At 69.3% G+C, this 111326-nt stretch carries 112 protein-coding genes, 2 pseudogenes and 1 riboswitch; of the genes and pseudogenes, 55 read left to right on the forward strand and 59 right to left on the reverse strand.

Annotated features, from left to right (window positions below):
* The 3 genes and pseudogenes from ACWEKR_RS11590 to ACWEKR_RS11600 all read left to right on the forward strand — a co-directional run.
* A pseudogene (locus ACWEKR_RS11590) lies at positions 1-769 on the forward strand (hypothetical protein); the annotation flags it as partial.
* 160 nt (positions 770-929) lie between these two features.
* On the forward strand, positions 930-1373 hold the full coding sequence (locus tag ACWEKR_RS11595) for a DUF3151 domain-containing protein (protein ID WP_159849431.1): 444 nt from the start codon (positions 930-932) through the stop codon (positions 1371-1373).
* Positions 1374-1445: 72 nt separating this feature from the next.
* Positions 1446-2582 (forward strand): FUSC family protein, encoded by a 1137-nt coding sequence (locus ACWEKR_RS11600; RefSeq protein ID WP_452354682.1) that lies wholly within the window; start codon positions 1446-1448, stop codon positions 2580-2582.
* A 316-nt stretch (positions 2583-2898) separates the two neighbouring features.
* Here ACWEKR_RS11600 and ACWEKR_RS11605 read toward each other — a convergent pair whose 3' ends face one another.
* Both ACWEKR_RS11605 and ACWEKR_RS11610 read right to left on the reverse strand, forming a co-directional pair.
* Complete coding sequence (locus ACWEKR_RS11605) at positions 2899-3675, reverse strand: site-2 protease family protein (protein ID WP_195084327.1); 777 nt, start codon at positions 3673-3675, stop codon at positions 2899-2901.
* Positions 3672-4331, reverse strand: a complete 660-nt coding sequence (locus ACWEKR_RS11610) for a hypothetical protein (RefSeq protein ID WP_452354438.1) — start codon at positions 4329-4331, stop codon at positions 3672-3674. Before ACWEKR_RS11610 ends, ACWEKR_RS11605 begins: the two co-directional genes overlap by 4 nt.
* A gap of 279 nt (positions 4332-4610) precedes the next feature.
* On the opposite strand from ACWEKR_RS11610, the gene ACWEKR_RS11615 reads away from it, so the two are divergent.
* From ACWEKR_RS11615 to ACWEKR_RS11625, 3 genes are all read left to right on the forward strand, one after another.
* Entirely contained in the window at positions 4611-5900 is a 1290-nt protein-coding gene (locus tag ACWEKR_RS11615; RefSeq protein ID WP_159849425.1) for an adenylosuccinate synthase, read from the forward strand.
* A 115-nt stretch (positions 5901-6015) separates the two neighbouring features.
* Complete coding sequence (locus ACWEKR_RS11620; RefSeq protein ID WP_452354439.1) at positions 6016-8622, forward strand: LuxR C-terminal-related transcriptional regulator; 2607 nt, start codon at positions 6016-6018, stop codon at positions 8620-8622.
* On the forward strand, positions 8619-8903 hold the full coding sequence (locus ACWEKR_RS11625) for a hypothetical protein (RefSeq protein ID WP_195084323.1): 285 nt from the start codon (positions 8619-8621) through the stop codon (positions 8901-8903). The genes ACWEKR_RS11620 and ACWEKR_RS11625 overlap by 4 nt, the downstream gene beginning before the upstream one ends.
* 8 nt (positions 8904-8911) lie before the next feature.
* Here the strand turns inward: ACWEKR_RS11625 and ACWEKR_RS11630 are convergent, their stop codons facing one another.
* The 3 genes from ACWEKR_RS11630 to ACWEKR_RS11640 form a co-directional block, all read right to left on the reverse strand.
* A complete protein-coding gene (locus ACWEKR_RS11630) occupies positions 8912-9748 on the reverse strand; it encodes an alpha/beta fold hydrolase (RefSeq protein WP_452354440.1) in 837 nt (278 codons plus the stop codon).
* A gap of 140 nt (positions 9749-9888) precedes the next feature.
* On the reverse strand, positions 9889-10527 hold the full coding sequence (locus ACWEKR_RS11635) for a methylated-DNA--[protein]-cysteine S-methyltransferase (RefSeq protein ID WP_452354441.1): 639 nt from the start codon (positions 10525-10527) through the stop codon (positions 9889-9891).
* A gap of 114 nt (positions 10528-10641) precedes the next feature.
* Positions 10642-11013 carry a hypothetical protein gene (locus tag ACWEKR_RS11640; RefSeq protein ID WP_452354442.1) on the reverse strand — a complete coding sequence of 124 codons (372 nt, stop codon included), beginning with the start codon at positions 11011-11013 and terminating at the stop codon, positions 10642-10644.
* A gap of 30 nt (positions 11014-11043) precedes the next feature.
* Between ACWEKR_RS11640 and yczR the strand changes: the two genes are divergently transcribed.
* Positions 11044-12549, forward strand: coding sequence for a MocR-like transcription factor YczR (yczR, locus tag ACWEKR_RS11645; RefSeq protein WP_452354443.1), 1506 nt, complete (start codon positions 11044-11046; stop codon positions 12547-12549).
* 371 nt (positions 12550-12920) lie between these two features.
* On the opposite strand, the gene ACWEKR_RS11650 is transcribed toward yczR, so the two are convergent.
* Complete coding sequence (locus tag ACWEKR_RS11650; protein WP_452354444.1) at positions 12921-14018, reverse strand: CaiB/BaiF CoA transferase family protein; 1098 nt, start codon at positions 14016-14018, stop codon at positions 12921-12923.
* Positions 14019-14164: 146 nt separating this feature from the next.
* Between ACWEKR_RS11650 and ACWEKR_RS11655 the strand changes: the two genes are divergently transcribed.
* Positions 14165-14662, forward strand: coding sequence for a DUF456 domain-containing protein (locus ACWEKR_RS11655; RefSeq protein WP_324198064.1), 498 nt, complete (start codon positions 14165-14167; stop codon positions 14660-14662).
* A 3-nt stretch (positions 14663-14665) separates the two neighbouring features.
* Here the strand turns inward: ACWEKR_RS11655 and ACWEKR_RS11660 are convergent, their stop codons facing one another.
* Together ACWEKR_RS11660 and ACWEKR_RS11665 are read right to left on the reverse strand one after the other, a co-directional pair.
* The gene (locus ACWEKR_RS11660; RefSeq protein WP_452354445.1) at positions 14666-15541 is read right to left on the reverse strand and encodes an amidohydrolase family protein; all 876 of its coding nucleotides are present in this window, start codon (positions 15539-15541) and stop codon (positions 14666-14668) included.
* Positions 15542-15625: 84 nt separating this feature from the next.
* Positions 15626-17011, reverse strand: a complete 1386-nt coding sequence (locus ACWEKR_RS11665) for an FAD-dependent oxidoreductase (protein ID WP_195084316.1) — start codon at positions 17009-17011, stop codon at positions 15626-15628.
* Between the two features lie 379 nt (positions 17012-17390).
* Here ACWEKR_RS11665 and ACWEKR_RS11670 point away from each other — a divergent pair, with 379 nt between their 5' ends.
* The 3 genes from ACWEKR_RS11670 to ACWEKR_RS11680 all read left to right on the forward strand — a co-directional run bounded on the left by ACWEKR_RS11670 (position 17391) and on the right by ACWEKR_RS11680 (position 19653).
* Complete coding sequence (locus ACWEKR_RS11670) at positions 17391-17831, forward strand: Rv0361 family membrane protein (RefSeq protein ID WP_452354446.1); 441 nt, start codon at positions 17391-17393, stop codon at positions 17829-17831.
* Between the two features lie 63 nt (positions 17832-17894).
* Positions 17895-18011, forward strand: a riboswitch (SAM riboswitch).
* A 14-nt stretch (positions 18012-18025) separates the two neighbouring features.
* A complete protein-coding gene (locus tag ACWEKR_RS11675) occupies positions 18026-18442 on the forward strand; it encodes a rhodanese-like domain-containing protein (protein ID WP_159849403.1) in 417 nt (138 codons plus the stop codon).
* Positions 18439-19653 (forward strand): O-succinylhomoserine sulfhydrylase, encoded by a 1215-nt coding sequence (locus ACWEKR_RS11680; RefSeq protein ID WP_452354447.1) that lies wholly within the window; start codon positions 18439-18441, stop codon positions 19651-19653. Before ACWEKR_RS11675 ends, ACWEKR_RS11680 begins: the two co-directional genes overlap by 4 nt.
* A gap of 21 nt (positions 19654-19674) precedes the next feature.
* Here ACWEKR_RS11680 and ACWEKR_RS11685 read toward each other — a convergent pair whose 3' ends face one another.
* Positions 19675-21195, reverse strand: a complete 1521-nt coding sequence (locus ACWEKR_RS11685; protein WP_452354448.1) for a serine/threonine-protein kinase — start codon at positions 21193-21195, stop codon at positions 19675-19677.
* 108 nt (positions 21196-21303) lie between these two features.
* Positions 21304-21756: an RpiB/LacA/LacB family sugar-phosphate isomerase gene (locus ACWEKR_RS11690; RefSeq protein ID WP_452354449.1), complete on the reverse strand. Its 453-nt coding sequence runs from the start codon at positions 21754-21756 to the stop codon at positions 21304-21306.
* 89 nt (positions 21757-21845) lie between these two features.
* On the opposite strand from ACWEKR_RS11690, the gene ACWEKR_RS11695 reads away from it, so the two are divergent.
* Complete coding sequence (locus ACWEKR_RS11695; RefSeq protein ID WP_452354450.1) at positions 21846-22475, forward strand: type 1 glutamine amidotransferase family protein; 630 nt, start codon at positions 21846-21848, stop codon at positions 22473-22475.
* Between the two features lie 49 nt (positions 22476-22524).
* A complete protein-coding gene (locus tag ACWEKR_RS11700) occupies positions 22525-22974 on the forward strand; it encodes a MarR family winged helix-turn-helix transcriptional regulator (protein ID WP_452354451.1) in 450 nt (149 codons plus the stop codon).
* A 266-nt stretch (positions 22975-23240) separates the two neighbouring features.
* Here the strand turns inward: ACWEKR_RS11700 and ACWEKR_RS11705 are convergent, their stop codons facing one another.
* Positions 23241-23999 (reverse strand): HAD-IIA family hydrolase, encoded by a 759-nt coding sequence (locus ACWEKR_RS11705; protein WP_452354683.1) that lies wholly within the window; start codon positions 23997-23999, stop codon positions 23241-23243.
* A 245-nt stretch (positions 24000-24244) separates the two neighbouring features.
* Between ACWEKR_RS11705 and fgd the strand changes: the two genes are divergently transcribed.
* Positions 24245-25255 (forward strand): glucose-6-phosphate dehydrogenase (coenzyme-F420), encoded by a 1011-nt coding sequence (gene fgd, locus ACWEKR_RS11710; RefSeq protein WP_452354452.1) that lies wholly within the window; start codon positions 24245-24247, stop codon positions 25253-25255.
* 69 nt (positions 25256-25324) lie between these two features.
* Here the strand turns inward: fgd and ACWEKR_RS11715 are convergent, their stop codons facing one another.
* On the reverse strand, positions 25325-25831 hold the full coding sequence (locus ACWEKR_RS11715; RefSeq protein WP_452354453.1) for a nitroreductase/quinone reductase family protein: 507 nt from the start codon (positions 25829-25831) through the stop codon (positions 25325-25327).
* An 86-nt stretch (positions 25832-25917) separates the two neighbouring features.
* Between ACWEKR_RS11715 and pta the strand changes: the two genes are divergently transcribed.
* Positions 25918-27990, forward strand: a complete 2073-nt coding sequence (pta, locus tag ACWEKR_RS11720; RefSeq protein ID WP_452354454.1) for a phosphate acetyltransferase — start codon at positions 25918-25920, stop codon at positions 27988-27990.
* 102 nt (positions 27991-28092) lie between these two features.
* A complete protein-coding gene (locus ACWEKR_RS11725; protein WP_452354455.1) occupies positions 28093-29304 on the forward strand; it encodes an acetate kinase in 1212 nt (403 codons plus the stop codon).
* Here ACWEKR_RS11725 and ACWEKR_RS11730 read toward each other — a convergent pair.
* The 3 genes from ACWEKR_RS11730 to ACWEKR_RS11740 form a co-directional block, all read right to left on the reverse strand.
* Complete coding sequence (locus ACWEKR_RS11730) at positions 29301-31703, reverse strand: tetratricopeptide repeat protein (RefSeq protein WP_452354684.1); 2403 nt, start codon at positions 31701-31703, stop codon at positions 29301-29303. The genes ACWEKR_RS11725 and ACWEKR_RS11730 overlap by 4 nt on opposite strands.
* Before the next feature lie 298 nt (positions 31704-32001).
* The gene (locus tag ACWEKR_RS11735; RefSeq protein WP_195084305.1) at positions 32002-32985 is read right to left on the reverse strand and encodes a glutamate ABC transporter substrate-binding protein; all 984 of its coding nucleotides are present in this window, start codon (positions 32983-32985) and stop codon (positions 32002-32004) included.
* Positions 32982-34364: a hypothetical protein gene (locus ACWEKR_RS11740; RefSeq protein WP_452354456.1), complete on the reverse strand. Its 1383-nt coding sequence runs from the start codon at positions 34362-34364 to the stop codon at positions 32982-32984. Before ACWEKR_RS11740 ends, ACWEKR_RS11735 begins: the two co-directional genes overlap by 4 nt.
* Before the next feature lie 184 nt (positions 34365-34548).
* On the opposite strand from ACWEKR_RS11740, the gene ACWEKR_RS11745 reads away from it, so the two are divergent.
* Complete coding sequence (locus tag ACWEKR_RS11745) at positions 34549-35241, forward strand: NUDIX hydrolase (protein ID WP_452354457.1); 693 nt, start codon at positions 34549-34551, stop codon at positions 35239-35241.
* Positions 35242-35250: 9 nt separating this feature from the next.
* On the opposite strand, the gene thiE is transcribed toward ACWEKR_RS11745, so the two are convergent.
* Positions 35251-35949: a thiamine phosphate synthase gene (gene thiE / locus ACWEKR_RS11750; RefSeq protein WP_452354458.1), complete on the reverse strand. Its 699-nt coding sequence runs from the start codon at positions 35947-35949 to the stop codon at positions 35251-35253.
* A gap of 58 nt (positions 35950-36007) precedes the next feature.
* Here thiE and thiO point away from each other — a divergent pair, with 58 nt between their 5' ends.
* The 3 genes from thiO to thiG are packed head-to-tail and all read left to right on the forward strand — an operon-like array spanning position 36008 to position 38065.
* Positions 36008-37081 (forward strand): glycine oxidase ThiO, encoded by a 1074-nt coding sequence (gene thiO / locus ACWEKR_RS11755; RefSeq protein WP_452354459.1) that lies wholly within the window; start codon positions 36008-36010, stop codon positions 37079-37081.
* Positions 37078-37296, forward strand: coding sequence for a sulfur carrier protein ThiS (thiS, locus tag ACWEKR_RS11760; RefSeq protein ID WP_159849376.1), 219 nt, complete (start codon positions 37078-37080; stop codon positions 37294-37296). Before thiO ends, thiS begins: the two co-directional genes overlap by 4 nt.
* Entirely contained in the window at positions 37289-38065 is a 777-nt protein-coding gene (thiG, locus tag ACWEKR_RS11765) for a thiazole synthase (protein WP_452354460.1), read from the forward strand. The genes thiS and thiG overlap by 8 nt, the downstream gene beginning before the upstream one ends.
* Before the next feature lie 292 nt (positions 38066-38357).
* On the opposite strand, the gene ACWEKR_RS11770 is transcribed toward thiG, so the two are convergent.
* Positions 38358-39344 (reverse strand): aldo/keto reductase, encoded by a 987-nt coding sequence (locus ACWEKR_RS11770; RefSeq protein WP_452354461.1) that lies wholly within the window; start codon positions 39342-39344, stop codon positions 38358-38360.
* 150 nt (positions 39345-39494) lie between these two features.
* Positions 39495-39962 (reverse strand): DUF6194 family protein, encoded by a 468-nt coding sequence (locus ACWEKR_RS11775; RefSeq protein WP_452354462.1) that lies wholly within the window; start codon positions 39960-39962, stop codon positions 39495-39497.
* 62 nt (positions 39963-40024) lie between these two features.
* Here ACWEKR_RS11775 and ACWEKR_RS11780 point away from each other — a divergent pair, with 62 nt between their 5' ends.
* The gene (locus ACWEKR_RS11780; RefSeq protein ID WP_452354463.1) at positions 40025-40759 is read left to right on the forward strand and encodes a MerR family transcriptional regulator; all 735 of its coding nucleotides are present in this window, start codon (positions 40025-40027) and stop codon (positions 40757-40759) included.
* Positions 40760-40801: 42 nt separating this feature from the next.
* Here the strand turns inward: ACWEKR_RS11780 and ACWEKR_RS11785 are convergent, their stop codons facing one another.
* Positions 40802-41050, reverse strand: a complete 249-nt coding sequence (locus ACWEKR_RS11785) for a hypothetical protein (RefSeq protein ID WP_452354464.1) — start codon at positions 41048-41050, stop codon at positions 40802-40804.
* Positions 41047-41211: a hypothetical protein gene (locus tag ACWEKR_RS11790; RefSeq protein ID WP_452354465.1), complete on the reverse strand. Its 165-nt coding sequence runs from the start codon at positions 41209-41211 to the stop codon at positions 41047-41049. Before ACWEKR_RS11790 ends, ACWEKR_RS11785 begins: the two co-directional genes overlap by 4 nt.
* Positions 41212-41395: 184 nt before the next feature.
* On the opposite strand from ACWEKR_RS11790, the gene ACWEKR_RS11795 reads away from it, so the two are divergent.
* A complete protein-coding gene (locus tag ACWEKR_RS11795; RefSeq protein ID WP_452354466.1) occupies positions 41396-42139 on the forward strand; it encodes a helix-turn-helix transcriptional regulator in 744 nt (247 codons plus the stop codon).
* Between the two features lie 41 nt (positions 42140-42180).
* Here the strand turns inward: ACWEKR_RS11795 and ACWEKR_RS11800 are convergent, their stop codons facing one another.
* Positions 42181-42345, reverse strand: coding sequence for a hypothetical protein (locus ACWEKR_RS11800; RefSeq protein WP_452354467.1), 165 nt, complete (start codon positions 42343-42345; stop codon positions 42181-42183).
* 158 nt (positions 42346-42503) lie between these two features.
* On the opposite strand from ACWEKR_RS11800, the gene ACWEKR_RS11805 reads away from it, so the two are divergent.
* From ACWEKR_RS11805 to ACWEKR_RS11820, 4 genes are all read left to right on the forward strand, one after another.
* On the forward strand, positions 42504-43664 hold the full coding sequence (locus ACWEKR_RS11805; protein ID WP_452354468.1) for a helix-turn-helix domain-containing protein: 1161 nt from the start codon (positions 42504-42506) through the stop codon (positions 43662-43664).
* A gap of 194 nt (positions 43665-43858) precedes the next feature.
* Entirely contained in the window at positions 43859-44803 is a 945-nt protein-coding gene (locus tag ACWEKR_RS11810; protein WP_452354469.1) for an ABC transporter ATP-binding protein, read from the forward strand.
* Positions 44803-45564, forward strand: coding sequence for an ABC transporter permease (locus ACWEKR_RS11815; RefSeq protein WP_452354470.1), 762 nt, complete (start codon positions 44803-44805; stop codon positions 45562-45564). Before ACWEKR_RS11810 ends, ACWEKR_RS11815 begins: the two co-directional genes overlap by 1 nt.
* A gap of 499 nt (positions 45565-46063) precedes the next feature.
* Positions 46064-46828, forward strand: coding sequence for an adenylate/guanylate cyclase domain-containing protein (locus tag ACWEKR_RS11820; protein WP_195084510.1), 765 nt, complete (start codon positions 46064-46066; stop codon positions 46826-46828).
* Here ACWEKR_RS11820 and ACWEKR_RS11825 read toward each other — a convergent pair.
* Positions 46825-46983 (reverse strand): hypothetical protein, encoded by a 159-nt coding sequence (locus ACWEKR_RS11825; protein WP_168434118.1) that lies wholly within the window; start codon positions 46981-46983, stop codon positions 46825-46827. The genes ACWEKR_RS11820 and ACWEKR_RS11825 overlap by 4 nt on opposite strands.
* Before the next feature lie 184 nt (positions 46984-47167).
* Between ACWEKR_RS11825 and ACWEKR_RS11830 the strand changes: the two genes are divergently transcribed.
* The 8 genes from ACWEKR_RS11830 to ACWEKR_RS11865 all read left to right on the forward strand — a co-directional run bounded on the left by ACWEKR_RS11830 (position 47168) and on the right by ACWEKR_RS11865 (position 57025).
* Positions 47168-48883: an acyclic terpene utilization AtuA family protein gene (locus tag ACWEKR_RS11830; protein ID WP_452354471.1), complete on the forward strand. Its 1716-nt coding sequence runs from the start codon at positions 47168-47170 to the stop codon at positions 48881-48883.
* A 70-nt stretch (positions 48884-48953) separates the two neighbouring features.
* Positions 48954-50105 carry an acyl-CoA dehydrogenase family protein gene (locus ACWEKR_RS11835; RefSeq protein WP_452354472.1) on the forward strand — a complete coding sequence of 384 codons (1152 nt, stop codon included), beginning with the start codon at positions 48954-48956 and terminating at the stop codon, positions 50103-50105.
* Positions 50102-51700: an acyl-CoA carboxylase subunit beta gene (locus tag ACWEKR_RS11840; RefSeq protein WP_452354473.1), complete on the forward strand. Its 1599-nt coding sequence runs from the start codon at positions 50102-50104 to the stop codon at positions 51698-51700. Before ACWEKR_RS11835 ends, ACWEKR_RS11840 begins: the two co-directional genes overlap by 4 nt.
* Positions 51701-51750: 50 nt before the next feature.
* The gene (locus ACWEKR_RS11845) at positions 51751-53763 is read left to right on the forward strand and encodes an acetyl/propionyl/methylcrotonyl-CoA carboxylase subunit alpha (protein ID WP_452354474.1); all 2013 of its coding nucleotides are present in this window, start codon (positions 51751-51753) and stop codon (positions 53761-53763) included.
* Complete coding sequence (locus ACWEKR_RS11850) at positions 53763-54923, forward strand: acyl-CoA dehydrogenase family protein (protein ID WP_195084287.1); 1161 nt, start codon at positions 53763-53765, stop codon at positions 54921-54923. The genes ACWEKR_RS11845 and ACWEKR_RS11850 overlap by 1 nt, the downstream gene beginning before the upstream one ends.
* A 10-nt stretch (positions 54924-54933) precedes the next feature.
* Positions 54934-55710, forward strand: coding sequence for an enoyl-CoA hydratase family protein (locus ACWEKR_RS11855; RefSeq protein ID WP_452354475.1), 777 nt, complete (start codon positions 54934-54936; stop codon positions 55708-55710).
* Between the two features lie 5 nt (positions 55711-55715).
* Positions 55716-56330: a TetR/AcrR family transcriptional regulator gene (locus ACWEKR_RS11860; RefSeq protein ID WP_159849355.1), complete on the forward strand. Its 615-nt coding sequence runs from the start codon at positions 55716-55718 to the stop codon at positions 56328-56330.
* 143 nt (positions 56331-56473) lie between these two features.
* Positions 56474-57025 (forward strand): TetR/AcrR family transcriptional regulator, encoded by a 552-nt coding sequence (locus tag ACWEKR_RS11865; RefSeq protein WP_452354476.1) that lies wholly within the window; start codon positions 56474-56476, stop codon positions 57023-57025.
* 18 nt (positions 57026-57043) lie between these two features.
* On the opposite strand, the gene ACWEKR_RS11870 is transcribed toward ACWEKR_RS11865, so the two are convergent.
* The 3 genes from ACWEKR_RS11870 to ACWEKR_RS11880 all read right to left on the reverse strand — a co-directional run bounded on the left by ACWEKR_RS11870 (position 57044) and on the right by ACWEKR_RS11880 (position 61219).
* Entirely contained in the window at positions 57044-57412 is a 369-nt protein-coding gene (locus tag ACWEKR_RS11870) for a hypothetical protein (protein ID WP_452354477.1), read from the reverse strand.
* A 292-nt stretch (positions 57413-57704) separates the two neighbouring features.
* The gene (locus ACWEKR_RS11875) at positions 57705-59954 is read right to left on the reverse strand and encodes a glycosyltransferase family 39 protein (protein ID WP_452354478.1); all 2250 of its coding nucleotides are present in this window, start codon (positions 59952-59954) and stop codon (positions 57705-57707) included.
* Positions 59954-61219 carry a glycosyltransferase gene (locus ACWEKR_RS11880; RefSeq protein ID WP_452354479.1) on the reverse strand — a complete coding sequence of 422 codons (1266 nt, stop codon included), beginning with the start codon at positions 61217-61219 and terminating at the stop codon, positions 59954-59956. Before ACWEKR_RS11880 ends, ACWEKR_RS11875 begins: the two co-directional genes overlap by 1 nt.
* Before the next feature lie 156 nt (positions 61220-61375).
* Here ACWEKR_RS11880 and ACWEKR_RS11885 point away from each other — a divergent pair, with 156 nt between their 5' ends.
* Both ACWEKR_RS11885 and ACWEKR_RS11890 read left to right on the forward strand, forming a co-directional pair.
* Positions 61376-61498 (forward strand): hypothetical protein, encoded by a 123-nt coding sequence (locus ACWEKR_RS11885; RefSeq protein WP_452354480.1) that lies wholly within the window; start codon positions 61376-61378, stop codon positions 61496-61498.
* A 67-nt stretch (positions 61499-61565) separates the two neighbouring features.
* Positions 61566-62288 (forward strand): TetR/AcrR family transcriptional regulator, encoded by a 723-nt coding sequence (locus tag ACWEKR_RS11890; protein ID WP_452354685.1) that lies wholly within the window; start codon positions 61566-61568, stop codon positions 62286-62288.
* Positions 62289-62445: 157 nt separating this feature from the next.
* On the opposite strand, the gene thiD is transcribed toward ACWEKR_RS11890, so the two are convergent.
* On the reverse strand, positions 62446-63291 hold the full coding sequence (thiD, locus tag ACWEKR_RS11895) for a bifunctional hydroxymethylpyrimidine kinase/phosphomethylpyrimidine kinase (protein ID WP_452354481.1): 846 nt from the start codon (positions 63289-63291) through the stop codon (positions 62446-62448).
* Positions 63292-63380: 89 nt separating this feature from the next.
* On the opposite strand from thiD, the gene ACWEKR_RS11900 reads away from it, so the two are divergent.
* Positions 63381-64517, forward strand: a complete 1137-nt coding sequence (locus ACWEKR_RS11900; RefSeq protein WP_452354482.1) for a GTP-binding protein — start codon at positions 63381-63383, stop codon at positions 64515-64517.
* A 66-nt stretch (positions 64518-64583) separates the two neighbouring features.
* Here the strand turns inward: ACWEKR_RS11900 and ACWEKR_RS11905 are convergent, their stop codons facing one another.
* Positions 64584-65210 carry an NAD(P)-dependent oxidoreductase gene (locus ACWEKR_RS11905; RefSeq protein ID WP_452354483.1) on the reverse strand — a complete coding sequence of 209 codons (627 nt, stop codon included), beginning with the start codon at positions 65208-65210 and terminating at the stop codon, positions 64584-64586.
* Positions 65211-65316: 106 nt separating this feature from the next.
* Positions 65317-66399, reverse strand: coding sequence for an epoxide hydrolase family protein (locus tag ACWEKR_RS11910; RefSeq protein ID WP_452354484.1), 1083 nt, complete (start codon positions 66397-66399; stop codon positions 65317-65319).
* An 84-nt stretch (positions 66400-66483) separates the two neighbouring features.
* Here ACWEKR_RS11910 and ACWEKR_RS11915 point away from each other — a divergent pair, with 84 nt between their 5' ends.
* From ACWEKR_RS11915 to ACWEKR_RS11925, 3 genes are all read left to right on the forward strand, one after another.
* Positions 66484-67128 (forward strand): TetR/AcrR family transcriptional regulator, encoded by a 645-nt coding sequence (locus ACWEKR_RS11915; RefSeq protein WP_452354485.1) that lies wholly within the window; start codon positions 66484-66486, stop codon positions 67126-67128.
* A gap of 73 nt (positions 67129-67201) precedes the next feature.
* Positions 67202-67609, forward strand: a complete 408-nt coding sequence (locus ACWEKR_RS11920) for a VOC family protein (protein ID WP_452354486.1) — start codon at positions 67202-67204, stop codon at positions 67607-67609.
* 45 nt (positions 67610-67654) lie between these two features.
* A complete protein-coding gene (locus tag ACWEKR_RS11925) occupies positions 67655-68065 on the forward strand; it encodes a hypothetical protein (RefSeq protein ID WP_452354487.1) in 411 nt (136 codons plus the stop codon).
* Positions 68066-68190: 125 nt separating this feature from the next.
* On the opposite strand, the gene ACWEKR_RS11930 is transcribed toward ACWEKR_RS11925, so the two are convergent.
* Together ACWEKR_RS11930 and ACWEKR_RS11935 are read right to left on the reverse strand one after the other, a co-directional pair.
* Positions 68191-69006, reverse strand: a complete 816-nt coding sequence (locus tag ACWEKR_RS11930; RefSeq protein ID WP_159841291.1) for an inositol monophosphatase family protein — start codon at positions 69004-69006, stop codon at positions 68191-68193.
* Positions 69003-69854 (reverse strand): DUF5919 domain-containing protein, encoded by an 852-nt coding sequence (locus tag ACWEKR_RS11935; RefSeq protein ID WP_159841293.1) that lies wholly within the window; start codon positions 69852-69854, stop codon positions 69003-69005. Before ACWEKR_RS11935 ends, ACWEKR_RS11930 begins: the two co-directional genes overlap by 4 nt.
* Before the next feature lie 129 nt (positions 69855-69983).
* Here ACWEKR_RS11935 and ACWEKR_RS11940 point away from each other — a divergent pair, with 129 nt between their 5' ends.
* On the forward strand, positions 69984-70274 hold the full coding sequence (locus ACWEKR_RS11940; RefSeq protein WP_159841295.1) for a hypothetical protein: 291 nt from the start codon (positions 69984-69986) through the stop codon (positions 70272-70274).
* A gap of 223 nt (positions 70275-70497) precedes the next feature.
* On the opposite strand, the gene ACWEKR_RS11945 is transcribed toward ACWEKR_RS11940, so the two are convergent.
* The 4 genes and pseudogenes from ACWEKR_RS11945 to ACWEKR_RS11960 form a co-directional block, all read right to left on the reverse strand.
* Positions 70498-71292, reverse strand: a complete 795-nt coding sequence (locus tag ACWEKR_RS11945) for a thioesterase family protein (protein WP_452354488.1) — start codon at positions 71290-71292, stop codon at positions 70498-70500.
* Positions 71293-71430: 138 nt separating this feature from the next.
* Positions 71431-71637, reverse strand: a pseudogene (locus tag ACWEKR_RS11950) (beta-ketoacyl-ACP synthase); the annotation flags it as partial.
* A 166-nt stretch (positions 71638-71803) separates the two neighbouring features.
* Complete coding sequence (locus tag ACWEKR_RS11955) at positions 71804-72214, reverse strand: hypothetical protein (protein WP_452354489.1); 411 nt, start codon at positions 72212-72214, stop codon at positions 71804-71806.
* A 325-nt stretch (positions 72215-72539) separates the two neighbouring features.
* Positions 72540-73001, reverse strand: a complete 462-nt coding sequence (locus ACWEKR_RS11960; protein WP_452354490.1) for an SgcJ/EcaC family oxidoreductase — start codon at positions 72999-73001, stop codon at positions 72540-72542.
* A 91-nt stretch (positions 73002-73092) separates the two neighbouring features.
* On the opposite strand from ACWEKR_RS11960, the gene ACWEKR_RS11965 reads away from it, so the two are divergent.
* Positions 73093-73554: a MarR family winged helix-turn-helix transcriptional regulator gene (locus ACWEKR_RS11965; RefSeq protein ID WP_452354491.1), complete on the forward strand. Its 462-nt coding sequence runs from the start codon at positions 73093-73095 to the stop codon at positions 73552-73554.
* A 42-nt stretch (positions 73555-73596) separates the two neighbouring features.
* Here the strand turns inward: ACWEKR_RS11965 and thiC are convergent, their stop codons facing one another.
* The 8 genes from thiC to ACWEKR_RS12005 form a co-directional block, all read right to left on the reverse strand.
* Positions 73597-75237, reverse strand: coding sequence for a phosphomethylpyrimidine synthase ThiC (thiC, locus tag ACWEKR_RS11970; RefSeq protein ID WP_452354492.1), 1641 nt, complete (start codon positions 75235-75237; stop codon positions 73597-73599).
* Positions 75238-75566: 329 nt separating this feature from the next.
* On the reverse strand, positions 75567-76013 hold the full coding sequence (locus tag ACWEKR_RS11975; RefSeq protein ID WP_452354493.1) for a hypothetical protein: 447 nt from the start codon (positions 76011-76013) through the stop codon (positions 75567-75569).
* A 398-nt stretch (positions 76014-76411) separates the two neighbouring features.
* Positions 76412-77590 carry a fumarylacetoacetase gene (fahA, locus tag ACWEKR_RS11980; RefSeq protein WP_452354494.1) on the reverse strand — a complete coding sequence of 393 codons (1179 nt, stop codon included), beginning with the start codon at positions 77588-77590 and terminating at the stop codon, positions 76412-76414.
* Complete coding sequence (locus tag ACWEKR_RS11985; RefSeq protein WP_452354495.1) at positions 77587-78783, reverse strand: homogentisate 1,2-dioxygenase domain-containing protein; 1197 nt, start codon at positions 78781-78783, stop codon at positions 77587-77589. Before ACWEKR_RS11985 ends, fahA begins: the two co-directional genes overlap by 4 nt.
* Before the next feature lie 65 nt (positions 78784-78848).
* A complete protein-coding gene (locus ACWEKR_RS11990) occupies positions 78849-79403 on the reverse strand; it encodes a TetR/AcrR family transcriptional regulator (RefSeq protein ID WP_195084508.1) in 555 nt (184 codons plus the stop codon).
* Between the two features lie 137 nt (positions 79404-79540).
* Positions 79541-80371 (reverse strand): exodeoxyribonuclease III, encoded by an 831-nt coding sequence (locus tag ACWEKR_RS11995; protein WP_195084265.1) that lies wholly within the window; start codon positions 80369-80371, stop codon positions 79541-79543.
* Between the two features lie 34 nt (positions 80372-80405).
* Positions 80406-81413 (reverse strand): N-acetylglutamate synthase, CG3035 family, encoded by a 1008-nt coding sequence (locus ACWEKR_RS12000; RefSeq protein ID WP_452354496.1) that lies wholly within the window; start codon positions 81411-81413, stop codon positions 80406-80408.
* Positions 81403-81993: a peptide deformylase gene (locus ACWEKR_RS12005; RefSeq protein WP_452354497.1), complete on the reverse strand. Its 591-nt coding sequence runs from the start codon at positions 81991-81993 to the stop codon at positions 81403-81405. The genes ACWEKR_RS12000 and ACWEKR_RS12005 overlap by 11 nt, the downstream gene beginning before the upstream one ends.
* A gap of 171 nt (positions 81994-82164) precedes the next feature.
* On the opposite strand from ACWEKR_RS12005, the gene ACWEKR_RS12010 reads away from it, so the two are divergent.
* Complete coding sequence (locus ACWEKR_RS12010; protein ID WP_195084262.1) at positions 82165-82518, forward strand: DUF3263 domain-containing protein; 354 nt, start codon at positions 82165-82167, stop codon at positions 82516-82518.
* 53 nt (positions 82519-82571) lie between these two features.
* Here ACWEKR_RS12010 and ACWEKR_RS12015 read toward each other — a convergent pair whose 3' ends face one another.
* Positions 82572-82877, reverse strand: a complete 306-nt coding sequence (locus tag ACWEKR_RS12015) for a hypothetical protein (protein ID WP_452354498.1) — start codon at positions 82875-82877, stop codon at positions 82572-82574.
* On the opposite strand from ACWEKR_RS12015, the gene ACWEKR_RS12020 reads away from it, so the two are divergent.
* The 4 genes from ACWEKR_RS12020 to ACWEKR_RS12035 all read left to right on the forward strand — a co-directional run bounded on the left by ACWEKR_RS12020 (position 82870) and on the right by ACWEKR_RS12035 (position 86563).
* Complete coding sequence (locus ACWEKR_RS12020; protein ID WP_452354499.1) at positions 82870-83127, forward strand: LytR C-terminal domain-containing protein; 258 nt, start codon at positions 82870-82872, stop codon at positions 83125-83127. The genes ACWEKR_RS12015 and ACWEKR_RS12020 overlap by 8 nt on opposite strands.
* A gap of 160 nt (positions 83128-83287) precedes the next feature.
* Entirely contained in the window at positions 83288-83971 is a 684-nt protein-coding gene (gene sodC / locus ACWEKR_RS12025) for a superoxide dismutase[Cu-Zn] (RefSeq protein ID WP_452354500.1), read from the forward strand.
* Positions 83972-83983: 12 nt separating this feature from the next.
* Positions 83984-85129 carry a glutamate--cysteine ligase gene (locus ACWEKR_RS12030; protein WP_452354501.1) on the forward strand — a complete coding sequence of 382 codons (1146 nt, stop codon included), beginning with the start codon at positions 83984-83986 and terminating at the stop codon, positions 85127-85129.
* 75 nt (positions 85130-85204) lie between these two features.
* Complete coding sequence (locus tag ACWEKR_RS12035; RefSeq protein WP_452354502.1) at positions 85205-86563, forward strand: DUF5933 domain-containing protein; 1359 nt, start codon at positions 85205-85207, stop codon at positions 86561-86563.
* 19 nt (positions 86564-86582) lie between these two features.
* Here ACWEKR_RS12035 and mnhG read toward each other — a convergent pair whose 3' ends face one another.
* The 13 genes from mnhG to ACWEKR_RS12100 all read right to left on the reverse strand — a co-directional run bounded on the left by mnhG (position 86583) and on the right by ACWEKR_RS12100 (position 100737).
* Positions 86583-86918 carry a monovalent cation/H(+) antiporter subunit G gene (gene mnhG, locus ACWEKR_RS12040; RefSeq protein WP_452354503.1) on the reverse strand — a complete coding sequence of 112 codons (336 nt, stop codon included), beginning with the start codon at positions 86916-86918 and terminating at the stop codon, positions 86583-86585.
* Positions 86915-87175 carry a monovalent cation/H+ antiporter complex subunit F gene (locus ACWEKR_RS12045; protein ID WP_452354504.1) on the reverse strand — a complete coding sequence of 87 codons (261 nt, stop codon included), beginning with the start codon at positions 87173-87175 and terminating at the stop codon, positions 86915-86917. Before ACWEKR_RS12045 ends, mnhG begins: the two co-directional genes overlap by 4 nt.
* A complete protein-coding gene (locus tag ACWEKR_RS12050) occupies positions 87172-87747 on the reverse strand; it encodes a Na+/H+ antiporter subunit E (RefSeq protein WP_452354505.1) in 576 nt (191 codons plus the stop codon). The genes ACWEKR_RS12045 and ACWEKR_RS12050 overlap by 4 nt, the downstream gene beginning before the upstream one ends.
* The gene (locus ACWEKR_RS12055) at positions 87744-89336 is read right to left on the reverse strand and encodes a Na+/H+ antiporter subunit D (RefSeq protein WP_452354506.1); all 1593 of its coding nucleotides are present in this window, start codon (positions 89334-89336) and stop codon (positions 87744-87746) included. Before ACWEKR_RS12055 ends, ACWEKR_RS12050 begins: the two co-directional genes overlap by 4 nt.
* Complete coding sequence (locus ACWEKR_RS12060; protein WP_452354507.1) at positions 89333-89710, reverse strand: Na(+)/H(+) antiporter subunit C; 378 nt, start codon at positions 89708-89710, stop codon at positions 89333-89335. The genes ACWEKR_RS12055 and ACWEKR_RS12060 overlap by 4 nt, the downstream gene beginning before the upstream one ends.
* On the reverse strand, positions 89707-92610 hold the full coding sequence (locus tag ACWEKR_RS12065; protein WP_452354508.1) for a Na+/H+ antiporter subunit A: 2904 nt from the start codon (positions 92608-92610) through the stop codon (positions 89707-89709). The genes ACWEKR_RS12060 and ACWEKR_RS12065 overlap by 4 nt, the downstream gene beginning before the upstream one ends.
* 111 nt (positions 92611-92721) lie before the next feature.
* A complete protein-coding gene (locus tag ACWEKR_RS12070; RefSeq protein WP_452354509.1) occupies positions 92722-94023 on the reverse strand; it encodes a hypothetical protein in 1302 nt (433 codons plus the stop codon).
* A 124-nt stretch (positions 94024-94147) separates the two neighbouring features.
* Positions 94148-96370: an AAA family ATPase gene (locus ACWEKR_RS12075; protein ID WP_452354510.1), complete on the reverse strand. Its 2223-nt coding sequence runs from the start codon at positions 96368-96370 to the stop codon at positions 94148-94150.
* A gap of 78 nt (positions 96371-96448) precedes the next feature.
* Complete coding sequence (locus tag ACWEKR_RS12080; RefSeq protein WP_452354511.1) at positions 96449-96889, reverse strand: hypothetical protein; 441 nt, start codon at positions 96887-96889, stop codon at positions 96449-96451.
* Positions 96890-96960: 71 nt separating this feature from the next.
* Positions 96961-97314 (reverse strand): UBP-type zinc finger domain-containing protein, encoded by a 354-nt coding sequence (locus ACWEKR_RS12085; protein WP_195084249.1) that lies wholly within the window; start codon positions 97312-97314, stop codon positions 96961-96963.
* Positions 97311-98804 carry an ATP-binding protein gene (locus ACWEKR_RS12090; protein WP_452354512.1) on the reverse strand — a complete coding sequence of 498 codons (1494 nt, stop codon included), beginning with the start codon at positions 98802-98804 and terminating at the stop codon, positions 97311-97313. The genes ACWEKR_RS12085 and ACWEKR_RS12090 overlap by 4 nt, the downstream gene beginning before the upstream one ends.
* Before the next feature lie 14 nt (positions 98805-98818).
* A complete protein-coding gene (locus ACWEKR_RS12095) occupies positions 98819-100486 on the reverse strand; it encodes an FAD-dependent oxidoreductase (protein ID WP_452354513.1) in 1668 nt (555 codons plus the stop codon).
* 53 nt (positions 100487-100539) lie between these two features.
* Positions 100540-100737, reverse strand: a complete 198-nt coding sequence (locus ACWEKR_RS12100; RefSeq protein ID WP_452354514.1) for a hypothetical protein — start codon at positions 100735-100737, stop codon at positions 100540-100542.
* 209 nt (positions 100738-100946) lie between these two features.
* On the opposite strand from ACWEKR_RS12100, the gene ACWEKR_RS12105 reads away from it, so the two are divergent.
* On the forward strand, positions 100947-101402 hold the full coding sequence (locus tag ACWEKR_RS12105; RefSeq protein ID WP_452354515.1) for an SRPBCC family protein: 456 nt from the start codon (positions 100947-100949) through the stop codon (positions 101400-101402).
* 89 nt (positions 101403-101491) lie between these two features.
* Here ACWEKR_RS12105 and ACWEKR_RS12110 read toward each other — a convergent pair whose 3' ends face one another.
* Positions 101492-102520 (reverse strand): beta-ketoacyl-ACP synthase III, encoded by a 1029-nt coding sequence (locus ACWEKR_RS12110; protein ID WP_159841357.1) that lies wholly within the window; start codon positions 102518-102520, stop codon positions 101492-101494.
* Between the two features lie 219 nt (positions 102521-102739).
* Between ACWEKR_RS12110 and ACWEKR_RS12115 the strand changes: the two genes are divergently transcribed.
* The 6 genes from ACWEKR_RS12115 to ACWEKR_RS12140 all read left to right on the forward strand — a co-directional run bounded on the left by ACWEKR_RS12115 (position 102740) and on the right by ACWEKR_RS12140 (position 107811).
* A complete protein-coding gene (locus ACWEKR_RS12115; protein WP_159841359.1) occupies positions 102740-103012 on the forward strand; it encodes a GlsB/YeaQ/YmgE family stress response membrane protein in 273 nt (90 codons plus the stop codon).
* A 104-nt stretch (positions 103013-103116) separates the two neighbouring features.
* Positions 103117-103845, forward strand: a complete 729-nt coding sequence (locus tag ACWEKR_RS12120; protein ID WP_159841361.1) for a phosphatidylserine decarboxylase — start codon at positions 103117-103119, stop codon at positions 103843-103845.
* Positions 103845-104789: a CDP-alcohol phosphatidyltransferase family protein gene (locus ACWEKR_RS12125; protein ID WP_195084244.1), complete on the forward strand. Its 945-nt coding sequence runs from the start codon at positions 103845-103847 to the stop codon at positions 104787-104789. The genes ACWEKR_RS12120 and ACWEKR_RS12125 overlap by 1 nt, the downstream gene beginning before the upstream one ends.
* 145 nt (positions 104790-104934) lie before the next feature.
* The gene (locus ACWEKR_RS12130) at positions 104935-105861 is read left to right on the forward strand and encodes an RNA polymerase sigma-70 factor (RefSeq protein WP_452354516.1); all 927 of its coding nucleotides are present in this window, start codon (positions 104935-104937) and stop codon (positions 105859-105861) included.
* Positions 105862-105942: 81 nt separating this feature from the next.
* Entirely contained in the window at positions 105943-107031 is a 1089-nt protein-coding gene (locus tag ACWEKR_RS12135) for an NAD(P)/FAD-dependent oxidoreductase (RefSeq protein ID WP_452354517.1), read from the forward strand.
* 54 nt (positions 107032-107085) lie between these two features.
* Complete coding sequence (locus tag ACWEKR_RS12140; protein ID WP_452354518.1) at positions 107086-107811, forward strand: Clp protease N-terminal domain-containing protein; 726 nt, start codon at positions 107086-107088, stop codon at positions 107809-107811.
* A 225-nt stretch (positions 107812-108036) separates the two neighbouring features.
* Here the strand turns inward: ACWEKR_RS12140 and ACWEKR_RS12145 are convergent, their stop codons facing one another.
* Both ACWEKR_RS12145 and ACWEKR_RS12150 read right to left on the reverse strand, forming a co-directional pair.
* Positions 108037-108711, reverse strand: coding sequence for a suppressor of fused domain protein (locus ACWEKR_RS12145; protein ID WP_452354519.1), 675 nt, complete (start codon positions 108709-108711; stop codon positions 108037-108039).
* 58 nt (positions 108712-108769) lie between these two features.
* Complete coding sequence (locus ACWEKR_RS12150; protein ID WP_452354520.1) at positions 108770-110827, reverse strand: NAD(+) synthase; 2058 nt, start codon at positions 110825-110827, stop codon at positions 108770-108772.
* A gap of 188 nt (positions 110828-111015) precedes the next feature.
* Here ACWEKR_RS12150 and ACWEKR_RS12155 point away from each other — a divergent pair, with 188 nt between their 5' ends.
* The gene (locus ACWEKR_RS12155; RefSeq protein WP_159841375.1) at positions 111016-111309 is read left to right on the forward strand and encodes a hypothetical protein; all 294 of its coding nucleotides are present in this window, start codon (positions 111016-111018) and stop codon (positions 111307-111309) included.
* Positions 111310-111326: the final 17 nt, after the last annotated feature.

Genomic DNA, 111326 nt, shown 5'->3' on the forward strand with positions numbered 1-111326 from the left:
GGAGGGCTGCCCGGAGTTCCCGCTCTTCGCGGTGCCTGGAGGGTTCGCGCCGGGTTGCGGGGAGGGCTGCGCGGGGTTCCCGCTCTTCGCGGTGCCTGGAGGGTTCGCGCCGGGTTGCGGGGAGGGCTGCGCGGGGTTCCCGCTCTTCGCGGTGCCCGGAGGGTTTGCGCCGGGCTGCGCGGGGTTCGCGCTCTTCGCGGTGCCTGTCGGAGGGTTCGCGGGAGCGGGCCGGGCTGCGGGGCTCGTGCGGTTGTCCGGGGGTGTGGGGTTTGCGCCGGGCTGCGGGGAGTTCGCGCTCTTCGCGGCGCCTGCCGCCGGTGCGGAGGCGGGTGAGTTCGTCGTGCTCGCGGGGCCGTTCGCCGGTTTCGCACCCGCCGTATTCGCCGGTGCGCCGGGGCCTTCGGACGAGGCCGAACCGTTGCCTGAGCTGGTGGGCGCTTGTTTCACACCTTCGGCGCGCGGCGCGGCGGGAGCCGGACCGCGGCTGGCCGCCTCCGCCTTCGGGGGCGCCGCCGACGCGGCCGTACCCGAGGCGGAATCGCCGGTGCCCGACGGCGCGGTCGTCGGCCGCTGCGCTTTGGCGATGCGTTCGGTGGGCGCGGCAGACGCCGCCGGGCCGTCCTTGCCGGGGGCCGGGATGCGTTCCGTGGCAGCGCCGGGGCGTGCGTCGGCCCGGGCGGCGTCGGCCGGTTCGGCGCTGTCGGGCGCCGGATTCTTCTCGTCGTTCGGGTCGGACACGCACACCCCTCGTCAAAGCGGAACTGTTTGAACTCGACGGCAAGCCTAATGGTCGGCGCCCGGCGAAGTCCGGCATCACTCCACGTCGATCCGAATGGACTCCGAGCCGCTCGCGTGCACGGCGGCGGCGGGACGGCGCACCAGTGCAGCCGCCTGTCGAGCAACCCGTCGCTCGGTGCAGAATGAACCGCATGACCTCGTTCGGTGACCTGCTCGGCCCGCAGCCGGTACTGCTACCCGAAATCTCCGACGCCGAGGACGCGCTCCTCGACAACGTCGATCCGGTGCGGGTCGCGGCGGAGCACCCCGCCGCCTCGATCGCCTGGGCGTATCTCGCCGAGGCGGCGCTGACCCGCGGCGAAGCCCAGGACGAGGCGATCAACCACGACATCCTCGCCGCGTACGCGTTCGCCCGCACCGGCTACCACCGCGGCCTGGACCTGCTGCGCCGCAATGGCTGGAAAGGCTTCGGTCCCGTGCCGTGGAGCCACGAGCCCAATCGCGGCTTCCTGCGCAGCGTCGGCGCGCTGGCCCGCGCCGCCAAGGCGATCGGCGAGACCGACGAGTACGCCCGCTGCCTCGACCTGCTGGAAGACTGCGACCCCCGGGCGGCCGCGGAGCTCGGCCTCGACTGAGTCGTAGTGATCGGTGCACCGCGTAGCGACTCGATGAGCAACGGCATCCGGGTGAGGGGTGCGTTCGATCCGATGTCCCGGATCAGCGTGACCCGTGCCAACAGCATGGCGAGGTTGCGCACGTCGTGGGCGCGGCTGCGCCGGTCGATGCTGCCGATCATCCAGTGTTCGGTCGGCGCCGCGCTGGCCTGGTTCCTCGCCCATCACGTCATCGGTCACGCACTGCCGTTCTTCGCGCCTACGGCCGCCGTGGTGTCGATGGGCATCTCCTTCGGCGCGCGGCTGCGTCGCTCGGTGGAACTGGTGGTCGGGGTCGCGGTGGGCATCGGCATCGGCGATCTGTTCATCTCCCGCGCGGGCACCGGCGTATGGCAGATCGCGCTGGTGGTCGCGGTCGCGATGGCCGCGGCGGTGTTCCTGGACGGCGGTTCGGTGATCACCGTGCAGGCGGCCGGTTCCGCCGTGCTGGTCGCGACGTTGCTGCCGCCCTCGGCGGGCGGCGGGCTCTCCCGCATGATCGACGCCTTGGTGGGCGGTCTGGTCGGCGTGGTCGTGGTCGCCGCGATTCCCCTGCATCCCGTGCGCAGAGCGCGGACGCTGGCCGCGGACATCCTCGGCGTGATGGGGAAGTCCATCACCGAGTGCGCCGACGGACTGCTCGAGCAGGATCCGGAGAAGCTGCACCACGCGCTCACCGCGATGCGCGCTACCCAGCCGCAGATCGACTCCTTGCGCGCCACGCTGGAGGGCGGCCGCGAGATCAGCCGGATATCGCCGCTGTACTGGAACTCCCGTCCGCGTCTGGAACGCATCAGGGCCACGGCCGACCCGCTGGACAACGCCATCCGCAACACCCGAGTCCTGTTGCGGCGCTCGCTGACTCTGGTGCGGGACGACGAGATCCTCGATCCCGGTCTGATCGACGAGGTGGAGCGCCTCGGCCAAGCGGTGGACGTGGTGCGCCGGATGATGCTGGCCGATCCGGGTGAGCAGCCCGACCGGGCCGAGGCCGCCCGCGTACTGCGCTCGGTCGCCAAGGGCGCGCGCCCGGAACTGGTAGCCGGCGCGGGGCTTTCGGCGCATGTCGTCTTCGCGCAGGTGCGTTCGACGCTGGTAGATCTGATGCAGGTGTGCGGGGTGCAACGTATCTCGGCGATTGCCCTGCTGCCGCCGACGGTCAAGAACCCCTACGTGCAGCCCCAGGTCTGAACCCTTACTACTCAGCGGTATTCGGACATCCGTGCCGGGCACGTGGTCCGCGTCCGGCGCGGCGAGTCGAGATTTCGATCTTCGGGTAGTGCGCTACTCGCGTTCCGGGCGGTCTTCCGCCATAGGTTTGTCATGTGACCGCGAGTCGCGGGGTATCGCGGTCGACTGCTTCGCACGTGGACGAAAAGGACCCTCGGTCAGGGGATGTGGTGGCCGAGGGGGAGGGCGGATCCGAAGCGGGCGAAGAAGCGGGGCCGCCCGGCCGATCCGGCCGGGCGGCCTCGCGCCCCCGGCAGGTCATCGGCCGTAGCCGGGGTCAGGTCCAGAACCGAGTCAGGTAGCCGCCGTAGCGCGACCAACTCGACGGCACGCCGGACAGTTCGAACAGCGCGTACACCGCGTCGAAGAACACTTCGTTGATCGCCGGGGTGAACAGCAGCGCGAACAGGATCAGCATGCCGAACGGCTTGAACTGATCCAGCGAGCGTCTGGTCTGGTAGCTCAGGGACGGCTCGACGATGCCGTAGCCGTCCAGTCCCGGCAGCGGGATGAGGTTCAGCAGCGTCGCGGTGATCTGCAGGAACGCAAGGAAACTCACGCCGAACCAGAACGCGGGATGAGCGCTGGAACTGCCGAGAACACGGACGGTCAGCAGAAGCAGCACCGCGCACAGCGCGTTCACAGCGGGGCCGGCCCCGCTGATGATCCGCTGCGTACGCGGCGCGACATTGTGCGTGTGCACGTAGACCGCCCCGCCCGGCAGACCGATCCCGCCGAGCGCGATGAACACCATCGGCAACACGATCGACAGCAAGGGATGGCTGTACTTCAGCGGGTTGAGCGTCAGGTAACCGCGCAACTCGACTTCGCGATCGCCCGCGCGCCACGCCGTGTAGGCGTGCGCGAACTCGTGCAGGCACAGCGACACCACCCAGCCCGCCACCACGAAGACGAACACCCCGGCCTTGGCCCTGGTCGAGTCCAGTGGTGCGTCCCAGGCCAGCGCGCCGCCCACCGCGGTCAGGGCGATCACGAGCAGGAACACCGGGCTCGGCCGCACCGCGCGCGACCTGCGATGGATCGGAACGCTCATCGCACGAGCAGCCACGGTTCGTGATGGCGGTAGAAGCTCGAGCGCGGCACCGGCCGATCGGCCTGGACGCCGTCCCGGGTGACGATCGCGCCGGGCGTGCCCAGCTGCGCCGCTCGTCCCTCCAGCCAGCGCCGCTTGCGGAAGCCTTTGCGCACGCTCGCCCGCACGCCGGGCGGTTCCAGGCACGGCGAGACGAGCATGGCCGTCACCCGCCCGGAGAACAGCAGGGTGTCGTCGACGTACGCCTCGCCATCCAACTTCTCGCCGCCGACGCCGGTGATCACCGCGCGCCCCGCGAGCACCTTGCCGGTGTCGTCGCGCACCAGCGGCGTCTCCACGGCGCGGCCTCCGATGGCGCGCTTGGCGGCGGCGTTGCCGGTGCCGGTCTGGTAGGCGCGCGACGCGTAGGTCCGCTCGACCGGCACGTAGCCGATCTCCACGTGCAGGCGTTCGGTGCGCATCAGATGGGTGAGCACCGCGGCCAGCGCCACGTCCTCACCCAGCACGATCAGCCGGGGCAGGCTGTCGGCGGCCAGCACGGGAAGCAACTCGTCGATCACGGCGGGATCGGGGATGGCGGCCGTCTGGGTGGTCGGCAGTGCTGCGAGCGCGATGGGTACGGGTGCGCCGTCGCAGCGGAGAACATGGGTACTCAAGCTGCCGTACACCCTCCTCGGTTCGAGCCGACACCGTCGGGCCCCTCGCCATCGCGGCCGAACCGCTGCGGCTCGTCCGCGCGCACCGGGCTGCCGCTCGGCGTGCCGTGCAACCATAGCCCTGCCCGGCCGCGACCACACGGTTGTCGAGCCTACGACGAGATCCGCTGCGATGCCGCTCCGGACAGGTCGGCTAGACTGTGCTTCCGGCCACCGCCTCAGTACGGCAGGTAGCTGCAACACACCAGTGTTGCCTGTCGAACCGTAGGAGACACGACCATGCCGGCAATCGTCCTGATCGGCGCCCAGTGGGGCGACGAGGGGAAGGGCAAAGCAACCGATCTGCTCGGCGGTCGGGTGAACTGGGTGGTCCGTTACCAAGGCGGCAACAACGCCGGTCACACCGTCGTGTTGCCCAACGGTGACAATTTCGCGTTGCATCTGATCCCCTCCGGCATCCTGACCCCCGGCGTGACGAACGTCATCGGCAACGGCGTCGTGGTGGATCCCGGCGTGCTGCTCGCCGAACTGGCGGGCCTGGAGGAGCGCGGCGTCGACACGACCGGACTGTTGCTCTCCGCCGACGCGCACTTGATCATGCCGTACCACGTGGCCATCGATAAGGTCACCGAGCGCTTCCTCGGCAACAAGAAGATCGGCACCACGGGCCGGGGCATCGGCCCGTGCTACCAGGACAAGGTCGCCCGCGTCGGCGTGCGCGTCGCGGACGTGCTGGACGAGAAGATCCTCACCCAGAAGGTCGAGGCGGCGCTGGAGTTCAAGAACCAGGTGCTGGTCAAGATCTACAACCGCCGCGCGCTGGACCCGCAGCAGGTGGTCGACGAGGTCCTCACCCAGGCCGACAGCTTCAAGCACCGGATCGCCGACACCCGGCTGAAGCTGAACCTGGCGCTCGAGCGCGGTGAGACGGTGCTGCTGGAGGGTTCGCAGGGCACGCTGCTGGACGTCGACCACGGCACCTACCCGTACGTCACGTCGTCGAACCCGACCTCGGGCGGCGCGGCGGTCGGCGCGGGCATCGGCCCCAACCGGATCAACACGGTGCTCGGCATCCTGAAGTGCTACACCACCCGGGTCGGCTCCGGCCCGTTCCCGACCGAGCTGTTCGACGAGTTCGGCGCCTACCTGGCCAAAACCGGCGGCGAGGTCGGCGTCACCACCGGTCGCGCCCGCCGCTGCGGCTGGTTCGACGCCGTGATCGCCCGCTACGCGACCCGGGTCAACGGCATCACCGACTACTTCCTCACCAAACTGGACGTTCTATCCAGTCTGGAGACGGTGCCGATCTGCGTGGCCTACGAGGTCGACGGCGAGCGGGTCGAGCAGATGCCGACCACGCAGACCGAATTCCATCACGCGAAGCCCATTTTCGAGCAAATGCCCGGTTGGTGGGAGGACATCTCCGGCGCGCGCACCTTCGAGGAGCTGCCCGCCAACGCCCAGGCGTACGTGTTGCGTTTGGAGGAGCTCTCCGGCGCCCGTATTTCCTGCATCGGCGTGGGTCCGGGGCGTGATCAGACCATCGTCCGGCACGACGTACTCGGCTAGAACCTGTTCGTATTCTGCGTGGGCCAGCGAAATTCGGCAATATCACCGAAAATTGGCCACATCTATCGTGCTCGCTCGGCTTCGATCATGATCGGTGAAGAACTACAGTTAGAGCATGGCTCGGAACTGGCCGATGATCGAGCGCGAGAGCGAATTCGAGGCGATCCGCGCGGCGCTGACCGGTCCAGAGCACGTCGGCGTGGTGCTGACCGGCGACGCGGGGGTCGGTAAGACCACCCTGGCGCGGCACGCCACCTCCGCGATCGGCGGCAACGTCCGCTGGGTGGCGGGCACCGAGTCGGCGCGCAGTATTCCCCTGGGGGTGTTCGCGCACATGGTCGGCGTCTATACGGCGCACGATCCGGTCACCTTCATGTCGGCGGCGCGTGAGGCGTTGCTCGCCGACGGCGACACGGTGATCGGCGTGGACGACGCGCATCTGCTCGACCAGCTCTCCGCCACATTGCTGCTGCAGCTGGCGATCGACAAAGCCGCGCACATCGTGGTGACCGTGCGCAGCGGAGTACCGGTGCCGGACGCGGTCACCTCACTGTGGAAAGACGGCCACCTGACCCGGATCGACCTGCGCCCGTTCACCCAGCGCCAGAGTGTGGAGCTGGTGGAATCCATGCTCGGCGGGCAGCTCGAGGGGTTCACCGCCAATCTGATGTGGGAGTCCTCCGCCGGAAACGCGCTGTTCCTACGGCATTTGGTCGAGGGCGCGCTGGAGGCGGGCACGCTGCGCCAGGTCAACGGCGTATGGCAGCTGCGCGGGCGCGCGGCGGTGACCTCGGAGCTGGCCGCCCTCCTGGAGGACCGGGTCGAGCAGCTGCCCGAGCCGGTGCTGCGGGTACTGGAACTGCTGACCTTCTGTGAGCCGATCGATCTGGACGTTTTGGCCGAATTGGCGGGTGAGGACGCGGTGGAAGCCGCCGAAACGCGCGGTGTGATCCGGGTCGTGGAGAATTCCCGAGATCTGATCGTGCGATACAACCACCCGCTGTTCGGTGAGGTGATCCGGCGCAGGCTGGGCATCGCCTCGGCGCGACGGCTGCGCGGCAGGTTGTATTCGTCGCTGAAGGAGCGCCGGATAAATTCGGCCGCCGACCGCATCCGGCTGGCCGAATTGGCGCTCGACAGTGACAAATCCGCGGATCTGGAATTGTTCGAGGCGGCCGCGGCCGACGCGATCGGATTGGCGAATCTGCCGCTGGGCGAGCGTTTCGCCCGCGCCGCCGTGGAACGGCGCGGCGGCGTGGAGGCCGCCGACCTGCTGGCGCGCGCGCTGCTGTGGCAGGGGCATCGGATCGAGGCCGAGCGCACCCTGGCCAGCTTCGACCCCGACCAGCTCGACGAGGTGCAGCTGGCGCGCTGGGGCAGCACCCGGGTGGCGAACCTGTTGTGGGCCATGGGCGACGCCGATCGCGCCGACGAGGTCTTGAAGCTCGTGCGCGGGAAGGTGCGGCATCCGAAGATCGCGGCCATCTTCACCGGTCTGGCGTCCGCGAGCCTGGTCAACGAGAACCGGGTCGACGACGCGATCGCCGAGGCCGAGGCGGTGATGTCCGCCGACGGCGCGCCACCGTGGGCGGTGTGGTGGGCGGCGTTCGGCGGTAGCTTGGCGTCGGCGTTGCTGGGCAAGAGCGCGGCGGCCAGGCAGTACGCGGCGCGCGGGCACGAGGTGGAACAGCACATCGACGGGCTCAACCGCTTCATGTCCACGCACGCCGAGGTGCTCGCCCTGACCTTCGCGGGCGATCTGGAGGCCGCCCGGCGCTGCGCCGGGGCGTTCGTCGGCTACTCCTCGCCGGGCCAGTATCTGGCCTGGGGCATGTCGAAGATCCTGCAAGGCACCGTCGACGTGGCGCAGGGCCGGTTCCTGGACGGCATCGAGAATCTGGAACAGGCGCTGGCCGCACTGGCCGCGGAAGGTGCGGCCGCCTGGATGTTCCCCGCCAGAATCCGTTTGGCGGAGGCGTATTCGGCACTCGGCCGCGCCGCCGAGGCCGCCGAGTCGATCGCGCACGCCACCGCGCGGGGCGGCAGGCACAGCGCGGTGTACGAACCGCAGCTGGAAGTGGCGCGCGCCTGGCTGGCCGCCGCCGAAGGAACCGTGACTCCGGCCATCCGGATCGCGGTGGGCGCCGCCGACGCGGCCGCACGCTCCCATCAGCACGCGATCGAGTCCATGGCACTGCACACCGCGGCCCGCTTCGGCGACCATTCCGTCTCCGGACGACTGGTGGAGCTGGCCGAGCGGGTGGAAGGGCGGCTGGTGCAGGCGCAGGCGCGGCACGCGGTGGCGCTCGTCGCCCACGACGGACCCGCGCTGGACGCCGCCGCAGCCGAATTCGAGCGACTCGGGGTGCTGCTGTCGGCCGCCGACGCCGCGGCGCAGGCCGCGTCGGCACACGAGCGGAGCGGGGATCGGCGCCGCTTGCTGGAGTCCGCCGCCACGGCCAACCGGCTCGCCGCCGCCTGCGGCGGAGCGAGCACCCCGGCGCTGCGGCAGGCCGCCCAGCCCCTCCCGTTGACCGCGCGGGAACGCGAGATCGCGAATCTCGTCGCCGCCGGCCTGACCAACCGGCAGATCGCCGACCGGCTCACGGTCTCGGTGCGCACCGTGGAGGGACACCTCTACCGGGCCTGCATCAAGATGGACGTCACCGATCGCGAGTCCCTCGGAGCGCTGATGCGCGGCGAGTCCGGGACCCGGGGATGACTTCGCGTTCGGCCGCGCTGATCTGCGCCCTGGCAGCCGGAGTGGTCCTGGCCGCCGGGTGCTCGGACGGGCAGCCGCAACCGGTCACCAGTTCGGCGCGTCCCTCGGCGACCGTCTCGCCGAAGACCGAGACGCCCCAGGAGCGCAGCGCCCGGATCCGGCAGAAGCTGATCGAACTGGGCTGCTCGACGAACGCCTGCATCCAGACCTACTTCGGCTGCGCGGACGGCTACATCACCGGGGATCCGTGCGAGTTCTTCCGCACGCATCCCATCGACTGAGCCGCGTACTACCCGGCGGGTTGCTCGGCGCCGGTGAGGAACGAACCGGCGACAGGGGCCAGTAGCCCGATGTTCGGATTGTGGCTGAGCCGGGGAATCTCGCGGAAAGCGGCGTCGGGAAGTACCGCGGCGGCGGCGCGGGCTCCCTTCCTGAGTAGCGCGTCGGATTTGCCACCTGCGATGACCAGCGTGGGAACGCCGACTCCGGACCAGTCCTCGGGCCGCAGCGGCTCGCCGCGCATGAAGTCGCGCATCACGGCCCAGTCGTGGGCGGTGGAGGGAGCCGTGGCGCACAAGCCTTTCCAGAAGGGGGTGAATCGCATGACCGCGGTCATCACACGCGGCATTCCCATGGCTTCGGTCATGTAGAACCGAACGGTGTCGCCGCGAGAATCCGCGGCGATCAGTTCGTGCAGCCGCGCTTCCAGGCCGGCCTTCGGCACGAACCCCTCCCGATCGACCACGAAAGGCGGCTCGAAGGCGACGATCTTCGTGATGCCCTGCACTCGGCCGGACTGGGCGGCTCGTAGCGCGAGCGCGGCGCCCGAGGACCAGCCGAACAACGCCGCCGTACCGCCCGCGGCCTCGACCACAGCGGCGATGTCATCGATCTCGCGGTCGACGTCGTAGACGCCGGGCGAATCCATGCTGTCGCCGCGGCCACGCCGGTCGTAGTTGAGCACGGTCAACTGGTGCCGCTCGGCGAGTGCCGCGGCCAACTCGACCATCTTGGGGAACTTCCGGAAACCGAAGGCGCCGCCGATCAGGATCACGACTCCCTTGTCACCGCCGACGTGCCGATCGAACGCGATCACGGTGCCATCGGCCGATGTCACAGTCTCCATGGTCTGCTCACTTTCGTTCCGGATCGGCGGGTGCTGCCGATGTCTCGCTCGTAGGGACGAAGCGAGCTACACAAATTCATCGGAGCGGATCCGGCGCAACGACATCAAGACCCGAGTGCTCCACTCGGGCTGGTGATCGCTCAGAACAAAGTGGGTTCGCCGAATCCCGGGGTGCGCTCGATGGCCAGCAGGCGCTGCTTGGTGTCGATGCCGCCGGGGGCGGAGAAGCCGTGCAGGGCGTGGTCGGCGGCGAGCACGCGGTGGCACGGGATGATCAGCGGGATCGGGTTGCGACCCAGAGCCTGTCCGACCGCCTGGGCGGCGCCGGGTGCGCCCACCCGGTGCGCGACCTGCCCGTAGCTGAGGGTGTGGCCGGGGTCGATGGCGCGCGTGACGGTGTAGACGGCGCGGTGGAACTCCGGGATCCCGCTGGTGTCCACGGCGATCCAGCGCAGGTCGTCGAGTTCCCCCGCGAGATGGGCACGGATGCCCGCGATGGCCTCGGCGATGGCGCCGGTGGGTGGCCCCTCGGGGAGCTTCTCGCCCGCGCCGGCGCGCGTGATGCGCGCTCGGGTGGCCGCCGGGCTCGCTTCCGGGAGCTGGAATCGAATCACTCCCGCGCCGCTCCACGCGATCGCGCAGCAGCCGATCGCGGTGTCGAACAGCGTCGCCGCGACCGGGCCGGACAGCGCGGGATGGCCGGAGACCACGGGCTCCGTTGCCGGACCGGTGGCCTCGATCGCCGGGCGATCGGCGGCGAGGCTCGGGGCGTCACTCATGAGCCAAGTCTGCACCGCGGGACCGACATATTCGCACCGACCAGTCCAGTTTTGCGGAACTGGACTTAGGTGGCGGTAGTCGAGTCCTTGGCCGGGGAGTTGAGGGGTCGCAGGTCACATCGCCGGACGCGCACTGCGGCCACACTGGCCTGGTGCGGGCGCGGCGGCATTCCGCGGCGCTCGGCCACGGGTCGAAGTGAGCGACCGCGCGATGGTCCGGCGTGATTCCGCGCCGCTGGACGAATCCGGGTCCAACGCGTCGCGGCGACCGTGGATCGCGGCGAGATCGGAGTATCTGCGCTGGTGGTCGTAGTAGGAGAGGGGCTGGTCGGACATCGGCGTGCCCGGATGGAAGCGTTCGAGACGGAAGGTGCGCTCGTCGCGTCTCGGCGCGAAGCGGTGGATCAGGTAGCCGAAGACGGCGACCAGGAGCAGGGTGGCGAGGGCGGTCATGTCCGCCAGCGTGCGCGTCACTGGCCTTGCCAAGAAATATCCAATCGGTCGATACTGGACCGTATGGCGACAAGAGTGATCGGCGCGGGCAGTCTCGCCCGCGATCTGGGCCATTGGCGGCACGCGCACGACGGTGATCCGGATTCGGCCGGTCGCCGCTCCGCCCGACCGGCGTACCTGGCACTCGCCGAAGGAATCCGGTTGCTGATCCACGACGGTCGCGCGCCGCTGGGCGTCGCCTTGCCCAGCGAGCGCGATCTCGCCGCCACCCTCGGGGTCAGCCGGACCACCATCACCTCCACCTACGCGCTGCTGCGCGAGCACGGCTACCTGATCAGCCGCCAAGGGTCGCGCAGCACGGTGGCGCTGCCCCGGGACGTGCAGCACGACGGCGTCAAACCGGCCAGGAGCATCCTGGCGATGATGGGCTCGCCGGAGTTGCCCACCATCGACATGACCTATGCCGCGATGGCCGCCCCGCTGGAGATGCAGGACGCGTATTCGGCGGCCCTGGAGGGAATCCCCGCCTACCTCGGCACGCACGGCATGGACCCGGTCGGTGTGCTGGCGCTGCGTGAAGCGATCGCCCGCCGCTACACCGCGCGTGGGCTGCCCACCGAGCCCGAGCAGATCCTCGTCACCCTCGGCGCCCAGCACGGCCTACGGCTGCTGTTGAACGTGCTCACGGCGCCCGCCGCTCGGGTGCTCATCGACCATCCGACCTATCCGAACGCCATCGAGGCGATCCGCGACGTCGGCGCCCGGCCGGTGCCGGTGCCGCTGCGCCCGGAGGACCCGGCGGGCGGCTGGGACCTGGACGGAATCCGCAGCGCCGCCCGGCAGACCGCGGCGAGCCTGGCCTACCTGGTGCCCGACTACAACAACCCGACCGGCCTGCTGCTCGACGCCGACGGCCGAGCCGAACTGGCCGCCATCGCGCGGGAAACCAGGATGACCGTCGTGATCGACGAGTCCATGGCGGATCTCGGGCTCGACGCGGACCGCACACCGCCGCCGGTCGCGGCCTTCGCCAAAGGTTCCGAGATCGTCACCATCGGCTCGGCCTCGAAATCGTTCTGGGGCGGTCTGCGCGTCGGCTGGATCCGGACCAATCAAACCCTGATCACCAAGCTGCTCGGCATTCGATCCACCGTCGACCTGGGCACCCCGGTCATGGACCAGCTGGCCACCGTGCACCTGCTCGAGCACGCCGAGACGATTCTCGACCGCCGCCGGGACCAGTTGCGTTCGCAGCGCGCCGCTCTGCTCGACACGCTCGCCGAAGAATTGCCGGACTGGCGCGTCACCGTCGGCGCGGGCGGCATGTCGGTGTGGGCGCAGCTGCCGACCTCGGTCTCCACGGCGCTGGCCGCCACGGCGCCCAACCATGGCGTATTGCTCGCGGCCGGGCCTCGATTCGGCGTGCAGGGCGCGTTCGAACGGTTCATCCGGCTGCCGTTCACCCACCGGGAGCCCGAATTGCGTTTGGCGGTCAAGGCCATCGCGTCCGCCTACGCGGCGCTGACGCCCCGCGCCGCGGATCCTTTGACGCCGTTGACCTGCTACTGAGGCGATCTCGCCACCGCGCGGGGGGCACTGTGCGGTTGGGAGAGCCTCCGCCGGCGGCACTCCCCTCCGAGCGCCGCCGGGCACGAATGGCCGGTCACCCCTCGGGACTGGCCCACCTCGTGTTCGGGCGGCGTACGAAAGCTCGCACGGCGCCGAGGCCTCCAACTAGAGCAGCGGTCAAGGAGCGGACCGGACGATGTCCGGGAATGTCCGCGATTTCCGAAAGCCGCCTGCTCGCGGACAGTATGGCAGGGCGGGTGCGGCACTGTCGAACCGGTTGGTCTGTTGCAACTTTCAATTATCGTGCGCGGCAAGGCATCGAGGGAGCGACGGGGTGCCGTGGCGGCTGCGCCACGGCACCCCACAGGTGCTCAGTCGGCCCAGACCGACTCGATCGGGGTCGCGGTGTTGGGCGGCGGGGTCGGAATCCCGTTCGGAGTCCGGGAGAATCGCGGGGCGGGGGCGTGCTGGGTGATGTCGTCCAGCTTCAGCAACGAGCCGCGAGCCGCGATGTGCTCGTTGCGCGTCGCCTCGTCGAACGTGAGCACCGGAGAGACGCACGCGTCGGTGCCGGCGAAGATCTCGGCCCATTCGTCCCGGGTCTTGGTCCGGAAACGCTCGGCGAACAGCTTTTTCAAAGTTTCCTGCCCGGCGGGGTCGAGCTGGAAGGGCAGGCCGTCGGCGTCGATCTCCAGTCCGGCGAGCAGTTGCGCGTAGAACTGCGGTTCGATCGCGCCGACCGCCATGTATTTGCCGTCGGAGGTTTCGTAGGTGTCGTAGAACGCCATGCCGGTGTCGAGCAGGTTCACGCCGCGCTCGTCGGACCACGCGCCGACGCCGCGCATGCCCCAGATCATGTGCGAAAGGGCAAGCGCGCCATCGATCATCGCCGCGTCGATCACCTGGCCTTTGCCGGACCGCTGCCGCTCGACCAGCGCGGCGAGGATGCCGAACACCAGGAACATCGAGCCGCCGCCGAAATCGCCCACCATATTCAGCGGCGGAACCGGGCGTTCGCCCTTGCGGCCGATGGCGTGCAGCACGCCGGTGATGGAGATGTAGTTGATGTCGTGACCGGCGCGGTCGGCCAGCGGGCCCTCCTGGCCCCAGCCGGTCATCCGTCCGTAGACCAGGCGCGGGTTGCGAGCGAGCGCGTCGTCCGGACCCAGACCCATGCGCTCGGTGACGCCGGGGCGGAAGCCTTCGATCAGCACGTCCGCCTTCTCGATCAGGCCCAGCACCTTCTCGATGTCGGCGGGGTCCTTGAGGTTGGCCTCGACGATGGTCCGGCCGCGCAGCTGGGGACGGTCGAAACCGCCGGGCAACTGGCCCGCGCGCTGCACCCGCACCACGTCGGCGCCCAGATCGGCGAGCAGCAGCGCGGCGTGCGGACCGGGGCCGATGCCGGCCAACTCGATGACCTTGATGCCCGCGAGCGGGCCCTGCTCGGCGGTGGATGGAGTACTCACGCCCTACCTCGGTTCGTCGTTGATCCAGCGCACCGGTGGCCGGTGCGTCCTCCCGGACGGGACCGGGAGGGATGTATTGACAGTATGACAATAACGTCGCGCCGCTACAGCTCGCCCTGGCCGGTGCCCGGCTCTAGGCTGCACGTGTGGAAGCGCTGTCTGATCAGGGGTGGTACAACCTTCTCGCCGGCCTCGCGATTCTGGTCGGACTGGTCGGGATCGTGGTGCCGATCCTGCCCGGTGTCATCCTGATCTTCGCGGCCATCGCCGTCTGGGCTTTCCTGACCGGAGGCGCCACGGCCTGGACGGTTTTCGCGATCAGCGCACTGCTGCTGGTGATTTCCGGCGTCGTCAAATACACCTGGCCCGGCCGCAGGATGAAGGACGCGGGGGTGTCGAATCGGTCGCTGTTCCTCGGCGCGGTGCTCGGCGTCGTGGGGTTCTTCGTGATTCCGGTGGTCGGCCTGTTCCTGGGTTTCGTTCTCGGCGTGTACCTTTCGGAACTCCAGCGGCTGCGCGCCAATCGGCAGGCGTGGCAGGCGACGGTGCACGCGTTGAAGGGCGTCGGGCTGTCCATGCTGATCGAACTCTTCGGCGCGCTGCTGGCTACCGGCGTCTGGCTCGCCGGTGTCTTCGCGGTCTGACCGCTACCGCTCGATGGCGGGGAACGGAATCGTGTCGCCCGCCTGGCTTTCCGGCAATTCGTCGCGGCGCAGCCGCAGCGTCGGCGGTTCCGGGCGATACAGCGGCAGGGTGGGGGCTGGATCGTCGCGGACGACGCGTTCGCGGGCGGGCAGCCGGTAGAACGCGCGCGCGTTGTCCTCCAGCACCGCGTGCATGTCGGTGCCCACCACGTCGCAGAGCAGATCGACGTCCGAGTCCCGGAACGGGCGTCCGGCGCGGGTGCCGGGCAGATCGGTGCCGAACATGAGCGCTTCGGGGTTCACCGCGTGGATGCGGCGCAGCGTGTCGGCGACGTTCATCGCGACCCGGCCGAAACCGGTCGCCTTGACCTTGGCTCCACGGTCGACGAGGTCGAGCAGGAACGGCAACCCTTCCTCGGACATGCCCAGGTGGTCGACCGACAGCGCGGGCAACTTGGAGATGACCGGTTGCAGCGACGCCAGCATCGTGCCGTCGATGTAGACCTCGACGTGCCAGCCCGCCAGGTCGTACGCGCGCAGCGCCTGCAACGTCATCCCGGTGATGTCGGTAGCCGCCCGCTTGAGGTTGAACCGCAGCGCGCGGACACCGATGCGGTCGAGTTCGAGGATCTCCTCGTCGGTGGCGTCCAGGTCGAGCCGGGTGACGCCGACCCAGCCCGCGCCGAGCTCGGTGAGCGCGGCCTTCAGGTAGCTCTGGTCCGTTCCCTGGAACGACCCGCTGACCACCGCGCCGCCGGCGACGTCGTACCGCGACATGCGCTTGCGGTAATCGGCGATGGTGAACGGGTCGGGCAGGTAGCCCTCGTTCTCGGCCAGCGGAAACCGCGGGTCGAAGATGTGCAGGTGGGCATCGAACACTTGTACAGAATGCCTCAGGGTCGAATTTTCCGCTGCCACACCGGGGGTGTGGCGATGGCAGCGGAATCTGGCGCCGCGGTGTGATCAGACCTTGTGCGGTTCGCTCGCGCGCAGCATGTCCTCGCGCTCGACGACCTTGACGCGCTCGCGGCCCTCGGGTTCGCCGAGGGAGCGCTCGTGCGCGTCGAGGCGGTACCAGCCGGCCCAGGTGGTGAACGGGATGCCCTTGCTTTCCAGGAACTCGGTGACGGCCTCGGGTTCGGGCCGTTCGGCCGGGGTGAAGCCCGGAGCGTCGTCCAGCAGGCAGGCGATGGTCTCGTTGGCGTCGCCCTTGGTGTGGCCGATCAGGCCGACCGGGCCGCGCTTGATCCAGCCGGTGACGTAGGTGGCGGGCAGGTAGCGGGCGGCGCCGTCGGCGTTCTCGTCGGCGAGCACGCGGCCCGCCTCGTTGGGCACGGTGCCCGCCTGGTCGTCGAACGGCAGGTTGGTCAGGTTCTGCGACAGGTAACCGACGGCGCGGTACACCGCCTGCACATCCCAGTCCTTGAACACGCCGGTGCCCTTGACGTTGCCGGTGCCGTCGAGCTGGGTGCGCTCGGTGCGCAGTCCGACGACCTTGCCGTTCTCGCCGAGCACCTCGGCGGGGGACTCGAAGAAGTGCAGGAACAGCTTGTGCGGCCGGTCGCCGGCGTCGCGGATGGCCCACTGCTCGAGGGTGTTGGCGACCATGTCGACCTGCTTGGAATGGCGGCGCGCGGCCTCGGAGCCCTCGTCGTAGTCGATGTCCTCGGGATCGACGATGACCTCGATGGTGGGCGAGTGGTCCAGTTCGCGCAGTTCCAGCGGGGTGAACTTGGCCTGCGCGGGGCCACGGCGGCCGAAGACGTGGACCTCGACGGCCTTGTTCGCCTTCAGACCCTTGTAGACGTTCGGCGGGATCTCCGTGGGCAGCAGTTCGTCGCCGGTCTTCGCCAGCACGCGCGCCACGTCGAGGGCGACGTTGCCGACGCCGAGCACGGCGACCTTCTCCGCGTCCAGCGGCCAGGTGCGGGGGACGTCGGGGTGGCCGTCGTACCAGGAGACGAAGTCGGCGGCGCCGAAGGAGCCGTCCAGATCGATGCCGGGGATGGGCAGGGCGCGGTCGGCGTTGGCGCCGGTGGAGAAGATCACCGCGTCGTAGAACGCCCGCAGGTCGTCGAGGGTGATGTCGGTGCCGTAGTCGATGTTGCCGAGCAGGCGCACCTGCGGCTTGTCCAGCACCTTGTGCAAGGCGGTGATGATGCCCTTGATGCGCGGGTGGTCGGGCGCGACGCCGTAGCGGATCAGCCCGAACGGGGCGGGCATGCGCTCGAACAGGTCGATGCTCACCTCGGCGTCCGACTTCATCAACGCGTCGGCGGCGTAGATCCCGGCCGGTCCGGCGCCCACGATCGCGATGCGGAGCGGGCGGGCTGCACTCTGTTCGGTCATCTCTTTACGCGCACCTTTATGGTCGAAACAATTAAGGACGTCAGGCTTAGCTTAGGCTAAGTTGACGCACCGGCTCTCTCGCACCCGTCCGGTGCGGACGCCGGCGATGCCGGCTCGTAGCTGCACGGTGCTCCGTTCGCCGCGGCGAAGAGCTGCCGATTCGCTATGACAGCAGGCCGCCGTCCCGCGATTCTATCGGGATGGTCGATGCCCTCCCGCGTCGGTGCGTGAACTCGGCAGATGCCATCGAAAGCCACGATCGTGGCTTACCCGCTCGGGTGCGACCTATCGCGGCCGACGCGATCTGCCCGCCCTGCCGCCGCGGTGGCAGCCAGGGGCCGCGCGCTGGATACCGGCGCCGACCAGGGATCATCGAGTCATGACCGAACAGCAGCCGGAGGACGAGATCGTCCGCGTCGATCAGACCGACAAGCGCTCGGTGGTCCCGTTCGTGGCGGCCGCGGTGGTGGCGGCCATCGTGCTGATCGCGATCGTGCTCGGCGGTGTGCTGTCGCCCGCTGAGAAAAATGTCACACAGTCCGACCGCATCGCGGCGGCCGTACGCAACTTCGTCGACGGCGCCAACCGCAGCGACGCCGTGCCGCCGCCCGGCACCGCGTGCCGGGATTTCGACGCGAGCCGCTCGCCGCTGGCGGGCCAGGACGGCACCGGAAAGCCGGTCGAGATCACGAAAATCGACAACCCCATGGTGGACGGCGACCGCGGGAAGGCGACCGTGACCACGACGGTGGGCGGCCGGGAGGCGACGTCGACCTGGAATCTCACCAGGTCGGGCGGCAAGTGGCTGGTCTGCACCTGAGCGCTCGCACGGTCCCGGCCACCGTTTGACAGGGTGACCCGGGTCGGTGCAATCTCAGTCGAAGGTCATGAGAACCAGTGTCAAGCCCCGGCATTGCTGGTCGGCAACCCTCCTCCGCGGTGGGGTGCTCCGGGTGACGACCTGGCGGCGCCTCGGTCCCGGGCGCGGCAAGTGCGGATTCGCAGGAGGTGCACATGAGTTATGCCGGTGACATCACTCCGCAGCAGGCGTGGGAACTGCTGCGCGACAATCCCGAAGCCGTCCTGGTGGACGTGCGGACGGAAGCGGAATGGAAATTCGTCGGCGTTCCCGACACGAGCTCGATCGACCGGCCGACCGTACTGATCGAATGGGTCGATTCCACCGGTGCGCGCAACGAGGCGTTCGTCGAGCAGTTGAAGCAGGCGCTCGACGGTCACGACCCCGACGCTCCCGTCGTCTTCCTCTGTCGCTCCGGTCAGCGTTCCGTGGGCGCGGCGATCACCGCCACCTCGGCGGGTTACCGCACCTCCTACAACGTGCTCGAGGGCTTCGAGGGTCCGCTGGACGAATTCGGGCATCGCGGCGGCGCGGGCTGGCGTGCCCTCGGACTGCCCTGGCGGCAGTCGTGATCACCGGCGGCGCGTTCGACAAGCCGCTGCCCGACGGCGTCGGTCCCGCGACGCTCGGCGTGCGCGGCGGGCTGCGGCGCTCCGGTTTCGAGGAGACCGCCGAGGCGCTCTATCTGACCTCCGGCTTCGTCTACGAGAGCGCCGAGGCCGCCGAGGCCGCGTTCACCGGCGAGGTCGAACACTTCGTCTACTCCCGCTACGGCAACCCGACGGTGGCCATGTTCGAGGAGCGGATGCGCCTGCTCGACGGCGCCGAGGCGTGCTTCGCGACCGCCAGCGGCATGTCCGCGGTGTTCACCGCGCTGGGCGCGTTGCTGGGCGCGGGCGACCGGCTCGTCGCCGCGCGCAGCCTGTTCGGTTCGTGCTTCGTGGTGTGCAACGAGATCCTGCCGCGCTGGGGCGTGGAGACCGTCTTCGTCGACGGCGAGGACCTCGAACAGTGGGAACAGGCGCTGTCGGTGCCCACCCAGGCGGTGTTCTTCGAGACGCCCGCAAACCCGATGCAGACCTTGGTCGACGTGCGCCGGGTGACCGAGCTGGCGCACGCGGCGGGCGCGAAAGTCGTGCTGGACAACGTGTTCGCCACTCCTCTGCTGCAACGCGGCTTCGAGTTCGGCGCCGACGTGGTGGTCTACTCGGGCACCAAGCACATCGACGGCCAGGGGCGGGTGCTCGGCGGCGCGATCCTCGGCGCCGCGGACTACATCGACGGCCCGGTGAAAACGCTGATGCGCCACACCGGTCCGGCGCTGAGCCCGTTCAACGCGTGGACGCTGCTCAAGGGCCTGGAGACGATGCCGCTGCGGGTCCGCCATTCGACCGAGTCCGCCTTGCGCATCGCCCGCTTCCTGGAGAGCAACCCGGCCGTGAACTGGGTGCGCTACCCGTTCCTGGAATCACATCCGCAGCACGCTCTGGCCACCGGCCAGATGAGCGGGGGCGGCACCGTGGTCACCTTCGAATTGAACGCGCCCGAAGACCAGGCGAAGAAGCGTGCTTTCGAGGTGCTCAACCGGCTGCGCATCGTCGACATCTCCAACAACCTCGGTGACGCCAAGTCCCTGATCACGCATCCCGCCACCACGACACACCGCGCCATGGGCCCCGAAGGCCGGGCCACCATCGGCCTGACCGACGGCGTCGTGCGCATCTCGGTGGGTCTCGAAGACGTCGAAGACCTGCTCGACGACCTCGATCACGCCCTTTCCTGACCCGAACGTCGCACGGACCGGTCAGCGGACCGGCAGGGTGACGCCGGGCGACGACGGGGCGCCGTGCAGGACCACGTGGCTTGCCGCCTCGTCTTTCTTGTCGTTCTTCTTGCCGTTCTTGTTCTTGTTTCCCGGCAGGTCGAAGGCCAGCCGGATCGTGCCGACGCGGCCGGGAGCGATTCGCGCGAAATCATCGCCGGACGGATTGAGTTCGGCGGTGCCCGCCGCGTCGGGCGGAACGGAGCGGCCGCCGGTGGTGACCAACCGTTGATCCGAGATGACCAGGGTTTGTTCCTGGTCGGACACGTTGGTGACGGTCAGCGTCACGGTGGTGCGGGAACCATTCGCGGTCGCCGCACCGGTCACCGCGAAAGCGAAATTCCCGTCGCGCGCGGCGGGCACCGAATCGGCGGGTTGCCCGCCGGTCGAGGGCAGCGACGGGTCGGTCGGCGTGGTGGCTTCGGGCGTCGTCGGACCGGCGACGGGTGCGGACCCGATGTCGATGCCGCCGCTCAGCAGCCACAGCGCCCCTGCGGCGACGAGCACCGCCCCTGCGGCGAGAGGTATCCATCGGCTCTTATGCCGGCGATCGCGCGGCCCCGGCGCCGGTGACCAGTCCCCGGGCGTCGGCTGTGCCGAGGTGTCGGCGGGCATGATCCGGGTCGCCGGTAGGCCGTTCGCTGTCGGGGAGCGCACGGCAGGCGGACTCGCAGGCACGTGCGCGGACCGGTTCAGGGCCGCCGACGCCGCCGCGGCGAAATCACCCGCGCTGTCGTAACGTGCGTCCGGCTCTTTCGCCATACCCCGGGCGATGACGTCGTCGAGCGCGGCCGGGACACCGCCGACGGCCCGCGAGGCGCGCGGTGGTCCGCTCATCAGGTGTGCGCGCATCTGCTGCGCGGGGTCGCCCGCGCCATAGGGCGGTTGTCCGGTGAGCGCTTCGTACAGGACGCAGGCCAGTGAGTAGACATCGGAACGCGCATCGGCCGTGCCGGTGAATCGCTCCGGCGCCATGTACCCCAGCGTGCCCACCACCAGTCCGGTCGCGGTGAGCGCGGTGCCGTCGGCGGCGCGGGCGATGCCGAAGTCGATCAGGTACACGAAACCGCTGGTGTGCAGGAGTATGTTGCCCGGCTTCACATCGCGGTGCACGAGTCCGGCCGCATGTGCGGCATCCAGCGCCTCGGCGGCCTGGGCGATGACGTCGACGGCCCGGTTCGGTGGAAGGGGGCCGGACTTCAATCGGGTGCCGAGGTCGATGCCGTCGATGTAGGCCATCTCCAAGTACAGATGACCGTCCACCTCGCCGAACGCGTGAATGGGCACGATGTGCGGGTTGCGCGCCCGGGCACCCGCTCGCGCTTCCCGCTCGAACCGCTGCCGGTAGAGCGAATCGGCGGTGAACGCCGCCGACAGCACCTTGAGGGCAACGGCACGGCCGTCGTGGTCGTGGGCCAACCACACCTCACCCATGCCGCCACGACCCAGCAAGCGTTCCAGGGAATAGTTCCCGAACGCGCCACCGGCGCTCTGCGCGGACATGTCTCGACCGTATCGCCTGGGTCGCGTCGCGAGTGTTGGCGGGCGGTCGTCGCTCACCGGAGGTCGGCGGTGCCGCCGGGTGCCGGGCGAAGACGGCAGTGTCCGTCGTCAGGCATCGGCGGTGCGTTCGATGTCGGCGAGATGGGCGATGTTGGCCTGGTCGTCGGGGGACGAACTCGGGTCGGTGGTGAACCAGGCGTCGAGGATCTCGCGGAGTTCGGCGCTGGAGGTGGAGCGCAGGCTCAGGGCGAGGACGTTCGCGTCGTTCCAGGTGCGGGCGCCCGCCGCGGTCGAGGCGTCGGCGCAGAGGGCGGCGCGGACGCCGGCGACCTTGTTGGCCGCGATCGAGGCGCCCGTGCCGGTCCAGCAGCAGACGACGGCTTGGTCGGCGTGCCCGGAAGCGACGTCGCGGGCCGCCGCCTCGCTGGCCCACGCCCAGTCGTCGCGCTCCTCGTCGGACAGCGCCCCGTGCGGCACGATCTCGTGCCCGCGCTTGCCGAGTTCATCGACCAGTTCCGCGGCTACCCCCACCCGCTCGTCCGCCGCCACCGAAATCCGCATGCCCCCAGCGTAGTTGCCGGTCCGTCGTGTCGGTTCGCCTTCGGCTGCGGGTATTGACAGTATACTGTCAAATATGACAGCATACTGTCATGGCAACGAAGACAGTGCACATGGCCGTTTACGACACGCTCGCCGACTGGGAGGTGGGCGCGGCCACCGCGCACATCAACAAGCCGAGCTGGCATCGAGAGCCGGGAACGTGGCGGGTCCGGACGGTCGGTCCGACCGCGGAGCCGATCACCACGATGGGTGGGCTGCGCATCGTGCCGGACGTCGTGCTCGCCGACCTCACGCCCGCGGACAGCGCGATGCTGATCCTGCCGGGCGCGCAGACCTGGGAAGGACCGGAGCTGGATCCGTTCGCGCGCAAGGCGTGCGAATTCGTGGGCGCGGGCGTTCCGGTCGCCGCGATCTGCGGCGCGACGTTCGGGCTGGCCAAGGCGGGTCTGCTCGACACTCGCAAGCACACCAGCAACGTCGCGGAATTCCTCGTCTACAGCGGATATTCGGGCGCGGACCACTACGTCGAGGCGCCCGCGGTCACCGACGGTGACGTGATCACCGCCGGCGCGAGCGCGCCGTTCGAATTCGCGCGCGAGGTGCTCGGCAGGCTGGGCGTGTACGAGCCGCACGTGCTGGACGGCTGGTATCGATTGTTCGCGCACGCGGATCCGGCAGGCTGGGCCGTGCTCGCGGAGTACGACGCGCAGCACGCGTGAGCGATAATCGCCGGTGATCCGGCCGGATCACGGCAGCGGGAGGCGACGCATGACCCCTGAACAGGAACTGTTCGCCGCGGCGGCGATCACCTCGTTCCGTTTGAACGGTCAATTCCTCGCGGTGGCCGAGGATCTGGCGCGCCCGGCGGGCCTGACCGCCGCGTGGTGGCAGGTGCTGGGTGCGGTGACGCGCGCGCCGCTGTCCGTCGCGGGCATCGCCCGCGAAATGGGCATCACCCGGCAGAGCGTCCAGCGCATCGCGGATCTGCTGGTGGACAAGGGCCTCGCCGAATACCGTCCCAATCCCGCCCACCGGCGCGCGAAGCTCGTCGCGATCACCGACGCGGGCCTGGCCGCGGTGGGCCGCATCAATCCGCAACACAAGGTGATGGCCGAACGGCTCGTGGACGAGCTCGGCCGCGAGCAGCTCGCGCGGGCGGTGGAGGCGCTCACCGCGCTGTCCGCCGCGATCGACGCGATCACCGCGGACGGTGTCTGACCGCGGCAACCGGCGAATCGCGTTCCACCGCAGCGAACGTCGCCGTTTCGCATGGCGAAGCGGGCCGGGCATCGAAGGCCGTTCGAGCCCGGCCCGCCGTCCGCTCGACAGGGGTTGTCGCGGATGGCGTCTGTCCGGCGGCGCTGGGCGACTTCCGAGACCCCGCTGGTCGGTGCAGTGGGTATCCAGTCGGCGGATCTCATCGCACGCAGTGGTAGGCGGCGTGCGATTCACTCGCCGGTGGCCGTCTCGGCCGGACGACCCGCTCAGTCGGCGAACGGGGACTTGGTCTTTCCGATCAGGTCGGCGACGGAGTCCACCACCATCGTGGGACGGTAGGGGTAGGCCTCGAACGACGCGCGGGTGGAGATCCCCGAGGTGACCAAGATGGTGCGCATGCCCGCTTCCAAGCCCGAGATCACATCGGTGTCCATCCGGTCGCCGATCATGACCGTCGACTGGGAATGCGCGCCGATGCGACGCAGTGCGGAGCGCATCATCAGCGGATTGGGCTTGCCGACGTAGTACGGGTCGCGTCCGGTGGCGCGGGTGATCAGCGCGGCCACCGACCCGGTGGCGGGCAGCGAACCATCCCGGGATGGCCCGGTCGGGTCGGGGTTGGTCGCGATGAAACGAGCGCCCCGCTCGACCAGCCGGATCGCGGTGGTGATCGCTTCGAACGAGTACGTGCGGGTCTCGCCGAGGACGACGTAGTCCGGATCGCTGTCGGTCAGCACGTAGCCGATCTCGTGCAGCGCGGTGGTGAGCCCGGATTCGCCCACCACGTAGGCGGTGCCGTTGGGGCGCTGTTCGTTCAGGAAGGTGGCGGTGGCCAGGGCCGAGGTCCAGATCGCCTCTTCCGGGATGTCGAGCCCGGTGTGCCGCAGTCGTGCCTGCAAGTCACGCGGAGTGCGGATCGAGTTGTTCGTCAGCACCAGGAACGGCGTTTCGTTGGCGCGCAGTTCGGCGAGGAACTTGTCGGCGCCCGGGATGAGATGGTCCTCGTGCACCAGCACGCCGTCCATATCGGTCAAGTAGGACAGGATCGGCTCATCGTCTGCGGTCACGCGGGCCATTATCCGCTATCGCTCCGCCACGGAGACGGCGCCGACCGGTTGCGGCATCTTTCGGAGAAACATTTCGCCCCCGGTGCGGCGTTTTGGGCTGGGAAGATCATCCGCGCCATGCCGTCGGCGCGGAGGCGGCAGCGTTGACTACTGTCGAGGACGGATCGCGATGGCGGCGAAACAAAACGCGAGGAGCGTGGCAGATGAGCGGACTCAAGCTCGGATACAAGGCATCGGCGGAACAGTTCGGCCCCCGTGAACTCGTCGAGATCGCGGTGCTGGCCGAAGAACACGGCTTGGACAGCGCCACGGTGAGCGACCATTTCCAGCCCTGGCGGCACAAGGGCGGGCACGCGCCCTTCTCGCTGGCCTGGATGGCCGCGGTGGGCGAGCGCACCCAGCGCATCCAGCTCGGCACCTCGGTGCTCACCCCGACGTTTCGCTACAACCCCGCGGTGATCGCGCAGGCGTTCGCCACCATGGGCTGCCTGTACCCGGATCGCGTCATGCTCGGCGTCGGCACCGGTGAGGCGCTCAACGAGATCGCCACCGGATACACCGGCGAGTGGCCGGAATTCAAGGAGCGTTTCGCGCGCCTGCGGGAGGCGGTCGACCTGATGCGCGCCCTGTGGACCGGCGACCGCGTCGATTACGACGGCGAGTACTACAAGACCGTCGGCGCCTCCATCTACGACGTGCCCAAGGGCGGCATCCCGATCTACATCGCCGCGGGCGGCCCGTTGGTCGCGCGGTACGCCGGACGCGCGGGCGACGGCTTCATCTGCACCTCGGGCAAGGGCATGGACCTCTACACCGAGAAGTTGATGCCCGCCGTCGCCGAGGGCGCGGCGAAAGCGGGGCGCAGCGTCGACACCATCGACCGGATGATCGAGATCAAGCTGTCCTACGACACCGATCCGGAGCTGGCCAGGGAGAACACCCGGTTCTGGGCGCCGCTCTCGCTCACCGCGGAGCAGAAGCACAGCATCACCGACCCGATCGAGATGGAGGCCGCCGCCGACGCGCTGCCCATCGAACAGATCGCCAAGCGCTGGATCGTCGCCGACGACCCCGACCAGGCGGTCGAACAGATCAAGCCCTACCTCGACGCCGGGCTCAACCACCTCGTCTTCCACGCCCCCGGGCACGACCAGCGCCGTTTCCTCGACCTCTTCCAGCGCGACCTGGCCCCCCGCCTCCGCGCCTTGGCCTGAATTCTCACCAGTGGCACACCACGCCAGCGCCTTCTCGGCCGATGCCGCGGTGGTGTGCCACTCGTGCGGCTATGCCCGGCGGAGGGCGAAGATGCGGAGGTCCCGGGTGGTGCGGGTGCGGTAGGCGGCGTAGGCGCCGGTGATGTCGACGAAGCGTTGGAAGACGGCGTCTTTGTCGGGGTCCTGGACCGGAGTGGCGGTCACCTGGATGCGTTCGCCCGCGATCGCCACCGTCGCGGTGGGGTTCGCCAAGAGGTTGGCGGTCCAGGCGGGGTGGTGCGCCTGGCCGAAGTTGCTGCCGATCACGTAGAGGGTGTCACCGTCGTGCACGTACAGCAGCGGCTGGGTGCGTGGTCGGCCGGACTTGCGGCCGATGGTGGTGAGCAGGATGACGGGCGCGCCGATCGGGCCGAGCACGGTGTACTTGGCGTCGGTGCGCTCCAGCACCGCGCGATCCAGCGGGGTGAGGGCGCGAACGAGCCGGGAGCCGGGCTTTGTCGCGGCGAATCTGCTGGCCGTGCGGGCGAAGAGATTGGTGCGCGAACCCCACTGCCGATCCGGAAAATGCTCAGCCATGACCGGACTATAGCGGCGTGGGGAACCGGGGTGACGACCGTCGCGCGGAGCGGCCCGGTTGCCGCTGGTTCACTAAGCTCTCGGACATGGCCGACAACGCTCCATCCGCCGTGTACATCGCCTCTCCCGAGGGCGACACCGGTAAGTCGACGGTGGCTCTCGGGGTATTGCAGATGCTGTGCGCGACGACCGCGCGGGTCGGGGTGTTCCGGCCGATCACGCGTTCGACCACCGAGCCCGACTACATCCTCGAACTGCTGCTCGAGCACAGCACGGCCGACATCGACTACGCGCAGGCGATCGGCACCACCTACGAGCAAGTGCACGCCGATCCGGACGCGGCCATCAGCGAAATCGTCCTGCGCTTCCACGAGGTCGCCAAGCTGTGTGACGCGGTGGTCGTGGTCGGCAGTGACTACACCGACGTGGCCAGCCCCAGCGAACTGCGCTTCAACGCCAGGATCGCGGTCAACTTGGGCGCACCGGTGCTGCTGGTGGTGCGCGGCGCGGGACGCACCCCCGACGAGGTCGAGCAACTGGCCGAACTGTGCGCGGCCGAGCTGGCCTACGAGCACGCGCAGCTGGTCGCCATCGTCGCCAATCGGTGCGACCCGCAGCGGCTGGACGAGTTCGCGGCGGCGCTGCGCGGCTTCGCGGTGCCCTCCTGGACGCTGCCCGAGGTGCCGCTGCTGATCGCGCCGACCATGGCCGAGCTGTGCGCCGCCATCGGCGGCGAAATGTACAGCGGCGACCCGGAACTGCTGCACCGCGAGGCCTTGCGGATCATGGTCGGCGGCATGACGGCGGAGCACATCCTGGAACGGCTGGTGGAGGGCGTCGTGGTGATCGCGCCGGGCGATCGGTCGGACGTGCTGCTCAGCGTCGTCAACGCGCATGAAGCGGAAGGTTTTCCGTCGCTGTCGGGCATCATCATGAACGGCGGCCTGCTGCCGCACCCCGCGGTGGCGCGGCTGATGACCGGCCTGAAGCCGAAGCTGCCGATCCTCACCACCGAGCTCGGCACCTACGACACCGCGGGCGCCGCTTACCGCACCCGCGGCCGCATGTCCGCGGGCAACCCGCGCAAGGTGGACACCGCGCTGGCGCTGATGGAAGAACACGTGGACGCCGTCGAGCTGTTGCGGCGCATCGACGTTCCGCCCAGCCCGGTGGTCACGCCGCAGATGTTCGAATATCAGCTCATCGAACGCGCGCGAGCCGATCGCAAGCGGATCGTGCTGCCCGAGGGCGACGACGACCGCATCCTGCGCGCGGCGGGACGGGTGCTGCAACGCAAGATCGCCGATCTGGTCATCCTGGGCGACGAGACGACGGTGCGCGCCAGGGCGGCCGAGCTCGGGGTGGACATCTCCGCCGCGCAGGTGCTCGACCCACGCACCTCCGGCTACCTGGACGAGTTCGCCGCCGAGTACGCCGAACTGCGCAAACACAAGGGCATGACGCTGGAGCGGGCCCGCGAGACCGTCGCGGACATCTCGTATTTCGGCACCATGATGGTGTACAAGGGGATCGCCGACGGCATGGTCTCCGGCGCGGCACACACCACGGCGCACACCATCCGGCCGTCGCTGGAGATCATCAAGACGGTCGAAGGCGTGTCCACGGTCTCCAGCGTGTTCCTGATGTGCTTGGCCGACCGGGTGCTCGCGTACGGCGACTGCGCGGTCGTACCGGATCCGACGGCGCAGCAGCTGGCCGATATCGCGATCTCCTCCGCGGCGACCGCCGACCGCTTCGGCATCGAACCCCGCGTGGCGATGCTGTCGTACTCGACCGGTGATTCCGGCAGCGGGGCCGACGTGGACAAGGTGCGGGTGGCGACCAAGCTGACGCGCGAACGCGCGCCGGAATTGCCGGTGGAGGGGCCGATCCAATACGACGCCGCGATCGAACCGACCGTCGCCGATGCCAAGCTGCCCGATTCCGAGGTAGCGGGCCGCGCGACGGTGTTCGTGTTTCCCGATCTCAATACCGGCAACAACACCTACAAGGCGGTGCAGCGCAGCGCGGGCGCGATCGCGATCGGCCCGGTGCTGCAGGGGCTGCGCAAGCCGGTCAACGATCTGTCGCGGGGCGCGCTGGTGGCCGACATCGTCAACACCGTGGCGATCACCGCCATCCAGGCACAGGAGAGCTGATGCGCGCGCACACCGCTGCGGCGCGGTCGCGGCGCGGAACAATCGCGTCGTGATCGTGGTTGCCGAGCGAGTGCGGCGGGCCCGCGGGATACAGGAGGCGCGATGAGCAGGACGGCCGAGGGCATGGTGCTGGTGATCAACTCCGGTTCCTCGTCGATCAAATATCAGCTCCTGGACCCGGATTCGAGCGTAGTCGCGGCCTCCGGCATGGTGGAGCGGATCGGCGAGGACGAGGGCGGGCTCGAGCACCGCGCCGACGGCGAGACCACCGAGCGGCGGGAGCCGATCGCCGATCACGCCGCCGGACTGCGGCTGGTCTTCGATACGTTCGCCGCGACGGGCCACGACCTGGTGCGCGAGGGTGTGCGGGCGGTCGGGCACCGGGTGGTGCACGGCGGCGAGGTGTTCTACCGGCCCACGCTGATCGATGACGACGTGGTCGCCGCGATCTCCGACCTCGCTGCGCTGGCGCCGCTGCACAATCCGGCCAACGTCGCCGGGATCGAGAGCGCGCGGGCGCTGTTGCCGGGCGTTGCGCAGGTCGCCGTGTTCGACACCGCGTTCTTCCACGGCCTGCCCGCCGCCGCGAAGACCTATGCCATCGACGCCAAGGTGGCCGCCGCGCACGGCATCCGGAAGTATGGCTTCCACGGCACTTCACACGAGTACGTGTCCGGTTGTGCGGCCGAACTGCTCGGGCGCGACCCGGGTGAGCTGAACCAGATCGTCTTCCATCTGGGCAACGGCGCGTCGGCCTCGGCCATCCGCGGCGGGCGGCCGGTCGACACGAGCATGGGACTCACCCCGCTGGAAGGCCTGGTGATGGGCACCAGGTCCGGTGATCTGGATCCCGGCATCGTCGCGCATCTGGCCCGGTCCGCGCACCTGGACATCGACCGGATCGACACCCTGCTCAATCGCGATTCCGGCATCAAGGGCCTGTCCGGCGTGAACGATTTCCGCGAGCTGCGGCGACTCATCGACAGCGGGGACGAGGCCGCGCAGCTGGCCTACGACGTGTACATCCATCGGCTCCGGCGCTATCTGGGGGCCTATCTGATCGAACTCGGCGGGGTCGACGCGATCACCTTCACCGCCGGAGTCGGCGAGAACAGCCCGCAGGTGCGCGCCGACGCGCTGGCCGGCCTCACCGGCTTCGGCATCGAAGTCGATCCGGCGGCCAACACCGCGCGGAATCGTGCCGCGCGCCGCATCTCGCCGCCCGGTGCGCCGGTCGCGGTGCTCGTGGTGCCCACCAACGAGGAACTGGCCATCGCGCGTGCCGCCCGGCACGTGGTCGAGCGGCTCGGCTAGACCCAGGTCTTCGCACGGATCGCGTTGGCCAAGTCGACGAGCGCGTAGCGGTGCTTGCGATCGGGTGCTCCGCGCGCCAGGGAACGCAGGCCCGCCTCGGTGCCCGCGCGCAGTTCGCGCTCGGTGAAAGGCGCGCCGAACAGTGTGGCATCCGGACGCTTCGGCTTGTTGCCCGACTGGAGCCACGCCAAGGCCGCGCCGAGCACCAGCACCCGCATCTGCATCGCGCGGCTCTCGCCCGCGGGCAGACTCGACACCCGCGATGCCGAGATGTGCAGGGTGGCCTCGTCGAGGTCGGCCACCGGCGCGGCTGTGAGCAGGAACAGCACAGCGGTCATCCGCGCGGTGGTGAAATGCCGTGATGCCGCGGGCACGGCGTCCAGCGCCTGCACGGCCTCCTGCACCCGGTCGTCCGCGGCCAACTGCCTGGCCAGCCCGAAGGCGGCGCTCACCACGGTGCGGTCGGTACGCCAGACCGTCTCGTAGGCGTTCTCGGCGTAAGCGCGCCATTGCTCGGGGTCCGGCGAATCCCAGTGCTGGAGTACGAGTTCCGCGGTGGCGGCCAGCGCGAGCTGCGGGGCGAGCTCGCCGGGGAGCATGCGGAAGACCTCATCGAAATTCGAGAAGGCGCGCTCGTACTCCCGGTCGAGCAATTCGGCCATGCCGCGATACCAGCTCACCCGCCACTCCCGTTCGGGCAGACGCCCGAGCAGATCCAGCACCGTCGCCGACTCCCGCAGATCGAGCCGCACGCGCGCCTCGGCGAGGGCTAGTTCCAGATCGAATGTCTCCGGGGCGTTGCCGGGATCGGCGTCGGCTCGCTCGCGGGCGTCGCGCAGCGCCTCCAGCGCGTGGGACGGCTCGGGATGCACCGCGGCCGAGAGCAACGGGGCCGACGGATCGGCCGGATCGAGTAGCGGGATCGGCAGCCCCGCCACCACCTCGAGCGCGTCCAGCAGGCTGCTGCGGGGGCGGCCGTCGGTGTAGGCGTCGGTTTGGCTGATCAGTTCCTCGGTGCCGAAACTGGCCCGCGGCGGCGTGAAGACGGTGGACAGCTGCGGATGCTCGGTGTCGGTCTCCAGCGCGAGGATCTCCCGCAGCACGCCCGACATCTGGGCGGACATCGCACGCGCGGAGGGGAAGCGGCGGTGCGGATCCAGGTCGGTGGCGCACAGCAGCAGACGATGGAAGGACTCGTAGCGCGCCAGCACCGGCTCGTCGGCGGGATCGGGGAGCCCGTCGAGATAGCGTCCGTGCTCCGAGGGCATGTGCAGGGTGAGCACGGCCAGCGTGCGCCCCACGGTGTAGATGTCGGAGGCGACGGTCGGGCCGGTGCGCGCGATCTCCGGCGCCTGGAATCCCCTCGTGCCGTACAGGTTCCCGTATGCCTCGATGGTGGCGACGGCGCCGAGGTCGATCAGCTTCACCTGGTCCTCGGTGACCATGATGTTGTCCGGCTTGAGGTCGTTGTAGGTCAAACCGGTCGAGTGCAGGTATTCCAGCGCGGGCAGGATCTCCAGCAGGTAGGCGATCGCCTCGGTGACCGGCATGCGCTTGGGCCGCTCGTAGGAGTCGAGGATGTCGCGCAGCGAACGGCCGCCCACGTACTCCATGACGATGTAGCCGACGGGGGTGCCGTCCGCACCGGTGTGCTCGACGAAGTTGTAGATCTTGACGATGCTGGGATGCGCCACCTCGGCCAGGAATTGGCGTTCGGCCATGGCCACCGCCTGCGCTTCGCCGTCGCCGGCGTGCAGCAGGCCCTTGAGCACCACCCAGCGGTCGCTGACGTTGCGATCGATCGCCAGGTAGATCCAGCCGAGTCCGCCGTGGGCGATGCATCCCTGGATCTCGTACTGCCCCGCGACCATGTCGCCCGCGTGCAGCGTGGGCCGGAAGTCGAACGGCGCCTCGCACGTGGCGCAGGCGCCCGCCGTGGTCGCGGGCCGGGTCGCCGTCGCCCGGCCGACCGGTTTGCCGCAGCGCCAGCAGAATCGCCTGCCCTCGGAGACCACCGCGTCGGCGAGCACGGCGTCGCGGGGATCCGCCGGCGTCACCGAGGGGATCGGCACGAGGCCCGCGCCGAGCCGCCGCACCGCGGGGCGGGTTCGCGCGGTGCGCACGCTGCGTCCGGAAGTGCGCTGCGGGGATGACGTGGGGCCGGAGGAGGTGCGGCGCGTTTCGTCGTGTTCCGCCGCAGCGGTCCTCGGCTGGTCGCGCGCCTTCTCCGTGCCGGGGATTTCGTCCGCCGCGTGCGCAGGCGGCTTCTCCGGTCCGGAGCCGCGCGTCCATGCGACCGTGCTCGACGGCGTGCCCGGACGGTTGACCTGCAGGCGGGTGGCGTCCGAGTCTTGTTCGGCCGCGGTCTGTTCCGGCGTGCCAGGACGGTTGACCTGCATACGGGTCGCGTTCGAGTGTTGTTCGGCCGCTGCCTGTTCCGGTGTGTCCGATGCTGTGGGTGCAAGCTCCTCGGCGGCCGCCGATTCCGGATCGATCGAGCCCGACCGTCGCCCTGCTGCTGGAGAGTGACCGTCCAGGTGCCGTGTGCCCGCGTGATCAGCGCGCGGCGGTTTCCCGCCCGGATGACGCCCTGCCGATCCGGTGCATCCGCCCTCGAACACCTCGGCCGGGCCGGGCCGCCCCGGAGCGGTCTCGTCCGGGTCGGGCTCGGGGGCGGGCCGTGTGCTCATCGGCCGGTCAATCCTGATAGGTAGGGGTGGGCGGGGCGGGAACGGGACCGAGGACGGTGAGGTATTTCTGGTACAGCCCGACCCACGTCCCGTCGTTGCGGATGCGTTCCAGCGTGCCGTTGACGAAACGCACGAGATCGTCGTTGCCCTTGGTGATGCCGATGCCGTACGGCTCTTCGCTGATGCTGCTGCCGACCAACTCGGTGTACGGGTCCTGCGCGGCCAGGCCGGCGAGGACGGCGTCGTCGGTGCTGACCGCGTCGACCTGGCGCTGTTGCAGGACGACCAGGCAATCGGCCCAGCTGGGCACGGTGAGGATGGTCGCGGCGGGCTGGTCACGCCGCATGTGTTCCAGCGACGTGGTGCCGGTGACGATGCACACCCGGCGGCCCGCCAGATCGGCCAGGCTCCGGATGCCGGAGTTCTTCACCGCGAGCACCCGCTGATTCGCGTGCAGGTAGACGGTGGAGAACGCGACCTTCTCGCGCCGTTCGCAAGTGATCGTCATGGTTTTGGCGACCAAATCCACCGTGCGGTTCTGCAACGCCGTCTCGCGTTCGGCGGAACCGAGGCTGCGGAACTCCACCAGATCCGGGCTGCCGAGCAGGTCGCGGGCCACCTCCCTGGCGATGTCGGCGTCGAAGCCGACGATGGCGCCGGATACCGGGTCGCGGTAGCTGAACAGATTGCTGCCGGTGTCCAGGCCGACGAGCAATCGCCCGCGCGCCCGGATCGCATCGATCGTGGGTCCGCGCGCGCCCGCCCCCGCGCCGGTCGGACGCAGGCTCGCCGTCGGGTCGCCACATCGCGGTGCGCCCGGCGGTGGCGGGACGGGCGAATCGGTGAGCACCGGAACCGCTCTGGCGGGAAACGGGGGATCGGTGTATTTCGGCGTCTTCGTCGACACCGGCGCGCTGGAGTCGCTCGCACAACCGCTTGTCAGCGCTACCACGAGGAGGGCGGCCACCAGAATGCCGCGCGCTGATCTCATCGGTACTCCCGAAGCCGGGGCCATATGCCCAGTCCGACATAGCCTGCCGCCAGAATGCCGAGCACCATCGCTCCCGCGCCCAGGAAGTCCAGGACCCGTGCGGCCTGGGATATCTCGCTGCGCAGCGTGTCCCTGGTCTCGGCGATGCCTTGCTCGAGCGAACGATCCAGCGCCTCCACCTGCACGGTGGCGTCCGCCGAGCCGGGACCGGTCGCCACCACGGCCGCGCTGTTGAAATCGCCCTTGGCCAGCGCGTCGTTCATGCGCTGATGCGCCACCCGCCACCGTGCCAGGGCCGGAACGGCGTTGCGCACCTCGTCCGCCGCCGGAGCGGAGGAGGGATATTTGCCGATCAGATCGGCCAGTCGTTCGATGTCCGCGTCGTAGGTGCGGTCGTAGTCGCCGGTCGCGTCCCGGCGCACCAGTTTCAACGTCTCCGCGGCGCGCGCCTGCTGGGCGAGGATCCGGCTCTCGGTCAGGCGCGAGGAGGGCACCGCGCCGTCGTCGCGTGCGCTGATCATGGACGTCGCCGACACCGACCCCGCGATCACCGTCCACGCCAACAGGATCAGCATGGACACCGAGGCGAGCAGCAGGCCCGGATTGAGCACGCGCTTCCAGCGCTGCGCCAGATCCCGCTGGACCCAGACCAGCACGCCGAGGGTGAGGATCAGCAGTCCGATCGCGGCCCAGGGCGGGCGCACGTGATTGCGCTGCGCGTCGGCCACCGCCGCCGACCGATGATTGTGCAGCTCTTCGGCCATCGGCAGCAGCGTCGTCTGCATCTGATTGGACGCCTCGCTCAAATACGCCGCGCCCACCGGATATCCGCTGCGATTGTTCGTCCGTGCGGTTTCCACCAGACCGGAGTACACCGGCAGGCCGGTGACTATGCCCGTGCGCAGCCGGGCATCCGGGTCCAGCGCCGCGTTCGGCCCGACGTCGCGGTCGGATCGGGTCACCAATTCCGCGGCCGCTTCGCCCAGCGCCTGTGTGTAGCGATCACGCACCGCCTGCGGTTCGAGCCCGCCCGCGATGAACGCGGTGCTGGCCGCGGCGTCGGCGATCGACAGCGAAGTGTAGAGCCGGTGGGCGGAATGCGCGTCCGGCTCGGTGTCGTAGAGCAAGACGTCCAGGCTCTGCTGCCGGTCGCCGACGGTCGCGGCGGTCATCGAGCCCGCGGCCAGGCACAACCCGATCAGCAGCAGTCCGAGCGCGATCAGCCGTCCGGGTGAGGAATTGGCGAACGACCGCAGATCGGCCAGGTCGAGACGTTCGCGCACCACCGCGACGCTCAGCCCGCCCGGCTCGTCCCCGTCGGCGGTCTCGGGCGCGGACGATGGCCGGAGTTCGGCCGTCGTCGGCTCGGAGCTAGCCATGTCCACCTCCCCAGTCTGGGCCGCGTACGCGGATTTCTCGACGGGTGGACCGAATATTCGATCGACCCGTGCGTGTTGGTGCGGAGTTTATTGTGGTCGTACGGACGCCGCGGCGTGTGAAACACCCCCGGTTGGGAGGCAACGGCGGTGGGGTGCCGCCGTAGCCGGACGAGGATGGTACGAGATGCGTGGTGACGGTGACGGTTGGTCGCGTGGCCCGGACGGACTGCGGCACTGGGGTCGCTTCGGTGCGGCCGGACTTCTCCTGCGCGCTCCGCTGGCCGCGGGCGGTTCGGCGGTGCTGCTGCAACACCGCGCTCCCTGGAGTCACCAAGGCGGGACCTGGGCCTTGCCCGGCGGGGCGCGCGACAGTCACGAGACGCCCGTGCACGCGGCGGTCCGCGAGGCGTGGGAGGAGGCGGGCATCGATCCCGCCGACGTCCGGGTGCGCGGCGAGCGGGTGACGGCGTCGGCCCTGAGCGGCTGGACCTACACCACCGTCGTCGCCGACGCGGTGATGATCCTCCCGACCACCGGAAACGGCGAGAGCGTCGAATTGGTCTGGGTCCCCGAGGACGAGGTCGAGGCCCGCCCGCTGCATCCGGGTTTCGCCGCGTCCTGGCCCACGCTGCGCGCCGCCCCCGCGCGGGTGCTGGCTGCCGAGATCGGGGACGACCACGCCGTCGCCGCCGCGCTGCCGCGCACACTCGACCTCGCCGACCTCGGTTTCGTCTGGTTGCATTCGGATCCCGCCGGACCGGGAGACTACGCCAGGATCGTCGACGAGCCGGGTGCGCAGGTCGTGGAGCCCACGTCGAGCGGAAACACGGCGGTGGAGACGGCGCTGTCGTTCACCCGCGGGCAGCTGCTGTCCTGACCACGGCGCTCACGCGTTCGCGAGCAGCGCCGTTTTCAGCTGCCGCGCCGCGGCTTCCGGATCGCGCGCCTCGGTGATCGCGCGCACCACGACGACCCGCTTCGCCCCGGCCTCCAGCACTTGCCCGAGGTTGCCCGCGTCGATCCCGCCGATCGCGAACCACGGCCGGGTGGGATGGGCCTCCGCGGTGGAACGGATCAATTCGGGGCCCGCCGCCTGCCTGCCGGGTTTGGTGGGAGTCGCCCAGATGGGGCCGGTGCAGAAGTAATCGATGTGCTCGTCGATCGCGGCGAGCCCGGCTTGGGCGCGGTTGTGCGTGGATCGTCCGATCACCACGTCGGGCCCGAGGATCCGGCGCGCGTACCAGGGCGGCAGGTCGCCTTGCCCGAGGTGCAGCACGTCGGCGGTCGCGGCGAGGGCGATGTCGGCGCGGTCGTTCACCGCGACCAGCCCGCCGTGCCTGCGCGCGGCGGCCTTGAGTTCGGCGAGCGCGCCGAGTTCGGCCCTGGCCTCCAGCGGGCCGAACTGGGCCTCGCCCGGGGACCCTTTGTCTCTGAGTTGGATGATGTCGACTCCGCCTGCGAACGCGGCCTCGGCGAACTTGGCCAGATCGCCCTTCTCCCGGCGGGCGTCGGTGCACAGATACAGGCGCGCGTTCGCCAGACGTTCCCGCGGCGAGGCGGGTCGATTCGGGTGGGAGGGTTGCACGCCTTCGACCGTAGCCGCGCTACCGTGGGGATGCGAAACAGGAGGCAGGTGGATCGGGATGCGGACTCTGGCCGTCGTCGGTGGCGGGGCCATCGGACTGGCCGTGGCCTGGCGCGCCGCCGAGTCCGGTTGGTCGGTCACGCTCCTGGATCCCGCTGTGGCTTCGGGCGCGTCGTGGGTGGCCGGGGGCATGCTCGCGCCGCTGTCGGAGGGCTGGCCCGGGGAGGACCGGGTGCTCGAGTTCGGCGCGGCGTCGCTGGCCCGCTGGCCGGACTTCGCCGCCCGGGTGACGGCCGCGACCGGTGTCGCGGTCTTCGTCGCCGACGAGACCATGACCGTCGCGCTGGACGCGGCCGACGCGGCCGATCTGCGCACCGTGGCCGACTGGGTCGGCGGACGCGGGCACGAGCTGCATCTGCTGGACCGCGCCGCAGTGCGCGAGCGGGAGCCGGACCTGGCCAGGACGGTGCGCGCCGCGCTGCTGGCGCCCGCCGAACCGGCGATCGACAATCGCAAACTGGTCGCCGCGCTGCGGCAGGCAGGAGAGGCGGCAGGCGTCGTGGTGCGCGCCGAATCCGTGGACTCGCTGACAGAACTTCCGCACGATCAAATCGTTCTCGCCGCTGGGGCCGCCTCGGCCGCGTTGTGGCCGGAACTGCCGGTCCGCCCGGTGAAGGGCGAGATCCTGCGCCTGCGGCGTCGCCCAGGCGTCGCCCCCGCGCCGCGCCGGGTGATCCGGGCCCGGGTGCACGGTCGGGCGGTCTACCTGGTGCCGCGCGCCGACGGGATCGTCGTGGGCGCCACGCAGTACGAGGCGGGTTTCGACACCGCGGTCACGGTCGCGGGCGTCCGCGACCTGATCGCCGACGCGGAGGCGGTGTTCCCCGGCATCGGCGAATACGAGCTCGCCGAGGCGAGCGCGGGTTCGCGGCCGGGCAGTCCGGACAACCTGCCGCTGATCGGCCGGCTCACCGACCGGATCGTCGCGGCCACCGGGCACGGCCGCAACGGCATGCTGACGTTGCCGCTCACCGTGGACGCGGTGCTCGGCCTGCTCGGCGGGGCAGTGCTGCCCGAAGCGGAAGCCGCCGATCCGCAACGGTTTTCGACGACTGTAGGAGGAATCAGATGACGCTGTCATCCGTCCCCGTCGGTGTCACGGTGAACGGCGACGAGCACGAGTTCGCCGAGCCGCTGACCGTGCGCGAGCTGCTGGAACGCCTCGGGCTGCCGTGCCGGGGCGTCGCGCTCGCGGTGGACGGCGCGGTGTTCCCCAAGTCGCGCTGGGACGAACCGGTCGGGCGCGGCTGGGAGATCGAGGTGCTGACGGCGGTTCAAGGTGGCTGAGGCATCCGGACCGGCCGACGCCCCGCTGCGCATCGCCGACCGGGAGTTCGGCTCCCGCCTGATCATGGGCACCGGCGGCGCGGAGAACCTGGCCGTGCTGGAGGAGGCGCTGATCGCCTCCGGCACCGAGCTGACCACGGTGGCCATGCGGCGCGTCGACGCCGCGGGCGGCACCGGTGTGCTCGATGTGCTGAAACGGCTGGACATCGCGCCGCTGCCGAACACGGCGGGCTGTCGCACCGCGGCCGAAGCGGTGCTCACCGCGCAGTTGGCGCGCGAGGCGCTGGACACCGACTGGGTCAAGCTCGAGGTCGTCGCGGACGAGCGCACTCTGCTGCCCGATCCGATCGAACTGCTCAGTGCTGCTGAACAACTCGTCGACGACGGGTTCGTCGTGCTGCCTTACACCAACGACGATCCGGTGCTGGCCCGTCGTCTAGAGGACGCCGGTTGCGTGGCGGTGATGCCGCTGGGTGCGCCCATCGGCACCGGGCTGGGTATCGGCAATCCGCACAACATCGAGATGATCGTCGCCGACGCGAACGTCCCCGTCATCCTGGACGCGGGCATCGGCACGGCCAGCGACGCCGCTCTCGCCATGGAACTCGGCTGCTCGGCGGTGCTGCTGGCCACGGCCGTGACCAGGGCGCGCCGCCCCGAGCTGATGGCCGCGGCGATGGCGGACGCCGTTCGCGCCGGATATGCGGCGCGGCTGGCCGGGCGCATCCCCAAACGCTTCTGGGCACAGGCGTCGTCCCCCGCGCTGTGAGGGGCCGAGCCCGCGTCCGATAGTCGGTGACGGCGATCGGAATCCTCGAGTCGTTCGGGCACGAGGCGTCTGACGACACCTCACGGGGGCGAGTCCGGGGCATGGAATGCGGGGCCCGCGCCGGACTCGGCCGTCGACGACGTGAGGCTCGCACGTCATAGCGGGGAGGTCACCGCTTGGCGGGCGAGTCCGGGGCGGTGGGGCGTGCGGGCTCAGCCGTTGACAACGTGAGGCTCGCACGTCATAGCGGGGAGGCCACCGCTTGGCGGGCGAGTCCGGGGCGGTGGGGCGCTCAGCCGTTGACGAAAGTGAGGTTTGTCGCGTCGTAGCGGGTGCCCGCGACCTGATCGGGCGGAGCGGCGGCCTCGATGGCGGCGAGCTCGTCGGCGGAAAGCTCGATGGTCAGCGCGGCGAGGTTCTCCTCCAGGTAGCGCTGCCGCCGAGTGCCGGGGATCGGGACCACGTCGTCGCCGCGGTGCTGCACCCAGGCCAACGCGAGCTGGCCCGCCGTGACGCCCTTCACCGCGGCCAACTCGTTCAGCTTCGCGACGATGGCGAGGTTGCGTTCGAGGTTGCCGTCGGCGAAACGCGGCTGGCTGCGCCGCACGTCGTTGTCCGCCAGACCCTCGACCGAGCTGTACTTGCCGGTCAGGAATCCGCGCCCGAGCGGGGAGAACGGCACCACGCCGATGCCGAGCGCGCGGCAGACCGGGAGGATCTCCGTCTCCAGGTCGCGGGTCCACAGCGACCACTCGCTCTGCAACGCGGCGATCGGATGCACCGCGTGGGCGCGCCGGATGGTGTCCGCGCTCGCCTCCGAGAGCCCGAGATGGCGGACCTTGCCCGCCCGTACCAGTTCGGCCATCGCGCCGACGGTCTCCTCGATCGGCACCTGCGGGTCGACCCGGTGCAGGTAGTAGAGGTCGATGTGGTCGACTCCGAGCCTGCGCAGCGAAGCCTCGCACGCCTCGCGCACGTAGGCGGCGTCGCCGCGGATGCGGGTCGGCTCGCCCAGCCGGTTGGCGAAGCCGAACTTCGTGGCCAGCACCACGTCGTCGCGCCGCCCCGCGATGGCGCGCCCGATCAACTCCTCGTTGTGCCCGGCGCCGTAGAAGTCGGCTGTGTCCAGCAAGGTGACCCCGAGGTCGAGAGCGTGGTGCAGCGTCGCGATCGATTGCTCGTCGTCCGCGGCGCCGTACCCGTGACTCATGCCCATGCACCCCAGGCCCTGCGCGGAAACCGCCAGTTCACCGAGCTGCCGGGTGGGGATGTCGGTCATGCTGCTACCTCCTGCACTCGAATTCTTCGGCCTCGACGCTAGGTGCTGGAGCGCGCTCCATGTCAACAGTGCGGAAGCCGATTTCGCGAGTGGCACATGGTGGAGGAGATTCCCGCGTTTCGCCGCGACCATGTGCCGCTCGCGGGTCCGCTAAGGACGCGTTGGGCGGCGTTCGCGGCGGGCGCGGGCGAGTTGGTAAGCGGTGCGGAGGAGGGTGCGGGTGGGCTCGGCGGTTCGGGGGCCGGGGTTGACGATCGCCAGCCAGCCTGCGGATGCGTAGACCGGGTGGGGGAGCACCGTGTCCGCCGCGCTCGGATCATCGGGCGGGGATGACTCTCGGGGGGTGTGGCCGGTCCAGTGGGTGAAGGCTTCTTTTCCGGCGGCGATGTTGACGCGGAATGTGTCGGGCCGGTTGAGGCGGGAACTTTCGTCGCCGGGGTAGTTCTTCGTCACGATCGTCGCGAAAGGCTGGGTCGTCGTCGGCACGACTCCGTCCGGCGCGAAGTAGAAGAACGTGTCGCCCCAGCTGATTTCGGGCGAGCCGTCATCAGGGCCGGGGCGCAGTGTCAGGACTCCGTCGAGGGCCGAGACGAAGTCGATGATCTCGTCGATGGTCATGATTCCAGCGTTTCATTAAGGTGCTTGTGGAGACTTTGAGCCGAATATGCAGGGGAATCACGGTGGCAACCCGCAACTCCACACTGCGCACGGCCGACGTGGCGCGTCGGTCGGGGTATTCCGTGCAGCAGATTCGCAATCTCGAAAGCGACGGCGTTCTGCCGACAGCGATCCGCTCACCGACGGGCTACCGCGGATACGGCGAGGTGCACGTGCGTTCCGCGCTCGCCTATCGAGCGCTGGCCGCGGGCGTCGGCCCCGTCGAGGCCAAGCGCATCGTTCGCACCGTCCACGAGGGACCGTTTTCCCAGGTGCTCGCCCTGCTCGATGCGGCACACGCCGGGCTGGACCGGGAACGCGCCGACTTGGCGCTCGCCGAGCGGGCGGCGGAGGCGATCTCGGCCGAGTCGATCGCCGACGTGCGGCCATCGGATGCGATGAGCGTCGCCGAACTCGCCGCCGCGCTGGGCGTGCGCCCGTCGACACTGCGGCATTGGGACGCGGAAGGACTCGTCGTCCCGGATCGCGCGACCGCGCAGGGCACGCGGCGGTACTCGCCCGCTCAGGTCCGGGACGCCCGGATCGTCCATCAGCTCCGCAGGGCCGGATACCGCGTCGACACGCTGAAGGCGTTGATGCCCGACCTGCCGCGCGGCCACCGATCCGATGACGTCGAGGCGGCGCTGGCGGCTCGGAAGGCGAATATCACCGCACGCTCCCACGCCCTGCTCGACGCGGCCGCCGCGCTCGCCGCCGTGCTCGCGCTCGCGGACGGTGCCGAGCCGCTGGGCCGCTGAGCTTCTGGGAACCGCGCTGACCTCGCGGCCCGCGGAGCCGCCCTAGTTCTGGCCCTCTGGCGGCAGATGACGCGGTAATACCTGGTCGTCCAGTTCTACGCCGGGCTGGTCGTTGCCATCCGGTCGGTCGACTATGCCGCGCGCCCGGAGCCACCGCTCGGCGGACAGCTTGCGCGGACACGATGGCGTACATGCGGCATGGAGTTTCAGCAAACCTTGTGCGTGCTTCTCATCGGCGGGCCAGTTGCTGTCTTCGCAGTAGTCCTGGATCCAGCTGCGCCGTGGCGTCATCGCTGGTCCTCGCGTTCGATGCGGTCCATTACGTCGCGGAAGGGAACTCGCTCGTCGGTATCGCCGCCGAGCTCGAGTAGCCACGGCAGGACCCAGAACACGATGATCAGCAGTCCGCCGACAGCGGCCATGACGGTAAGGGTGACTGCGAGTTCGGTCACTCCGAAACCCCCTTGCATTTGGTGTGGGTTGGTCGGCACCCGGCGCCGAGGAGTTCGGACTCGACCCGCCGCCGGGGCCACGTCCAGGATCGGTCGACGGGGCAGGTCGCCGCGATGACGGAACCGGCGTCAATCCGCCTCCATTCAAGGCGACATTTAGGCGTCAAAGCACTACCGTGTCGACATGGCTTCAGCACCCAACACGGCCCTCCGCGCGGCCCGGAACGCGCGTCTGATGAGCCAAGACGATCTCGCGCGGGCACTCAGGGAAGCGGGATGCGCCAGCGCGACCAAACGCCTTGTGCAGCGCTGGGAATCAGGGCTCACCACCAACCCACGGCCGTCGCACGCGCGAGCATTGGAGAAGGTCATGCGCCTACCGATCGAGTCTCTCGGATTCGGTGCGGTGATGGCCGGACGCAGCCTGTCCGGCGGCGAGGACGGGACCGTGGTCGACTCGGCTATCGGCGAAGTCGCACCCGAGCAGTACGCGGCCGCGCGGCGTCCGAGGACGCCGGGCAACTACTCGGGGATCTGGCTGTCGCGCTACGAGTATTACTCGTCCGGCCGCGACGCGACGTTCACCGCGGTGCATCACGTCGTCGTGTTGCAGCACGACAACCGCCTGACGGTCCGTAGCCTGCCGAACTCGGCGCAGTCGTCCATGGAGATGGACCTGACGGTGGACGGGCACGTCGCGACGGGCACATGGAGCGAGCACACCGCCCAAGACGGTTACTACCGTGGCGCGTATTACCACGGAGCGATTCAACTGCTGATCGAGTTGACCGGGGCGCGGATGGCGGGGAAGTGGGTCGGGTTCGGCAAGAGCTTCGAGATCAACTCCGGGCCGTGGGAATTGGTGTTGCGCGACTCCTCGACGTCCAAGGTCGCAATCGACACGTACGACCGACCGCCGGAGGTCTGACCTGCTCGTCGGCGGGCCCTGGATCCAGCTGCGCCGTGGCGTCATCGCTGGTCCTCGCGTTCGATGCGGTCCATTACGTCGCGGAAGGGAACTCGCTCGTCGGTATCGTCACCGAGCTCGAGTAGCCACGGCAGGACCCAGAACACGATGATCAGCAGTCCGCCGACAGCGGCCATGACGGTAAGGGCGACTGCGAGTTCGGTCACTCCGAAACCCCCTTGCATTGTGGTGTGGTTGGGTGGCGCCCGGCGCCGAGGATTCGGGGGTCCACCCGACGCCGGGGCCTGCCAAAACGTTCGCGGACGGCAAGGCCACCGAGGGACAGTGAGGGGACAGCCGACCGCGATCGATCTACCGTTGGGGGATGAGCGACAGCGTGGGGCAGCGGATCGCATCGGAACGCAAGCTCGCCGGGCTCAGTCAACGGGCGCTCGCGTCCCGTGCGGCCTACAGCCTGAGCATGGTCAAGGCGGTCGAGCAGGGACGAGAGCCAGCCTCTCCCGGCTTCATCTCGGCGGTAGCGCGTGCACTACGGGTCACCCCGGAGCAGTTGACCGGCGCACCTTACGACGACGGAAAGCCGTTGTCCGACGCGGTGAATGAACTATCGGTGCTGCTGACCGAAGGCCGATACGCTCGAGCGGTCGACCCCGGGCCGCTGGCGCAGCTGGAGGCGGACCTGGCCGCCGCGCAACTGCTGTACCGCCGCGACCGGACGCGGCAGACCATCGAGGTATTGCCGGGCATCATCCGCCGGTTGCATGGTGCGGTGCGGGAGTTGTCCGGCGACGAGCGGGCACACGCCTACACGCTGCTGACGGCCGCGTACGTGCTCGCCGAGTGGTCTGCCCGGCGAACCGGCCACCTGTTGCTCACGCTGCCAGCGCTCGACCTCGCCGACACGTATGCGCCTCTGGCCGATGATCGCAACTGGGGTGCGTTCTCCGTCCTGGCACGGGCGCGGGTACTCACCCATTACGGAGAGTCGGAGGTGGCCGGTCAACTCATCGATTCGGCGATATCGACCGCCGATGAAACCCGATCCGGGCTGATCCTGGGCGGCTACTCGCACCTTGCCGGGGCGGTGAACGAAGCGCGGAAGTTGAACCATGCCGGCGCGGTCGACCACATCGCGGCGGCACGTGAAATGGCGGCCCGGACCGGTGAGACGGACATGTATATGGTCGACTTCGGACCGCTGAACACCGAGATCCACTCGCACGCGATCGAGTTGGAATCCGGCGACCCGAACCGGGCCGCGATCGAGGGTGCCCAGCTGGTCTACTCGGCCGGAGCGCCACCTACCCGGATCGGGCATCACTGGCAGGACAACGCACGCGCCTGGTTGATGTCCGGCAAGCCGGACAAGGCCCTGGTTGCGTTGAACAAGGCACGGGCAGCGGCACCGCAGCAGACCCGATTGCACCCGGGAGTGCGGGAGACGGTGCACGGCATCGCAGCGGCGCAGCGACGCCAGAGTGAGGGTCTGGTCGGGTTCGCGTCCTGGCTGGGTACGTCGCTGTGACTTCCTGACCCCTAGCAGGGCCGCGAAGGGCCGCGACCGATTCGACTGGTCGCGGGCCTTCTGTGTGCTGGTGAGCGTGGAGCTTCCCGTACGGGATCGCACCCACCCGGACACCTCTTCCTCATCCTCGAGGATGATCCAACTCGCCACCATTTACCGACGCGCGCGGCCGCGATTTGCGGAATGCTGGGCGCATGATCGAGCTGAGAGGCCTGACCAAGCACTACGGGCAGACCGTAGCGGTGCAGGATCTGACCTTCACCGTTCGACCCGGGCAGGTGACGGGGTTCCTCGGACCGAACGGCGCGGGCAAGTCGACCACCATGCGGATGATCCTCGGATTGGACCGGCCCACCGCGGGCACCGCCCTGATCAAGGGCAAGCCCTACCACGAGCTGGACCATCCGCTGCGCACCGTCGGCGCGCTGCTGGACGCCAAGTGGGTGCATCCGAACCGGTCGGCGCGCGCCCATCTGGAGTGGATGGCCGCGTCCAACGACATCGCCAAGTCCCGGGTGGAGGAGGTGCTGCGGCTGGTCGGCCTGTCCGAGGTGGCGGGCAAGACCGCGGGCGGCTTCTCCCTGGGCATGTCGCAGCGGCTCGGCCTGGCCGGCGCGCTGCTGGGTGATCCGGAGGTGCTGCTGTTCGACGAGCCGGTGAACGGCCTCGACCCGGAGGGCATCCTGTGGATCCGGCGGTTCATGCAGCGGCTGGCCGCCGAAGGCCGCACGGTGCTGGTCTCCAGCCATCTGCTGTCGGAGATGGCGCAGACCGCCGAGCACCTGGTGGTGATCGGGCGCGGCAAGCTCATCTCGGACTCGACCACCCAGGAATTCATCGAACGCGCCTCCGAGCAGTCGGTGCGGGTGCGCAGCCCGCAGCTCGACCAGTTGCGCAGCGTGCTCACCTCGAACGGCATGACCGTCCGCGAGGACGGGGCCGGAACCGACGGACCCGCGCTGGTGGTGGCGGGAGTGTCCAGTGACGCGGTCGGCAAGCTGGCGGGCGAGCACAGCATCACGCTGTTCGAGCTGGCCCCGCAGCGCGCGTCGCTGGAAGAGGCGTTCATGCGGATGACCGGCGGCGCCGTGCAGTACCACGGCGAAGGTTTCGATCAAGTTATGGGAGGTGCGCTCTGATGGGCGTGCTGGCAGCGGAACGAATCAAGCTCACCTCCACCAGGTCGCCCTGGTGGTGCTCGGCGATCGTCATCGCCCTCGCGCTCGGTATGGCCGCGCTGCTCGCCTCGGTGGCGCGCGCGTCCTACGGCAAGGACGGCGCGATCGACCTGACCGTCTCCACCGCGGTGGCCGGCATCAGCGGCTTCGGCGTGATGGTCCTGATGATCATGGCCACCTTGACCGTGACCAGCGAATATCGCTTCGGCATCATCCGGACCACGTATCAGGCGACGCCGCATCGGGCCAAGGTGATCGTGACCAAGGCCGGGCTGGTCGGGGTCTACGGCGCGGTGCTGACCATCGTCCTGGTGTTCTCGGCCTACGCGGTGGCCAAGGCCATCAGCGGCCCGGACGCGGGTGCGGCCCTCACGCTGGCCGGCGCGGAGGACTGGCGCCAGGTCTACGGCATCCCGATCTACGCGTTCCTGTGCGTGCTGCTGGCGATCGGCGTCGGCGTGCTGGTACGGCAGTCCGCCGCGGCCATCTCCCTGATCGTGCTGTGGCCCCTGCTCATCGAGGGACTGCTCGGCGCGTTCGGCAGTTTCGGCCGCAATGTCACGCCGTTCCTGCCGTTCGCGAACGCGAACCGCTTCTTCAGCGCCTCCGTGTCCGCGGCCAATTGGCACTGGGGGCCGTGGGGCAGCCTGCTGTACTTCACCGTCTTCGTCGCGATCGTCTTCGGCGCCGCCTTGGTCGTGGTGAACCAGCGCGACGCATAGCGGGAAGCTTCCCGAGTCGCCCTCCCTCGCCACTCGGGTTGTGGGGCGCCGACCTTGTCGGGAGGTCCGGCGTTCCGCCCACCGTCGCCACTGCCCGGCGGACGGTGCCGCGATCGGCCCGGTGCGAGTCCTCGCGCCGGGCCGATCGTGCGTGTGAACATCGAGGAAACTATGCCGCTTGCCGGTTCCGAGACCTGCGCTGCGCCGAGTAGCCTCGGTTCAGCAACCAGCTCGTTATCCAACGCGGAGCCCGCCGACGTGCTCGCCGTGTTCGTCGCGGAGGTGAGAGATGGCGATGATCGGTAATCTGCCGACGTCGGATCGGCTGAGATACTCTCGGGGCGTGAACGAAAGACCTTCCGGCGGTACGGAGCCGGAGTCGGGGCGCGAGGCCGCCGGTGGCGAACCGCCCGAAGTGGTCATTCCGTTGGAGCCGTCCGACGGGTTCGATTCTTCCCGCCGTTCCGGCGGATCGCGCCGCAGCCAGCTGTCCGCGCTGATGAACGCCGCGAACCAGCGTGCGGATCTCATCGGTGTGCTGCGCAGGGCGCGCGAACAGCTCCCCGGTGACCCTGCCTTCGGCGACCCGCTGTCGGTGTCCGGGCCCGGTGGCGCGCGAGCGGTCGCGCGGGCGGCGGACAAGCTGGTCGGCGGCGCCCCCAGCGCCGCGCGCGAGATCGGTTTCGGCGCCTTACAGGTCTGGCAGGCCGCCTTGGAGCGAATGGGGCGCGGCAAAGGTAGCCAAGAAGTAACTGTTATGTTCACCGACCTGGTGGCCTTCTCGCGCTGGTCGCTCTCGGCCGGTGACGAGGCCACCCTCGAACTGCTGCGCAAGGTGGCCAAGGCCATCGAGCCGCCGATCGCCGAACGCGGCGGGCAGGTGGTCAAGCGCATGGGTGACGGCGTGATGGCAGTGTTCCCCTCGGCGGACCGGGCGGTGCGCGCGGCCGTGACCGCCAAGCGCAACCTGGCCGATGTGCAGGTGCGCGGTTACACCCCGCACATGCGCATCGGTTTGCACACCGGTTCGCCGCGCGAGATAGGGGGCGATTGGCTCGGCGTGGACGTCACGATCGCGGCGCGGGTCATGGAGGCGGGCGGCAACGGCCACACCATGCTGTCGGAGGTGACGCTGCAGGGCTTGCGGCCGGAGACGCTGGCGGAACTGGGTTTGGTGGTCAAGCCGTATCGCCGCGGCCTCTTCGCCGCTCCGCTCAACGGCGTCCCCGATGACCTGCGGATCTTCCGTTTGTCGAAGAGCTAGCCGAGCCACCAGGCCAGCGCGCCGCCCGCCGCCAGAACGGCGCAGACGGCCAGCGCGATCGACAGCGGCCGGGCCGTCTTCCAGGTGGTGTAGGCGCCGCCGAGCAGGAACCCTGCCAAGGCGAACAGAACGATCACGGTCACGTCGCTGGACACCGTGCCCATCTTGCTCCAGCCCGCTCGGCGGCGGACGCGTGGGTGCCGACCCCCATTGCCAAGTAACAAGCACGCATGCTTGCTTTTTTCTGCCTCGGGTGTGATGCTGGTCGCGGACGCGGACTTCACGGGTGCGGCATGCGGCTCATCCTGACGGTTCGCCGCACAGGAGGCATTCCCGCTGATGAGTATGCTGGCCGCCGACCCGGATGTGCTCCGGATCGGCAACTGTTCCGGTTTCTACGGTGATCGGCTCGGTGCCATGCGCGAGATGCTGGAAGGGGGACAACTCGACGTCCTCACCGGCGACTATCTCGCCGAACTCACCATGTTGATCCTCGGTCGGGACCGCATGAAGGACCCGGATCTCGGCTATGCCAAGACCTTCGTCAAGCAGATCGAGGACTGTCTCGGGTTGGCGCTGGAACGCAACGTGCGCATCGTGGCCAACGCGGGCGGCCTGAATCCGGCCGGCTTGGCGGGCAAACTGCGCAAGGTGGCCGCCGATCTCGGACTGGACGCGAAGATCGCGCACGTGGAGGGCGACGATCTGCTCGCGCGCGCCGGTGAACTCGGGTTCGGCGCGCCGCTGACCGCCAACGCCTACCTCGGCGCGTGGGGCATCGTCGAATGCTTGAACGCGGGCGCGGACATCGTGGTCACCGGCCGGGTCACCGACGCCTCGGTGATCGTCGGCCCGGCCGCCGCGCACTTCGGCTGGGACCGCGAGGATTACCACCGGCTGGCCGGTGCGGTGGTGGCCGGGCACGTGATCGAGTGCGGCACCCAGGCCACCGGCGGCAACTACGCCTTCTTCACCGAACTAGCCGATCTGGGCAGGCCGGGCTTCCCGATCGCGGAGATCCGCGCCGACGGCAGCAGCGTCATCACCAAGCACGCGGGCACCGGCGGCGCGGTCACCGTCGACACGGTCGAGGCCCAGTTGATGTACGAGATCCAGGGTCCCCGCTACGCGGGCCCCGACGTGACGACCCGCCTGGACACCATCCGGCTCGACCAGGACGGTCCCGACCGGGTGCGGATCAGCGGCGTCACCGGTGAGGCCCCGCCGCCTCGGCTCAAGGTCTCGCTGAACACGCTCGGCGGCTTCCGCAACGAGATGGAGTTCGTGCTCACCGGCCTGGACATCGAGGCCAAAGCCGCACTCGCGCAACGCCAGCTGGAGTCCTGGCTGCCGACCCGTCCCGCCGAGCTGAGCTGGACGCTGGCCCGCCTGGACCGGCCGGACGCGGCGACCGAGGAGCAGGCAAGCGCGCTGCTGCGCTGCGTGGTCCGTGACCAGGACCCGAACAAGGTCGGGCGCGCGTTCTCCAATGTCGCCGTGGAGCTGGCGTTGGCCAGCTATCCGGGGTGCAGTTTCACCACACTGCCCGGCAACGGATCTCCCTACGGCGTGTTCACGCCCGGTTTCGTCGACGCCGCGGAGGTTCCGCACACGGCGGTGCTGCCCGATGGCACTCGCGTCGACGTCGAACCGGCCAGGGAGACCACCGAACTCGCCGACGTCGCGGAGCCGCCCGCGCCGGAGCCGCTGCCCGCCGGGGAAACGCGCCGCGTCCCGTTGGGGACGATCGCGCTGGCCCGCAGCGGTGACAAAGGCGGTGACGCGAACATCGGCGTGTGGGTGCGCACCGACGAGCAATGGCGGTGGCTGGCGCACACACTCACCGTGGCCCGCGTCAAAGAACTGCTGCCGGAAGCGGCTTCGCTGACCGTCACCCGGCACGTCCTGCCCAATCTGCGGGCGCTGAACTTCATCATCGAAGGCCTGCTCGGCCGAGGCGTGGCCTATCAGGCCCGCTTCGATCCGCAGGCCAAGGGACTCGGCGAATGGCTGCGGTCTCGTCACCTCGACATTCCAGTGGAGTTTTTCGCATGACCGGTCAGGCCCGGAGGCGGCAGCTCGCGTCACCACGCAGGGCCCCCGGTCATGCGAGAAAGGACACCGCATGACGAAACTCTGGGAGACGCCGGAACGACGCGAATTGCGTTCCACCGTACGTGGATTCGTGGAACGCGAGATCCTGCCCTACCTGGACGGCTGGGAGCGCGCCGGGGAGATCCCGCGCGAACTGCACAAGAAGGCGGGCGCGCTCGGCCTGCTGGGCGTGCAGTTCCCGGAATCCGCGGGCGGCTCCGGCGGCGACGGCGTGGACGCGATGATCGTCTGCGAGGAGATGCACCAGGCCGGTGCGTCCGGCGGGCTGTTCGCCTCCCTGTTCACCTGCGGTATCTCGGTGCCGCACATCATCGCCTCGGGTAACGCCGAGCAGATCGAGCGCTGGGTGAAGCCGACGCTGGCGGGGGAGAAGATCGGCTCGCTCGCGATCACCGAGCCCGGCGGCGGCTCCGACGTCGGACACCTCACCACGACGGCGCGCCGCGACGGCGACCACTACATCGTCAACGGCGCCAAGACCTACATCACTTCCGGCGTGCGCGCCGATTTCGTGGTCACCGCCGTGCGCACCGGCGGTCCCGGCTCCGGCGGCATCTCGCTGCTCATCGTCGACAAGGACACGCCCGGCTTCACGGTCAGCCGCAAGCTGGACAAAATGGGCTGGCTGGCCTCCGACACCGCCGAGTTGTCCTACGTCGACGTCCGGGTGCCGGTGGAGAACCTGGTCGGGCCGGAGAACTCCGGCTTCTTCCAGATCGCGGGCGCGTTCGTCAGCGAGCGCGTCGGCCTCGCGGTGCAGGCGTACTCCAGCGCGCAGCGCTGCCTGGAGCTGACTCTGGAATGGGTGCGCAACCGCGAGACCTTCGGTCGCCCGCTGATCAGCAGGCAGGCGGTGCAGAACACGGTCACCGAGATGGCGCGGCGCATCGACGTCGCTCGCGTGTACACCCGCGACGTGGTGCAGCGCAGCGCCGAAGGCGAGACCGACCTGATCGCCGAAGTGTGCTTCGCCAAGAACACCGCAGTCGAAGCGGGCGAGTGGGTGGCCAACCAGGCCGTTCAGCTGTTCGGCGGCCTCGGCTACATGCGCGAATCCGAGATCGAACGCCAGTACCGCGATATGCGCATCCTCGGCATCGGCGGCGGCACGACCGAGATCCTGACCGGACTGGCGGCGAAGCGATTGGGGTACCAGTCATGACCATCCTGCGCAGCACCCTGGACACCGCCGCGCCCGAGTACGAGGCGGCCGCGGCGGCCATGACCGCCAAGCTCACCGAGGTCGAGGCGGAGTTCGCCAAGGCCATCGCGGGCGGCGGACCGGACAAGCTGGCGCGGCATCGCAAGCGCGGCAAGCTGACCGCGCGCGAGCGCATCGAACTGCTCGTCGACGAGGACTCGCCGTTCCTGGAGCTGTGCCCGCTGGCGGGCTGGGGCAGCGAATTCCACGTCGGCGGCAGCACCATCGCCGGGATCGGCGTCGTGGAGGGCGTCGAGTGCATGATCGTCGCGCCCGACCCGACGGTGCGCGGCGGCACCTCCAACCCGTGGACGCTGCGCAAGACGTTGCGCATCAACGACATCGTGCGGGAGAACCGGCTGCCGGTGATCTCGCTGGTGGAATCCGGCGGCGCGGATCTGCCCACGCAGAAGGAAGTGTTCGTCCCCGGCGGCCGGATGTTCCGCGACCTCACCCAGGCCTCGGCGGCGGGCATTCCGACGATCGCGCTGGTGTTCGGCAACTCCACCGCGGGCGGCGCGTACATCCCGGGCATGTCCGACCACGTGGTGATGATCAAGGAGCGCTCCAAGGTGTTCCTCGGCGGTCCGCCGCTGGTCAAGATGGCCACCGGCGAGGAGTCCGACGACGAGTCGCTCGGCGGGGCGGACATGCACGCGCGGGTTTCCGGCCTCGCGGACTACTACGCGGTCGACGAGCAGGACGCGATCCGCATCGGCCGTTCCATCGTCCGGCGGCTGAACTGGCGCAAGCAGGGTCCGGCTCCGCGCGGCGAGGTGATCGAGCCGCTCTACGACCCGGAGGACCTGCTCGGCATCGTGCCGTCGGACCTGAAGATCCCGTTCGACCCGCGCGAAGTGATCGCACGCATCGTGGACGGCTCGGACTTCGACGAGTTCAAGCCGCTCTACGGCAGCAGCCTGGTGACCGGATGGGCCGAGCTGCACGGATATCCGGTCGGCATCCTGGCCAACGCGCGCGGTGTGCTGTTCTCCGAGGAGTCGCAGAAGGCCACCCAGTTCATCCAGCTGGCCAACAAGACGAACACGCCGCTGCTGTTCCTGCACAACACCACCGGCTACATGGTGGGCAAGGAGTACGAGCAGAAGGGCATCATCAAGCACGGCGCGATGATGATCAACGCGGTGTCCAACTCGAAGGTGCCGCACATCTCGCTGCTGATGGGCTCGTCCTACGGCGCGGGCCACTACGGCATGTGCGGCCGGGCCTACGACCCGCGTTTCGTCTTCGCCTGGCCCAGTGCGAAATCCGCGGTGATGGGCGGCGCGCAGCTGGCGGGCGTCATCTCGATCGTCGGCCGCGCGGCCGCCGAGGCGAAGGGACTGCCGTTCGACGAGGAGGCCGACGCCGGGATGCGCGCCATGGTGGAGGCGCAGATCGAGGCCGAATCGCTGGCGATGTTCATGTCCGGGCGGCTCTACGACGACGGGGTCATCGATCCGCGCGACACTCGCACCGTGTTGGGAATGTCCCTGTCGGCCATTCACAACGCCCCGATCAAAGGCGCCGACGGCTTCGGCGTCTTCCGAATGTGAGGCCGATGATGACTGCATCGCAGAGCGATTCGATGAGGGATGGCGGCCGGATGACGGGTGGGCTCACGAATGTCCTTGTCGCCAATCGTGGCGAGATCGCCCGACGGGTCTTCGCCACCTGCCGCCGGATGGGTCTGGGCAGCGTCGCGGTGTACTCCGACGCGGATGCCGCCGCGCCGCACGTCACCGAGGCGGACGCCGCGGTGCGCCTGCCCGGCAACACGCCGGCGGAAACCTATCTGCGCGGCGAACTGATCATCGAGGCGGCGCTCGCCGCGGGCGCCGACGCCATCCATCCCGGATACGGATTCCTCTCCGAGAATGCCGAATTCGCCAAGTCGGTACTCGACGCCGGGCTGGTTTGGATCGGCCCGCCCGTGGAGGCGATCGAGCAGATGGGCTCCAAGGTCGCCGCGAAGAAGATGATGGACGCCGCAGGCGTGCCGGTGCTCGCCGAACTGGACCCGGCCGAGGTCACCGAGGCGCATCTGCCGGTGCTGATCAAGGCGTCCGCCGGTGGCGGCGGGCGCGGCATGCGCGTGGTCCGCGCGCTGGCCGATCTGGCGCCGCAGATCGAGGCCGCACGGCGCGAGGCGGAATCCGCCTTCGGCGACCCGACGGTCTTCTGCGAGCGTTACCTGGAGACCGGCAGGCACATCGAGGTCCAGGTGATGGCGGACACGCACGGCGTCATCTGGGCGGTGGGCGAGCGCGAGTGCTCCATCCAGCGCCGCCACCAGAAGGTGCTGGAGGAGGCCCCGTCTCCGCTGGTGGAACGCACCGAAGGCATGCGGGCGCGCCTGTTCGAAGCGGCTCGGTCGGCGGCGGGTGCGATCGGCTACACCGGCGCGGGCACCGTCGAGTTCCTCGCCGACGAGCAGGGCGAGTTCTTCTTCCTGGAGATGAACACCCGCCTGCAAGTCGAGCATCCGGTGACCGAGTGCACCACCGGACTGGACCTGGTCCGACTGCAACTGGACGTCGCCGCGGGCGGCGCGCTGCCCGCGGAACCGCCCGCGATGCGCGGACATTCGATCGAAGTGCGGCTCTACGCCGAGGATCCGGCACAGGATTGGCAGCCGCAGAGCGGGACCGTGCATCGGATCGAGATCCCCTCGGTCCGGGCCGAATTCGACCTGCTCGACCGGCCGGGCGTGCGTTTGGACACGGGCGTGGTGAACGGCTCGGTCGTCGGCGTGCACTACGACCCGATGCTGGCCAAGGTCATCTCCTTCGCCGAGACACGCACCGAGGCGGCGCGATTGCTCGCGTCCGCGCTGCATCGCGCCGAGATCCACGGCCTGGTCACCAACCGGGATCTGCTGGTGCGCGTGCTGCGTCATCCGGCGTTCCTGTCCGGTGACACCGACACGGCGTTCTTCACCACGCACGGGTTGGATGTGCTCGCCGCGCCGCTGGTGTCGGAATCCGACGAGGCGCTGTCCATCGTGGCGGCGGCGCTCGCCGACGCCGCCGCCAATCGCGGCCGCGCGCGGGTGGGCGGCGGATTGCCCAGCGGGTGGCGGAACCTGCCGTCCCAGTCGCAGCGTAAGTCCTACGAGAGCCGCGCCACCGGGACGCACGAGGTGGGTTACCGCTTCGGCCGCACCGGTGTCGCCGTGGACGGGCACGACGGTCTCGAACTCGTCGAAGCGACTCCCGATCGCGTCGTGCTGTCGGTGCCGGGCGAACGCGGTCGGGTGCGCAGGCAGTTCGACGTCGCCCGCTACGGCGACCAGGTCTACGTCGACTCGCCGCTGGGCCCGGTGGCCCTGCGCAGGCTGCCGCGCTTCAGCGACCCGGCCGACCAGGTGGCCACCGGCTCCCTGCTGGCGCCCATGCCGGGCAGCGTCATCCGGCTCGCCGTCGAGGTCGGCAGCCGGGTCGAACAGGGCCAGCCGATTCTGTGGCTGGAGGCGATGAAGATGGAGCACACCATCGCCGCGCCCGCCGCGGGCGTGCTCAGCGCCGTCAACGTCACCGTCGGCCAGCAGGTCGACGTCGGCGCCGTGCTCGCGGTCGTCGACCCCGCCGCCGACACCACCGAAACCCAGGAGAACTGATGTCGTTCATCGAAACCGACGAGCAGAAGGCGCTGCGGGCCGCCGTCGCCGCGCTGGCCGCGAAGTACAACTACCGCGACTACGTGCTGCCGAAGGCGCGCAAGAACGAGCCGCTGGACGAACTGTGGCAGGAGGCGGGCAAACTCGGTTTCCTCGGGGTGAACCTGCCCGAGGAGTACGGTGGCGGCGGCGCGGGCATGTACGAGCTGTCGCTGGTGATGGAGGAGCTGTCCGCGCAGGGTGCGGGCCTGCTGCTGATGGTGGTCTCCCCGGCCATCTGCGGCACCATCATCACCAGGTACGGCACCGACGAGCAGAAGCGGGAATGGCTGCCCAAGCTCGCCGACGGCTCCGGCAAGATGGTGTTCGGCATCACCGAGCCGGACGCGGGCTCCAATTCCCACCAGATCACCACGACCGCGCGCCGCGACGGCGACGACTGGATCCTCAACGGCCGCAAGATCTTCATCTCCGGCGTGGACCAGGCCGAGGCCGTGCTGATCGTGGCCAGGACCTCCGATCACAAGACCGGCAAGCTCAAGCCCGCCCTGTTCATCGTGCCGACCGACGCCGAAGGCTTCACCAAGACGGCGCAGGAGATGGACATCATCGAGCCCGATCACCAGTACACCCTGTTCCTCGACGACGTCCGGCTGCCCTCCGACGCGCTGGTCGGCAAAGAGGACGCGGCGCTGATGCAGCTGTTCGCGGGCCTGAACCCGGAGCGGATCATGGGCGCTGCCATGGCCGTCGGCATGGGCCGCTATGCCATCGAGCGCGCCGTGGAATACGCCAAGGAGCGCACGGTGTGGAAGACGCCGATCGGCGCGCACCAAGGGATTTCGCATCCGCTGGCCCAGGTGAAGGTCGAACTGGAGCTGGCGAAGCTGATGATGCAGAAGGCCGCCACCCTCTACGACGCGGGCGACGAGATGGGCGCCGCCGAGGCGGCCAACATGGCGAAGTACGCCGGGGCCGAAGCCAGCATCAAGGCACTCGACCAGGCCATCCAGACCCATGGTGGTTCCGGTCTGACCAGGGACGTCGGGCTGGCCGCCATGCTCGCCGCCGCGCGCATCGGCCGGATCGCGCCGGTGAGCCGGGAGATGGTCCTGAACTTCGTCGCCCAGTATTCGCTGGGCCTGCCGAAGTCGTACTGAGAGGACGCGCATGACCGAGACGGGCCCGTTCGTCCGCTACGAGGTGAGCGGCGGCGTCGCGACGCTCACGTTCGATTCGCCGCACAACCGCAACGCGCTGTCGGCCAAGCTGGTCGCCGAGCTGCTGCGCGGGCTCGACGACGCGGCCGCCGACGACAAGGTGCGCGTCATCGTGCTCGCGCACACCGGCAACACCTTCTGCGCGGGCGCGGATCTGAGCGAGGCGAGCGACGCCGATCCGGCCGTGGCCGCCGATGAGCGCACCCGGGTGATGATCGGGGTGCTGCGCAGGCTGGTGGAGATCCCCAAGCCGGTGATCGCGCGGATCGACGGCAATGTGCGGGCCGGCGGCATGGGCATCGTGGCGGGATGCGACATCGTCGTGGCCGGCCCGGGCAGTAGTTTCGCGCTCACCGAAGTGCGGATCGGGCTGGCGCCGTTCATGATCTCGCTCACCCTGCTGCCCAGGCTCGATCCGCGTGCGGCCAGCCGGTACTACCTCACGGGCGAGAAGTTCGATGCGACCGTGGCTCGGGAGATCGGCTTGGTCACGGTGACCGCCGACGATCCGGCCGCCGAAGTGGAACGGCTGTGCGGGGAGGTGCGCAAGGGCTCCCCGCAGGGGTTGGCCGAGGCCAAGCGGTTGGTCAACGCGGGCATCCTCGCCGAGTTCGACGCCTCCGCCGAAGAACTCGCGCGGCGCTCGGCGAGTTTCTTCGGCACCCCCGAGGTGCACGAGGGCATGCTGGCCTTTTTGCAGCGCCGCCCGCCGAACTGGGCAGAATAACGACCATGGCGACACCTCACGAACCGAAGCAGGACCGCAGCCGCGCGACCCGGCAGCGCCTGCTCGAGGCGACCATCGACTGCCTGGCCGAGATGGGCTGGGCGGCCGCGACGGTCGCCGTCGTCGCCGAACGGGCCGGGGTGTCGCGTGGCGCGGCCCAGCATCATTTCCCCACCAGGGAGGATCTGATCACGGCCGCGCTGGAGTACATGTTCGACACGCGCAGCGGGCAGGCGGTGCAGGAGGCGGCGACGCTGACGGACCTGGGTGACGGCATCGCACGCACCGAGGCGGTGGTCGCGGGGCTGGTCGAGTCCTACACCAGCCCGTTGTTCAAGGCGGCATTGCAGGTGTGGACCCATGCCGCCGCGGACCCGGCACTGCGCGAACGCATCGTCCCGCTGGAGGCTCGTTTCGGGCGCGCCTCCCATCGCCGCGCGGTCGAGGCCCTCGGCGTGGACGACTCGGACCCGGTCGCCCACCACCTGGTCCAGGCGACCCTGGACATGGCGCGCGGCCTCGGCCTCGCCGACGTCCTCACCGACGATTCGGCCCGTCGCAAGCGAATAGTCGAGCAATGGGCGGCCACGCTGCACGCCGCCTTGCACGCACCCCGCTGAACCGCGATGCGACATCCGGCCGGAGACTGTGGCGTCGCCAGGCCCGATGGCGGGCGCGAAGTGAGAGGCGGCGAGAGTATGCAGAGCCATTGCCGCCCAGGGATAACCCAGTACCTGAATCACTACTTACGTAGTATCAAGGTGTGTCCACCAAACGTGAACTCGTCTTGGACGCGGCGATCGACCTGCTGGGATCCCGCGGCACCCGCGCGCTCACCCACCGCGCGGTCGACGAGGCCGCGGGCATGCCCGCCGGATCGGCCTCCAACTACTTCCGCACCCGGGAAGCGCTGCTGATCGGCATCACCGAGCGCCTCGAGGCACGTGACTACGCGAATTGGGAGGCGCTCCTGCGGCGACCGGCGCCCCGGTCGATCGACGAACTCGTCGACGGCATGGCCGCTTTCGCGGTGCACGCGGTGGGCGCCGACCGGGTGCGCACCCTGGCCCGCTACGCCCTGTTCCTGGAAGGACAGTCCATTCCCGCGCTGCGCGAGAGCGTCCGGCGCGGACACCTGCGCCTGACCGACTGGGCCGCGACGCTGCTGGCGGGTGCCGGGGCGGATCGGACCGCGGCGCGGCCCCTGGTCGACCAACTCGACGGGATCATCCTGCATCAGCTGGTCAACCCGGAAGCGGACTTCGATCCACGCCCCGCGCTGGACCGGTTGGTGCGCGCGCTGACCGCCGGATGAGATCGACGTCGGTCGCGCTCAGCACAGGCCTTGCTGCTCGAGCCGTCCCGAATCGATGGCGTAGGAGGAGGCCCCAATGGCTGCGCCGATCAGGCCGACGATGATCGCGCCGGGGATCGCGCCGACGAAGAAGACGGGCAGGCCGACGAGCGCGCCGATCGCGGCCCCGATCGCCGCGCCGATTCCGGTGCGCAGTTCGATCGTGTCACCGGGCGGCAGGCACGCTTTGATGTAGGTCACCTGCGGAGGTTCGCCGGTCGCGGCGGCGGCGATCGGTTCGGCGCGGTCGACGGGCGCGGCCGACGCGGTGGCGGCGAATCCGACGGCGAGCGCGGTTGCGAGCAGTGCGCTGACCACCGTCACGGCCAGCTTCATGAAAGCGTTCAACTGTTTCCCTGCATGTTCGCGTGGACACGGCACCTGATGGCCCGGCTCCCAGCCGGGAGCCGTCACAGGTCCGATCATCATCGCTGGAGTTTTGCGGGATGCCAAGAGCGGGAAGCCGAATTGGCCGCACGCCGGTGGTGGACCCGGTGCACGAACGCGATCCGCACCGGCGCCGAGGTACGGCGCTGGTGCGGATGCGGTGTTCAGCGGACGCAGGGGGGAAAGCGCTGAACATCGGGAGACGATGCGGTCCCGACGGAATGCAGGGCGGCAGAACCGCATCGCGGTGGTTTCAGTGGGTGGCGGTCAGGTCGTACAACGTGACGCCGTCCACTTGAACGGCGGTGAAGTTCTCCTCGACCCACTGCGTGATCCGCGCACTGGGGGACGACTCGGAGGAACCCGGTCCGCCACGTCCGCCACCGACGAAGTAGTGGATCTTCCCTTCGGCGACATACTGTTGGAACTGTTCCAGCGTCGGCGAGGGGTCACTGCCGTTGAAGCCGCCGATCGGCATCACCGGAAGTTCGGTGGCCAGTTGCAGCCCCGCCGCGCTGTTCGAGCCGACGGCCGCGGCCACCCAGGTGTAGTCGCCACCGTTCCGCTCGAGCAGGGACACGATTTGCGCGCTCGGTTCGCTCGCCCCCAGGAAGCCGCCCATGCCGCCGCCATCGGTGCCGGGACGGCCGTCTCCTGGCATACCTTGCCCCTGCGGCGGCATCGCGCCGTCCGGTGCCTGCCCGCCGGGTACGTTGCCCTGCGGCGCGTTGCCGGGAGGGAAGCCCGGCGGTGTGCCGGGCGTCTGTCCGTCGGGCGTCGTGCCCTGGCGTCCGTCGCTCGGTGTCCGGCTGCCGGGTGCGTTGCCCTGCGGCCAGGCGCCCGGAATCCGGCCCCCCGGCTGCGGAATTCGGCCGTCCGGTGTCGTGCCCTGCGGACCCGTTCCCGGAGCGCCGCCGGCCGGTGGTGTACCGCCCGGGGCTTGCGCGGCGCCGTCGCGGCCGGTGGTTCCGGTCCCGTCCTGCATGCGACGGCCCATTCCCGGCATGCCCTCGCCCCAGGGCGGCCGATTACGCATCGCGACGTTCGGTCCGGCCGAGGGGATGGCCCCGGCGTGCGGCGTCGCGATGGTGTCGACCGCGTAGGCGACCGGTCCGGCCAGGAACGTGAACGCGACCGCCAGCGCCGCCACCGCGGCCGGTTTGCGTGGCGCCGGGACGAGCACGGCGAGCGTCGCGAGCGCGCCGACGACCAGCACCGTCCAGCGCAGCCACGACTGCCATTCCGGACTGCGGGACAACAGCATCCACGCGGTCGCCGTGGTGAGGCCCACTGCCGCCGCCGAGGCCAGTCGCACCCATAGCCGCTGCCGCTGCCGCCACGCCTGTACCGCGCCCGCGCCGACGAGCGCGGCGACGGCCGGAGCCAGGGCCACCGTGTAGTACTGGTGGAAGATGCCGGCCATATAGCTGAACACCAGCCCGGTCACCAGCAGCCAGCCGCCCCAGAGGACGAGGGCAGCGCGCTGTCGATCGGTGCGAGCCGCTTTGCCGCGCAGCAGGATTCCGGCCACGAGCGCGATCAGCGCGGCGGGGATCAACCACGCGATCTGACCGCCCTGCGCCGGTTCGAACATCCGGGTGATGCCGGTGGATCCCCACATGCCGTTGCCGCCCGGCGGAAGATCGCCGCCCGGTCCGACGCTGCCGCGCTCGTTGCCGTTGAGCCGGCCGAGTCCGTTGTAACCGAGGGTGAGTTCCAGGATGGAGTTGTCGTGCGAGCCGCCGATCCACGGCCGCGACGAGGCAGGCCACAGCTCCACCGCCAGCAGCCACCAGCCCGCGGCCGCCACCATCGCGGCCCCGGCCGCGAAGAGTTGCAGAATACGTTTGCCGAGTTTCGGTGGACCGGCGAGCAAGTAGGTCAGCGCGAGCGCCGGAACCACCAGCAGCACCTGCAATTGCTTGGTGAGGAAACCGAATCCGATCAGCGCCCCGGTGAGCACCAGCCACCGCCAGCGGCCGTCCTCCACCGCTCGGGTCATCGCCCATGCCGCGGCGATCATCAAGAAAACCAGCAGCGCCTCGGGATTGTTGAACCGGAACATCAGCGCCGCGACGGGCGTCACGGCCAGCGCCAGCCCCGCGAGCAATCCGGCCGCGGGCCCGAACGGCCTGCGAACCGTCGCCCACAGGACTGCCACACTCGCCACGCCGAGCAGCACCTCCGGCACCAGGATGCTCCAGCTGCCCAGCCCGAAGGCCCGCACCGACAGCTCCATCAGCCACAGCGAGGCGGGCGGCTTGTCCACGGTGATCGAGTTCGCCGCGTCGGAGGACCCGAAGAAGAACGCCTTCCACGAGACCGAACCGGCCTGGACGGCGGCCGAGTAGAACGAATTCGCCCAGCCGTTGGCACTCAGGTTGCACAGGTAGGCCACCGCCGTGCCGAGCAGCAGTGCAGCCAGCGCCGGATACTCCCAGTTCCGGCGGACTTTCGGCTGCGGTTCGGCCGTGACCGGCGGTGCGGTCGTGGTCGCCGTCATCAACGGTCTCCCTCGGCGGCGGTGCGAGCGGATGCGCTCGGCGCGCGATCGCCGCCGCTGTCGCGGAACACCCAGCGCAGTCCGACGAATCGCAACAGCGTCGCCACCAGATTGGCCACCACCAAAACCAACAGCTCCAGATGCACCGAGGCGTCCGGCGCCCACCGATGCAGCGCGAACAGCGACCCGCTGGTCAGCGCCAACCCGATCCCGAAGATCACCAGTCCTTGGAACTGGTGTGACACGGCGCCGTTCGAGCCGCGCACGCCGAAGGTGAAGGCCCGGTTGGCCGCGGTGTTGCCCACCGCTGTGATCAGCAGCGCCGCGAAGTTCGCCACCTGCGCGCCGATCAGCGGCTGCGACACCACGTAGAGCAGCAGATAGGCCAGCGTGCTCAGCACGCCGACGATCGCGAACCGCACGAGTTGTCCCACCATGCCCGGCGGAACCCCGGCCACCAGCGGTTCCCGGCCCACCGAGCGCCGCAGTTCGTCGAGCGGCAGCGTCCCGGTGGCCAGCGCCCGCCCCAGCCGCCAGATGCCGAGCAGGTCCTTGCGCGCGGTGTCGACGATGTCGACGCGGCTGTCCGGGTCATCGATCCAGTCCACCGGAACCTCGTGGATGCGCAGACCGGCCCGCTCGGCGAGCACCAGCAGTTCGGTGTCGAAGAACCACCCCCCGTCGTGCACCAGTGGCAGCAGGCGGCGCGCCACGTCGGTGCGCATCGCCTTGAAGCCGCATTGGGCGTCGGAGAAGTGCGCCCGCAGCGAGGCCTTCAACAGCAAGTTGTAGCAGCGCGAGATGATCTCGCGCTTCGGTCCCCGCACCACGCGGGACGCCGCGTCGAGCCGCGTGCCGATGGCCAGGTCGGAATGCCCGGTGATCAGCGGAGCGACCAGGGGCAGCAGTGCGTTCAGGTCGGTGGACAGGTCGACGTCCATGTAGGCGACCACCTGCGCGTCGGAGCGCTCCCACACCGCTCGCAGCGCCCGCCCACGCCCCTTCGCGGACAGGTGCACCACGCGCACGTCGTCCAGTTCTTCGGCGAGCAACTGTGCGACCTGCAGCGTGTCGTCGGTGCTCGCGTTGTCGGCGATCGTGATGCGCGCCGGGAAGGGGAATCCGTCGCGCAGGTACGCGTGCAGTCTGCGGACGCACACGCCGAGGTCGGTCTCTTCGTTGTGGACGGGTATCACCACGTCCAGCACGGGCGCGCCCGTGGTCTCGGTCCGTTCCGTCGCCGCGACGGTCGAAGTCTCGGTCATGCGAACCAGAGTCGAGGGCCACGCTGCCACCGGGCTGGGCCTCAGCTGTGAGGTTCCTGGGGGTGTCGCCCGAGAAGGTTCACGTCGCAGGCAGCCGCCGTAGCGTACGGTCGATGCCAGCGGGACCATTCAGGTTCTCCGAGCAAAGGACCACGTTTGTCCGACAAATCTCCGCGCAGTTCGATGTCCAAGAAGTCCGGGAAGACCCTTAAGGAAAAGCGAGCGGAGAAGAAGGCCAAGGCCGCGGGCGACGGCGGTGCCGGTACCGGCAAACACTGAGGGGGACGAGACCCGGCGCACGGCCGGGTCTCGGTACCCGGGCCTGCCGGTAGCATCCGGACTCGTGATGCTGCGCGGCCGGACGGAAGACCACCAGCCGCCGAAACGTGTGGACGCGCGCACCGAACGCTGGCGTGAGCATCGCCGGAAGGTGCGCGAAGAGTTCGTGGACGCGGCGTTGCGCGCGCTCGACAAGTTCGGTCCCGCCGTCAGCATGGGCGACATCGCCAAGGAAGCGGGCGCGGCCAAGCCGAAGCTGTATCGCCATTTCGAGGACAAGACCGACCTCTACAACGCGATTGTCGACCGGGTGCGCGACCTGCTCTGGGAGCAGGTCATGACCAGCTTCGACCTGACCGGCGACTCGGCCGATGACCTGGTGCGCCGCGCCGCGACCGAATACGCGCTGGTCGTGTCGCGGCAGCCGAACGTCTTCCGGTTCATGCTGCACAGCCACTTCACGCAACGGTCAGGCGACGCCGACCGCGCCCTGCAGTCGGCCAGGCAGTCCGCCGAACGCGCCGCCGAGCTGTTCGCCGTCGCGGTCGACGACGAGTCGGTGCAGGTGGCGAGCGTAGAGCTGGTGATCTATTCGATCTTCGGCGCGGTGGCCTCGGCCACCGATTGGTGGCTGGGGGTGAACCGGCCGGAACCACCGGCCATGCCGGTCGAGCAGTTCGCCGCCTATCTGAGCGAGGTCATCTTGGCGCTGGTGGCCGCGAGCGCTCGACTACACGGCATCGCGATGGCGGCGGATCAGCCGCTGCACCTCGCCTTTTCCGCTATGTGACCGGAGCGCCCCCCGGGCCGGGCGCCGAGGTCTCCGCCGCGTTCACGCCGAACGTCGTTGTTCCGATCGCCTCGCCGTTGAAGCCATCCGTGTCGGCGACGTCCTCAGTATCGCAGCCACCACCGACAAGAAATGGCGTGTGCCGAGCGGCTGCCGCTCAATTCCGATGCAAGCGCCACAGCGGCGACACCGGCCCGTGGCCCGCGCCGAGATCGTAGGACGCGGCCAGGCAGCGATAGGTCCACTCCTTGGCGAACTCGACCGCTTCGGGCACCGAATAGCCGTGCGCCAATGCGCAGGCGATCGCGGCGGCCAGCGTGTCGCCGCCGCCGTGGTCGTTGCCGGTGGCGATGCGCGGTGCGGTGAACTCGAGGAACTGCTCGCCGTCGAACAGCAGATCGGTGCTGTACTCGGAGGAACGCAGATGCCCGCCCTTGACGATCGCCCACCGCGGCCCCAGCTTGTGCAGCGCCTCGGCGGCGCGCCGCGCCGAATCGTCGTCCTCGACGTCGATCCCCGTGAGCAATCGGACCTCGTCCAGGTTCGGCGTCACCACGGTCGCGAGCGGGATCAGGGTGGAGCGCAGCGCGTCGAGCGCCTCGGCGTGCAGCAGCGGATCGCCGTGCATCGAGGCCGCGACCGGGTCGACGACCAGCGGGACATCGCCGTCGCGGCCGATCCCGACCTCCCGGCACACCGCCGCCACCGCCTCGATGATCGCGGTGGAGGCCAGCATGCCGGTCTTCGCGGCGCCGACGCCGATGTCCCCGGCGACCGAGCGCACCTGATCGGCCACGACCCGCGGCGGAATCTCGTGAAATCCGCTGACGCCCACTGTGTTCTGCACGGTCACCGCCGCGACGGCCACCAGGGCGTGCACACCGCACAGGGCCATGGTGCGGGTATCGGCTTGGATTCCGGCGCCTCCGCCGGAATCGGTACCGGCAATGGTGAGCGCCCGGACGGGGGTCTGCCCCTCGGCGGGCAATGGCAGCAGTTTCACGACACAAACCCTACGGCGATCCGGTTCGCGCGATTCGGGCAACGGGCACCCGCTCACGTTAAGCAAATGAAAATCGTTATCATTAATGCATGGACTCCGATCTGCTTCCCGTCACCGTGCTGTCCGGCTTCCTCGGTGCGGGCAAGACGACGCTGCTCAACCACATCCTTGCCAACCGGGAGGGCCGCCGGGTGGCGGTCATCGTCAACGACATGAGCGAGGTCAACATCGACGCCGCGCTGGTCGCGGGACAGGGCCACCTGGATCGCACCGAGGAGAAGCTGGTCGAGCTGACCAACGGCTGCATCTGCTGCACGCTGCGCGAGGACCTGATCGAAGCCGTGGCGCGGCTGGCGCGCGAGGGGCGATTCGATCAGCTGGTGATCGAATCGACCGGCATCTCCGAGCCGATGCCGGTGGCCGCGACATTCGACTGGGAGTTCGAGGACGGCTTCCGGCTCGGCGACGTCGCCCGGCTGGACACCATGGTGACCGTGGTCGACGCCGCTACCTTCCTGGCCGAGGTGGCGCGCGGGCAGGCGCTGGCCGAGCGGAAACTCCAAGCGGGCGAGGGTGACGCGCGCACCATCGCCGACCTGCTGGTGGATCAGGTCGAGTTCGCCGACGTCGTGCTGGTCAACAAGACGGACTTGGTCGGCGCGGCCGCGGTAGGGGCGGTGGAGGCGACGGTGCGCAGGCTCAATCCACGCGCGCGCGTGCTGCGCACCAGCAACGGTGTGGTCGACCTGCGCGAGGTGCTGGACACCGGCCGCTACAACCCGCTGGTCGCCGCCGAGGCCGAGGGCTGGGCGGAGGAACTCGCTGGCGGGCACACGCCGGAGACCGAGGAGTACGGCATTCGCAGTCTCACCTACACCGCCGATCGGCCGTTCCATCCGCTGCGTCTGTCCGCCGTGCTGGAACAGTTGCGGGGGCTGCTGCGCAGCAAGGGGTTCTGCTGGATCGCGAGCCGTTCGACGCTGGCCGCGGTGTGGTCGCAAGCGGGGCCGAACCTGGTTTTCGAACCGGCTGCCTGGTGGTCGTCACTCGAGGTGCCGCCCGGGCAGGAGATCGTGTTCATCGGAATCAAGCTGGATTGCGACAATGTGCGCGCCTTGCTGGACGGCGCGCTGCTCACCGACACGGAGTTCGCCGAGGGTCCGGGCGCGTGGGCGGCGTATTCCGACCCCTTCCCGGCCTGGGGCGAACTGCACGAGCACGCCTGAGACCACGACCGCCCACGCTCCGGGACTCCGGCGCGTGGGCCGCTTTCATGCCGCCGCATGGCGCGCTCAGTTCGAGATGCCGGGCGCCTGGCGAAGGTAAGTGGTGTCGGTCAGTTGCTCGACCATGAAATCGGCGATGTCGGCGCGGGCGATTTTCAGGGTGAGGCCGCGCTCGCTCGCCGGGAACCCGCGCCGGTAACTGCCGGTGGCCGGTCCGTCGGTGAAGGCGCTCGGCCGCACGATCGTCCAGTCCAGATCGGCGGCCTCGACGTACTTCTCCTGCTGGACGTGGTCGGCGTAGGCCGGCCGCAGCAGCAGCAGCCCGAACATCACGTACTTCCACAGGAAGTTCAGGTTGCCCCGGCTGTCGCCCACGCCGAGCGTGGTCTGGCAGATCAGCCGCTCGACACCTGTGCGCTGCATCGCGGCGATGATCGCCTTGGTGCCTTCCGCGCGGACCACGCCCTTGCGGCCGTTGCCGAGCGAGATCAGAACCGCGTCCTGCCCCTCCACCGCGCGCTGCACCGAATGCGTGTCCAGCACGTCGCCTTCCACGACGCGCAGCCGCTCGTGCCGCTGCGTGACGCCCGCGGCGCTGCGGGTGAAGGCCGTCACCTCGTGCCCCTCCCGCAGCGCCCGCTCGACGACGAGACGACCGACCGTACCGGTGGCTCCGAAGACCGCGATCTGCATGATTTCTCCTCTGGTTCGAAAGCTGTTGTGCTCTTGATGGATTCAGTACATCAGCGGAGAACGAGACGAACCATGGCCGTGAGTCTCGATGCCATAAGAGACTGTCTCAGCGCAGCTGTGCGAAGAACTTCGTGATCTCCTCCGCCATGAGCGAGGGCGCCACATGGTGCAGGTAATGGGTGAACACGTCGTGCGTGCGCCACGACACGATGTTGTGGTCGCGCTCGGCGAAGCGGCGGATGCCGTGGAAATCGCCGGTGGAGCCGCACAGCGCGAGCGGAACCGTGGTCGGCGTGGTGGGGTGCTCGGCCTTGTCCTTCTCGAAGTAGTGCCGGATCGCCGAGCCCGCGGTGCCGGTGAGCCAATGGATCGCGATATTGGTCAGCACGAAGTCGTCGTCCAGATCCGGGCCGAGCAGCTGGCCGTTCCAGCCGACCAGTCCGGCGGGCGAATCGGTGATCGCGTGCGCCAGCGTCTGCGGCTGCTGCGATTGCAGCACGTTGAAGCCCATCTTGTTCTTCACGAACCAGTCCAGGGTGGCCAGCGACTGCTGCTCGTCCTCGTCGAGGTCGGCCAGTTCCGCCGGATCGCCGGAGGGGAACGAGTACACCTGCGTGACGTGCACGCCGACCACCTGCTCCGACGCCACCCGGCCGAGTTCCGGCGAGATCTGCGAGCCTCCGTCGTTGCCCACCGCGCCGTAGCGGGTGTAGCCCAGCCGCCGCATCAGCTCCGCCCAGGCGCGGGCGATCCGCGTGTCGTTCCAGCCCGCCTCGGTGGTGGGGCCGGAGAACCCGTAACCGGGCACGGAGGGGATCACCAGATCGAACCCGGCCGCGGTAAGCGGCTCGATGACGCCGACGAACTCGACGAAAGTGCCCGGCCAGCCGTGCGTGAGGATCAGCGGGAACGCGTCGTCCCGGGCGGACTTCACGTGCAGGAAGTGGATGTTCTGGCCGTCGATCTCGGTGGTGAACTGTGGGTACGCGTTCAGTGCCTGCTCGACCGCGCGCCAGTCGAACCCGTCGCGCCAGTAACCCACCAGGTGGCGCACCCGATCGACGCTCACCCCGTAGGTGTCGCCCGAGCCGGGGATCTGCTCCGCCCAGCGGGTGCGGGCGAGGCGATCACGCAGGTCGTCCAGGTCGACCTGGTCGATGTCGATGCGGAAGGGGGTGATGGCGGTCATATGCTGCTCCTTTGAAACGGAATGCTCTGTTCTGTTTGAACAGTAACAGAACGGATCATTCCGTTCAAGTGCTATCCTCGGAGCATGCCGAAGACATCCGATGCCCCAGCTCAGAAGGGCCTGCCCGGCCGCAAGGCGCAGGCCGCCCGCAACGACGGCTTGATCCTGGAGGCGGCCCGCGCGGTGTTCCTCGCCGACGCCACGGCCCCGATCTCCGCCGTCGCCGAACGCGCCGGCGTCGGGATCAGCGCGCTCTACCGGCGTTATCCGAGCAAGGAAGTGCTGCTACGAACGCTCTGCCACGACGGTCTGCGCCGGTACAACGCGGAAGCCGAAGCCGCGCTGGAGGACCCGGATGGCTGGCGCGCCCTGGTCGGCTTCCTGGAGCGTGTGGTCGACGCCGACGTGCACTCGCTCACCGTGCATCTCGCCGGCACCTTCACCCCTGACGAATCGATGCTGCCCGACGTCACCCGCTCCGGCGAAGCGACCGAGGAGATCGTGCGCCGCGCGCACGCCTCCGGCAAGCTGCGCCCGGAGGTCACACCGCAGGACCTCGGCCTGATCTTGGAATCCTGCGCGGCCATCACGCTGCCCAGCCAGGAGCGCACCGCCCAGCTGCGCCGCCGGGTACTCGCCATGCTGCTGGCCGGAATGAGTGCGGACGGTGAACTCCCGGGACCTCCGCCCGCGCCGGACGAGTTCGCCTGGCGCTGGGTGCGGCGCTAGCGCGCCGATGAATTTCCCCGCCGTAACCGGTCCGCACTGGTACGAATACCGCAGACCGCCGAAAGGAAGTGCCGTGAACTGGACGCTCGAGGTCGTGATCGTGCCCGTGTCGGATATCGACCGCGCGAAGCGGTTCTACGCAGAGAAGCTGGGCTTCGCCGTAGACCACGACACCAAGATCGACGACAACGTCCGCATCGTGCAACTCACCCCGCCGGGCTCCGGATGCTCGATCGTGATCGGCAAGGGCGCGATACCCGACATGACCCCCGGCTCCCAGCAGGGCCTGCAACTCGTGGTCAACGATCTGCGTAAGGCCCATGAGGAACTGACCTCCCGTGGCGTCGAGGTCACCGAAATCCAGGTCCTCGGCGAAAACCGCACCCCCATGCCCGACCCCCTGGACAACGTCGGTTTCTTCTTCTTCGCCGACCCCGACGGCAACGGCTGGGGCGTCCAGCAGATCTCGACCCGCCCTTGAGGCCCTGGGCTGATGTCACCGCGACCCGAGGATTCGCCGGCATGGGTGCAGGGGATCGCTCAGGCGTTGGAAAACTATCTGCGGGAAGCAGCTGCGATGCCATCCTCAACGGCCGGTGCGGTTGAGGAAGCCTCCGCGGCGGGCTGGTATGCACCACCACCAGGCAGCCCCACCGGCGGGCGCACGCCGTGGATCCACTTGGCCGATGTGTCTGTCACGTGCATGGGAACAGCGGTAGTGATCGCGTTCCGGTGGAAGCCGGACGAGCCGACTACCGCACCGACCTACCTGCTACCCATGACAACGATGGAGGCGGATCCCACAACCGGATCCGATGCCCTCATCACCCGGCTCGACATCTTCCTCGACTCCGACCGTTGGCGTGAACGGCACACCTACCCCATTGGTAACGGGATCGCGGTCGCAATCATGCCCTCTCGCGCAGCCGGTATCTGATCAGGCCAGGGACGCGTGGGTAGGCACTGGGCTGTCCTGATATCAGCCGATATCCAGGGCAGCTCTCAAAGGCGAGTCGCAGGTGCTTTGAACTACGGGTCGCAACCAGTGGTTCGAATCCCGGCCTAGGTCGCCCTGGGGCAGCGGATGGATTCGTTGACCAAGCTCATCAGTTGGTCGGCGATGGAGGGGCAGGCGGCGATTGTGTCGGAAGAGTCGAGGCTGTGCCGGCGGGAGGCTGAGTCGAGGACGACAGCGCCCGCCTCGCGGGCGATGAGCACACCGGCAGCTGTATCCCACGGCTTGTTGGAAAGCATGACGCAGGCGTCGGTTCGACCCTCGGCAACCCACGCGAGATCGAGGGCGGCGGATCCGAACATTCGTACCCGCTCGACGGTTGCAGCCAGCGCGGCGGTGAGAGCGATGCGGCGCTCGTTCTTCAGCTCCGCCTCTTGCCCGACCGCATAGTCGCCTATGGAAACAATTGCCTGACCGAGCGTTTGGGTGTCACTGGTTCGGATCGGGATGTCATTTCTCCACGCGCCGCGCTCAGCAGCGGCGTAGTACTCCAGGCCCAGGAACGGTGCGCCGATGACCCCGATCACCGGTTCGTCATTATGCACCAGAGCCAGCGATACGGCGCAGAGCGGCAACCCGTGAATGAAGTTGGACGTTCCGTCGATCGGATCCAGAACCCACATGTACCGCGCGTTTTGATCGAGCGAACCGTCATCGAGTTCCTCACCGAGAAAGCCGCACTCGGGTGTCGCATCGGCCAGATACCGTCTGATGTCGTCTTGGATTCGCTGGTCCAGGCCGGTCACGTAGTCTCGATCGCCCTTGGTGCGGATCGTCCCTCGATCGGCGGTGTGGAGAAGTTCAGCACCCTGCTCAACAGCCGAACGGGCGATTTCCAGTAACTTATCCCGACTCGGTGTCATAACGGCGACACCTCCCGGGCGCTGGACCACATCGTCTCGAAGACTTCGGAGAAGGTGTCGAATACCCCCGCTCGCTCCGACTTGCGGGCGACCAGCGTTGGCGATTCGACTCCACGGGCTCTCGGCAGATATGGCTGAATGACGCATACCGTGGAATCGACCAGGGTGATATTGAAGCGCACGGTCTCATCGTAGGTGCGGATCTGGATGATGTTCTTCCGCTGTTCGGCGTATTTCTTCTGCGCTCGAACCAAGCACTTCATATTGAGTTCGGTAAGGCTCGACAGCACGCCGGGTGCGTGACCCTCCTCGGTCTCCCGTGTCCGGATGTGGGTGCCGCTCGGGTCGAGGAAAAGGCACCGAAGAGTAGTGCCTGATTCGAGCAGCTTCACGAGATCGGTATCCGAGTACTGCTGGCACAGTAGATTCAACGACAGGCCCGCCATATCGATCCGCCGAGCACCTTCGAAAAGCTTCCGTGGTGGTACCGCCTGCAAAAAGTCGGTTCTGTTCGCGAAGACCGCCTCGACATCGGCCATCGTCTTATCGAAAGGCCCCCTCGGGGTCCGGATTTCATGTGTCGATCGGATATGGCTGGGATCCGCGCAGTACTCGAACAGCTCGTCGGCCGACCGGCCAGGGAACATGGCTTCCAGGATCCGGCGGTGGTGAGGGTACGGCAGGCCGGTGAGCTCTCCGGAGAGCCACCGGTAGAACTGCGCCTTCTTGGGTCCGGCACCGACAAGTTCGGGCTCGTATTCGCCGGCAATTCGGTCGTATTCGCGGTTGAAGGCGGAAACGGTTTGGAGATGGCGTTGTTGCAGTAGAGCTTTCAGTACGGTCCCCACGGATACACCACCTGTCGGGCGTTGACAAAGGGGAGATGAGACACAGAAGATACCGAGCTGGCTCAGCTGATCAAGGTGATGCATCGGTGGCGGCGCGAACAGACTCGTGTGCTACCGACACTTCACCGCATGGTTCAGATCGTCACCGCAGGAGTCGTTGCCGTCGCGCTGGCGCTGCTGGCCGTCGCCACCTTTTATGTGCTTCCGTATCTACTCGATCGAGAAGATGCACTACCGGAATGGGCAGTACCGGTTACCGACATCCTCGATCGTATCGACATCGAGCACGCGCATGCGACCATGCAGAGCCACGTCCGTTGCAGCATCGATTCCTGCCCGGACAAGGCATATGCGTACTGGACATTGGTTGATGCCGGGCACATCGTCCCCGACGAACGTGCACAGCGGAGGGGGCGATGACTCAGCCGGTCAGCGCGGATATTGTTCGAATCCGTCACCGTGTCTGCAGCGAACAGCCAGGTGAAGTCTCTCTCGATGTCGCGAGGATCATCCTGACGCAGTATGCCGGGCATGGTGGCGACTGTCTGCAGTTCCTCGGTGCGCTGAAACGAGCTTCGAGGGTGTGCGGATGACACCCGTCCGTGAGCGCGTCGGCGACGAACGCCGAGTGGGTCTGCCTCGGTTATCGGGTGCCGAGGAAGAGGGTTTGCGTGCTGCGGCCCAAGGGGCCCTTTTCGTCGTAGAGCGCCGATTCGGCCATACCTATGCCATGGGGTTGGGGGTAGGTGACGGCGTCGAGGCAGACCCATTCGCCCGCGGGCTGGCGATGCAGGGTGACGGTCAGGTCGGTGTTGATGAACAGGAACTTCGACCAGTCGAGGATCGCGCTGACGCCGTTTCCGGAATCCGCGGCCGCGAGGGTGCGCTCCAGCGGGCTGGGTTCGGTGCCCGCGACGATCGGGTGCTTGATCCGGATCCAGCAGATCGCCGGGCCGGGTTCGGCGAAGGACCCGCTGACGAAGCGGTAATCGATGGCGGTGTGGAAGCCGATCGGCTGGGTCGACGGGAACGGCTCGGGCGCCGCCGCCTGTTCCGGGCCGGGGCGGGCGCCGGTCGGCAGGAAGCGTTCCGGCAGCGGCAATTCCGGTTCGGACAGCTTGAACCGCCACGCGTTCGCCCGCATCACCGGCCCGCGCTCGGTGGACAGCGTCGCCTCGATGAGTTCGACGCTGCGCCCGGGACGGACGACGCGCGCCGCCGCCGTCAGCGGCGCCAACGGCACCGGGCCGAGAATCTCTACCGCCACCCGGCCGACCTGGAACCCCGGACGCGGCTCGCACCGCTCGATCACGTGCCCGAGCAGCGCCGAGGGCGGACCCGCGTGCTGCGCGTCCGGTGACCAGGGGCCGCGGGTCAACTCGGTGGAAAGAAAGCGGCCCGGCTGGTCGAGGTCGGGGAGATAGAAGGCGTCACTCACGACTGTTCTCCGCCCACGCTCGTGCGCGACCGCACGCGGTGTCCTCGGTTCTCTCGCTCGCTCACGTCGATGTCCGTCCCTCGGGCCAAGTGGTCGGTTGTCTCCCGACGTTAGCTCGACCGGTGCGGGCCTCCGCCGTCAGACCCGGCCGAACGCCGGCGCGACGTTGTGCCCGCCGAAGCCGAACGAATTGTTCAGCGCGAAGTCGATGCGCTGAGTACGCGGCGCGCCCGCGACGATGCCGAGGTCGACCGAGGAATCGGGGTTGTCGAGATTCAGGGTGGGCGCGACGACCTGATCCCGCAGGGTGAGCATGGTGACCAGCGATTCCAGCGCGCCGACCGCGCGCCCGGTGAACGTGCAGTGCTCCGGTCGACCAGTTCGCGGACAGCTGGGTGGATGCGTAGCCGGGTGACGGCGAGACGGTGGCCGAGCGAGGCGAGGTCGAGCTGCCGGTTTGCCGCCACGGTTGCGAAGGCACCGGATTCGGATGAGTGAACCACGGCGGTTCTCATAGTCGCCCGACACTCGAGCGACTCTGCTCGACAGCGCGCTCATCCCGCAGGCACGCGACTCCGACGCCGAGTGCGACCAGTCCCACGACGTCGAACGCGGCGACGCGCATCAATCCCGGGCCGACCGGACCTGCGGCGATCACCAGGACGAGAAAGCCGCCGAAGCTGATCGCATTGGCGTACACCGCGATCGGACGCAACGCCGGACGAAGGATCGCCAGCAGCAAACCGATACCGACGACCGCGAACAGTACGGCCCGATGCCGCAGCACCACCTCGAGATCGCGGTCTGCCGCAGCTATGCCGTAGGCCGCGTACATTCCCTGTGGTGCGACCGCGCCGATCGCAGGCGCGGTATTGAGCAGCCCCGCGGCGGCCAACAAGGCCCGCCCCACATGTCGTCGCATGATTCTCCTCGGATCGATGTCCTGCGATCATCACGCTCGGCGTAACCCAGCGCTTCCGAAAACCCGCTACCGCGGACGGAGACCGCCCATCGCGGGAGTCCCCTTCGCACTGCGCGATGGGGGTCGGCAGGTACCGTCGCAAGTGGTGGCCATCGGCGGAGGAGTAGCGCGCGGCACGGCGCGATCGTCATCGCAGGTCCTGCCGATCGGCCGCAGTGGGCCCCGGGCTGCGTACTGCTCACGTGCGTGACCTGGAAGGTATGTTGATCGAACTCCAGTCCTACTGAGCGGTGCGGTCGCGGGACGGCGCCGACGGGCTGCGTGGTCAGCGCGCGAGCGTCGACGGCGCTTGTCGCGCATCGAATCTCGCGGCCAGCGTCTCCATCAGCCAGTGATGTTTGGTGTTCTGGAAGGCGGCGATCTGCCACCGGCTGTCCGCACGCACGGCGACGGTGGTCTGCACCTTGGTGTTGCGCCGCGTGCGTCGCTGCTTGCCTTTGAGCACCGCGCCTCTGCCGTGGATCACCGCCACATCGGGAGTGAGGAAACGGAGTTGGGTGATCTCGCCGTCCAGATGGGTGCCCTTCAAATACTTCTCGAACAGCGGCACATGCGCGGCGGCGATGGCTGCCCGGCCTTTGAAGCGGGTGCCCAGCCAGGTGACATAGTCGGCGTCCGTGGTGAACACGGCGGCGAACGCTTCGGCGTCGCCTTTCGTCCACGCTGCGGCCTGGCGATCGAACAGGTCACGGATGGCGTCCTCGTCGGTGCGCTGGTCTACGGACATGGCAACTCCCCGTAAGATGAACTGATCAGTAACTGATCCTGTAAATAGTTGATCGAGTAAGATACTTACCGAGTAAGGCGAGGTTGTCAATATGCCGAACCGTGCGGAGTTGGACGTCGCGCTGACCATCGCCGCCCAGCGCAGCGCCACCGACGCCGTGATGATGCATCAGGCGGTGGCCGATCGACTCGGCTTGCACGTGACCGACCTGCGCTGCCTGAACCTGTTGCGCCTCGGTGGCCCCGCTACGGCGGGCGAGCTGGCCACGCAGACGGGCCTGACCACCGGCGCCATCACCCGCATGATCGACCGGCTACTGAAGGCCGGGTATGTCCACCGCGCGCACGACGAGCAGGACCGGCGGCGCGTCATCATCAGCGTGGTCCAGGAGAAGATCGATGAGATCGCCCCGCACTACGAGATCCTGGCCAGGGAATTCGGCGCGGCCATGCAGGATTTCACCGCGGAGCAGATGGAACTCGTCCTCTCGGTGTTCGACCGATTGCACGAGACGTCGTTGCGTGTGACCGCGTTGCTGCGGGGCGAGGGATAGCGCGCCGCCGCCCGCCGGATCGCGGCGGGCGGCGGGCGGTCGTTACGAGACGACGGGCAGGTAGACGGCGTTGCCCTTGCTGGCGAACTCGGCGGACTTCTCCGCCATTCCGGCTTCCAGCGCCTCGGCCTCGTTCAACCCTTGACGCTGCGCGTACTCGCGCACGTCCGCCGAGATCCGCATCGAGCAGAACTTGGGGCCGCACATGGAGCAGAAGTGCGCCGTCTTGGCGGGTTCGGCGGGCAGTGTCTCGTCGTGGTACTCGCGCGCGGTGTCCGGATCCAGCGACAACGCGAACTGGTCGCGCCAGCGGAACTCGAAACGGGCCTTCGACAGCGCGTCGTCCCGCTGTTGCGCGTGCGGATGGCCCTTGGCGAGGTCGGCGGCGTGCGCGGCGATCTTGTAGGTGATCACGCCGACTTTCACGTCGTCGCGGTTGGGCAGGCCGAGGTGTTCCTTCGGCGTGACGTAACACAGCATGGCGGTGCCCGCCTGCGCGATGATGGCGGCGCCGATCGCGGAGGTGATGTGGTCGTAGGCGGGCGCGATGTCGGTGGCGAGCGGGCCGAGAGTGTAGAACGGCGCCTCCTCGCACAGCTCCTCCTCGAGCCGCACGTTCTCCACGATCTTGTGCATCGGCACGTGGCCGGGACCTTCGATCATGACCTGCACGCCATGCGATTTGGCGATCTTGGTCAGTTCGCCCAGGGTGCGCAGCTCGGCGAACTGCGCCTCGTCGTTGGCGTCGGCGATGGAGCCGGGCCGCAGGCCGTCACCCAGCGAGAAGGTGACGTCGTAGCGCGCCAGGATCTCGCAGAGTTCCTCGAAGTGCGTGTAGAGGAACGATTCCCGGTGGTGCGCCAGACACCACGCGGCCATGATCGACCCGCCGCGCGAGACGATGCCGGTCACCCGCTTGGCGGTCAGCGGGACATAGCGCAGCAGCACGCCCGCGTGCACGGTCATGTAGTCCACGCCCTGCTCGCACTGCTCGATCACGGTGTCGCGGTAGATCTCCCAGCTGAGCGCGGTGGGATCGCCGTTCACCTTCTCCAGCGCCTGGTAGATCGGCACGGTGCCGACAGGGACGGGGGAGTTGCGCAGAATCCACTCGCGGGTCTCGTGGATGTTCTTGCCGGTGGACAGATCCATGATGGTGTCCGCGCCCCAACGGGTCGCCCACACCATCTTCTCCACCTCTTCGGCGATCGAGGAGGAGACGGCCGAGTTCCCGATGTTCGCGTTGATCTTGACCAGGAACTTCTTGCCGACGATGGTCGGCTCGAGTTCCGGATGCTTGTGGTTGGCCGGGATGACCGCACGGCCTGCGGCCACCTCCTCGCGCACGAATTCCGGCGAGACGCCTTCGCGCGCGGCGATGAACCGCATCTCGGGCGTGACGATGCCTTCGCGGGCCCAGGCGAGCTGGGTGCGCGGGCCCTTGCCCTCCGGTCTGGTCCACGTGTCGCGCAGCTTCGGTAGACCGCCTTCGAGATCGATCGTCGCCGTCTCGTCGGTGTACGGGCCGGAGGTGTCGTAGACGTCGAAATGCTCCCCGTTGGTCAGATTGATCCGGCGCACCGGAATGCGCAGGTCCTCGACCTCGAGATAGTGCTTGACGCTGCCCTCGATGGGGCCGGTGGTGACGCTGTCGACAGGTGCGGAGACGCCGTCGGGTGCCATTCTTTCCTCCCTACGCCGGCATTACCCGGTCAGGTTCATACGGTCGACGGCCCTGACGCCTTCCGGCTAGCCGTCCTCTCAGCCCGCTGGTGCGAGCCCCCGTTGGTTGTGGAATTTTCCCGCCCGACCATACCCGGACGGCCCGACCGCGTGCCCGGCGAATCGCGCGCCTCGAGCGAAGGGCCAGGCAGCGGCGTCAACGCTGGTGCGGGCCGATGGGTTAGCCGAGTGCGCCGAAGGTCGCGTTCAGGTTGAGGTCTCGGGGCGAGCTCGGGCGAAGTCGGCCAGCGGTAGCGCGTTGCCGGGGGCCCACCGGCGACCGCGTCCGGTCAGGGGTCTTCCGCTGTGTCCGGCGTGGCCGAATGGCCAGGTGCGCCATGAGTGCGGCGGGCTTCTTTCATCTCGGCTTCGTAGATGTGGCGGCGTCCGTCGAGCAGTTCGTCGCGCGCGGCCCGCTCGAGGTCGCGGAACAGGTTGTAGTAGCCGTCGTCGTATTCCTCGACGACCTGGAACGTCCAGCGCCCGGCCAGCACATTGCGGCCGATCAACTCCGTGGAGATCCGCTGGGCGATGTGCGCGTGCCCGGCCTCCCGGAACAGCTCCACGGCCTCGTCGAGCGCCAGATCGGCCCCTCCGGTCAGCTGGTGGAAGGCGTACAGGTGGCCGCGTGCGCGTTCGATGGTCTCCAGGGCTTCGGAGAGTTTGCCGGTGGCGGCCACGGTGGCATCGTCGACGCCGTCGGGGCGGCGGTGCGCTACATGCGGGCGATCGGTCATGACCTCGCTCCTTGTCAGGCGGATGGGGCCGTAGCGGCGGCGTACCCGGATGCCGGCGCGCTCAAGCGCCAGCGGGTTTGCCGGTGCGGCGCGGTTATCGTCGTTGCCATGACCCGCACCACCTCCGCCGCGCGGCCTGCCGCGAGCCCGGCGCGGCGCCGGATCCGTGGACTCGAGCCCGAACAGCGCGGCCACCCTGCGCCGTAGCCTGCTCTTGGTCGCCGTGACCGAGCTGTTCGCCGAGTTGGCAGCAGGGGACGTCTGCTCAGCCGGGGCGCGGTGTCGAAACAGGGAGGCCAAGGGGTGAGCTGCCCGCAGACGGGTGCGTCGGCAGCTGATCGAGGACGAGCCGGAGTCGGCGACCGTGCCGTACCCCCGCGGTGGCGACCGACGGGGTGTCAGACCGAGTGTGCCGGAGCGATGCGACCGGTGACCTCGCCCAATCCGATCCGCGCCGTGCGCGGACCCGGCGCCGAGGCGGTGATCGTCACCTCGTCGCCGTCTTCGAGGAAAGTGGATTGCCGGAGGTTCACCAGGACGGGCTGGGTGCCGCCCCAGGACAACTCGATGAACGAGCCGCGCTGGTCCGGTTCGGGACCGGAGACGGTGCCGGAAGCGTACAGGTCACCGGGTCGCGTGGCGGCGCCGTTCGACGTGAGATGGGCGAGCATCTGCGCTGGTGACCAGTACATCCGGCGGTAGGGCGGATACGCGACCGGCTGTCCGTTCCACGCCACCGTCAACTCGATGTCCAGGCCCCAAGGCTGCGTCGCGCGCAGGTAGGGCAGCGGCGCGGGCGACTGCTCGGGCAGCGGTACCCGCGCGGACTCGAGCGCGGCCAGCGGGGTGATCCACGGCGATATGGAGGTCGCGAACGACTTGCCGAGGAACGGGCCGAGCGGCTGATACTCCCAAGCCTGGATGTCGCGTGCGGACCAATCGTTCACCAACGCGACGCCGAACACCCGATCGGCGAACTCGTCGATGCCGACCGGCACGCCGAGCCGGGAGCCGACGCCGATCACGAAGCCGAGTTCCGCCTCGATGTCCAGCCGCCGCGACGGACCGAAATCCGGCGCGCCGGACTCCGATCGGCGCTGCCCGCACGGCCGCGCCACGTCGGTGCCGGACAGCACCACGGTCCCCGCCCGCCCGTGATAGCCCACCGGCAGGTGACGCCAGTTCGGCAGCAGCGGGTCACCGTCCGGCCGGAACAGGCGGCCGAGGTTCGTCGCGTGATCGATGCTCGCGTAGAAGTCCACGTAGTCGCCGATCCGCACCGGCAGCCGCAGTGCCACTTCGGACAGGACGTGTACCGCGGCGCTGTCCACCTCCCCCTCGACCTCCTCGCGGATTCGGTCGCGCACCGCGCGCCAGCGTGCGGGACCCTGCGCGAGGAAGGCGTTCAGGCTCGGTTGGGCGAACAGCGGATCGTCCAAGAGGGCAGCCACATCGATGACGTGTTCGCCGAGCCGCACGCCGACCCTGGGACTGCCGCCGGTCGGCGCGAACACGCCGTACGGCAGGTTGTCCGGACCGAACAGGGACTCCGGGGATACCTCGACCCGCGTCCTCACTCGGGGCCCCGTCCGGACCAGGTCCACGCGTAGGTGGGGTCTTCGCAGGCCAGCGCACCCTCGCCGAGCTCGAGCGGGCGGAAGGTGTCCACCATGACGGCCAGCTCGTCGAAGTATTCGATGCCGATGCTGCTCTCGTAAGCGCCCGGTTGCGGGCCGTGTGCGTAGCCGCCGGGGTGCACCGACACCGAACCCTGGGCGATCCCGGAGCCCTTGCGCGCCTCGTAGTTCCCGCCGCAATAGAACATCACTTCGTCGGAGTCGACGTTGGAGTGGTAGTACGGCACGGGGATCGACAGCGGGTGATAGTCCACCTTGCGCGGCACGAAATTGCAGACGACGAAGTTGCCGCCCTCGAAGGCCTGATGGACGGGCGGCGGCTGGTGGATGCGACCGGTGATCGGCTCGAAGTCGGCGATATCGAAGGTGAACGGGTACAGGCAGCCATCCCAGCCGACCACGTCGAACGGATGCGTGGCGTAGACCATCCGGGTGCCGACGACCTGTCCGCCGGGCCGGTGCTTGACCAGCACCTCCACGTCGGCGCCGGTCACGATGAGCGGCTCGGTCGGTCCGTGCAGGTCGCGCTCGCAATACGGGGCGTGCTCGAGCAGCTGGCCGAACTTCGACAGGTAGCGCTTCGGTGGCGTGATGTGCCCGGTCGCCTCGATCACATACGCGCGCAGCGCATCCGGACCGGTGGGCCGCCAGCGGTGCGTGGTGGCACGCGGGATGAGGACCTGATCACCCTGACGGGCGGGCAGCGCGCCGAACACGGTTTCCACCACCGCCGCGCCGGACTCCACGTACACCAGCTCGTCACCGATCGCGTTGCGGTACAACGGCGATCCGACCTTGGCGACGACGTAGGAGATGCGCACGTCGGCGTTGCCGAGCAGCAGGCGCCGCCCGGTGACCGGATCGGTCTCGGCCGGGGAATCGCCGGGGAACAGGGCATGCAGCCGCAGATGACGATGGCGCAGGGGATGATTCGGCGTGGTCCGCTGGTCGGGCAGCTCCCAGACAGTCGAATCGACCAGCGCCGGGGGCAGGCCGCGGTGATAGAGCAGCGAGGAATCCCCGGAGAAGCCCTCCTCGCCCATCAGCTCTTCGTAGTAGAGCCGGCCCTGCTCGTCACGATGCTGGGTGTGCCGCTTCGGCGGTACCGCACCCACTCGCCGATAGAACGCCATGACCGTTCCTCCGCCAGCCCGTGGTCGGATAGTTGATCACCATCGTAGTGCGGCGGGAGCGTCTATCAGGCGTTTCGCAGCGCGCGGTAGACCGCGGCCCCGACGAACGCGCCGAGATCCGCCGGTGTCCAGCCGTCCTGGTCGGCGAGCAGCGCGCGCACGGCGCCCTCGCCCGCGGACACCCACTGCTCCACCAGCACGGGCAGCTTGCGCTCGGCGTCCGCGGTGCCCCAGGCGCGCAGCGTCGGACGCAAGAGCCTGGCGCAGTGCTCGACGACGAGCGCGCGACCCCGCCCGAACGACTTCGCCACGGCGGGGTCGGGATTCCCGTAGACCAGCCGCCAGGCGTCGGGCCTGCTCGCGGCCTTCGTCAGCAGTGCGCGGAATCCCTCGACGAACACGGTCTCGTCGGCGTCCACATCCCGCGGCGTCACCACCTCCAGCACGCCGCTGACCAGGTAACCCTCCTCGCGCTGGATCAGCGCTTCGATCAGTTCGACCCGATCGGCGAAGCAGGCGTAGACCACCGGCCTGGTCACCTTCATCCGCTCCGCGATCGCGGCCATGGTGACCGCGGCGATGCCGTGCTCCACGGCGATGGCGAGCGCGGCGTCGAGCACCTGCGGACGGCGGCGCTCCGGGCCGAGATGCTGCGCCCGCTGCCGTTGTCCCGTGTCGCCGTTCACACCGCCCAGCCGCGTGCCGGTCGGCCGGTTCCCACTGCTGCGGCGCGGGAAAGGCGGCTGTGCCGGGCGCGTCATGAGCGCCCGGGTTCGTCGGCGAATTCGGCGATCACCGGAGCGTGGTCGCTGGCGCCCTTGCCTTTTCGGGCCTCACGATCGACCATCGCGTCCGTCGCGGTCGCGGCGAGCGCGGGGGAAGCGAGGATGAAATCGATGCGCATCCCCTCTTTACGCGGGAAGCGCAGCTGGGTGTAATCCCAATAGGTGTAAACGCCCGGTCCCGGCGCGAACGGACGCATGACATCCGCGTACCCGGCGTCCACGACGGCTTGGAAGGCCGCGCGTTCCGGTTGCGACGTGTGCGTCTTGTCGGCGAAGTACTCCACGGACCACACATCGTCGTCGGTCGGGGCGATGTTCCAGTCGCCCACCAGCGCGATCTTGGCGTGTGGGTCTTCGGCCAGCCAGCGCGCGCCGTTGTCCCGCAGCGCGGCCAGCCATTCCAGCTTGTAGGCGTAATGCGGATCGCCCAGGGTGCGGCCGTTGGGCACGTACAGGCTCCACACCCGCACGCCACCGCAGGTGGCGCCGATCGCGCGGGACTCGACGACCGGTGTGCTGATCAGCGACTCGCCCGCGTCCTTGTCGAAACCGGGCTGGTCCGGGAAGGCGAACTCGACATCGGCGAGACCGACCCGGGAGACGATCGCGACCCCGTTCCACTGGTTGATCCCCAGATGCGCGACTTCGTAGCCGAGTTCGTCGAAGCGTTCGAACGGGAACTGGTCGTCGCGGCACTTGGTCTCCTGGATGGCCAGCACGTCGACGTCCTGGCGATCGAGCCAGTCCGCGACACGGTCGAGCCGGGAGCGGATCGAGTTGACATTCCAGGTGGCGAGACGCACTGCGGCCTTCCTTCGCGCGGGTGACAGGTCTGTTCTACCGCAGACCGCCGGGCCCGGCGAGGGGTTCGGGCGCGGCGTAGCGGTAGGCGTGGTGATCGACGAAGCCCAGCTCGCGGTACATCGCGACGGCCGCCTCGTTGGCCGCCTCCACCTGGAGATAGGCGTGCGTCGCGCCGCGGTCGTGACCCCAGCGCATCAGTTCGGCGCAGACCAGCGAGCCGAGCCCGTGCCTGCGGTGCGCGGCGGCGACGGCCACGCAGGTGAGGCCGATCCAGCGTCGCCCGTCCGGGGCGGTGGTGAGCGCGCCGCGGCCGATCGCGATGGGTCGTGGCAGGCCGAGCGAGGCGAAGCCCAGTTCGCCGCCGAGGACCGCGGTCAGCACCTCGGGATCCGGCGGGGGAACCGAAATCGCGCGAACGGCGGGATCTTCGCCGCCGTAGCGGTGCATCTCGAGCCAGTCGGCATCCGGCGCGTGCGCGATCCGCACCATCGAAGGGCCCTGCGGCAGGACGAAATTGTCGATATCGATGGCCAGCATCAGCGTCTCCCGCCTGCTGTGCCAGCCGGGCGGCACCGGGGCCAGCCGATCGGGCAGGGCGAGCTGTACGGGCAGGCCGTGCGCGGTGTACCACTCGCCGATCCGGCGCAGCGTCTCCGCGGAGACGGAAGCGGGCCCGTCCGAGCTACCGAGGGGCACAGCCGAATTCGCGCGCCCCGTGTATCCGTGACCCGCGCGTGCCAGCCAGCCGTCGATCCACGCGTGCTCGACGCCCGGCCAGCCGAAGGCCGCCGCGGCCTCCAGCGCGCGGATCTCCTTCGTGCGAATCGGCCTGGGGCCGAGCGCCTTCAGTGCGACCACGCGCTCCGGCGCCACCGAGACGACCGTGCCGTCGGCGCCGCGCACGGTCGGCGGGTCCAAGGAGACGAGCTCGCCGATCACATCGGTCAGCGGTTGGGGATAACCCGCGGGCAGCTGATAGCGCAGCACCACGCGGCGGCCGAGCGGGATATCGGGCAGGCCGGCGGCGGGATCAGTCGTCATGCCCGAACGGATCGGGATCGGTGCCCGGCAGCCAGCTCAGGCCCGGTGTGCCCCAGCCGTTGCGTTTGATCGCCTTCTTGGCGGCCCGCGCGTTGCGGCCGACCAGTACGTCCACGTAGAGGAACCCGTCCAGGTGCCCGACCTCGTGCTGCAGCATGCGTGCGAAGAAGCCCTTGCCCTCCACCTCGATCGGCTCGCCGCGCTCGTCGGTGCCGGTCACCTTCGCCCACTCGGCACGGCCGGTGGGGAACTGCTCGCCGGGAACCGACAGACAGCCCTCCTCGTCGTCGTCCGGGTCGGGCATGGTTTCGGGGATCTCCGAGGTCTCCAGCACCGGGTTGACCACCACCCCGCGGCGGCGGGTGGCGGCGCCGTCCGCGCCCAGGTCGGGGCAGTCGTAGACGAACAGGCGCAGCGGAACGCCGACTTGGTTGGCCGCCAGGCCCACGCCGTGCGCCGCCTCGAGCGTCTCGTACATGTCCGCGATGAGCGGAGCCAAGTCCTCCGGCGATTGCGTGACCCGCTCGGTCGGGTTGTGCAGAACCGGGTCGCCGACGATCACGATCGGGAGGATTGCCATGGGCCAATTATTGCCGTGCGCGCCACGTCACCCTGCCCCGGGTGTCGCGAACTACCGGCAGGTAGGGAACACGCCGCGCCGTGGCCCGGGCGATTCCCGGCGCGCGTGGTTGAATGTTCCGCGACGTACAAGCACCATTTTCGTCTGGTGGTCACTCGGCGAGGGAGCGAGATGGACGGCGCAGCGGCACGGAATCTTTCCGAGAGCCAGGACGGCCTTTCCGCGAGCGAAGATGTCACGACGGGGCACGCCGCGGCCGAGCAGGCCGACGACGCCGGACTGAGCCGTCGCGAACTCGACATCCTGGCCTTCGAGCGACAGTGGTGGAAGTACGCGGGGGCGAAGGAAGAGGCTATCCGCGAGCTGTTCGCCATGTCACCGACCCGGTACTACCAGGTGTTGAACGCGGTGGTCGACCGGCCGGAGGCGCTGGCCGCCGATCCGATGCTGGTGAAGCGGCTGCGCAGGCTGCGCGCGAGCAGGCAGAAGGCGCGTGCGGCGCGCCGGCTGGGATTCCAGGTCTGACCCGGCGATGCGGACCCGGACCCGCTCGGTGCGACTAGGCTCGCGAGGGTGAGCTACCCGAATCCCACCTCCGGTGGGCCACCGTTGCGCGCCCTGGCGATGGTGCTGATCGCGTTGGCCATCGTCTTCGCCGGTCTCGGCGCGATGTCGCTGTCGAATTCCGACGCCGACACCGACGCCTCGGGAACCAGCGATTCGCCGACCTCCAGCGCGACCGCCGCGCCGCAGGTCCCGGCGAGCACCACCACGCCCAAGGCGCCGACCTCGCCCGCGTCCTCGTCCGCGGCCGTGACGCCGACCACCACCGCCGCGCCGACCACCACCGCGGCGGCCCGTTCGGTTCCGGTTCGCGTGCTCAACAACAGTATGGTGGCCGGGCTCGCCGCCAAGACGGCAGGTCAGCTCGCGGCGGACGGGTGGACCATCGCGGAAACGGGCAACTACCCCGGCACGAATATCGCGAAAACGACGGTGTACTACGGCAATTCGGCCGGCGACAAGGAAGCGGCGCAGGCCATCGCGGACGACCTCGGCGCGGCGGTGGCACCGAAATCGGACGCAATCGGGGACACCGGGCCGGGTGTAACGGTGATCGTCACGGGTAACTGACCCGTGTGGCGCTGTTCGCTCGCGCGGACCGGCGAACGTGAGGTGAGGGCACGCCGCCCTGTCGGGGGCGCGGCAGCACGGCGTGGCATCATCTTGTCCGGTAACGAACGTGTCCACCCAGCTTTACTCGTAAACTCGGTACTCGTAAAGGAGTTCCCCGATGGCCCCGTCCACAACTCGACGCCCGTCCTGGCGGACTGTGACCCCGGTGCTCGCGGTCGCGGTGTTCGGCCTCGCCGCCTGCTCGAACAGCCAGGAGTCGAGTGACGTCCAGGGAACCACCCCGCCGGTGTGGACCGGGTCCCCCGCCCCGGCCGGTCAGTCGAGCACCGAGCACGGCACCCCGCACACCGAGGAGGGGGTGAACGTGCAGTTGAAGGACCCGTCGGGCGCGTCGGTCGGCACCGCGAACTTCGCCAAGGACGGCAACCACCTGCAGGTCACCGTCGAGGCGCGCGGGCTGCGTCCCGGCTTCCACGGCCTGCACGTGCACCAGATCGGCAAGTGCGAGCCGAACTCCGTCGCGCCGACCGGCGGCCCGGCGGGCGACTTCCTGTCCGCCGGTGGCCATCTGCAGGTCGGCAGCGCCAACGCGCATCCGGCCAGCGGCGATCTGACCTCGCTGGAGGTGCGCGGCGACGGCGTCGCCAAGCTGGTCACCACCACCGACGCGGTGACGCTGGACGACGTGAAGGGCAAGGCCCTGATCATCCACGCCGACGCCGACAACTTCGGCAACATCCCCAATCGTTATTCCCGCGCCGACGGCGTCGCGGGTCCCGATGAGTCGACCCTAGCGACGGGCGACGCGGGTGGCCGTGTCGCCTGTGGCGTGATCCAGTAGCGCGGGTGGCATATGGCCGGGGCAGGAATCGAGCACGTTCCCTTCGAAGGTTCGCCCCGGCCCACCATCGGGGTCGAATGGGAGATCGCCTTGGTGGACAAGGTGACCCGCGATCTGTCGAATACCGCTGCGGAGGTGTTCGATTCCCTCGGTGAACCGCGCGCCCACGACGGCACACCGCAGGTCACGAAGGAGTTGCTGCGCAACACCGTCGAACTCGTCACCGGTGTGCACGACACCGTCGGGGCGGCGGTGGAGGATTTGACCGGCACCATGAACACGGTGCGGCGCGCGGCCGACCCCTTGGGCGTCGACTTGTTCTGCGCGGGAACCCATCCGTTCGCGCAGTGGTCGGCCCAGCAACTGACCCGGTCGGAGCACTACGACGAGTTGATCGAGCGCACACAGTGGTGGGGCCGCCAGATGATGATCTGGGGTGTGCACGTGCACGTCGGGGTCTCCCACCGCGACAAGGTGTTTCCGATCCTCAACTCCTTGTTGCTGTCGTATCCGCATCTGCTCGCGCTGTCGGCGGGTTCGCCGATGTGGTCGGGATCGGATACCGGCTACGCCAGCAACCGGACGCTGATGTTCCAGCAGTTGCCGACCGCGGGCCTGCCGTTCCAGTTCGAGAACTGGACCCAGTTCGAGCATTTCGTGCACGACGAGGTCAAGACAGGCGTGTTCACGCAGCTGGGCGGCATGCACTGGGACATCCGGCCGGCGCCCAAGTGGGGCACCATCGAGGTGCGGGTCTGCGACGGCATCTCCACGCGCACGGAACTCGCGGCGCTGGCCGCCCTCATCCATTGCCTGATCGTCGACCTCGATCACCGCGTCGAGAACGGCGAGGACCTGCCCACCCTGCCGCCGTGGCATGTGCAGGAGAACAAGTGGCGCGCCGCTCGCTATGGGCTGGACGCGATCATCATCACCGACGCCGACAGCAACGAGCGCTTGGTCACCGACGACCTGGACGATCTGCTGAACCGGTTGGAGCCGACGGCGGCGCGCCTCGGCTGCGCGGACGAACTCGCGCTGGTCGCCGAGATTCCCAAGCGCGGAGCCTCCTACCAGCGGCAGCGCCGCGTCGCCGCGGCGTCGCAGGGCGATCTGGTCGCGGTGGTGGACGCGCTGGTCGAGGAGTTGAAGCAGTAGCGTCCGGCTGGGAGCGGTCGGCTGCTGTTCAGCTGGTCAGGGGGACGGCGTTCACCCCCCGTTTACTATGGTCGGATGCTTGTCGAATACCCGGGTTCCGAAGTAGGAAGTGCGGTATCGCGCCGTCGCGCGCCGCGAACTCGGGTAGCGGTCGTCGCGGCGGTGGCCGCGGTGCCGGTTCTGCTGATCGTGTTGCAGGGCGTCGCCATCTGGCAGGGGTTCGAAGGCCCTCTGGAGAGCTTGGGGCGGGACTACATCGGCACACCCAAATCCATGTCGGTGCCCTGGGCCGGGCTCGTCCTCGCGCTGGTGGGCATCTCGACCCGCCGCAGGCTGGTCGCGGTGGGTGTCGCGGCGGCCATCGATGTGGTGTGGGCGGGCGTCCGCTTAGTGGCGGGTGCGCCGTTCGCGATCGGGAACGGCCCGGTGATCGTGCTGACCGGGCTGGCGCTGGTGGCCTGGCTGCGCTGGTCCGGCGCCGAACGGCGCGACGCGCTGCACGCGGCCGCGCTCGGCGCGCTGCTCATGCTGGCCACCAAGGTCGGCGACGTCTGGCTGCACGTCACCGTGATCGGCAGGCCGACCGTGCTCGACGAGTACGTGATCCTGGCCGACCACGCGCTGGGTGATCCGTCGTGGGTGCTCGGCCGCGCGGTCGACGCGATGGGACCGGTGGTCTACGCGGTGCTGCACTGGGTCTACATCGAGCTGCCCGTGGCGGCGATCGTCGTGGCGGTGTGGCAGCTGCGCCGGGTGGCGTCCTCGGGCCGGTGGCCGTCGCATTATCTGGTGCGGACCTTCCTGGTCCTCGGTTTGGTCGGCCCCGTGGTGTACGTGCTCTTCCCGGTGGTGGGGCCGATGTTCGCGTTCGGGCCCGACGGCAACGGGCTGCAACTGGGCAACTATTGGCCCGGGGTGGTGCCGCCGATCGACCGGAACCCGATGCCGCTGCCGTTCGACGCGCCGGTTCCGCGCAACTGCATGCCCTCGATGCACACCGCCTGGGCGCTGTCGGTGTTCCTGCACACCCGCCGCGACAGCGATGGCGAACCCGCCCCGGGCTGGCTGCGCTGGGGCGGCGCGTTCTGGCTGCTGGCCACCCTCGCCGCCACCCTGGGCTTCGGCTACCACTACGGCGTCGACTTGGTGGCGGGCGCGGTGCTGTGCCTCACCGTCGAATCGGCGTTGCGCGAACCGGAGCGCGGCTGGGGATGGTTCCGGATCCGGTTGGTCGGCTCCGGGGCGGTCGTGCTGGCGGCGTTGCTGCTGTCCTACCGCTACCTCGCGGTGCCGATGGCCGAGTATCCGGTACTCGCGGGCACCGTCGTGCTCGGGTTGCTGGCCGGACTGGCGGCGGCGTTCCACGCGACCTGGTTCGCGGCCGCGCGGCAGCCGCTGCGGGCCGAACGAGAGGCCGAGCCGGCCGCGCGCTGAGTTCGGCACGGGGCTAGAGCTAGTCGACGTCGTCGTCGCGCATCTCGTTGACGCGCAACAGCCCGTCCCGGTGGCGCTGCTCGCGGTAGGCGGTGCGGCCGATGAGATGGGCGATCACCGGGGCGGTGAGCAGGGTGAACAGCCCTACCAGCACCAGCGCCCAGACGTCGCCGTGCCCGCGCAGCTGGATCGCCGCGCCCGCTAGCACCAGGATCAACCCGATGACCTGCGGTTTGGTGGCCGCGTGCATCCGGGTCAGAGTGTCTGGGAAGCGGACGATCCCTAGCGCGGCGGTCAACGCCAGCGCCGAGCCGAGCAGGATCAGGGTGCCCGCGAGCACGTGCCAGAGGTTCATTTGTCGTCCCGCACCCGGAATCTGGACACCGCGGCCGAACCGAGGAACCCGACCAGCGCCAGCGCGACGATCGCGGGCACCACAGTGGTGTCGGCGCTGTAGGCCGCCCACACGGCCAGTCCCGAAGCGGCGATGGCCATCAGCGAGTCGACGGCGACCACCCGGTCCAACGTGCTCGGCCCCATGACGACGCGATAGGTGGTCAGCAGCGCGGCCGCCGTCAGGATGACAGCGGAGAGAACGGCGACGACGGTCACTCTGCCCCCTCCGGGGGTGTGGGCGGCCGGGAGTACGGCCATCCGGTCGGGCGTTCGAAAGCTTCCATCAGCAGGCGTTCCAGCCGCCGGGTGATCCGGAAGAACTTGTCCACGGCCGCGTCGCTGCCCACGTCGAGGACGTGGACGTAGACGACGCAGCGCCTGCGGTCGATCTCCAGCACCATCGTGCCGGGAATCAGGTTGAGCACATCGCTCCACAGCACCAGCACCAGATCCGACCGCGTGCGGGCGTACACCCGCAGCACTCCGGACACCGGTGTGGGAGCCGGTCGGATCGCGAACCAGGCGACCTGGAGACTCGACTCCAGCGCGTAATAGGCGCTCACCAGCACGAGTTCGAGCAGCGGCAGCGGGTTCAGCCGACCCGATACCGGCACGCGCGGCAGCGGCAACGCCACCATGATCAGGGCGGCGACCACGAGCCCGCCGAGCAGGTTGGCGACGCTCAGATCGCCCCACAGGACGAGCCAGACCACGGTGAGCCACACGAGGACGCCGACCCGGACGACCGTCTCGCGTCCGCGGTCGCGCCCGGTCTGCTCGACGCTCATCGCGAACCGCCCAGCACCGCACCGATGTACACGCCGGGGTCGCGCAGGTCGGCCGCGGCCCGGTCGGCGATCGTCAGGATGGGACCGGCCAGCACCGTCAGACACAGCCCGACCGCCACGAGCGCAGCGGTGGACAACACCATCAGCGGCGGCATCCGGCCGGGATCGGTGCGCTCGTCGTAGTGCACGTCGGTCGCGTCCTCGATCAGCGTCGGCGGCTTCGCCGCGGTGAGATGACCCTCCGGCGCGTCCGTACGGGGCCGCCAGAACGCTTTGCTCCATACCCGGGCGACGGTGTAGAGGGTGAGCAGACTGGTGAGCACCGCGCCGCCGACCAGGACCCAGGCCAGCAGGCTGCCGCGTTCGGCGCCCGCCTGCAAGAGCGCGACCTTGCCGATGAACCCGGAGAACGGGGGTATCCCGCCAAGATTCAGCGCGGGGATCAGGAATAGCACCGCCAGCAGCGGACTAGCCGCGGCGAGCCCGCCCAGCCTGCGCAGCGAGGTCGAGCCGGCCTGCCGCTCGATCAGGCCCGCCACCAGGAACAGCGCGGTCTGCACCAGGATGTGGTGCGCCACGTAGAAGACCGCGCCCGCCAGCCCCGACGCGGTGGCCAAGCCGACCCCGAACACCATGTAACCGATGTGGCTGACCAGGGTGAACGACAACAGGCGGCGGATGTCGCTCTGCGCGATGGCGCCGAGGATGCCCACGAGCATGGTCAGCAGGCCGCACGCCAGCAGGATCGAGTCGAAGCCGCCTGCGGGGAACAGCAGCGAGTGGGTGCGGATGATCGCGTACACACCGACTTTGGTGAGCAGGCCCGCGAACACGGCGGTGACCGGGGCCGGGGCGGTCGGATAGGAGTCGGGCAGCCAGTTCGACAGCGGGAAGACGGCGGCTTTGATGCCGAACGCCACCAGCAGCACTCCGAATATCGCCGTGCGGATGCCCTCCGGCACCGCGCCGAACCGCACCGCGAGCTGGGCGAGATTCAGCGTTCCGGTGGCCGCGTAGGTCAGCCCGATGCCGGTGAGGAAGATCAGCGAGGAGACCATCGACACCATCACGTAGGCCACGCCCGCGCGGATGCGCTCGGTGGTCGCGCCCACCGTGAGGAGCACGAACGACGCGGCGAGCAGGATCTCGAAACCCACGAACAGGTTGAACAGGTCACCGGCCAGGAAAGCGGCCGAAACGCCCGCGGTCAGCACCAGGTACGTCGGCCGGTAGATGGAGGTGGGCTGCCGCTCGTCGCCGTCGCGGATGTTCTGGCCCGCGCCGTAGAGGGCGACCGACAGCAGCACGATGGACGAGACGAGCAGCATCGCCGCCGAGAGCCGGTCCACCACCAGCGTGATGCCGATCGGCGCCGCCCAATCGCCGACCTGCAACGCGGTGGTGCCGTCGCGGTCGGCCAGGAACAGCAACAGCCCGCAGATCACCACCACACCGGTGAGCGCCCCGACGATGACCACGCTCTGGATGCGGGGCCTGCGGCCGAAGACGAGCGTGGCCGCGGCGCCCAGCAGCGGAACGAGCACGGGCAGCGGCGCGAGGACCGGCAGCAGGCCGGGGGACAGGCTCACGTCTCCGGGTCCTCTCGGGCCCGCCGCCGGGCGACCTCCGCGTCCTCCTCGTCGTTGGCGACGTCGTCGCTGGTGGTGAGCATGTAGGCGCGGTAGGCCAGCGCCAGCACGAAGGCCGCGATGCCCATGGTGATCACGATGGCGGTGAGTACCATGGCCTGAGCGAGCGGATCGGCCATCTCCTCGGTGGCGGCCGCACCGCGGATGGGCGCCGCGCCGTCGCCGCCGCCCGCGGTGAGGATCAGCAGGTTCACCGCGTTGCCGAACAGGATCAAGCCGAGCAGCATCTTCGACACGGCGCGTTCCAGGATCAGATACACCCCGCACGCGACCAGGACGCCGATCACGATCAGCAGGGTCAGATTCGCGGTCATGCGCGGGAACCGCCTTTCCTCGCCGGGTGCTCGGCGTCGGCCAGTTCGCTGTCCAGCCGCGCGCCGAGGCTGCGCAGCACGTCCAGCACCAGGCCGACCACGATGAGATAGACGCCGAGATCGAACAGCAGCGCGGTGACCACTTTGACGTGGCCGACCACCGGCACCGAAACCTCGATGATCGCCGAGGACAACGGCGGCGCGCCCAGCAGCAACGAGGAGACCGCGGTCCCCGCGGCCAAGGTGAGGCCGGCGCCGAGGACATGACCCGCGTCGACGGGCAGCGCCTCGCCCAATTCGTAGCGGCCGCCCGCGAGATACCGCAGGGTCAGTGCGAGCCCCGCGGTGAGCCCACCCGCGAAACCGCCGCCGGGCGCGTTGTGGCCGGAGAAGAAGAAGTAGACCGACAGCAGCATGATGGTCGGGAACACCAGCCGGGTGGTGATCTGCAAGACCATCGACCGTTCGGCCCGGGCGACCAACCGGCCCGCGGGCAGCCAGCTCACCAGTTCCGGGTCGTAGTCGGGAGAGTCCGCCGCGCGTGGCGCGCTGCCGAAACGCCTGCTGCGGAACACCAAGGACGCGACGCCGGTAGCGGCGACGACGAGCACCGAGATCTCACCGAGGGTGTCCCAGGCCCGTAGGTCGACCAGCAGGACGTTGACGGCGTTCTTCCCGCCGCCGAATTCGTAAGCGGCATCGGGAATCCGGGGCCAGATGGGTTCGGCGGTGCGGGCGGCGACGGCGAAACCGGCCAGGATCGCGACCACCGCTCCGGTCCCCGCGGCCAGCATCGCCCTGCGGAACTTGAACGCGGCCGCGCGGCGCGCCTCGATCCGCGCGGGAAAGGCGCGCAGGACGAGGACGAAGATCACCAGCGTCAGCGTCTCCACCAGGAACTGGGTCAGCGCGAGGTCGGGCGCGCCGTGCAGCGCGAAGATCACGCCGCTGCCGTATCCGGTCACGCCGACGACCAGCACGCTCGCCAATCGGTTGCGCAGCACCGTCGCGGCGAGCGCGGTCACCACCATGATCGCGCCGATGGCCGCTTGCAGCGGCGAATCCCACCACCGCAGCGTCACGCCGGTGCGGGTGCCGACGGCGAGCAGGGCGGTCGGCAGGACGATCAGCGTGACCAGGATCGCGGCCTGGCTCAGCGGCAACGACCCGCGCTGCACGGCGCCGGTCATCCGCAGCGAGAGCGTGTCCATCGCGCGCAGCGTCGCGTCGTAGGCGCGGTCGGCGTTGCCAAGGCGCGGGTGCGCCGATTCGACGAAGCGGGTGCGCAGCCGGTACAGCGCGACACCTGCGACGACGATCAGCAGCGTTGTCGCCAATGCTGGGGTGAATCCGTGCCACAGCGCCAGATGGGTCGGCGCGGGCCCGCCCAACGTTTCGGCATAGGGACGTATCCGTGCGTCCACCCACGACGGCGCGAGACCGGCGACAAGGCTCGCGACGGCGAGGAGCGCCGGTGGCGCCAGGAACAGCGCACCCGGCGGGTGCCAGCGGCAATGGTCCCCGCCTTCCGGCTCGTGCTCGACGGCCACTTCGCTCGGGTGGTGGGCGACCGCGGTGGTGCCGGGGAGGGGTTCCGGCGCGCCGCGCTTGTCCCCGAAGGCGCCCCAGACGAAGCGGATGCTGTAGCCGACGGTCAGCATCGAACCGAGCACCACGCCGGCGAACATCGCACTCCGCGCGGGATCGGTGAGCACGTCCGCGTCGAGCACGGCGCTCAGCGCGCTCTCCTTGCCGACGAAGCCGAGCAGCGGCGGGAGGCCCGCCATGCTGAGCGCGGCGAGGACCGCGGTGGCGCACAGCACGGGAGCCCGGCGGCCGAGACCGGACAACCGGCGTAGATCGCGCGTGCCCGCACCGTGATCGATGATGCCGACCACCAGGAACAGGCACGCCTTGAACAGCGCGTGCGCGACGATCAGCGTCACCCCGGCCAGCGCGGCGCCGGGGGTGCCGATGCCGACCAGCACGATCAAGAACCCCAGCTGACTCACCGTGCCGAAGGCCAGCACCAGCTTCAGGTCCACGACCTGCAGCGCCCGCAGCCCGGCCAGCAGCATCGAGGCGAGGCCGAGGGTGAGCACGAGCGGATGCCACACCGGATTCTGCGCGAACACCGGCGCCAGGCGGGCGACCAGGTACACACCGGCTTTCACCATCGCCGCCGCGTGCAGGTACGCGCTCACCGGCGTCGGCGCGGCCATCGCGCCGGGCAGCCAGAAATGCAAGGGCACCGCGGCGGACTTGGTGAGCGCGCCGACCAGTAACAGCGCCACCGCGACGTCGATCGCGGGCCCGTTCGGCGGATGCGCCCCGGACAGCAGATCCGAGAGCAGATAGCTGCCGCTCGCGGTGCCGAGCACGACGATGCCTGCCAGCATCGCCAATCCGCCCGCCCCGGTCACCAGCAGGGCTTGAATCGCGGCCCTTCGACTGGCCGCCTGCTCGGCGTTGTGCCCGATGAGCAGGAACGACAGCACGGTGGTCGCTTCCCAGAACACATAGAGCAGCACCATGTTGTCGCTGGTGACCAGCCCGAACATGGCCCCGGCGAAGGCGACCAGCTCGGCGGCGAACACCCCGAGCCGTGGCTCGTCGTTCTCGAAATATCTGCCGCAGTAGACCAGAACCAGCGCTCCGATGCCGAGTACGAGCGCGCACAGGACCGCGGCGAGCGTGTCGAAACGCAGGTCGATGTTCAGCCCGATGCTCGGCGCCCAGGTCAGTTGGACGCGCTGTGACTCGGACCAATGCGCGATCACCCATCCCAGACCGCCGAGCGGGACCGTGGCCAGCAGGTAGAAAGCGTTGCGCCCCAGTGCCCGCACACACAGCGGAGCCAGCAAGGCGGCCGCGGCATGGACGAGCAGGATTACGAGCAAACTTCACTCCGTCGAGTAGGGGCGGCGGGGTGTCCGGGACAAGCCTACGGAAAGGGACGCCTTTCTCGCGGAAGGAGTGCGTATGGCGTACGCCATCCGCCCGAGCCTCGGCTATATGTCCGCTAATGATTCGCTTTCCGGCTGCCCTTTCGTTTGCGGCTTGCTGCGCGGCCGCAATTTACGCAACATGAGGATCCCGAGAGCGCTCCCGATGACGATGGCGAGCGCGGTCCGGCCGGGCGTCGCGTCGTGCACCGCCACGTCGTCGCGCCAGTCCTTGACCCGGTCCGGCATCACCGACACCGCCGAAGGAAGATAGAGCGCGGTGAGCGCGAGCACACCGCTGGGCGCGTAGTGCGGTCGCACCGTGCCGCAGCAGTACCCGGCGGTCAACGCGATGACCCCACTGATCACGGCGAAGGCGACGGTGCTCGCCGCCGTCGAGGTGACCAGGGCGAAGACCGAGATGCCGGCCAGAAGCAGGATGGCCAGCGCGGTCGACGGCATGCGGGCGCCCACGGCCAGTCCGGCCGCGGTCAGCGCGATGAGCACCGCGGAGGTCCAGCCGGGCCGGACCGCGTAACCCACGGCGTCGACCGCCGCGGTGAGGCTGACGGCCAGGTACACGCCGGTGCCGTCGCGGCCGGGCAGCAGCATGGCCGCCGCGGTCGCGCTGACGATCGTCGCGGCGACGACGATCGCGATCTCGACCCCGTGACTCTCGGCGGGCAGTTTGCTGTATTGGCGGCCCAGCCATTCCGTGCCGGCCAGCACCACCAGCGCGAGCACCATGGCGGCGAGGATCGGCGTCACCGGCAGCTCGATCGCCATTCGTGGCGTCTTCGGCTCCTCGGTGCGTCGCCAGTTGTGCAAGGTGCTGAGCACCAGCAGCGCCAGGGCCGCGCCGATCATCCAGCGCGTCGGCGTCTCCAGGACCGCGTACGGATCCGCGTTGATGTTCAGTAGGGCCGCGAGATCGCCGAAGCCGAAGAATCCGACGCCACCTACGGCGAACGCCGCGCCGGGCAGCGGCCGCCGCAGCACCACCGCGCCCAGCCCGCCGAGCAGTATCGCGGCGCAGATCGAGTCGATGTAGTTCTGCGTGGTCAGCATCTCGGCCGTGGGGCCATGGCGGCCGGCGAAATGATTGAGCAACTGCGCCAGAGCGGCGGCCGTCGCCGTCGCCCAGCCGGTCAACGGCCGCTTGGTGGTGGCGACCAGAACGGCGATCGTCACGGCGACGATCACGCCCAGCGCGGCGCTGCGCGGCACGCTGTTGAGCAGACCGGCGATCCGATAGGAGGTGGACTGGCCTTGGGTGCCGACGGTGACCGGCAGGAACAGCGTGACGCCCGCGACCGCGGCTCCCGTGAAGGCCGTGATCGCGTCGACAATGTCGCCGACCCTGCGCACGGTTGTCGAACATACCCGGGGCGCGGGCGTGATCTTGTGATTGCCGAAGATTCGCCCGAAAATGTCACCGGCGGGGAAAATGCGGCATAAGCCGAGTTACCAGAGGTTGGCTGAGCGGGACCGCCTACCCGCGACTTTCCGCGTACCGGCGCAGCGTGTCGATCTGGACCGGGTCTAGCGAAGGCCGTACCACCGTTTGGGCGGCCAGCACGTCGGCCCCGGTGACATCGGCGGCGTGCACGTCCCGGCGCATCGCCGCGAGGGCGGACTCGCGTAGCAGCGCCGCGCAGTCGGCGGCGGAATAGCCCTCCAGTTCCTCCGCGAGCGCGTCGAGGTCGACGTCGTCGGCCAGCGGCACCGCGCGGCCCGCGGTGCGCAGGATCTCCCGCCGGGCGGCGGCGTCCGGCGGCGGCACGAAGACGAGCCGTTCGAGCCTGCCCGGGCGCAGCAGCGCCGGATCGATCAGCTCGGGCCGGTTGGTCGCGGCCAGCACCACCACGTCGCGCAGCGGCTCCACGCCGTCGAGTTCGGTGAGCAGCGCCGCGACCACCCGGTCGCCGACACCCGCGTCGGCGCTCTGCCCGCGGCGCGGCGCCAAGGCGTCCACCTCGTCCAGGAAGATCAGCGACGGCGCCGAATCACGGGCGCGCTGGAACAATTCGCGCACCGCGCGCTCCGACGAGCCGACCCATCGGTCCAGCAATTCCGCGCCCTTGACCGCGTGCACGCTGAGCTGACCGCTGCCTGCCAGCGCCCGCACCAGGAAGGTCTTGCCGCAGCCGGGCGGGCCGTAGAGCAGCACCCCGCGCGGTGGCTCGATACCGAGGCGGGCGAAGGAGTCGGGGTGACGCAACGGCCACAGCACCGCCTCGGTCAGCGCCTGTTTGGTTTCGGCCATATCGCCGACGTCGTCGAGACCCAGGCTGCCGATGGCGAGTTCCTCCATACCCGAGCGCGACAGCGGCCGGATCACCTCGAGCGCGCCGAGCAGGTCGGGCTGGGTGAGCTGTGGCTCACCGTTCTCCCTGGCCCGCGACGCCGCGCGCAGCGCAGCTTCCCGGCACAGCGCCGCCAGGTCGGAGACCACGAATCCGGGGGTGCGCGCCGCGATCTCGTCGAGTTTCAACTCCGCGGTCGGCACCCGGCGCAGTAACTGTTCCAGCAGGGCCTTGCGGACGGCGGCGGTGGGCAGCGGCAACGCGAGCTCGCGGTCGCACAGGTCCGGCGCCCGCAGGCGCTGGTCGATCCCGGCGGGGTGCGCCGTGGTCGCCAGGAACGCGACGCAGGGTTCGGCGATCGCGGCACGCAACTGGTCCAGGATGAGCGTGGCGACCGGCTCGGCGTCGGCGGGCAGCAGCGCGTCGATGTCGGTGATCAGCAGGACGCCGCCCTTGCCGCAGCCGATGTCGGCCACCGCCTCGGCGACCTCGCGTAGCCGCGCACCGCTCTCGGCCGCCCCGATGGTGGGGCCGTCCAGTTCCACCACGCGCCGCGGCGCCGCGACCGCGCGGGCCAGCGCGGCCTTGCCGACACCGGCCGGGCCGGTGATCAGCACACCGAGGTGGGGCCGTGCACCCAGCGTGCGCAGCAATTCGGGCTCATCGAGCGCGAGGCTGAGCCATTCGGTGAGCTTCGCGGCCTGGCTGCGCGCGCCCGCCAGATCTTCGACCGAGATGCTCGGTGACTCGCCGGGCGGCGTGGTGCGGGTCGCCGCGACGCCCTCGTTCGAGCCCACGGGCGCCTCGCCCCCCGCGAGCGACGCCACGGCCGCCGGTGCGTCTTCCGCGGCCACCGCGCCCGCGCCCCACGCCACGGCGGTGTTCGGCTGCACGCTCACCGGGCCGCGCGGATCGGTGGCGGTGACGGTGAGCAACTCCGTGGTCCAGGCGATGCCGAAGGTGCGCGACAGCGCCTGGGTTGCGGCCGTCGAGCTGATGTCGGGCCCGAGGTCGCGCGGCAGCAGGGAGACCGCGTCGCCGACGGTGACGACCTTCCCGAGCAGCGCCTGCCGCAGCGTCGCGGCCGGAATCGTGCGGGTGGCCTGCACCGAGCCGCTCACCGTGATCTGCTTCGCGCCGTAGACGACGGCGGGGGAGATCACCACCGTCGCATCCTCGCGCAGTCCGGCGTTGGACAGCGTGACGTCGTCGAGCAGGGCGACTCCGGCGGGCGTGTCCGGACGGGCGACGCCGACGACCGCGGCCGTGCGCCGGGAGCCGACCAGCATGATCCCGTCCCATTCGCGCAACCCTAGGGCGGTCAGCGCTTCCGGATGCAACCGGACCACTCCGCGCCGGGCGTCGGCGGCCGAAGGATTCAGGCGGGCGGTGAGTGCCAGTTCTGCCACTGTGCCATTCTGCCGCGCGGGGCCGCCCTCGGTCACGGTTCGTCGTCCCGGAAGAAGCCGCGGACGACGAATCCCTCGTTATTTCTTCGCGATCCCGGTCGCGACCGCGACCGAGGTGTCGGCGACGCTCGGCGACAGGCACACCAGCTTGGCCGTGCCCAGCGCGACGTTCGGACTGCCGTCGAACCGGCCGCCCGGGTTCTCCGCCAGGATCTGCTCGATCAGCGCCTTCTCCTGGTCGCTGTCGAGCTTCCGAAACTCACCGCAGGTGGTGCTGGACGCTGGACCGAGTGCGGAGTCGCGCTGTTTCGTCGTGGCCGGGGCGTCGGGGTCCGACGGGGTGCTCGGCGCCGCGGTGCCGGGATCGGTCGTGGTGCGCGGGGCCGAGGCGGACGTGGTCACGCCGGTCGAGCCCTTGCGCAATCCGTTCGCGTCGGTGGACTCGTCCCCTCCGCCGCAGCCTGCCAGCAGGAAACCCACCGTCCCGGCGATCAGGACGATGGCGGATGTTCGTTTCATACCGTGCTTTCCCCGGGTGGATCGTGGTGCCGGAGGCCCGGCGTCCGCAGCAGCGTACCGGTTCTCCCGGTTCAGTGGATGTGTGCCTGCCAATCCGCGGGCACCCGTTCACGCGGGCCGGGCACGCCCTGGTCCACGGGGTGGCTGCGCGGTGGCGCCAATTCCGGTCCGCCGCTGTACATCTCCCCGGTCTCGAAGTTGTAGAACCAGTCCTCGCCCGGTTCGAAACTCTGGATGAACGGATGACCGGTGCTCTCGGCGTGCGCGGTGGCGTGCTGCGATGGCGAGGTGTCGCAGCAGCCGACGTGCCCGCACTGGGCGCAGCGGCGCAGATGCACCCACCAGCCGGAGTTCTGCTCGCACTCCAGGCAGCCCGGGCCGCTGGGTGGTACCGCGGGGTCGATGCCCGCGACTTGCTCGGTCATGACAGCCCTTCCGTATCGGTGGCGGCGACAGAATCCTGGTCGGGGCGGTGCAGCGGCAGCCAGACGGTGAACTTGGTGTCGCCCGGCTCGGAGTCCACCCGGATGTCGCCGTTGTGCTTGTTGACCACGATGCGGAACGAGATATCCAGCCCGAGGCCGGTGCCCTCGCCCATCGGCTTGGTGGTGAAGAACGGTTCGAAGATCCGGTTACGGGCCTCCGGCGCGATGCCCGGCCCGGTGTCGCCGATCTCCACTACCGCGCAATCGTTCTCGTGCCTGGTGCGGATGGTCAGCGTACCCTCGCCGTTCATCGCGTACACCGCGTTGTCGATCAGGTTGGTCCACACCTGGTTGAGTTCGGCCGCGAAACACGGCACCTGCGGCAGCGTCCGGTCGTACTCCTTGACCACGTGCACGCCGTCGCCGATCTTGCGGCTGAGCATCACCAGCGTGCTGTCCAGCAGTTCGTGGATGTCGACCACCTGGAACGGCGCACGGTCCATCTGCGAGTACTGCTTCGCCGCCCCGACCAGCGACGAGATCCGGGTCGTCGAGTCGGCGATCTCGTTCATCAGCAGCTCGGTCTCGATGGTGTAGTTCAGCCAGCGGATCGCCCCTTGGAACACCTGCTCCGGCGAGCCCTCCAGGGTGGCGGCCACCCGTTCCAGCCAGTCGGTGTCGAATCCGGCCTGCACGAAGTTCGGCGCGAGGTTCCAGCCGTCGCCGATCCCGTGCTCCTCGAGCCATTCCCCGAGCAGATCCTCGCGGTCGGCGGCTTCCAAGGGCGTGAGTTCCGGCGCCTTCGCGACCTGGGCTGCCGCCTCCTCCTGCAAGCGCACCAGCGCGCCCAACGACGACGGATCGAACTTGCCTTCCGCCATCATGGCGAGCTTGTGCCGCATGCCGGCGACCCGCTCGCGCAGGCCCGAGGTGGCGCGCACCGCGGCGGCGGCCGGGTTGTTCAGCTCATGGGTCAGGCCCGCCGACAGCGAACCGAGCGCCAGCAGCCGTTCCCGTTCGCCGATGCGCGCGTTGGTGTTGCGATTGCCGAAGAACACGCCCTCCAGCAGGTGCACGGCCATCGGGAACCACTCGCGCATCATCCGGGCGAAGACGTCGGCGTCCAGCACGTAGAACCGCGACGGGCGCGTCACCTGCATCGTCCCGCTGTAGGTCTGCTCGACCTTGTCGCCGATGTAGGACATCCAGGCGCCGGCGTAGGCGCCGCGATGCTCGGTGCGCACCAGCTCGATCTCCGTGCCGCCGGACTGCTTGGTGAGCACCACCTCACCGTCCATCAGCACGTAGAAGCAGGTGGCCGGATCGCCCTCGCGGAAGACCACGCCCGGTTCGATGGTCTCGATCCGCCCGTCGGCGCACAGCCAGTCCAGCTGCTCGTCGTTCAGCTTCTCGAACAGGAACAGGCTGCGCAGTTCGGCGGGATCGCACACCGACCGGCTGCTGCGGTCCGCGGTCTGGTCGGAAGTCATCTGCGGTCTCCTGGTCACGCGAGGTAGCGGTGCACGAGCATGACGGCCATGGCGCCCTCACCCACGGCGGAGGCGACGCGCTTGGCCGATTCGGCGTGCACGTCGCCCGCCACGAACACGCCGGGCACGCTCGTCTCGAGATGATGCGGTGGCCGGGACAGTTCCCAGCCGGTGGGGCGCGCCCCGTCGACCATCAGGTCCGGCCCGGCGAGCACGTATCCGGCGCTGTCCCGGGTGACCACGCCGTCGAGCCAATCGGTCTGCGGCGCGGCGCCGATGAACAGGAACAGCCGCTCCGCGTCGGCCTTCTCCTCGGCGCCGGTCCGGTTGTCGCGCAGCACGATCCGCTGCAGGTGGTCGCCACCGTCGGCGGCGACCACCTCGGTGTTGGTGTGCACCTCGATGTTCGGGATCTGCGCGATCTGCTGGATGAGGTAGTGCGACATCGATTGTTCCAACGAATCCGCCCGGACCACCAAGTGGACGGTGCGCGCGTTGCGGGACAGGAACACCGCGGCCTGGCCCGCGGAGTTCGCGCCGCCCACGATGTAGACCTCGTGATCGGCGCACTCCGACGCCTCGGTCATGGCCGAACCGTAGTAGACGCCGCGCCCGGTGAAGTCGTCGACGCCCGGCGCCGGATGGCGGCGATAGTCGACGCCGGTCGCGATGATCACGGTGTGCGCGCACAGGCGGCCGCCGTCGGCGAACCGCACGGTGCGCGCGGACCCGTTGACCTCCAGCCCGACCACCTCGCGCGTGGTGATCACCTCGGCGCCGAACTTCGCCGCCTGCCGCCGGGCCCGGTCGGCCAGTTGCGCGCCCGACAGGCCGTCGGGGAAGCCGAGATAGTTCTCGATGCGCGAGCTCTGCCCCGCCTGTCCGCCGGTGGCCGTCCGCTCGACCAGCACGGTGCGCAGCCCCTCGGACGCGCCGTAGACCGCCGCGCCGAGTCCGGCGGGACCGCCGCCGACCACGATCAGGTCGTAGAACTCGCCCGCCGGATCGACGGTCAGGCCCACGTTGTGCGCCAGTTCGCTGTCGGAGGGCTGCACGAGCGCCTCGCCCGCGGAGGTGATCACCACCGGACAGCGGTCGGGGTCGGTCCCCGCCGCCTCCAGCAACCGCGCGCCCTCGGGCTCGTCGGCCAGGTACCACCGGTAGGGCAGCTGGTTGCGCGCGAGGAATTCGCGCACCTGCGAGGACCGCGGCGACCAGCGGTTGCCGATCACCTTGGTTTCGGTCACGGGCCGATGTTCGCTGCTGCGCCAGGCGTCCAGCAACCCGTCCAGCACCGGGTAGAGCTTCTCCTCCGGCGGGTCCCACGGCTTGAGCAGGTAATGGTCCAGGTCGACGACGTTGATCGCGTCGATCGCGGCGTTGGTGTCGGCGTAGGCGGTCAGCAGCACACGGCGCGCGTAGGGATGCAGGTCCATCGCCTGCTCCAGGAATTCGATGCCGTCCATGCCCGGCATCCGGTAGTCGGCGATCAAGACCGCGACGGGCTGCCCGCGCAGCTTCATCTCGCGCAGCGCGTCGAGCGCTTGGGCTCCCGATTCCGCGCGCAGAATCCGGTAGTCGGCGCCGTAACGGCGCCGCAGGTCGCGCACGACCGCCCGAGAGACCCCCGGGTCGTCGTCGACGCTCAGGATGGCCGGTTTCGCAGCAGCGGGTGAAGTCACCTGACGAGTATGGAGCCTCGCGGGGCCGTCTGTCGTGGGCGTTCGCGCAGGGCTCAGAACCGATGATGCAGGACGAGATCCAGCTCACTCGGCGTGAGCAGACGCTCCAGGCGTTCTTCTTGCGCGGCCGAACGGGCGTACCGCGGGAATACCGATGCGCCGCGCGCTATTCGCCCGTCCGCGGGCTCGATGGCAGGCAGTAGCGGAACCCCGTCCGCCGGTCGCCGATGTAGCAGGGAGCGCAGTTTCACGGCCGATCACCTCACGTTGTACGCCGAAATGTTGGAGGCAGTGTCTGTGCTTGATCTATCCGTTATTGTGCGCCGATCATTACAGCGGCCGGTGTACGAGTAGCGGAAATGTGACGCAACTGTCTTCCCGTCTAAGATGTGCGCGACTCGTTCCACCGCGCGGTCGGACGGATGACCGTCGGTCCGTCGCTCGATCTCCGGAGGCAGCGTTGCCGAAAAATCTCGAAGCCAGGATCGACATCTCCGCACCTCCGGAGCGGGTTTGGGCGGTGGTCTCCGATCTGCGGCGGATGCCGGAGTTCAGCCCGCAGTGCGTGCGCATGGTGGCGCTCGGCTCGCTGAAGGCGGGTACCTGGACGATCAATCTCAATCGTGACGGCAAGAAGTTCTGGCCGACCACCGCTCGTATCGTGCGGTTCGAGCCGAACCAGGCCTTCGCCTTCCGGGTCAACGAGAACCGGACGGTATGGAGCTACACCTTGGAGCCCACCGAGTCCGGCACCCGGCTGATCGAGCGGCGGGACGTGCCCAACGGCACCACCTGGTTCTCCCGCAGGGCGATCGATGCCGCGCTCGGTGGCGAGCAGCCGTTCGAAGAAGCGCTGGTGCGGGGCATGAACGAGACGCTCGGCAACATCAAGACGGCGGTCGAAGCCGGCGCCTGAGCCCGCTGCGCGTCACGCGCGCTCGCCGCGGTGGTGGCACGGGAAGTCGTGCTCAGCACCGCGGCGAGCGACGGCGTTCGCCGGTCGGGTTACTTCCAGTTCGGCAGAGTCACGACCTGAGCCGCGTAGGACAGGCCCGCGCCGAACGCGATGAGCAATGCCGTGTCGCCCGGCTTCGACTCGCCCTTGCGCAGCAGCGCCTCCATGGCCAGCGGGATCGAGGCGGCCGAGGTGTTGCCCGCCTCCTCGATGTCGTTGGCGAGCGCGCAGTGCTCGGGCAGCTTCAGCACCCGGGCCATGATCTCGATGATCCGGCCGTTGGCCTGGTGCGGGATCATCGCGTCCAGGTCCTCGGGGGACAAACCGGCGCGGTCGATGGCGTCGCGGCACACCTTCTCCAGCGAGTGCGCGGCCCACCGGAACACGGCGGTGCCCTCCATGGCCAGGTAGGGCCGCACCGCGTCCAGGCCCTTCTCGTCGATCTCGTGGAAGTACTCCATCCAGTCCTTGTCCTGGCGGATGGCGTGGTGCTGGGTGCCGTCGGAGCCCCAGACGGTGGGGCCGATGCCCGGCTCGTCGGAGGGGCCGACGATCACCGCGCCCGCGCCGTCGGCGAAGAGGAAGGCGGTGGAGCGGTCGGTGGGGTTGACCGTGTTGGTCAGTTTCTCCACGCCGATCACGAGGACATGGTGGGCGGTACCGGCCCGGATCAGGTCCGACGCCAGCGCGATCGAGTGGCAGAAGCCGGCGCAGCCGGCCGAGACGTCGAAGGCAGCGGAGCCGTTCATGCCCAGTTCGGTGGCGATGCGCGGCGCGGCGGCGGGCGTCAGCAACAGATGGGTGGACGTAGCAACGATCACGCAATCGACTTGGTCGACCGCGATGCCGGACGATTCCAGCGCGCCGCGCGCGGCGGCGACGCTCATGCTCTGAATCGTTTCCGAATCGTCGGCGAACCGCCGGGTCTTGATGCCCGACCTGGTCCTGATCCACTCGTCGCTCGAGTTGATCGGACCCGCCACCTCGTCGTTGGTGACCACGCGAGCAGGGCGGTAAACGCCGAGCCCGAGGATCGCCGTGTGCTCAGCTCCGGTGGTCTGGGCGATTCGAGCAGCCATCTGCGTCTCCTATGTACCTGCGGCGGCGCCGCCGGGTTTCCCCGAAGCATCGAAATCGGTCCCTCATCAGCCTCTGCCCATCAACGGATAGACATGAGGCTTCCTCATATTAGCTTGAAAGTCGCTCATCTGCCGCGCGTATTCCGACAATCGGTGGGTATCACGTCCTCGCACGCCACTGCTGTACGAGGCGTGGCCCAACTAGGATGCGAGGACACAATGCTCGGTCTCGGGATTATCGGATGGATCATCATCGGCGGTCTTGCCGGATGGATCGCCAGCAAGGTCATGAAGACGGACGCCCAACAGGGCATCCTGCTCAATATCGTCGTCGGCATCGTCGGCGGTCTGCTCGGTGGGTTCCTGCTGAAGCTGCTCGGCGTCGACGTCGAGGGCGGCGGCCTCTGGTTCAGCTTCTTCACCTGCCTCGGCGGGGCGGTGATCCTGCTGTTCCTGGTTCGACTGGTCACGGGGGCCCGAGTCAGGTCGTGACCTCGCGTGCCACGGGCTCCTTTCCCGTAAGGTGTGAACGCTTGCGCCGGTCCTATCGTTGAAGAGGCGCGAACCGTTTTGCATCGAGCACGAAAGAGGAGCCTGTGGCCCGCCGTCCCACCCCGCCCGGCACGCCTGAACGCACCGGAGTCGGCCACGTCGTCGACCTGGTCCGCAACGCGATCCCTCCGTTGCATCCCGCCGGGCTCCCGTTCGTCGCCGCACCCTTGGCGGTCGCCGTCGTAGGCGGCAAGCGCAAATGGGTGCGGCGCACGGGATTGTTCGCCGCGGCAGCCTGCGCCACCTTCTTCCGCCACCCGCATCGCGTTCCGCCCAACCGGCCAGGCGTCGTCGTCGCCCCCGCCGACGGCGAGATCGCCTTGGTCGATACCGCCGCTCCCCCCGCCGAACTGGGTCTCGGTGACGCGCCGTTGCCGCGGGTCAGCATCTTCCTGTCCGTCCTGGACGTCCACGTGCAGCGCACGCCGGTCTCCGGCATCGTGCGCGCGGTGCAGCACCAGCCCGGCCAATTCCGTTCCGCGGATCTGCCGGAGGCGAGTTCGGTCAACGAGCGCAACAGCATGCTGCTGGAGACCCCGGACGGCAGTCAGGTCGTGGTGGTGCAGATCGCCGGGCTGCTCGCGCGCCGGATCGTCTGCGACGCCCAGGTCGGCGACGTACTGACCATCGCAGACACCTACGGCCTGATCCGCTTCGGCTCGCGGGTCGACACCTATTTCCCGGCGGGCACCGAACTGCTCGTGCAGCCCGGTCAGCGCACCATCGGCGGCGAGACCGTGCTCGCCGTGCTCGGCTCACCCGCTGACGCCTGATGGAAGCGGCGGTACCCACCCAGCGGCGCAGGCGGCGGAGTGTCCGGCTGCTGCCCAGCATCGTCACCATCCTGGCGCTGTGCTCCGGACTGTCGGCGGTCAAGTTCGGCCTCGACGGCAAACTCGGTATCGCGCTGGCCATGATCGGCGCGGCGGCCGTGCTGGACACCCTGGACGGCAGACTGGCCAGGATGCTCGACGCCACCACGAAGATGGGCGCCGAGCTGGACTCGCTGTCGGACGCCATCTCCTTCGGCGTCGCCCCCGCGCTGGTCCTGTATGTGACCCTGCTCAGCAGCAACAGCGTGGGCTGGATCGTCGCGCTGCTGTTCGCGGTCAGCATCGTGCTGCGGCTGGCCCGGTTCAACACCCTGATGGACGACGACACCCGGCCGGACTGGGCGCGGGAGTACTTCGTGGGTGTGCCCGCCCCGGCCGGCGCGCTCATCGCGATGGTGCCGGTCGCGCTGTTCGTGCAGTTCGGCGACGGCTGGTGGGTCGGCTTCTACGAGGTCGCGGCGTGGACGGTGTTGTCGGCCGCGCTGGCCGTCAGCACCATTCCGACGCTGGCCATGAAATCGGTATCGGTGGCGCCGCAGGCCGCGGCCGGGCTGCTGGTGCTGGTCGCGCTCGCCGCGGCCGCCCTGGTCACCTATCCGATCGTGCTGCTGCTGGTGCTGGTCGCGCTGTACCTGGGCCACATCCCGTTCGCCTGGCATTCCCAGCGCTGGGTGGCCGCGCGTCCGGAGACTTGGACACACAAACCGGCCGAGCGGCGTGCGCAGCGACGTGCGGACCGGCGGCTGCCCGCGATCCGGCGCCCGGCCATCCGCCGTCCGGCCATCCCGCGTCCGGCGATTCGTGGCTCCGCACGTCTGCGGCTGCGCCGACCTGGGGCGAAGCAACGCCAGAACGGTGGTCGGCCGCCGAGTGCGGAGCTCTAGCGCCTAGCTTTGGCGGCGGCTTCCGGACCGGCGGGTGCCGTGCCCTGTCGTCGGATCGGGTCGTCGGATCGGCGCACCGGTGCCCCCGCGCCCTCCGCTGTGAGCGGTACGGTCATATCCGTCGGGCGGGTGGAGGAAGGTGCGTATGGAGCCGGACGCATTGCGGGAATTCGAGGGGCATCGACCGCGGTTGTTCGCGCTCGCCTATCGAATGCTCGGCTCGGCTGGTGAGGCCGAGGACGCGGTGCAGGAGACGTATTTGCGGTGGGACGGGGCCGACCGCGGCAGTATCCGTTCCGCCGAGGCATGGTTGACCACGGCGCTGGTGAATATCTGCCGCACCTGGCTGGTTTCGGCGCGGGCCAGGCGGGAGAGCTACGTCGGGCCGTGGCTGCCCGAGCCGGTGCCGACCGCGCGCGGCGAGCTCGGCCCGCTGGAGACCGTCGAAGAGCGCGAACAGGTCTCCCTCGCGCTGCTGACCGCGCTGGAACGGCTGACCCCGGTCGAGCGCGCGGTCTTCGTGCTGCGCGAGGCATTCGGCTACGCCCACCGCGAGATCGCCGACATGCTCGAGGTCACCGAATCGAACTCCCAGCAGATCTTCCGCCGGGCGAGCAGGCACGTGCGAGAAGGCCGTCCCCGCTTCGGCATTCCGCCCGACCATGCCCGCGAACTGATCGAACGATTCCTGAAGGCGGCGCGCGACGGTGACATCGCGGCGCTGGAACGGATGCTCGCCGCCGACGTGACCGCGACGGCCGACGGCGGCGGCAAGATCAACGCCGCGCGGCGGCCGGTACACGGCGCGCACCAGGTGGCGCGGTACCTGGCGGGCCTGATGCGCTGGGAGGTGCCGGGGATGCGGCTGCTCGTGGAAGAGGTCAACGGTGCGCCCGCCGCGGTCGCGCGGGTGGACGGCGCGCCGCTGCTCGTGGTGGGGATCGATGTGGCCGACGGCGTGGTCACCGCGCTGCGGTTGATCGTCAACCCGGACAAGTTGACCTACCTCGCAGCTACGGGCGGGTCGGATGGCGTGGTGGGCGCAGCGGCGGACCGTCGCCGTCCCCTGTGACTCGCTTCACGGCCCCGGTCTGTCAGGAATCGGGGGCCTGTCCGGTCTGAAGGGTGATGGCCGATCGAAAGGAGCCACATCATGACCGGACAGCATCGGATCGTCGTTCTCGGCGCCGGATACGCCGGGCTGGCGGCGGCCCGCCGACTTGCTCGCACGGCGCGGGACGCGCAGGTCACCGTGGTGGACGCCCACGCGACGTTCGTCGAACGCGTGCGACTGCACCAACGGGCGGCCGGGCAGGTAACTCCCCGCTGGGATCTACGGGACATGCTGGGAAGCAAAGGGATTCGCTTCGTCCGCGCCCTGGCGACGGAGATCGACACGGTCGCGAAGCGTGTGGAGCTCGACGCGGCGCCCGCCCTCGACTACGACACGCTGATCTATGCCCTCGGCAGCGTCGCCGACGTCGAGAGCGTGCCCGGCGTCGCCGAACACGCCTACCGCGTTGCGACGCAGGAAGATCTGGCCGACCTGTCCGCGCCTGCCGGGCCGGTGGCGATAGTCGGCGCGGGGGCGACCGGCATCGAACTCGCGGCGGAACTCGCCGAATCGCAGCCGGGGACCCGGGTGCTGCTGCTCGGGTCGGAGGAGCCCGGCGCCTGGCTGTCGTCGCGGGCGCAGGCGCACATCGAGCGGACGCTGGAGCGTCTCGGGGTCGAGATCCGGTCCGGGGCGAAGGTGATCGAGGTGACGCCAGAAGGTCCGCGCTTGGCCGACGGTTCCCTGGTCGAGGCCGCGGCGACGGTGTGGACAACCGGTTTCCGGGTGCCGGACCTAGCCGCGCGATCCGGTCTGGCGGTGGATTCCGACGGGCGGGTGCTGACCGGCGCCACGCTGCAATCGGCCTCGCATCCGGACATCTTCGCCGCGGGTGATGCCGCCGTCGTAGCCGGACCGGGCGGACGCGATCTGCGCATGGCGTGTGCCACGGCGCTGCCCACCGGCAAGCACGCGGCCGATGCCGCTGTCGCCCGGATACGCGGTCGCGCGCCGGGGGATCTCCGCTTCCGGTATGTCCTCCAGTGCCTGAGCCTGGGCCGCCGGGATGGCGTCGTGCAGGTCGTACACGCCGACGACGCACCGGCCCGCACGGTGCTGACCGGGCGGACGGCGGCGTGGGTCAAGGAGCGCATCGTGCGCGCGGCGGCCTGGTCGGCGCGCCCGTGAAGGAAACGTCAACCAATGGTTGACGATGCGTTATCGTCAACCTATGGTTGACGCATGACTTCACAATTCCGCCTCGACGATCTGATCGACGGCATCAAGAAAGCCCGTCCCGACAACGTGCTCGACCAGCTGTCCGACGCCGTCGTCGTCGCCAATCACCTCGGTGAAGTGGCCGATCACCTGATCGGCCACTTCGTGGACCAGGCCCGCCGCTCCGGCGCCTCCTGGACCGACATCGGCGCCAGCATGGGCGTCACCAAGCAGGCCGCGCAGAAGCGGTTCGTGCCCAAAGTGCCCGAACCCGGCGCCGCGGCGGCCATGGACCCGAACACGGGCTTCGCCCGTTTCACCCCGCGGGCGCGCGCGGTGGTGATGGCGGCGCAGGAGGCGGCCCGCACCGCGGGCAACCGCGAAATCTCGATCGGGCACGTGGTGCTGGGCCTGCTCACCGAACCGGAGGGGCTCGCCGTGCACGAACTCGTCCACCAGGGTGTGGCCGTCGACGTCATCTCCGCCGCGGCCGCCGCGTCCCTGCCCCCGAGCGAGGGGGAAGTCCCGGCGCTCGTTCCCTTCGGCGCCGAGGCCAAGAAGGTCTTGGAACTCACCTTCCGTGAGGCGCTTCGGCTGGGACACAACTACATCGGCACCGAGCACATCCTGCTCGCCCTGCTGGAGCAGGAGAACGGCGCGGGTCTGCTCAGCGATCTCGGCGTCGACAAGGCCGGCGTCGAAACGCACCTGGGCGAGCTGCTCGCGTCCATCACGGCCGAGAAATCCTGATTCGACATGGGCAGCGGGAAGTTTCGTGCGCGGATCGCACTCGCGGTGCCCTTGCTCCTGATCGGTGCGGTCCGGCGAACGAGCGCCGGTCACCGGCTCCGCAACGTCGTCAACGGGATTCGTGGGGCGCACGCCGCGCGAGCGCGTCACCGCCGGGCGCCGCGCACCCGGGGAGCCGGTGTCCGCGGGCCGCGCCGGATCGCGCCGCTCGATCGAGCGGCCTGATCACCCTCGCCCGGCCAGGCCGCCGCCCCACCGGGGCCAGCGGGCCTGTGGTTTCGGCTCGGAGACCAGCGGTTTGCGCCGAATGTCGGTGATGTACAAGGGTAGTCGCGGTGCCAGCTCGGCGAGCAGCGCGAGCGCCCGTCCGCCCTGCGCCGCGCGATATTCCGGCATGGTCAATCCGACGATCTGCAGGAACAGCACGCGGCCGTGCCTGCTGTCGATGGCGCCCAGTTCCGGGTCGGTCGTGAAGCAGACGGCGTGACTGGTGCAGTCCGCGTGGTCGGCCGCGATCGGTCCGTTCGTCTTGATGGTGTGTCCCGGTTCGAACCACTTGCCGGACTGGAAGACGTAGCGGCCGAGGTTCTGCATGAAATTCGCAGGCCAAGCGGGTGGTTCGGTGTCCGCGAGCCCGCGCGCCAGCCGGAAGGTGAATTCGAAGCCCCAGCCGGACTCGGCCGGGTTGTCCCACTCCTTCTCGTACAGCTCGGTCATCCCGTAGCTGACGTAATGCCAGTGCGGCACCGGCTCGGTGCGGGAGTAGGCGCTGATTCCGTCGAGCGGGTCGGAACCGCCCAGCGACCACGGGTGGTCGGACGCCCAATGGAAGGGTTCGATATCGCCGTACAGCGGCCGCAACGCCTCGTCGATCGCATCCCAGCCGGGTTTCTCACTCACGCAGCCACCATAAGCAGCGCGCGTCCGGCCGTTTCACGGGCGTCGGACGCTTCGGCGGTCAGGCATCCGGCACGTTGGCGGCGAGCTCCTCCAGCCAGGCTGTCGCGGACGCGTCGCTGGGCGCGCGCCAGTCACCGCGCGGGGAGAGCGAACCGCCGGAGCCGACCTTGGGCGCGTTGGGCAGCGTCGAGCGCTTGAACTGGCTGGTCTGCACGAAGCGGAGCAGGAACTCGCCCAGCCAATGCTTGATCGTGGCGAGGTCGTAGGCGTTGCGCTGGTCGGCGGGGACGAGGTCGGGCCAGCGGCCGGTCGCGGCATCCGACCAGGCATGCCGAGCCAGATAGGCGACGCGGCTGGGCCGATAGCCGAAGCGCAACAGGTAATAGAGGTGGAAGTCCTGCAATTCGTAGGGGCCGACCGTGGCCTCCGAACTCTGCGCGGGCGCGGAGGAATCCTCGTGCGGGATCAGTTCGGGTGAGATCTCGGTGCGCAGTATCGATGACAGCGCCTCGTTCGCCTCGGGGCCGAACTGCTCGGTGTCCACCGCCCAGGCGATCAGGTACTTGATCAGCGTCTTGGGCACCGACGCGTTGACGCTGTAGTGCGCCATGTGGTCGCCGACGCCGAAGGTGCACCAGCCCAGCGCGAGTTCGCTGAGATCGCCGGTGCCGACCACGAGTGCGTGATGCATGTTGGCCAGCCGGAACAGATGCGAGGTGCGCTCACCCGCCTGGACGTTCTCGTAGGTGATGTCGTAGACCGGCGCGCCGTCGGCGGCCGGGTGGCCGAGGTCGCGCAGCATCTGCGTCGCCGAGGCGCTGATGTCGATCTCGCGGGCGGTGACGCCGAGGGCGGCCATCAGGCGATGCGCGTCGGTCCTGGTCCTGGTGCTGGTCGCGAAGCCGGGCATGGTGTAAGCCAGCACATTCGAGCGCGGCAGGCCGAGCCGGTCCATCGTCTTGGCGGCCACGATCAGCGCCTGAGTGGAGTCCAAGCCGCCGGACACCCCGATCACCACGTGTTGCGTGCCGGTGGCGCGCAGGCGCGTGCTCAGGCCCTCGACCTGGATGTGGTGCACCTCGGCGCAGCGCTCGTTGCGCACGGCCGGGTCGGCCGGGACGTAGGGGAAACGCTCGATCTCGCGCTCCAGCGCGACCGGCTCCTCCGGAACCGGCAATCGCACGTCGATGTGCCGCATCGCGGTCAGCCGGTCCCGGTGATCGTGCACGTTGTCGGCGAAGCTGGTGGTGCGCAACCGGTCGGCGACGAGGCGGCGCAGGTCCAGGTCGGCGGTGATCAGCTGCGGATCGTCGCGGAACCGCTCGCCCTCCGCGAGCAGGTCGCCGTTCTCGCAGATCAGCGCCTGGCCGTCCCAGGCGAGGTCGGTGGTCGACTCGCCGGTTCCCGCGGCGGAGTACAGGTAGGCCGCGAGATAGCGCGCCGAATGCGACGTGCACAGCGACCGCCGGTAGTCCGCCTTACCGATCACGATGTTGCTGGCCGACAGGTTGACCAGCACGGTCGCCCCCGCCAGCGCGGCGAAACCGCTGGGCGGCAGCGGCACCCACCCGTCCTCGCAGATCTCCAGGTGGAAGACGAAGTCGTCCAGGTTGCTCGCGCGGAACAGCAGGTCGGATCCGAACGGCGCCCGGTGCCCGGCGATGGTGACGTGGTCCTCCAGCGCCTCCCGCGCTGCCGCGAACTGGCGCTTCTCGTAGAACTCCCGGTAGTTCGGCAGATAACTCTTCGGCGCAACGCCGAGCACGAGGCCACGGCAGATCGCGATCGCGCAGTTGAACAACCGGTGCTGGGCTCGTACCGGGGCGCCCACCACGAGCACGGTGTCGATGTCCGTGCTCGCCGCGACGAGCCGGGCCAGCGCCGCCTCGACCGCGGCGTCCAACGCGTCCTGGTGGAACAGGTCGTCGGCGGTGTAAGCGGACAGTCCCAGCTCCGGGAACACCGTCAGCACGGCGCCCGCGGCCGCGGCCTGCGCGGCCAGTTCCACGGTCTGCTCGACGTTGTAGGCGGGGTCGGCCACCCGTACCCGGGGAACCGCGACCGCCACCCGCGCGAAGCCGTGCCGGTAGAGCGAATCGAACGGCAGGTCGGCCACCCGCGTCCCCTTCCGGGAGGAGGTTGATCATGGTCACTCGGAATCTACGCCGCCGCGGGCGGGCGGGCGCGGCGGCGAGGTACGGGTAGGTGCTGCGGCGGCGTCGTGACCTCTGCTTTTGCTGTTCGAAGCGGGTGGCGCGGATCGTCTGGCCGGAGATGTGAACCGCTGGCGGCTAAGCTATAGCAATGGCGGATGAAATGGATTCCGACCTAATAGCGGGGGAACGGCGCGCAGATCTGCTGCGCGCGCTTTCGTATGTGTCCACCGAGTCCCAACCGGACGGCAGCTATGTGGTGAACGGCGACCTGCCGCCGGACGTCGCCCCGCCGTTCATTCGCGCCATCATGCGGGTGGAGGCGGAGCTGCTGCTGCACGACGCCGAACTCGTCACCGTGGAGGACGGCGAGCCGCGCACGCCGGAGGAACGCCGCACCGACGCGTTCGTCGCGCTGGTGCTTCGCGTCGACGACCGGCCCTGACCCGGTGCGGACCTTGC

Source organism: Nocardia sp. NPDC004573, assembly GCF_053602135.1.

Bases quoted from the DNA above. Each gene is read 5' to 3' on its own strand.
- ACWEKR_RS11595 (WP_159849431.1), top strand. From the start codon at position 930: ATGACCTCGTTCGGTGACCTGCTCGGCCCGCAGCCGGTACTGCTACCC.
- ACWEKR_RS11600 (WP_452354682.1), top strand. From the start codon at position 1,446: ATGTCCCGGATCAGCGTGACCCGTGCCAACAGCATGGCGAGGTTGCGC.
- ACWEKR_RS11605 (WP_195084327.1), bottom strand. From the start codon at position 3,675: ATGAGCGTTCCGATCCATCGCAGGTCGCGCGCGGTGCGGCCGAGCCCG.
- ACWEKR_RS11615 (WP_159849425.1), top strand. From the start codon at position 4,611: ATGCCGGCAATCGTCCTGATCGGCGCCCAGTGGGGCGACGAGGGGAAG.
- ACWEKR_RS11620 (WP_452354439.1), top strand. From the start codon at position 6,016: ATGGCTCGGAACTGGCCGATGATCGAGCGCGAGAGCGAATTCGAGGCG.
- ACWEKR_RS11625 (WP_195084323.1), top strand. From the start codon at position 8,619: ATGACTTCGCGTTCGGCCGCGCTGATCTGCGCCCTGGCAGCCGGAGTG.
- ACWEKR_RS11630 (WP_452354440.1), bottom strand. From the start codon at position 9,748: ATGGAGACTGTGACATCGGCCGATGGCACCGTGATCGCGTTCGATCGG.
- ACWEKR_RS11635 (WP_452354441.1), bottom strand. From the start codon at position 10,527: ATGAGTGACGCCCCGAGCCTCGCCGCCGATCGCCCGGCGATCGAGGCC.
- yczR (WP_452354443.1), top strand. From the start codon at position 11,044: ATGGCGACAAGAGTGATCGGCGCGGGCAGTCTCGCCCGCGATCTGGGC.
- ACWEKR_RS11665 (WP_195084316.1), bottom strand. From the start codon at position 17,011: ATGACCGAACAGAGTGCAGCCCGCCCGCTCCGCATCGCGATCGTGGGC.
- ACWEKR_RS11670 (WP_452354446.1), top strand. From the start codon at position 17,391: ATGACCGAACAGCAGCCGGAGGACGAGATCGTCCGCGTCGATCAGACC.
- ACWEKR_RS11675 (WP_159849403.1), top strand. From the start codon at position 18,026: ATGAGTTATGCCGGTGACATCACTCCGCAGCAGGCGTGGGAACTGCTG.
- ACWEKR_RS11685 (WP_452354448.1), bottom strand. From the start codon at position 21,195: ATGTCCGCGCAGAGCGCCGGTGGCGCGTTCGGGAACTATTCCCTGGAA.
- ACWEKR_RS11690 (WP_452354449.1), bottom strand. From the start codon at position 21,756: ATGCGGATTTCGGTGGCGGCGGACGAGCGGGTGGGGGTAGCCGCGGAA.
- ACWEKR_RS11695 (WP_452354450.1), top strand. From the start codon at position 21,846: ATGGCAACGAAGACAGTGCACATGGCCGTTTACGACACGCTCGCCGAC.
- ACWEKR_RS11700 (WP_452354451.1), top strand. From the start codon at position 22,525: ATGACCCCTGAACAGGAACTGTTCGCCGCGGCGGCGATCACCTCGTTC.
- ACWEKR_RS11705 (WP_452354683.1), bottom strand. From the start codon at position 23,999: ATGGACGGCGTGCTGGTGCACGAGGACCATCTCATCCCGGGCGCCGAC.
- fgd (WP_452354452.1), top strand. From the start codon at position 24,245: ATGAGCGGACTCAAGCTCGGATACAAGGCATCGGCGGAACAGTTCGGC.
- ACWEKR_RS11715 (WP_452354453.1), bottom strand. From the start codon at position 25,831: ATGGCTGAGCATTTTCCGGATCGGCAGTGGGGTTCGCGCACCAATCTC.
- pta (WP_452354454.1), top strand. From the start codon at position 25,918: ATGGCCGACAACGCTCCATCCGCCGTGTACATCGCCTCTCCCGAGGGC.
- ACWEKR_RS11725 (WP_452354455.1), top strand. From the start codon at position 28,093: ATGAGCAGGACGGCCGAGGGCATGGTGCTGGTGATCAACTCCGGTTCC.
- ACWEKR_RS11730 (WP_452354684.1), bottom strand. From the start codon at position 31,703: ATGCAGGTCAACCGTCCTGGCACGCCGGAACAGACCGCGGCCGAACAA.
- ACWEKR_RS11735 (WP_195084305.1), bottom strand. From the start codon at position 32,985: ATGAGATCAGCGCGCGGCATTCTGGTGGCCGCCCTCCTCGTGGTAGCG.
- ACWEKR_RS11740 (WP_452354456.1), bottom strand. From the start codon at position 34,364: ATGGCTAGCTCCGAGCCGACGACGGCCGAACTCCGGCCATCGTCCGCG.
- ACWEKR_RS11745 (WP_452354457.1), top strand. From the start codon at position 34,549: ATGCGTGGTGACGGTGACGGTTGGTCGCGTGGCCCGGACGGACTGCGG.
- thiO (WP_452354459.1), top strand. From the start codon at position 36,008: ATGCGGACTCTGGCCGTCGTCGGTGGCGGGGCCATCGGACTGGCCGTG.
- thiS (WP_159849376.1), top strand. From the start codon at position 37,078: ATGACGCTGTCATCCGTCCCCGTCGGTGTCACGGTGAACGGCGACGAG.
- ACWEKR_RS11770 (WP_452354461.1), bottom strand. From the start codon at position 39,344: ATGACCGACATCCCCACCCGGCAGCTCGGTGAACTGGCGGTTTCCGCG.
- ACWEKR_RS11775 (WP_452354462.1), bottom strand. From the start codon at position 39,962: ATGACCATCGACGAGATCATCGACTTCGTCTCGGCCCTCGACGGAGTC.
- ACWEKR_RS11785 (WP_452354464.1), bottom strand. From the start codon at position 41,050: ATGACGCCACGGCGCAGCTGGATCCAGGACTACTGCGAAGACAGCAAC.
- ACWEKR_RS11795 (WP_452354466.1), top strand. From the start codon at position 41,396: ATGGCTTCAGCACCCAACACGGCCCTCCGCGCGGCCCGGAACGCGCGT.
- ACWEKR_RS11805 (WP_452354468.1), top strand. From the start codon at position 42,504: ATGAGCGACAGCGTGGGGCAGCGGATCGCATCGGAACGCAAGCTCGCC.
- ACWEKR_RS11810 (WP_452354469.1), top strand. From the start codon at position 43,859: ATGATCGAGCTGAGAGGCCTGACCAAGCACTACGGGCAGACCGTAGCG.
- ACWEKR_RS11815 (WP_452354470.1), top strand. From the start codon at position 44,803: ATGGGCGTGCTGGCAGCGGAACGAATCAAGCTCACCTCCACCAGGTCG.
- ACWEKR_RS11820 (WP_195084510.1), top strand. From the start codon at position 46,064: ATGAACGCCGCGAACCAGCGTGCGGATCTCATCGGTGTGCTGCGCAGG.
- ACWEKR_RS11830 (WP_452354471.1), top strand. From the start codon at position 47,168: ATGAGTATGCTGGCCGCCGACCCGGATGTGCTCCGGATCGGCAACTGT.
- ACWEKR_RS11835 (WP_452354472.1), top strand. From the start codon at position 48,954: ATGACGAAACTCTGGGAGACGCCGGAACGACGCGAATTGCGTTCCACC.
- ACWEKR_RS11840 (WP_452354473.1), top strand. From the start codon at position 50,102: ATGACCATCCTGCGCAGCACCCTGGACACCGCCGCGCCCGAGTACGAG.
- ACWEKR_RS11845 (WP_452354474.1), top strand. From the start codon at position 51,751: ATGACGGGTGGGCTCACGAATGTCCTTGTCGCCAATCGTGGCGAGATC.
- ACWEKR_RS11850 (WP_195084287.1), top strand. From the start codon at position 53,763: ATGTCGTTCATCGAAACCGACGAGCAGAAGGCGCTGCGGGCCGCCGTC.
- ACWEKR_RS11855 (WP_452354475.1), top strand. From the start codon at position 54,934: ATGACCGAGACGGGCCCGTTCGTCCGCTACGAGGTGAGCGGCGGCGTC.
- ACWEKR_RS11860 (WP_159849355.1), top strand. From the start codon at position 55,716: ATGGCGACACCTCACGAACCGAAGCAGGACCGCAGCCGCGCGACCCGG.
- ACWEKR_RS11875 (WP_452354478.1), bottom strand. From the start codon at position 59,954: ATGACGGCGACCACGACCGCACCGCCGGTCACGGCCGAACCGCAGCCG.
- ACWEKR_RS11880 (WP_452354479.1), bottom strand. From the start codon at position 61,219: ATGACCGAGACTTCGACCGTCGCGGCGACGGAACGGACCGAGACCACG.
- ACWEKR_RS11890 (WP_452354685.1), top strand. From the start codon at position 61,566: ATGCTGCGCGGCCGGACGGAAGACCACCAGCCGCCGAAACGTGTGGAC.
- ACWEKR_RS11900 (WP_452354482.1), top strand. From the start codon at position 63,381: ATGGACTCCGATCTGCTTCCCGTCACCGTGCTGTCCGGCTTCCTCGGT.
- ACWEKR_RS11905 (WP_452354483.1), bottom strand. From the start codon at position 65,210: ATGCAGATCGCGGTCTTCGGAGCCACCGGTACGGTCGGTCGTCTCGTC.
- ACWEKR_RS11910 (WP_452354484.1), bottom strand. From the start codon at position 66,399: ATGACCGCCATCACCCCCTTCCGCATCGACATCGACCAGGTCGACCTG.
- ACWEKR_RS11915 (WP_452354485.1), top strand. From the start codon at position 66,484: ATGCCGAAGACATCCGATGCCCCAGCTCAGAAGGGCCTGCCCGGCCGC.
- ACWEKR_RS11930 (WP_159841291.1), bottom strand. From the start codon at position 69,006: ATGACACCGAGTCGGGATAAGTTACTGGAAATCGCCCGTTCGGCTGTT.
- ACWEKR_RS11940 (WP_159841295.1), top strand. From the start codon at position 69,984: ATGGTTCAGATCGTCACCGCAGGAGTCGTTGCCGTCGCGCTGGCGCTG.
- ACWEKR_RS11955 (WP_452354489.1), bottom strand. From the start codon at position 72,214: ATGCGACGACATGTGGGGCGGGCCTTGTTGGCCGCCGCGGGGCTGCTC.
- ACWEKR_RS11960 (WP_452354490.1), bottom strand. From the start codon at position 73,001: ATGTCCGTAGACCAGCGCACCGACGAGGACGCCATCCGTGACCTGTTC.
- ACWEKR_RS11965 (WP_452354491.1), top strand. From the start codon at position 73,093: ATGCCGAACCGTGCGGAGTTGGACGTCGCGCTGACCATCGCCGCCCAG.
- thiC (WP_452354492.1), bottom strand. From the start codon at position 75,237: ATGGCACCCGACGGCGTCTCCGCACCTGTCGACAGCGTCACCACCGGC.
- ACWEKR_RS11975 (WP_452354493.1), bottom strand. From the start codon at position 76,013: ATGACCGATCGCCCGCATGTAGCGCACCGCCGCCCCGACGGCGTCGAC.
- ACWEKR_RS11985 (WP_452354495.1), bottom strand. From the start codon at position 78,783: ATGGCGTTCTATCGGCGAGTGGGTGCGGTACCGCCGAAGCGGCACACC.
- ACWEKR_RS12000 (WP_452354496.1), bottom strand. From the start codon at position 81,413: ATGACGACTGATCCCGCCGCCGGCCTGCCCGATATCCCGCTCGGCCGC.
- ACWEKR_RS12005 (WP_452354497.1), bottom strand. From the start codon at position 81,993: ATGGCAATCCTCCCGATCGTGATCGTCGGCGACCCGGTTCTGCACAAC.
- ACWEKR_RS12010 (WP_195084262.1), top strand. From the start codon at position 82,165: ATGGACGGCGCAGCGGCACGGAATCTTTCCGAGAGCCAGGACGGCCTT.
- sodC (WP_452354500.1), top strand. From the start codon at position 83,288: ATGGCCCCGTCCACAACTCGACGCCCGTCCTGGCGGACTGTGACCCCG.
- ACWEKR_RS12030 (WP_452354501.1), top strand. From the start codon at position 83,984: ATGGCCGGGGCAGGAATCGAGCACGTTCCCTTCGAAGGTTCGCCCCGG.
- ACWEKR_RS12035 (WP_452354502.1), top strand. From the start codon at position 85,205: ATGCTTGTCGAATACCCGGGTTCCGAAGTAGGAAGTGCGGTATCGCGC.
- mnhG (WP_452354503.1), bottom strand. From the start codon at position 86,918: ATGAACCTCTGGCACGTGCTCGCGGGCACCCTGATCCTGCTCGGCTCG.
- ACWEKR_RS12050 (WP_452354505.1), bottom strand. From the start codon at position 87,747: ATGAGCGTCGAGCAGACCGGGCGCGACCGCGGACGCGAGACGGTCGTC.
- ACWEKR_RS12060 (WP_452354507.1), bottom strand. From the start codon at position 89,710: ATGACCGCGAATCTGACCCTGCTGATCGTGATCGGCGTCCTGGTCGCG.
- ACWEKR_RS12080 (WP_452354511.1), bottom strand. From the start codon at position 96,889: ATGAAACGAACATCCGCCATCGTCCTGATCGCCGGGACGGTGGGTTTC.
- ACWEKR_RS12085 (WP_195084249.1), bottom strand. From the start codon at position 97,314: ATGACCGAGCAAGTCGCGGGCATCGACCCCGCGGTACCACCCAGCGGC.
- ACWEKR_RS12090 (WP_452354512.1), bottom strand. From the start codon at position 98,804: ATGACTTCCGACCAGACCGCGGACCGCAGCAGCCGGTCGGTGTGCGAT.
- ACWEKR_RS12110 (WP_159841357.1), bottom strand. From the start codon at position 102,520: ATGGCTGCTCGAATCGCCCAGACCACCGGAGCTGAGCACACGGCGATC.
- ACWEKR_RS12115 (WP_159841359.1), top strand. From the start codon at position 102,740: ATGCTCGGTCTCGGGATTATCGGATGGATCATCATCGGCGGTCTTGCC.
- ACWEKR_RS12125 (WP_195084244.1), top strand. From the start codon at position 103,845: ATGGAAGCGGCGGTACCCACCCAGCGGCGCAGGCGGCGGAGTGTCCGG.
- ACWEKR_RS12130 (WP_452354516.1), top strand. From the start codon at position 104,935: ATGGAGCCGGACGCATTGCGGGAATTCGAGGGGCATCGACCGCGGTTG.
- ACWEKR_RS12135 (WP_452354517.1), top strand. From the start codon at position 105,943: ATGACCGGACAGCATCGGATCGTCGTTCTCGGCGCCGGATACGCCGGG.
- ACWEKR_RS12140 (WP_452354518.1), top strand. From the start codon at position 107,086: ATGACTTCACAATTCCGCCTCGACGATCTGATCGACGGCATCAAGAAA.
- ACWEKR_RS12155 (WP_159841375.1), top strand. From the start codon at position 111,016: ATGGCGGATGAAATGGATTCCGACCTAATAGCGGGGGAACGGCGCGCA.